Here is a 113712-nt window from a genome sequence, read left to right as displayed (position 1 = left end):
CGATCTGCGGCGGGCCGAGCACGGTGCCGGCCGTCAGGGCGCGGTCTCCGGAGCGGACGTCGCTGCCCTTGGCGCGGACGTGCGCGCGCTCCTCGGCCGGCCGGTACACGTGGACGTGGCCCTCGGCGCCCTCGGGGGCCAGGCTGCGGGCCCGCATGCCGGCCACGGGGCCCTCGCCGAGCCCGCCGTCGGTCCACTCCACGGGGACGACGGCCTCGGCGCCGGGCGGGAGCGGGGCGCCGGTCATGATGCGGGCGGCCTGGCCGGGGCCCACGGACGGCGGGTCGGGCTGGCCGGCGGCGACGTCGCCGACGACCTCCAGGACGGCGGGGAACTCCTCGCTGGCGCCCGCGACATCGGTGACCCGCACCGCGTACCCGTCCATGGAGCTGTTGTCGAACGGCGGCAGGGACAGCGGCACCGTGATGTCGTCGACCAGGACGCAGCCCTGGGCGTCGAGCAGGTTCAGCTCGATGGGGTCCAGGGGGCGGACGGTGGCGAGGACGTCGTCCAGGTGCTCCTGGACCGACCACGGCCGGTCCGGACCGGGGCCCGCGGTGGCGTGGTCGTGACCGGTGTCACGGTGCGCGCTGCTGCTCAACGTCCTTACATCTCCTCGGCTACGAAACTGCGAAGCCAGGTCCGGAAGTCCGGGCCCAGGTCTTCACGTTCGCATGCGAGTCTGACAATGGCACGCAGGTAGTCGCCGCGGTCGCCGGTGTCATAGCGGCGGCCCTTGAAGACGACGCCGTGCACTGGGCCGCCGGCCTTCTCGTCCGCCGCCAACTGCTGGAGGGCGTCGGTGATCTGGATCTCACCGCCGCGGCCGGGCTCGGTCTTGCGCAGTATGTCGAAGATGCGCGGGTCGAGGACGTAACGGCCGATGACGGCGTAGTTGGAGGGCGCGTCGGCCGCGTCGGGCTTCTCGACCAGCCCGGTGACCTTGACGACGTCGCCGTCGCCGGTCGGGGCGACGGAGGCGCAGCCGTAGAGGTGGATCTGCTCCGGTGCGACCTCCATGAGGGCGATCACGCTGCCGCCGTACTGCTCCTGGACGTCGATCATGCGCTGGAGCAGCGGGTCGCGCGGGTCGATCAGGTCGTCGCCGAGCAGGACCGCGAAGGGCTCGTGGCCGACGTGCGGGGCGGCGCACAGCACGGCGTGGCCGAGGCCCTTGGGGTCGCCCTGGCGGACGTAGTGGATCATCGCGAGGTCGCTGGACTCCTGGACCTTGGCCAGGCGGCCCGCGTCGCCCTTCTTCTGGAGGGCGGACTCCAGTTCGTAATTGCGGTCGAAGTGGTCCTCCAGGGGGCGCTTGTTGCGGCCCGTGACCATGAGCACGTCGCCGAGGCCCGCGGCCACGGCCTCTTCGACCACGTACTGGATCGCCGGCTTGTCGACGACCGGCAGCATCTCCTTGGGAGTGGCCTTGGTGGCCGGCAGGAACCGGGTACCGAGGCCGGCTGCTGGGATGACAGCCTTGCTGATCCTGGGGTGGGACTGAGTCATGCGCGCCACCCTATCCGGTGCCTATAGGGAGAATCTGTGACTCGAGATCCTTGGTGCTCATATGAGCGCATGAGCGCGGTAGAGGAGTCACCCATGCCTCACAACGGCCCTGTGGACGAACCTGACAAGCGGACATTGCGGCGGGATTTCCTCGCGGCGAGGAGCAGGTTGACACCGGATGACGTGCGGGAAGCCGCGGACGCGCTGGCCGGGCGGGCGCTCGGGCTGCCGGAGGTGGCGGGGGCGCGCGCCGTCGCGGCGTACGTCTCCGTGGGCGCCGAGCCGGGCACCCTCGCGCTCCTCGACGCGCTGCGCGCACGGGGCGTGCGCGTCCTGCTGCCCGCGCTGCTGCCGGACAACGACCTGGACTGGGGCGAGTACACCGGGGAGGACTCCCTCGCGCGCGTGCGGCACGGCGGGCGGATGGAGCTGTTCGAGCCCGCCGGTGAGCGCTTGGGGCCGGACGCGGTGACGCGGGCGGACGTCGTGCTGCTGCCGGGGGTGGCGGTGGACGGCCGCGGCCTGCGGCTCGGGCGCGGCGGCGGGTCGTACGACCGGGTGCTCGCGCGCCTGGAGGCGGCGGGCGCGCGGCCCGCGCTGCTGGTGCTGCTGTACGACCGCGAGGTCGTCGCGCGCGTCCCCGCGGAGCCGCACGACCGGCCGGTGGACGCGGTGGTGACGCCGTCGGGGGTGCGCAGGTTCCGCTGACGCCGGGTCCGCTGGGATCGAAAACGGCCTCCACGCGCGCGTGGAGGCCGTTTTGCGTCAGCGGGGTCCGTGGTCCGGCTACGGCTTGAGCACCAGCGTGTCGCTCGTGCTCTCGTCGACCGCCTTCTTGGTGAAGGACCACGGCAGCAGCTCGCCCTCGGCCCACTTGTCGGTCTGGTCGGTGTAGTGGGCGCTGTAGGCGTGTCCGGAGGCGCCGGTGAGGTTGATCCAGCGGGACTTGTCGAGGTCGCCGAGGTTGACCACCATCCGCATGGACGGCACCCAGATCACCCCGTAGCCGCCGGCCGCGTTCCAGCCGGAGGCGTTGACCGCCGCCTCGCCGCCGCTGAGCTTCCAGGGGCCGCGGTTGAGGGCGTACTTGAGGAAGCCGGGGCCCTCGGTGCCCAGGGTCTGGTTCTTCAGGAACAGGCGGTGCAGCCGGCCCCAGTTCCAGGTGTCGATGTCCTTGCCGAGCTTGGCCGTCAGCTCCCAGCGGGCGTCGACCATGGCGCGCTTGAACAGGTCGTCGCGGTTGTGGTCGGCGCCCTTGCGGGTGCCCGAGGCGGGCGTCGTCCACCAGTCGCTCTTGGGCTTCTCCATCAGCGTGCGGACCACCTCGAACCAGCGGTCGCCGCCGTCCGGCTGCGCCTGGCCGGCGTCGCGCTGGCCGCACTCGCGGACCTTGTTGGTCTCGTCCGCCGGGCCGGTGGTGTTGACGGGGTCGACCCACAGGCACTGGCCCTCGGCCCGCAGCTCCTTGGGCAGTTTGTTGCCGAAGGCGAGCTTGAGGATGTTGCGCCAGACGGCGTTGAAGTAGGCGGCGGCGGCCGAGTCGGCGTCCTGCGTGTAGTCCCAGCCCTCCAGCAGCTTCTGCGCCTCGCGGACGTCCTTGTCGGCGATGTCGATCTTCAGCAGCTGGGGCACGAGCAGCTTGGCCATCTCGCTGCTGTTGTCCAGCTGCATCTGGCGCATGTCGTCGGTGGAGATCTTGCCGCCGTCCTTGATCTTCTGCTCGATCAGGGAGGTGATGCGCTGACTCCGGGCGCCGTAGCCCCAGTCCGTGGTCAGCGTGTACGGGTAATCGTCCTCGTCGACGACGGCCTGGTTGGCGGTCACGATGTAGCCGCGCTCCGGGTCGTACTCGTAGGGCAGCTCGTCCTGGTCGATGTACTCGCCGGTCCAGCGGTACTTGGAGCTCCAGCCCGGCGCCGGGACCGAGCCGTCGTGGCCCTCGGCGCGCACCGGGATCCGGCCGGGCAGCGTGTAGCCGATGTGCTCGCCGTCGGCGTAGACCAGGTTCTGCGAGGGCACGTCGAACAGCGTGGCGGCCTCGCGGAAGTCGTCCCAGTTCTGCGCCCGGTCGATCGCGAAGACGGCGTCCATGGTGGTGCCCGCCTCCAGCGCCGTCCAGCGCAGGGCGACGCCGTAGCCGTCGCCGCGGTCGGGGGCGGCGCTGTCGACGGTGGCCTTCTTGCCGGTCTTCACCAGCTCGTCGTCGCGGTCGGAGAGCAGGGGGCCGTTGTTGGTCTCGCGGACGACGATCTTCTTGGAGTCGCCGCCGGCGACCTTGATGGTCTCCTCGCGCGTCTCGAACGGGACCACCTTGCCGTCGTACTGGTAGCCCTCGCCGGTGATCTTCTCCAGGTAGAGGTCGGTGACGTCGGCGCCGGAGTTGGTCAGGCCCCAGGCGATCTCCTGGTTGTGGCCGATGACCACGCCGGGCATGCCCGCGAAGGTGTAGCCGGCCACGTCGTACTGGCACTTGGCGGAGACGGTGCGGCAGTGCAGGCCCATCTGGTACCAGACGGACGGCAGGGACGGCGACAGGTGCGGGTCGTTGGCCAGCAGCGGCTTGCCGGTGATGGTGTGCTTGCCGGAGACGACCCAGGAGTTGGAGCCGATGCCGTTGCCGTTCACGCCGACGGCGGTGGGGACGTCGTCCAGGACCTCCTGGAGGCCCGCCAGTTGTCCCTGGAGGGCGTTGCCGGAACCGGTGCCTGTGCCGGTTCCCGTGCCCGTCCCGGTGCCGGTGCCCGTGCCGTCGCTGTCACCGCTGCCCGACGCACCGCCGCCGTCGAACGTCTGGGTGAGCTCGTCGTACTGACCCTCCTGGACGATCGCCTTGTTGCGGTCGTACGGGTACGCCGGGTAGAGGTCGGCAATCTGCTTGGGGCCGAGACGGCTGGTCATCAGGGCGCGGTCGACCTCGTCCTGCATGTTGCCGCGCAGGTCCCAGGCCATCGCCTTCAGCCAGGCCACCGAGTCGACCGGGGTCCACTCCTGGGGCTTGTAGTCGTTGGTGAACCCGAGGGCCGCGTACTCCAGGGAGATGTCCGCGCCGTCCTTGCCCTTCAGGTAGGCGTTGACGCCCTTGGAGTACGCCTGGAGGTACTTCTTCGTGGAGTCCGACAGTTTCTCGTCGTACTCCTTCTTCGCCACCCGGTGCCAGCCCAGGGTGCGCAGGAACTCGTCGTTGTCGATCTGGCTCTTGCCGAACATCTCCGACAGGCGCCCGGCGGTCATGTGCCGGCGGACGTCCATCTCGTAGAACCGGTCCTGCGCCTGGACGTAACCCTGCGCCATGAACAGGTCCTCCTCGGTGGAGGCGTAGACCTGCGGAATGCCGTACCCGTCGCGCTTGACGTCGACCGGGCCCGACAGGCCGTCCAGCGTGATCGAGCCCTTGGTCTGCGGGAAGGACGCCCGGACCGTGCTGATCGACCAGTACGCCCCGTAGGCGAGGCCGCCGATGAGGGCCAGGACGAGCACGAGCACGAGCAGGCGGCCCTTGCGCCCCTTCTTCCTGCCGGACGTGCCGGACTGCTGACCCGGGGAGGCGGTGGTGGTGGGGGGCATCGCTGTCCTTGCTGTCCTAACACGAGCGGCAGGGGCGGGCTGTGCTTCGTACGGAGGCTGAGCGCTGAGCGCCGAGCGCTGGAGCAACTGTAGGCGCAGGCCCGGCTCCGCCTTGACGCGGAGTCGGGTACTGGGACGCACGAGCGTTCGATCTTGCCAGCCGAGCGTCAAGAAAGCGTCAAGAGTTAGGTAAGGTAACGAAGTAGTTGCCCGCGCAGTATGGCGGATTCGTGTGCCATGGAGGTGCGCCTCGCGCACAACGCGGGCGCGTTCGCCCACGCTGTGATCCGTGCTGTGCGCCAGGGAAGGGAACGGCCGCTGACTGTCCACCACCTCAACCAGCTCCTGCTCGTCTGCTCGCTCGTCCTGCTCATCGCCGTGGCGGCGGTCCGGATCTCCTCGCGCAGCGGGCTCCCCAGCCTGCTCGTCTACCTGGCCATCGGCGTCGCCATGGGCCAGGACGGCATCGGCGACATCAAGTTCGACAACGCCGAACTGGTCCAGGTGATCGGTTACGGGGCCCTCGTCGTGATCCTGGCCGAGGGCGGACTCGGCACGAAGTGGAAGGAGGCGAAACCGGCCCTCCCGGCCGCCTCCGCGCTGGCCCTGGGCGGAGTCGCGGTGAGCGTCGGCGTGACCGCGGCGGGCGCGCACTACCTGACCGGTCTCGAGTGGCGGCAGGCACTCATCGTCGGGGCCGTGGTCTCCTCCACGGACGCCGCGGCCGTCTTCTCCGTGCTGCGCCGGATTCCGCTGCCCAAGCGGATAACGGGCACGCTCGAGGCCGAGTCCGGCTTCAACGACGCCCCCGTGGTCATCCTCGTGGTCGCCTTCTCCACGGCCGGCCCGATCGAGCACTGGTACGTGCTGCTCGGCGAGATCGCCCTGGAACTGACCATCGGCGCGGCCATCGGACTCGCGGTGGGCTGGCTGGGCTCCTGGGGGCTGAAGCACGTCGCGCTGCCCGCCTCCGGCCTCTACCCCATCGCCGTCCTGTCGATCGCCATCGCGGCCTACGCGGCCGGCGCGATGGCCCACGGCAGCGGCTTCCTGGCCGTCTACCTCGCCTCGATGGTCATGGGCAACGCGCGGCTGCCGCACTGGCCCGCCACCCGGGGCTTCGCCGACGGACTCGGCTGGCTCGCCCAGATCGGCATGTTCGTCCTGCTCGGCCTGCTGGTCACCCCGCACGAACTGGGCGACGACATCCTGCCCGCCCTCGTCATCGGCCTGGTGCTCACCATGGTCGCGCGTCCGCTGAGCATCGTGCTGTGCCTGGTGCCCTTCCGGGTGCCGTGGCAGGAGCAGGCCCTGATGTCGTGGGCCGGGCTGCGCGGCGCGGTGCCCATCATCCTGGCGACGATCCCCATGGTGCAGGGCGTCACCGGCAGTCACCGGATCTTCAACATCGTCTTCGTGCTGGTCGTCGTCTACACCCTGGTCCAGGGCCCGACACTGCCGTGGCTGGCCCGCAAGCTGCGCCTGGGCAAGGGCGACGAGGCCGCCGACCTCGGCATCGAGTCGGCGCCCCTGGAGCGGCTGCGCGGGCACCTGCTGTCCGTGACGATCCCCGAGGGCTCGAAGATGCACGGCGTCGAGGTCAACGAACTGCGGCTGCCCACCGGGTCCGCCGTCACGCTGATCGTCCGCGACGGGACGTCCTTCGTACCGCTGCCGACCACGGGGCTGCGACGCGGGGACGAACTCCTGGTGGTCGCCACCGATCCCGTCCGTGACGCCGCCGAGGCGCGGCTGCGCGCGGTCGGCCACGGCGGCAAGCTGGCCGGCTGGCTGGGCACCGGGGGTACCGAGAGCGCCCGCGGCAATCGCAGGTGAGCGTATGAGGGGTGCTCCCTTTCACAGGCCGCACCCCTCCCGCCCCCTGTACGATGAAGGCCGCACCTGATCGAACCACCTCTGTCTGAAGCAGAGCTGGCGCGACCGTATGGCGGCCGGATCGCCCCCTCATCCACGCGGGCTCCGGCATCTACCGCAGTCCGCGCAAGTGGACAGCTCTCGGCGCTCCCGCACGACGACCATCACGAGGCGGGACCGCGCTACCAGGCGGCAGAAAGGCACGGGCCGTGGCATCCACGGTCACCCGCCCCGGATACGGGCAGCTGCTGCGCACCCGCGGCGCCTGGACGTTCCTGCTCCCCGGCTTCGCGGCACGCCAGCCGTTCGCCATGCTCACGCTCTCCATCGTGCTGCTGGTGCAGCACACCACCGGCTCCTACGGCGTCGCCGGCGCCGCCGCGGCCGTCACCGGCGTCTCCATGGCCCTGTTCGCCCCCTACAGCGGCAGGCTCGCCGACCGCTACGGGCAGCGCGCCGTCCTGCTGCCCGGGGTGCTCGTGCACACGGCGTCCGGCCTGACCCTGACCGTCCTCGCGCTCGCGGACGCGCCCCTGTGGGCGCTGTTCGTGGCGGCCGTGCCCACCGGTGCCTCGGTGCCGCAGGTCGGGCCGATGGTGCGGGCCCGCTGGGCCGTGAAGCTCAAGGACTCGCCCCTGATGAGCACGGCGGCCGCCCTCGAGTCCGTCACCGACGAGCTGACCTTCGTCCTCGGCCCCCTGCTGGCGACCGCCCTGTGCACGGCCGTCGACCCCGCAGCCGGCCTGGTCACGGAGGCCGCGCTCACCCTGGTGGGCGGTCTGCTGTTCGCCGCGCAGAAGAGCACCCAGCCGAAGGTCGGCGGCACCGACGGCGAGCACGCGCGCGTGGAGCACGTTTCCGCGCTGCGGGTCCCCGGGGTGCGGGTGCTGATCGTCGTCTTCCTGGGCATCGGTTCCGTCTTCGGCGGCATGCAGGTGTCGCTGGCCGCGTTCACGGAGTCGATCGGCGAGCCCGGCCTGAACGGCGTCCTGTACGGCGTCTTCGCCGCGGGCAACATGATCTCCGGCCTGGCCTGCGGCGCCATCGCCTGGAAGGCCGCCCCGCAGCAGCGCCTCCTGGTCGGTTACACCGCTCTCGCGCTGACCGCGTCCGGCCTGTGGGCCGCGCACTCGGTGCTCGTGCTGGCCGGCCTCGGCCTGCTCGTCGGCATGTGCATCGCCCCCGCCATCGTCACCGGCTACACCCTGGTCGAGGGCCTGGTCCCGGCGGGTGCCCGCACCGAGGCCTTCACCTGGCTGACCGGCGCCGTGGCACTGGGCCAGGCGGCGGCCGTGACCGTCGCCGGACAGCTGGAGGACCGGTTCCGGGACGGCGCCGGATTCCTCGTGCCGATGGGCGGCACGGTCCTCGCGCTGGCGGTCCTGGTGACGCTGCGCTCGCGACTGGCGACCCGGTCCCACGGCCGTACGGTCGCACGTGGTGTCGGTCACCGCGCGCCCGCCGCAGTGGACTGATCCCGCGGAATAGGTCACTATGGACCGTCGTTAGCACTCATCGAGTGAGAGTGCCAGGAGGAAGACAGTGCCGACGTACCAGTACCAGTGCACCGAGTGCGGCGAGGGCCTCGAGGCGGTGCAGAAGTTCACCGACGACGCCCTTACCGAGTGCCCGAACTGCCAGGGCCGCCTGAAGAAGGTCTTCTCGGCCGTCGGAATCGTCTTCAAGGGCTCCGGCTTCTACCGCAACGACAGCCGCGGCAGCTCGTCGAGCAGCTCGCCCGCGTCGTCGTCCTCGAAGGCGTCGTCCTCGTCGTCCTCGGACTCGGGCTCGTCGTCCTCGCCCTCGTCCTCCTCGGGCTCCGGCTCGTCGTCGAGCTCGGGCAGCTCCTCCGCGGGCACCACCGCCGCGTAGGGCCCCGGCCCCGCCCGCCGCGCAGGACCAGTTCTTACGGGACCCTGTCGTCGTCCGACGACGGGGTCCTCGGCGTTGTACGAGGCGGTTAGGGTGCGGGCATGGCGAACAAGGCGAAGGCCGAGAACGTGCAGGCCGCGAACGTACAGGCCGAGATCGGCGTGATCGGCGGCTCCGGGTTCTACTCGTTCCTCGACGACGTGACCGAGGTCCGCGTGGACACCCCGTACGGGCCGCCCAGCGACTCCCTCTTCCTCGGCGAGGTCGCCGGCCGGCGGGTCGCCTTCCTCCCCCGGCACGGTCGCGGCCACCATCTGCCGCCGCACCGGATCAACTACCGCGCCAACCTGTGGGCGCTGCGCTCGGTGGGCGCCCGCCAGGTCTTCGGTCCGTGCGCGGTCGGCGGCCTGCGCCCCGAGTACGGGCCGGGCACGCTGCTGGTGCCGGACCAGTTCGTCGACCGTACGAAGTCCCGCCCGTCGACCTACTTCGACGGGCTGCCGATGCCCGACGGCACGGTGCCCAACGTGGTGCACGTGTCGCTGGCCGACCCGTACTGCCCCACCGGGCGGGCCGCCGCGCTGAAGGCGGCCCGGGGGCGGGAGTGGGAACCGGTGGACGGCGGCACCCTGGTCGTCGTCGAGGGGCCCCGCTTCGGGACCCGGGCCGAGTCCCTGTGGCACCGGGCGCAGGGCTGGTCGGTGGTGGGCATGACCGGCCACCCGGAGGCGGCGCTCGCCCGTGAACTGGAGCTCTGCTACACCTCGCTGACCCTCGTGACCGACCTCGACGCCGGTGCGGAGAGCGGCGAGGGCGTCTCGCACGAGGAGGTGCTGCGGGTGTTCGCGGCGAACGTGGACCGGCTGCGGGGCGTTCTGTTCGACGCGGTGGCCTCGCTGCCGGCGACCGGGGAGCGGGACTGCCCGTGCGGGGCGGCGCTGGGCGGGATGGATCCGGGGATCGCGCTGCCGTAGGGGGTGGTGCGGCGAGGCGCCGAAGTACTGGAACACCCCGTTCCGGTGAGGAAGTTGTCCACAGCCGGCCAGTGGTCCACGGGTGTCGGCGGGAACCGGCGAAAAGCCTCATCGTGGGAGCGCAAGCCGGTCCCTCGTCACAGGTGGTGGTCACCCGTGTTCCGTCCCGCCCCGCCCTCTCCGTCCCCCCTCCCCTCCTCGTTCCCTTCTTCGCTTCCACCCGGCACCGACACGCCGCCCACCTGCGAGGTGCCGCACTTCGCCCCGGTGCGGGTGCGCGGCGGGCGTCACCGGCTGCACCGGCTCGTGCGTCACCGGCGACGTGCCCTCGCCGCCGGGCTCGCCGTCACCGCCGCGGCGCTGGTGGCCGCGGGCCCGCATCCGGTCACCGGGGAGCAGGAGACGCGGCGGGCACGCGGGCATCCGGTGGCCCAGCCGGTGGGCGAGCGGCACGGCACCCGGCTCGTGGCGGCGCCGGTGCGTATCGCCGACGCGGCCACGGTGCGGCTGCTCAGGCCGGGCGACCGCGTCGACGTCGTCGCGACCGGGGACGGCGGTGCGGGCGACGCCTCCGTACTCGCGCGCGGTGTGCGGGTGACGAAGGTGCCCGAGCCCGTGGAGGGTTCGGCGGCGGGTGGGGCGCTGGTCGTGGTCTCGGTGCCGCGCGCCACCGCGCACCGGTTGGTCGGCGCGGCTACCACGGCGCGGTTGGCGGTGACCCTGTGCTGAGCCCGTCAAGTCGCTCGTTCGAGGGATCGGATTGGACAGGACGGCCCAACGCTGTCGTAGGTTTCGGAACGTTTGGTTCCTACACCTGTTCAAGCGAGGAGTGCTCCCACCGTGAGTGAGAAGAACGAGCCGAGCGTCTTGCAGGGCTTCAAGGCCTTCCTGATGCGCGGCAACGTCATCGACCTGGCGGTGGCGGTCGTCATCGGCGCCGCCTTCACCAAGATCGTCAACTCGGTGGTGGAGGGGGTCATCAACCCGCTGGTCGGGGCGTTCGGCACGCAGAGCCTGGACGGTTACAGCTCGTGCCTGAAGGGCCCGTGCACCGGGACCGGGGACAGCGCGACGGGCGTGCGGATCCTCTGGGGCTCGGTGCTGGGGGCCACCCTCACGTTCCTGATCACGGCGGCCGTCGTCTACTTCCTGATGGTGCTGCCCATGTCGAAGTACCTGGCCCGGCAGGAGGCCCGCCGCAAGGCGAAGGAGAGCACCGAGGAGATCATCGAGGTCTCCGAGCTGGAGGTGCTCAAGGAGATCCGCGACACGCTGATCGCCCAGCGCGGTTCGGGACACGACCGCTCCTAGCGCGGGCGGTTGCGACGCGTGCGGCCGGTAGGCGGGCGCCCGGCGGGCGGGTGAAGGCCCGCGGGGTTCAGATGTGGTGGGGCGGCTTCTCGTCGAGGAAGCGCTTCAGGTCGGCCGCGCTGTCGCCCTCGGGCCGCTCGCCCCAGCCGCGGTCGGTGTCGTCCGAGGTCTGCTGGTCCAGCGGGTCGTCGAAGACCAGCGCGGGCCTGGGCGCGCGGGGCTCGGGTTCGGGGGTGGTACTCATGGTTCCAGGGTACGGCTCGCGCCGTGGACGAGGTCCCGGCCGGCCGGCGGGACGTCCTCGTCCGCCCGGCCCGTCCGGCGGACGGGGTGGTCCGCAAGCACATCCGCACCGTCTCTGCTGTGCTGGGAGCCATGATGTCCAGTCCGCCCTCCGCAAGCGCGCCTTCCGGGCCACCCCCCGACGGCCACCCTCCCGTCCGCCGGCTGAAGGCCCGCCCCCGGCACGAGCAGCACCGCACCGCCACGCCGCTGGAGCTCTTCTTCGACCTGTGCTTCGTCGTCGCCATCGCCCAGGCCGGCGTCCAGCTGGTGCACTCCGTCGCCGGGGGGCATGCCGGCCAGGGCGTCCTCAACTACACGATGGTCTTCTTCGCCATCTGGTGGGCGTGGATGAACTTCACCTGGTTCGCCTCGGCGTACGACAACGACGACGTTCCCTACCGGGTCGTCACGCTGGTCCAGATCGCCGGTGTGCTGGTCCTGGCGGCCGGGGTCTCCCGGGCGTTCGAGGACCACGACTGGGTGGCCGTCGTCATCGGCTACGTGATCATGCGGGTCGCCATGGCGGCACAGTGGCTCAGGGCGGGCCGGTCCGCGGCACCGCCGGAGAGCACCATGGCCCGGAGATACGCGGCCGGCGTGCTGCTCTGCCAGGTCGGCTGGCTGGGACTGCTGCTCCTCCCGGAGAGCAACCGGGGCTGGCTGTTCCTGGCGATGGTGGTGCTGGAGCTGTGCGTACCGGCGTTCGCCGAGCGCAAGCACCCGTCGTCCTGGCATCCGCACCACATCTCCGAGCGGTACGGGCTGCTCACGATCATCGTGCTCGGCGAGACCATCGCCGCGGCCACGGTCGCGGTGAAGTCGGGCATCGAGGAGAACGACGCGCTGGGCGAGGTGCTGCCGATCGCCGCGGGCGGGCTGCTGATCGTCTTCGCGGCCTGGTGGATCTACTTCGTGGTCCCCGTCCACAGCTATCTGCGGTCCAGCAGACAGTCCTTCCTGTGGGGTTACGGCCACTACCTGGTGTTCGCCTCGGCGGCGGCGATCGGGGCGGGACTGGAGGTGGCGGTGGAGCAGGCCGTGGGCAAGGCGCACATCTCGACGCTCGCGGCGGCCTTCGCGGTGACCCTGCCGACGGCGGTCTTCCTGCTCACGGTGTGGACGCTGCACGCCCGGCACTTCAAGGTGGGCATCGCCGAGCAGCTCGTGCTGCCGACGGCCGCGCTGCTCGTGCTCGCCTGCACCTTCCTGGGCGGCGAGGCCGTGCTCGTGGCGGGAGTCGTGCTGACGCTGGCCGTCGCGGCCGGGGTGACGCTGACCGCGCGGCGGACCGAACGGGAGCGGCGGAGGACAGCGGCACCGGCCGCCTGAGCCACGGCTCGGCGCCCGCCGCGTCGCCGATCCCTGCCCCCGCCGCCGATCCCTGCCGCGGCGCCGATCCCTGCCGCGGCGCCGATCCCTGCCGCGCCGCCGGTCGCGACCGCCTCGCCGTAGGCCGCGGCCATCTCGCCGTAGGCCGCGACCGCCTCGCCGAAGGTCGCCGCCGGTTCCCGTGCCTCCCTCGGTTCCCGTGCCGCCGTCGGCGGCTGGACGAGACTGGCCGTATGACAGTTGACGCATTGACAGACGTCGCCGGTCTGCTGGTGGGGCATGCGACGCGTACCGGGGACGGGTGGCTCACGGGGACGACGGTGGTGCTCGCGCCGGAGGACGGGGCGGTCGCCGGTGTGGATGTGCGCGGCGGCGGCCCCGGCACCAAGGAAACCGACGCCCTCGATCCGCGCAACCTGGTGCAGAGGGTGCAGGCGGTGGTACTGACCGGCGGCAGCGCCTACGGGCTGGACGCGGCCTCGGGGGTGATGGCCTGGCTGGAGGAGCGGGGACGCGGGGTGCGGGTCGGTCCGGACCCGGCGCACGTGGTGCCGGTGGTGCCCGCGGCCTGCGTCTTCGACCTGGGGCGCGGGGGCGACTTCCGGGCCAGGCCGGATGCGGCCACCGGATACGCGGCGGCGGAGGCGGCGTACGCGAGCACGCCGGGCGCACAGGTGGCCGAGGGGTGTGTCGGGGCGGGCACGGGTGCCGTGGTCGGCACCTTGAAGGGCGGGGTGGGCACCGCGAGCACCGTGCTGGACTCGGGGATCACGGTGGCGGCGCTGGTGGTGGCCAACGCGGCGGGGTCGGTGAGGGATCCGGAAACGGGGGTGCTGTACGGGGAGTTGTTCCGGGGCGGGCGGGTGGAGTACCCGGCGCCGGACGTCCACGAGAGCGCGGGGCGGCGGCTGGCCGAGGTCGCGGCGAGGAACGCGCCGCCCCCGCTGAACACCACGCTCGCCGTGGTCGCCACCGACGCCGACCTGTCCAAGGCGCAGGCGCAGAAGCTGGCCGGGACCGCGCACGACGGCATCGCGCGTGCCGTGCGGCCCGTACATCTGCTCAGCGACGGTGACACGGTCTTCGCCCTGGCGACCGGGGAGCGTCCGCTCGACGCGGGGCAGCCGCTCGCGCTGAACGAGGTGCTGGCGGCGGGCGCGGACATGGTGACGCGCGCGATCGTGCGCGCGGTCCGGGCCGCCGGGCCGGTGGACGGTCCGGGCGGCGCGTGGCCGTCGTACGGAGAGCTGTACGGCGAGGTGCGACGAGAGGTGTGAGGAGCGGCGTACGCGGCGCCGTACGGAGGGGCGTCCAGGGGCAGTTGCCTCGTCCGCGTTGCGATTGTCCGGGTTTTGTCACGTGTCGGCGTTCCCTGCGGCCGGTGGGAACCCCACGGGCCGCCGGGCCCCTCTACACGGCTGAAGCGAACACCGCACAACACCCGAACCTGGAGCAGCCCGTGACAACGCCGGACATAGCCACGCGGCGCGTACTGGGGGCCTGTGCCGCCCTGGTGGTCGGCGCCCTCACCCTCACCGCCTGCGGCGGAAGCGCCAGTGCCGACGACAAGAAGGACGGCAAGGGCGGCGCCGGCTCCGCCGACACCTCGGTCGCGAAGCTCGTGATCTCGGCCAAGGACGGGTCGACCGGCGCCTCGATCAACTCGACCGGCGTGAAGGTCAGCGACGGCAAGCTCACCGACGTGCGGATGACCGTGGCGGAGAGCGGTGCCGCCGTACCGGGCGCGGTGTCCGGCGACGGCGGCAGCTGGAAGCCGAAGGAGCAGCTGGAGCGGGGCACGAAGTACCGGATCACGGCGCGGGCGAAGGACGCCGACGGCCGCACGGCCGCCGCCGACTCGGTCTTCACCACCGTCTCCCCGGACAACAGCTTCGTCGGCACGTACACCCCGGACGGCGGCAGCACGGTCGGGGTGGGGATGCCGGTGTCGTTCACGTTCGACAAGGCGATCACCGACAGGAAGAGCGTGCAGTCGCACATCACGGTCTCCTCCAGCAGCGGTCAGGAGGTGGCCGGGCACTGGTTCGGCGCGCAGCGGCTCGACTTCCGGCCCCAGGAGTACTGGAAGGCCGGTTCCAAGGTCACGATGAAGATCGACCTGGACGGGGTGGAGGGCGCGAACGGCCTCTACGGCGTGCAGAAGAAGACCGTCACCTTCACCGTGGGCCGCGCGCAGGTCTCCACGGTGGACGCGAACACGCAGACCATGACGGTGGTGCGCGACGGCAAGACGCTCAAGTCGGTCCCGATCTCGGCGGGCAGCCCCGACAACCCGACGTACAACGGGCAGATGGTGATCTCGGAGAAGTCCGAGCAGACGCGCATGGACGGGGGGACCGTCGGGTTCGGCGGCGAGTACGACATCCCGGACGTGCCGCACGCGATGCGGCTGAGCCAGTCCGGCACCTTCATCCACGGCAACTACTGGTACAGCCGCGGCAATCCGCCCTTCGGCGCCCAGGGCACCAGCCACGGCTGCGTCGGGCTGGCGGACGCCCAGGGCGCGCAGGGCGACACCCCGGGCAAGTGGTTCTACGACAATTCACTCATCGGGGACGTCGTGATCGTCAAGAACTCCCCCGACGACACGATCGCGCCGGACAACGGGCTCAACGGCTGGAACATGCCGTGGAGCGAGTGGACCGCCCAAAGCGCGGCCTGACCGGCTGCTGACCAGCGAATTTTGACGGTTCGTCGGGCCGCGCGGAAACTTTTCGCGCGGCCCCCGCGTTTTTCGTGCGTACGTTTTCTCGGTTCCCGGACATGATGTCCGACCGAGGGGCTACGGTATGCACCCACAAGGTGACATGCAGCAACGCCGGGAGAAACCTTGAGCGTTCCGTACGAGACGGCAGCGTACGAACCACCCGAGTCGCCCGAGTCTCCGGAGGAGCACCTCATGCGGCTGCTCGGACGCGCCCTGAACTCGTTCGAGCTGCCCGACGAGACCCTGCGGCGGCTGGACTGCGCCCTGGCGCACGACGGTTCACTGCACTCCGCACACCACAGCGCGGGGCTGCACCGCGAGACGTACCGCCACACCTGGCTGCTCGCCGACGGCTCGGCGCTCACGCTCTGGGAGCTGGTCCACAACACCGCTCCGGGCGGCGAGCCGCAGCACGAGGTCTACGTCGACGAGGAGGAGCTGCGCGCCGCGGGCTCCCGGCTGGCGCTGCCGCCCGACACCCCCGATTTCGAACTGCCGGTGCAGGTGCAGGTGCAGCTGTCGCCCGTCCCCACCCCGTGCCACGCCTACGTCCCCGACGCCTCCGCGGACCACGCCCGCCGGCTGCTGCGCCGCGCGGAGAACGCGGACCGTCCCGACGCCGATCTGGCCGACCGGCTGGCGACGGCGTGCGGGCACCAGATCACCCAGGCCTTCGGCGGTCCCGGCCGCGCGGGCCGCGCCCGGATCGGCTTCTCGCTCTACGAGCACGCGTTCCTGCTGCGCGACGGCGTGGAGGTCTCCCTGTGGGAGGTCGAGCACACGGCCACGCCGGACGGGCGGCACATGTGCGAGGTGTACGCCAGCGAGGACACGGCCCGCCGGGCGATGGAGCGGCGCGCGGCACAGGTGTCCCCGTAGCGCGCCCCGCTCCCGCACGGCCCCTTACGCGGCCACCGGCTGCTTGGCTCCCGGCGCCGGGGCCGACGGGCCGGCACCCCCGCCGGGTCCCTGGGCCGCCGCTCCCGGCACCGGCTTGCGCAGCCCCTTGAGGACGATCACCAGGGCCGTGGTGACACAGACACCGGCCGCGATGGCGACCAGGTAGAGCAGCGGGTTGCCGATCAGCGGCACCACGAAGATGCCGCCGTGCGGGGCGCGCAGCGTCGCACCGAAGGCCATCGACAGGGCGCCGGTGAGCGCGCCGCCCGCCATCGACGCGGGGATGACCCGCAGCGGGTCGGCCGCGGCGAACGGGATCGCGCCCTCGGAGATGAAGGAGGCGCCCAGCACCCAGGCGGCCTTGCCGTTCTCACGCTCGGCGGCGTTGAAGAGCCGGCCGCGCACGGTCGTGGCCAGGGCCATCGCCAGCGGCGGGACCATGCCGGCCGCCATGACCGCCGCCATGATCTTCATCGCCGAGTCGCTGGGGTCGCTGACCGCGATGCCGGAGGTGGCGAAGGCGTAGGCGACCTTGTTGACCGGGCCGCCGAGGTCGAAGCACATCATCAGGCCGAGCAGCGCGCCGAGCAGGACGGCGTTGGCGCCGGACAGCCCGCTCAGCCAGTCGGTCATCGCCTTCTGCGCGGACGCGATGGGCTTGCCGATCACCACGAACATCAGGAACCCGACGACCGCTGCCGAGATGAGCGGGATCACCACCACCGGCATGATGCCGCGCAGCGCCTTCGGTATGCGGATCCGCTGGATCGCCAGCACCACGGCGCCGGAGATCAGACCGGCCGCCAGGCCGCCGAGGAAGCCGGCGTTGATGGTGAGCGCGATCGAGCCGCCGACGAAGCCGGGGACCAGACCCGGCCGGTCGGCCATGCCGTAGGCGATGTAGCCGGCCAGCACCGGGACGAGGAAGGCGAAGGAGACGCCGCCGATCTGGAACAGCAGCGCCGCCCAGCTGTCCGCCTGGGTCCACACGAAGTGGTCCATCACGGAGGGCGCCTTGTTGATCTCGTAGCCGCCGATGGCGAAGCCCAGGGCGATCAGCAGACCGCCCGCGGCGACGAACGGGACCATGTAACTGACGCCGGACATCAGCCACGTGCGGAGCTTGGTGCCGTAGCCCTCGCCGGACTCGCCGCCGCGCTCGACGGGCGTCGCGCCCGGGGACGCGGAGGTGGCCTCGCCGCGGGCCGCCTTGTCGCGGACCTCGCCGATCAGCTCGCCCGGCCGGTTGATGGCGGCCTTGACGCCGGTGTCGACGGTGGCCTTCCCGGCGAAGCGTTCCTTGTCGCGCACGGGCACGTCGTGGGCGAAGATCACGCCGTCCGCCGCCGCGATCACCGCCGGGTCGAGCCGGGTGAACCCGGCGGAGCCCTGGGTCTCGACGACGACTTCGACGCCCGCCTCGCGGCCCGCGTTCTCCAGCGACTCGGCCGCCATGTAGGTGTGCGCGATGCCGGTGGGGCAGGAGGTGACGGCGACGATGCGGAAGGGGCGCTCGGGCCCGTCGGCCTCCTCGCCCGTACTGCCCGGGGCGGTCCCGGCGGAGGCCGCCGCCGGGGCCGCCCCGGAGTCCTGGCCGCCCTTGGCACCGGCACCGGCACCGGTCGGTTCCTCGCCGCGGATCAGCGCGGCGGCGGCCGCCGCGTCGCCCGCCGAGCGCAGCGCGTCGGTGAACTCGGCGTTCATCAACTGCCGGGCCAGCGAGGAGAGGATCGTCAGGTGGGCGTCGTCGGCGCCCGCCGGAGCGGCGATCAGGAAGATCAGGTCGGCCGGTCCGTCCGCCGCCCCGAAGTCGACGCCGGCCGTGCTGCGCCCGAAGGCGAGCGTCGGCTCGGTGACGTGCTCGCTGCGGCAGTGCGGGATGCCGATGCCGCCGTCGAGGCCGGTCGGCATCTGCGCCTCACGGGCGGCCACGTCGGCGAGGAAGCCCTCCAGGTCGGTCACCCGGCCCAGGGCCACCATCCGCTCCGCGAGGGCACGCGCCGCCGCTTCCTTGGTGTCGGCGGACAGGTCGAGGTCGACCAGGTCCGCGGTGATCATGTCGCTCATCGCGGGCTCCTTAGCTCGCGTATCGCCCGGAACGTGGGGTGAGGGGCGGGGGCGGGGAGGGGGACGGGGGCACAGCGGTGGGGGCCGGGGACGGCCCCGGGGAGAAGGCTGTCGGCGGGGCGGGGGGTCATGACGTCGGCTCCCCCAGTACGCGGTCCACGGGCACCTCGGCCGTGACCGTCACGGCGGCCGGGTCCAGGTCGTGCGGCGTCGGCATCACGCTGCCGGGCAGCTGTACGGCGGCGGCGCCGTGCGCGACGGCGGAGGCGAGGGCGCCGGGACCCGTCCCGCCGGCGACGAGGAAGCCGGCGAGGGAGGAGTCCCCGGCGCCGACGTTGCTGCGTACGGCGGCCACGCGGGCGGTGCCGAACCAGGTGCCCGCGTCGTCCACGAGCAGCTGCCCGTCGGCGCCAAGGCTGGCGAGCACGGCCCCGGCACCCAGCTCCCGCAGTTCCTCGGCGGCCTTCACGGCGTCGCCGACCGTGGCCAGCGGACGCCCGACGGCCTCGGCCAGCTCCTCGGCGTTCGGCTTGACCACGTCGGGCCGCTCGCGCAGCGCCCGCAGCAGGGCGGGCCCGGAGGTGTCCAGCGCGATGCGGACACCTGTGGCGTGCGCGCGGGCGACGAGGTCGGCGTACCAGGACGGGGCGAGTCCGCGGGGCAGGCTGCCGCAGCAGGCGATCCAGTCCGCGCCGGGCGACTGCCGCCGTACGGTCTCCAGGAGCAGTTCCCGTTCCGCCGGGGAGAGTTCGGGGCCCGGGGCGTTGATCTTCGTCAGGACGCCGGCGGCCTCGGCGAGCGCGATGTTGGAACGGGTGGGCCCGGTGATCGGCACCGGCGCGACCTCGATGCCCTGCGCGTCGAGCAGGTCGGCGACGAGGGCGCCCGGGGCCCCGCCCAGCGGCAGCACCGCGACGGTGCGCTGCCCGGCGGCGGTCACCGCGCGCGAGACGTTCACACCCTTGCCGCCGGGGTCGACGCGCTCGCCGGTGGCGCGGACGACCTCGCCGCGGTCGAGGGAGGGCACCTCGTAGGTGCGGTCCAGCGACGGATTGGGGGTGACGGTCAGGATCATGCGCGTACTACTTCCGTGCCGGCGCGCTCGATGTCGCCCGCGTCCTCGGGGGTCAGTCCGTTGTCGGTGATCAGGAGGTCCACGTCGCTCAGGGCGCCGAAGCGGGCGAACTGTTCCTGGGCGTACTTGGAGGAGTCGGCGAGCAGCACCACGCGCCGGGCGGCGGTCAGGGCGGCCCGCTTGACGGCGGCCTCGGCGAGGTCGGGGGTGGTCAGCCCGTGCTCCACGGAGAACCCGTTGGCCGCGACCACGGCCACGTCGGCGCGGATCTCGCCGTACGCGCGCAGCGCCCAGGCGTCCACGGCGGCGCGCGTACGGTGCCGCACGCGCCCGCCGACGATGTGGAGCTGGATGCCGGGGTGGTCGGCGAGGCGGGCCGCGATGGGCAGGCTGTGGGTGACCACGGTCAGCGAGGCCTCCGGCGGGATCGCCGCGGCCATGCGGGCCACCGTGGAACCGGCGTCGAGGATCATCGTGCCCTCGACCGGCAGTTCCGCGAGGGCCGCCTTGGCGATGCGGTCCTTCTCGTCGGCGGCCGTGGACTCGCGCTCGGCGAGGTCCGGTTCGAAGTCGAGCCGCCCGGCCGGGATGGCGCCGCCGTGCACCCGCCGGAGCAGACCCGCGCGGTCGAGCGCCTTGAGGTCGCGGCGGATGGTCTCCGCCGTCACCTGGAACTCCTCGGCCAGCGAGACCACGTCCACCCGGCCGCCGTCCCGGGCGAGCCGGAGGATCTCCTGCTGCCGCTCCGGTGCGTACATGACCGTTCACCTCCGACCCGCGCCCGAACCTGTGGTTTCACCCGGAGGCTACGCCCGGTTGTCCGGAATGTAAACAGGAAGCGGAAACACCCAGACCCGAAGCAGACACAAACGGGCATCGGTGTGACGGGAGGCGGACCCGGCACCTCCGTGTCAGGCGGTACCCACACCCGCAACACCCACCGGCGCCCGCACCGGCGCGGGCCCGGGCACGCCGAGGCGCGGGGAGGGTCAGGCGGTGGCGGGGGCTGTCTTGGACAGCGGCACCCGGGCCTTGGGCAGCGGAGCGAGGGCAGGCCGGAAGGCGGCCAGGGCGGGCACCGGCACCTCCGTGCCGGGTCCGCCTCTCGTCGGCTTCGGCCTCAGACCAATGCGGGCTCCTTCTCCTCCGCACGGTCCTCCGCCTGGCCCCCTTCCACGTGCTGGGCCGGCCGCCGGGGCAGCGCGAACATCAGCAGGAAGATCACGCCCAGCACCGCGGCCACCCAGCCCAGCGCGTTCTGGAAGGCGTCCACGTAGGCGGGGCCGACGCGGGCGGGGGTGAGGTGGTCGCTCATCGCGCCGAAGAAGACCACCGACACCAGCCCGAGACCGAGCGCGTTGCCCATCTGCTGCACGGTGTTGATGAGCCCCGACGCCGCCCCGGCGTGCTCGCGCGGCACCTGGGAGAGCACCGCGTCGGTCAGCGGCGCCACGATCAGGCCCATGCCGAGGCCCATCACGGCCAGCGGCAGTGCCATCTGCCAGGACGTGATGGCGAGCCCGTAGCGCCCGGACTCCCAGATGTAGAGGAGTACTCCGGCCGCCATCACCAGCGCTCCCGCCTGCAGCACCTTGCGCCCGAAGCGCGGGACCAGCTTCTGCACCGAGATCCCGGCGGCGGTGGACACGGCGATCGAGAACGGTACGCCGGTCAGTCCGGCCCGCAGCGGGGTCCAGCCGAGCCCGTACTGCAGGTACAGCGTCCACACCAGGAAGAAGATGCCGAGGGCGACCCCGAAGACGGTCTGCACGGCGATTCCCGCCGCGAAGCTCTTGACCTTGAACAGCGACAGCTCCACCAGCGGCGACCCGTCCCGCGCGCTCTTGCGCCGCTCGTAGGCGACCAGGACCGCGAGGACCACGACCGAGCCGGCCATCGAGAGGTGTCCCCACAGCGGCCAGCCCAGCTCCTCGCCCCGGGTGAGCGGGTAGATCAGCATCAGCAGTCCGAGGGTGACCAGTGCGACCCCGACCAGGTCGAGCCGCAGGGCGCGCGGCGCCTTGGACTCCGTGATGAAGCGGCTGCCGAGGACCAGGCCCGCGATGCCGACCGGCAGGTTGATGAGGAAGATGGGCCGCCACTCGAGACCGAAGAGGTTCCACTCGGTGAGCAGGGCGCCCAGCAGCGGCCCCGAGACGGCACCGAGTCCGACGATCGCGCCGAACAGCCCGAAGACCTTGCCGCGTTCGTGCGCCGGGAAGGTGGCGTGCACGATCGACAGCACCTGCGGCACCATCAGCGCCGCCATGCCGCCCTGGAGGATGCGGGAGGCGACCAGCATCTCCGGGTTGGCGGCGAGGCCGCACAGCGCCGAGGCGAGGGTGAAGCCGCCGATGCCGACGAGGAAGACCCGCTTGCGGCCGTGGATGTCGCCGAGCCGGCCGCCGGTGATCAGGCCGGCCGCGAAGGCCAGGGCGTACCCGGCGGTGATCCACTGGATCTGGCTGAAGGAGGCGCCCTCGTCCTGCTTGATCGAGGGGATGGCGATGTTGACGATGGTGACGTCTACCAGGTCCATGAACGCCGCGGTCATCACGATCGCGAGCGCGAACCAGCGGCGTCGGTCGCCCGCGTCGGCCGCGGCGGGCGAGAGGGGCGCGCCGGCCGCGACGGGCGAGAGGGGCGCGCCGGCCGCGGTGGGCGGGACGGGTGCCGGGTCCGGGGTGTGCGTGGAGGTCATGAGAGGAACCTATGGGGGCAGTAGGCCGGATCGTGTCCTAGATCTGCGGCATCCTCGAACGCATGACGACGGACACTCCGGCCCGGCTGCTGACGCTCCTCTCGCTCCTCCAGACGCCCCGCGAATGGCCCGGCGGCGAGCTGGCCGAACGCCTCGGGGTCTCCCGGCGCACGATCCGGCGGGACATCGACCGCCTGCGCGAGCTGGGCTACCCGGTGCAGGCGACGATGGGCGCCGACGGCGGTTACCGGCTGGTGGCGGGCAAGGCCATGCCGCCGCTCGTGCTCGACGACGAGGAGGCGGTGGCCATCGCGGTCGGGCTGCGGGCCGGCGCCGGGCACGCGGTCGAGGGCCTGGACGAAGCCTCGGTGCGGGCCCTGGCCAAGCTGGAGCAGGTGCTGCCGTCCCGGCTGCGGCACCGGGTCACCACGCTCCAGTCCGCCACCACGCCGCTCACCAGCGGGGACGGGCCGAGCATCGCGCCCGAGACGCTGACCGTGATGGCCTCGACGGTGGCCGGGCACGAGCGGCTGCGGTTCGCCTACCGCGCGGCGGACGGCGCCGGGACGCGACGCGTGACGGAGCCGTACCGGCTGGTGTCGACGGGGCGGCGCTGGTACCTGGTCGCCTACGACCTCGACCGGGACGACTGGCGGACCTTCCGGGTCGACCGGGTGAGCGAGCCCTTCGCCACGGGGGCGCGGTTCGCTCCCCGGGAACTGCCGACGGGGGACGCGGCCGAATACCTGCGGCACTCGATGCAGCGGCGGAACGACTCCTACGAGATCGCGGTCGTCTTCCACGCACCGGCCGAGGCCGTCGCGCCCCTGTTGCCGCACTGGATGGGAACCCCCGAGCCGGTGGACGGCTGCGCGTCGTGCGTGGTGCGGGCGACCGTGTCCGGTTCGGTGGAGTGGATCGCGGCCCGGCTGGCGACGACCGGGCTGGAGTTCCGGGTCCGGGAGCCCGCGGAACTGGTGGAGTGCGTACGGGAGCTGGGGGCGCGGCTGGGCCGGGCGGCGGGGGCCGACTGACCGGCTCCCGCCGCGCGCGCCCGGTTCTCACCCCGTTCCGAACGGCGGCCGCCGTGCCTTCCCGCCCTCACGTCTGCTCCGCGGAGCCGTCCTGCCAGGCGAAGTCCCGCAGCACCTCCAGGTTCAGCAGCGCCTGCTCCAGGGGGCTGCTCGCCTCCTGGGGGGACGACGACGCCCAGTACTCCGCCGCGACGCGTACGGCCGCACCCGCCACGGCAGCGGCGAAGTGCAGGCGGGGAGCGGCGGCCAGTCGTGCGGCAACGTTGTCGTCACCGCCGGACATCCGCGCGGCCAGCGCCTCCACCAGCCCCCGTTCCGTGGCGTGGCAGACCTCCGCCCACACCTTGCGCAGCACCGGACTGCTCTCGGCCAGGCGGATGAGGGTGCGGGCCCACTCCCAGGAGGGCGCCGAGACGCCCCCGCCCGGGGTCAGCGTGTGCCGCACGGCGTGTTCCAGGGCCTGGGGCGGGGACAGTTCGGCCGGGGCCTCGCGCACCGCGCGTACCCACCGCTCGGCGCCCAGGGCGTAGAGCGGGGCGATCGCCTCCTCCTTGGCCGCGAAGTAGCGGTAGAAGGTGCGCGGGGCGACTCCCGCGGCCCTGGCGATGTCCTCGGCCCGGGTGGCCCGCAGGCCCTGGCCGACGAAGAGGCGGGCCGCCGCCCGGGCGATCTCCATCCGGGTCTCGGCCTTGCGCCGCTCGGTCAGGGAGACCGGTCCGAACGGTCCCGGTCCGGGGTCGGGAAATGCTGGGACGGTGCTGCTCACTTCGGCAGGCTATGCCGCTGTGGCAGAATCTGCCATCCGGCGGGCCACCCCGGGGTTCAGGTTCGGGGTGCCCCGCCTCTCCCGCACTGCTCCGCCCGCTGCCGCACTGCTCCGGCCCGCTTCCGGCCGGCCTCCCGCTGTGGAAAGAGCCGGGCTGCGGCGCCCGGGGGGAGGGGCGCCGAGCCCGGCTCGGGAGGTCCCGGCGCCGGGGGGAGTGCGTCGGGACGTGGTCCAGTGGTGCTGCGACGGGCGCGGTGCGAGCCGTTGTCGGAGGCCCGGACGATCGGGCCGGATATACGGGCTCGATCGTCTCTTTCCCGGCCCCGGCGGGTTGAAGCAGCGTTGTACGGCCATGTTTGCGCCGGGTTCAGCACCCGGCGTACGCCCCATCCGCCACGTCACGCCCCCGCGTCACGCGGCAGCCGGGCCGTACGCCCGGCCGTCGCCTCCGGCGAGGCTACGCGGCCGCCTCGAAGCCGGTGTCGCGGGCCAGCTTCTTCAGCTCCAGCAGCGCGTGCTTCTCGATCTGGCGGATGCGCTCGCGCGTGAGCCCGTGCTCCTTGCCGACCTCGGTCAGCGTGCGCTCGCGGCCGTCGTCGATGCCGTACCGCATCTTGATGATGGAAGCCGTGCGCGGGTCGAGGCGGCCGATGAGGTCGTCGAGCTCCTCGCTGCGCAGCAGGGTCAGCACCGACTGCTCGGGCGTCACGGCCGAGGTGTCCTCCAGCAGGTCGCCGAACTGGGTCTCGCCCTCGTCGTCCACCGACATGTTCAGCGAGACCGGGTCGCGGGCCCAGTCGAGCACGTCGGTGACGCGCTCCGGCGTCGAGCCCAGCTCGGCCGCGATCTCGGCGGGCTCCGGCTCGCGGCCGTGCTCCCGGTTGAACTCACGCTGCACGCGCCGTATCCGGCCCAGCTCCTCCACCAGGTGGACGGGCAGGCGGATGGTGCGCGACTGGTCGGCGATGGAGCGGGTGATGGCCTGACGGATCCACCAGGTCGCGTACGTCGAGAACTTGAAGCCCTTGCGGTAGTCGAACTTCTCGACCGCGCGGACCAGGCCGGCGTTGCCCTCCTGGATCAGGTCGAGGAGCGGCAGACCGCTGCGCGGGTAGCGGCGGGCGACCGCGACGACCAGGCGGAGGTTGGAGCGGATGAAGACGTCCTTCGCCCGCTCGCCCTCGTCGATCAGGGCCTGGAGCTCCTCACGGGTGGCGTCCGCCCCGGTCTCCTCGTAACCTTCGAGAACCTGCCGTGCGAACACACCCGCCTCGATGGTCTGGGACAGCTCGACCTCCTTGGCGGCGTCGAGCAGCGGTGTCCGGGCGATCTCGTCGAGGTACATGCCGACCAGATCGCGGTCGGCGAGCTCGCCGCCGTTCGCGCGGACGCTGGTTGCCGAGCCGGAGGTCTCGCCGGTGGCGGACTTACGACGGGCGACGGCACGGGTTGCCATGCGTGCTCCCTTGCGATGGTGGTTCAGCGGGTGGTCCTGTGGACGCTCGGGTGCCTTGCGGGGTTGTCTCCGTTGTCTCCGGTCCCTCTCGGGACTCTCCTCGGGTGCCCTGCATCCGATGGAAACAACGACTGGAATCCGGACAGAATTCCCAACCCGCCCCTCGATTTTTCTGATCATGCAGTACCCTGTGCCGCCACACGAGGAGGGGCGATGCCGTCGGGAACTGCGGAGGTCCAGGTCAGGCCGGGAGTCGAGGACGATCTCAAGGCCCTCACCGACCTGTACAACCACTACGTGCGTGAGACGCCCGTCACGTTCGACACCGAGCCCTTCACCCCGGAAGAGCGCCGCCCTTGGCTGCTCTCCCACCCTGAAGACGGCCCGTACCGCCTGAGGGTTGCCACGCACGCGGACTCACAGGAGATTCTGGGGTACGCCACATCCAGCCCCTTCCGCGCGAAGCCCGCCTACGGGACCTCGGTGGAGACCACCGTCTACGTCGCCCCGGGGGCCGGCGGCCGCGGCATCGGCTCGCTCCTCTACACGTCCCTCTTCGACGCCCTGGCCGGCGAGGACCTGCACCGCGCCTACGCGGGCATCGCCCAGCCCAACGAGGCGTCCGGCCGGCTGCACGCACGCTTCGGCTTCCGGCCCGTCGGCACGTACCGGGAGGTGGGCCGCAAATTCGGGCGGTACTGGGACGTGGCCTGGTACGAGAAGCCCCTGTAGCCCCACGGCCGGCAGCGGGGCCGCCCCCTCGCCGCCGGTCAGCCGAACTGCACCGAGCGCTTGGCCAGCCCCATCCAGAATCCGTCGATCACCGACCGCCGCAGGTCCAGCTCACCGGCCGCGTCCGCCGCGCCCATGGTCACGAACAGGGGCGCGAAGTGCTCGGTGCGCGGATGGGCGAGCCGCCCCGCCGGGGACTTGTGGGCGAAGTCGAGCAGCCCGTCCACGTCTCCGCCCTCCAGCGCGCGCCGCCCCCAGTCGTCGAACTCCGCGGACCAGGAGGGGATGCCGCCCTGACGGAGCGCGGCCAGGTTGTGGGTGAAGAAGCCGGAGCCGATGATCAGCACGCCCTCGTCGCGCAGCGGCGCGAGCCTGCGGCCGATGTCCATGAGCCGCGCCGGGTCGAGGGTCGGCATGGAGACCTGGAGGACCGGAATGTCGGCGCCGGGGTACATCTCGACCAGCGGCACGTAGGCGCCGTGGTCGAGGCCGCGGTCGGGGACGTCCTGCACGGGCGTGCCGGGGGCGCGCAGCAGCCCCCGTACGGACTCGGCGAGCGCGGGCGCACCGGGAGCCTCGTAGCGCACCTGGTAGTAGTGCTCCGGGAAGCCCCAGAAGTCGTGGACGAGGGGGACGGTCCGGGTGGCGCCGAGGGCGAGCGGAGCCTCCTCCCAGTGGGCGGAGACGACGAGGATCGCCTTGGGGCGGGGCAGTGCGGCGGACCAGGCGGCGAGTTCGCCGGGCCAGACGGGGTCGTCGGCCAGCGGCGGGGCGCCATGACTGAGGTAGAGGGCGGGCATGCGCTCCACGGGCATGCGTTCCTGGGCGACGGCGGCGACGGCGGCGACGGCGGCGACGGTCATGACTGCTGCTCCGATATTTGAACTCTCAATCTTTACCTGCCATCAATCTACGCCGAGTTTGTTTAACATTCAAAGAGTCGTCTCGTACAGTGGGACACATGAACGACGAACCCCGATGGCTCACCGCCGAGGAGCAGCTCGTCTGGCGCTCCTACATCGAGGCCGCCACCCTCCTGGAGGACCACCTCGACCGGCAGCTCCAGCGCGACGCGGGCATGCCGCACGTCTACTACGGCCTGCTGGTCAAGCTGGCGGAGTCACCGCGCCGGCGGCTGCGGATGACGGAGCTGGCCAAGTACGCGAAGATCACCCGCTCCCGGCTCTCGCACGCGGTCGCCCGCCTGGAGAAGAACGGCTGGGTCCGCCGCGAGGACTGCCCCTCCGACAAGCGCGGCCAGTTCGCCATCCTCACGGACGAGGGGTACGAGGTGCTGCGCCGGACCGCACCGGGCCACGTGGACGCCGTACGCCAGGCGGTCTTCGACCGGCTCACCCCCGAGCAGCAGAAGTCCCTCGGCGAGATCATGCGGATCGTCGCCGAGGGACTTCAGCCGAGCGAAGCGGGTGCGGACCTGCCCTGGCTGCGCTGAGCGCGCGGCCGGGCAGTCAGGGCAGGTCCGGGGGAACCGTGCGGACGGGGCGTCCCCTCCCCGTACGCACGGGTGGAACAGGAGCCCGAGCGGGTAACGGGTCCGGCGTCGTCAGTGGGCGACGACCGGCACCGGCAGCTCGTCCTCGACCGCGTCGCCCGTACCGGAACCGGTGACGGCGGGGCCGCCCGGCCGCCCGGCGTTGACGAGGGTCAGGGCGATCGCGGCCGCCACGACCAGGATGCCGACGGCGAACCAGATCGCGCTCGTGTAGCCCTGCACCTGCCCCTGCAGCTGGACCAGCTGCTGCTGGGACCGGGAGGACGCGCCCCCGATGTGGTCGGCGATGTACGACGTGGTGGCCGAGGCGGCGATGGTGTTCAGCAGCGCCGTACCGATCGCGCCGCCCACCTGCTGCGAGGTGTTGACCATCGCGGAGGCGACACCGGCGTCCCGCGGCTCCACGCCCATGGTGGCCATGGACATCGCCGGCATGAACGCCGTACCCATGCCGAGGCCGAGCAGGAGCATGCCGGGCAGCAGCACACCGGCGTAGGAGGTGTCGACCTCCAGCTGGGTGAGGAACAGCATGCCGACCGCGGCGACCAGGAAGCCGGGGCCCATCAGCAGCCGGGGCGGGACCCGGGTCATCAGCCGGGTGCCGATCTGGGTGGAGCCCGTGATCATGCCCGCGATCATCGGGAGGAAGGCGAAGCCGGTCTTCACCGGCGTGTAGCCCTTCACGATCTGCAGGTAGTAGGTCAGGAAGAGGAACAGGCCGAACATCGCGATGATGGCCAGGCCCAGCGAGAGGTAGATCCCGCCCCGGTTGCGCTCGGTGATCACGCGCAGCGGCAGCAGCGGGGCCTTGACCCGGGACTCGACGATGACGAAGGCCAGCAGCAGCACGGCCGAACCGACGAACATGCCGACCGTCACGGCGTCGCTCCAGCCGTTGGACTCGGCGCGGGTGAAGCCGTAGACGAGCGCGACCAGACCGAGGGTGGACAGGATCACGCCGGGGATGTCGAGCGGCGAGCGGTTGCGGCCGCCCTTCGGCTCACGGATGACGAAGTACGCGCCGGCCGCGGCCACGATCGCGAACGGGATGTTGACGAAGAACGTCCAGCGCCAGTTCAGGTACTCGGTGAGGAAGCCGCCGAGGATCAGACCCACGGCACCACCGCCACCGGCGATCGCACCGTAGATGCCGAAGGCCTTGGCGCGCTCCTTGGCGTCCGTGAACATCACGGCGAGCAGGGAGAGCGCGGCGGGCGCGAGCAGGGCACCGAAAACGCCCTGGAGGGCGCGGGAGCCGAACATCATCGCCTCGTTGGTGGCCGCGCCGCCCAGCGCGGAGGCGACGGCGAAGCCCGCCAGCCCGAGGACGAAGGTGCGCTTGCGGCCCCACAGGTCGGCTATCCGGCCGCCGAACAGCAGCAGACCGCCGAAGGCGAGGGCATAGGCCGTGACGACCCACTGCCGGTTGCCGTCGGAGATGCCGAGGTCCTGCTGTGCGGAGGGCAGGGCGATGTTCACGATGGTGGCGTCGAGGACCACCATCAGCTGGGCGAGCGCGATGAAGACCAGCGCTTTCCAGCGGCCGGCGTCCGGGGCGTCGGAGACGCCGGAGGCCTTGACGGCTGTTTGAGACATGGGGATACCCACTTCGGACTTCGTGACGGAAAAAGACGAGAAAAGGGACGACTGAACCCGCGCCGACGGCCCGCTGTCAGCGGGAGCGCTGACAGCTCGGCGTCGGTGGCGGAACTGGCGGGACTGGCGGGACTACTGGTCGCAGGGCCGGCGCAGGTCCTCCAGAGTCACGGCCGCACCCGGCAGGGCGGAGCGGGCGGGAACCCGCAGCCCGTCCAGGAACAGCTGAAGATGGCGATGGACGAACCGGTCGGCGCTCATGCACCCCGTACCGGCCGGGGGCCGGCTGAGCTGGGCGGCGGCGATCATCACATCGCCCACACCCACGTCACTACGGAGCTGACCGGCCGCCTTCGCCCGGTCCATGACCTCGGCGACGAGTCGTTCGACCCGTTCGCGCGCCGCCTCCAGGTCGGGGTGGTGCTTGTCGAACGTGCTGGACACCATGGGACACAGCGCGCTGATCCGCTCGTCGGCGGAGGCGTGCACGAAGCGCTCCAGCGCCTCGAACGCGTCCCCGGTCTCGTCGAGGGCCAGCTCGGCCGCCCGTGCCGTACGGTCCATGACCGAGCAGACGACCTCGCGGACGAGGGCGTCGCGGTCGGGGAAGTTGCGGTACACCGTGGCGTTGCCGACGCCGGCCCGGCGGGCGACGTCGTCGAGCGGCACGTCCGGCCCGTGCTCGACGAACATCTCCCGGGCGGCGGCGACGATCCGCTCCCGATTGCGCAGAGCATCGGCGCGGGGCCGGGCCGCCTTGCGCTGATCAGGGATCGCGGTCTGCACGGCGTACTCCTCGGTCTCTGTGAGGGTGTCTGTCACGGATGTGACGACTGGGTTCACGATCCGGGGAGGGAATCCCCGTTTCGCTCGGACACAGGTCTGAACGGGGAAACGATCCCCGGTTATTTCCCGCCCCCGAAGAACTTTTCAGTGACCTGAGTCACATCACGGTCCGGCCCGTCCCCCGGTCGGCGGCTACCGGTGAGAAACCCACGATCGGCCTCTCCAGCGCGCGCCCGCCCACCCGGCGGCACAGGGTGAGCCCAAGGGCGCAGCCGGTGTCGGGCGGCTGCCGTGGCACGGGGAGGTCCGCATGCAGCCGCACGGGCAGGCGCAGCCGCCGAGCCGCCGCATACGCCCGCGCCGGCTGGCCGCGGCCGGGACCGTCGCCGTCCTGACCCTCGCACTCAGCACCTCGGCCGGCACCGGCCGGCTCGCACCCGGCACCTCGACCGCGGGCCCCGGCCCCGCCGCCCTCTCCCGCTCCTCCGCGCACGGCCCCTGCATGATCAGCGGCGGCTCCGAGATCCAGATGTCCGAGGGCGTGCCGACCTCCACCGGCTACGCCCGCTCGACCGGCACCGTCCGCGCCCTCAACCTGATGATCGACTTCTCCGACGCGCCCGGCGAGGGCAAGGCGCTCGACCGGTACGCGGAGTTCTTCCCGAAGACCGAGGAGTGGTTCCGCACCAGCAGCTACGGCCGCCTCGACTACCACCCCGAGACCCCGATCCGGGACTGGCTGCGGATGCCCAAGTCGTTCGCGGAGTACGGCATAGAACGCGGCGCCCCTTTCGAACCCGGCTACCGCAAACTGGTCCAGGACCTGGTCGCGGCGGCCGACTCGAAGGTCGACTTCCGCTCGTACGACCTCGTGAACGTCCTGGTCACCCCGAACGCGGGCCCCTCCGCCCTGGACACGGTCCTGTCCGTGACCTTCGCCGGCAACCAGGAGGCCCCGGTCGCCGACGGCGTCCCGGTGGCCAACGCCTCCTTCGTCTACTCCCGCCAGGACGACGGCTCCGGCTCCTACGACGAGACCGGCTACCGGGTCCTCCCCCACGAGAACGGCCACGTCTTCGGCCTCCCGGACCTCTACACCCAGGAGGGCGGCGGAGCCGTCGGCCACTGGGACATCATGAGCGAGGACTGGGGCGCCGACAACGACCTCCTCGGCTGGCACAAGTGGAAGCTGGGCTGGCTCGACCGCACGCAGGTGCACTGCGCGTCCGCGCCCGGGACGACCGAGTACACACTCACCCCGCTGGCCCGCAAGGGCGGCGACAAGCTGGTGGTCCTCCCGCTGAGCGGCACGTCCGGCTACGCGGTCGAACTGCGCACCCGCGAGGGCAACGACGCGACGGTGTGCCGTCCCGGCGTACTCATCTACAAGGTCGACGCGGACGTCGACACCGGAATGGGCCCGGTACGGGTCTACGACTCCCGGCGCGACAGTGGCGGCTGCACCCGCAGCCCCAACGTCCACGCCGAACTCTCGGACGCCGCCTTCACCGAGGGCGAGACCTTCAAGGACCCGCGCAAGGGCATCACGATCAAGGTGTCGGAGAAGGACCGGAGGGGAGACGTCCGGATCCGGGTCACCCGGAAATGAGGGGCCGGGCGGCGGGAGCGGTGGGCCGGCGGCGCGAGGAGCACCAAGGTGCTCACGGGCACTCCCGGGGACCGGGCTACCGTAGGCGCCCTGCCGTGATCGCCGTACCGGAGAGTCGATGCCCGCCCACACCACTCACGCCACGCCGGCCGAGGCGGTCGCGCCGGCCGAGGCGGTCACACCGCTCCTGCGCGGCATCGCCGTACTCCGCCGGCTGACCGAGGCGAACGACGGCACCCTCAGTCTCAGCGCCCTGGAGAAGACCACCGGCCTGGCCCGCTCCACGGTCGACCGCCTCACGGCGACCCTCGCCCGCATGGGGTACGTCCGCCTGGACGGCCGCGACGTGACCCTGGCCCCCCGCCTGATGGAACTGGGCAACGCCTACCTCGCCGCCCTCCGCCTCCCCACCCTGCTCTCCGCCCGCGCCGACGCCCTGGCCGACGAACTGGACGAGTCGGTGTCGCTGGCGGTCGGCGACCGGGACGGCATCCGCTTCATCCACCAGGCCACCCGCCGCCGCGCCATGTCCCTGAGCTTCCGCATCGGCGACCTGCTCCCGGCCGAACGCACGGCCCCCGGGCCCCTCTTCGCCACGGAATGGACGGACCCCGACTGGCACCGCTGGCGGGAGCGCCGGGAAGCGGACCCTGCGGACCACACCTTCCCCGCCGTACCTCCCCTCCAAAACCCCGCCCCCGACGAGGACTTCACCCTCCGTACGTCCGCGGCGGCGACCGACGACTACGCACTGGACGACCAGCTGATCGAACCGGGCCTGGTGGCGCTCTCGGTCCCCGTTCGGGAGCCGGGCACCGGACGGGTGGCCTGCGTGGCGAGCGTGGTGAGCCACACCAGCCGCCACACGGCACCGGACCTGCGGACGGCCCTGCTCCCCCGCCTGCGCACGGCGGTGGCGGCGATGGAGACCGACCTGCGCACGGCCCCTCCCCCGGCCCCGGGCCCACCCCGCGCGGGCCTGGCCACCTGGACAGGCGCATCAAAACAAGAACTGGGCCGGGAGTTCGTGGAGTCCCTGGCCCGCGGCCTGACCGTACTCACCGCCTTCGGCGAGGGCCGCTCCGCGCTCACCCTGACCCAGGTCGCGAAAGCGACGGGCCTGGCCCGGGCAACCGCACGCAGGGCCCTGATCACTCTCACGCACGCGGGCCTGGTGGCCCCCGCCCCCGACGCCACCTTCGCCCTCACCCCCCGGGTCCTGTCCCTCGGCTTCCCGCCCCTCTCCCACACCTCCCTCCCCGAGATCGCCCAGCCCCACCTGACCGCCCTGGCCGACCGCGTCCACGAATCGACCTCGCTGGCCGTCCTGGCGGACTCGGGCGAGGAGATCCAGTACACGGCCCGGGCGTCCACGACCCGCGTCCTGAGCGCCCGCGTCACGGTCGGCACCCGTCTCCCCGCCCACGCGACGGCACTGGGCCGCGTCCTGCTGGCCCTCCCCGAGGCCCGGACGCAGGGCTACGCCCTGGTCGACGAGGAACTGGAAGCCGGCCTGCGCGCCATCGCCGTCCCGGTACGCGACCGCACGGGGAGAGTGGTGGCGGCGCTGAACGTGGCCATGCACGCGGCCCGCCGCACGACGACGGCCTGCGAAACGGAGATCCTTCCGGAGCTGACCCGAACGGCGGGCGACATCGAGGCAGACCTACGCGTAGCGGGCCGCTTCGTCCACGTCCCCGCGACGTGACCCACACCCCGGGCTCCCCCTCCACCCCCGCCTCCGATCCGCTAACCTGTTGGCACCGCCGCCCACAGCGGCAGGCCCCGCCTTCGTAGCTCAGGGGATAGAGCACCGCTCTCCTAAAGCGGGTGTCGCAGGTTCGAATCCTGCCGGGGGCACCAGTTCAGAAGGGGCCCACCTCCGGGTTTTCGGAGGTGGGCCCCTTCTGGCATCCACGTCTGACATCAACGCGGGCGGTCACTGTCGCCTGCGTCCTCATCTGAGGTCGCGGACTCGCAACGGCGGGACAATCTTCAGGATGCGTCGGCGTAGGCGAAGTGGAGGCCACAGACGGTGCACCGGAAGAGCATGGCCGTCATCCCCTCGCCGAGGTGGGTCAAGATGCGCTCGACCTGGCTTTCGTCGTGGCAGCCGTCCATGCGCATGTCGGCCCGCAGCTGGTCGAGGGCTTCGGGATGCTGCGCCAACTCGGTGTACCCGACTTCACCCACGAAGGCACCTGCGTCGTGGCAGTGGACGAGCCAGTGCGGATCCTGCCAAGCGTGGAACCCGGGTGTGCGGCGGGTGACCTCGTGCAGCACGTCGTCGCTCACGCCGTCGAGCCCGTAGGAATCGGTGAATTCACCCGCGAAGCGATCAGCCGCGCTCCCGTCTGCGATGCACCAGGGGCAGAAGCGTCCGCTGACCTCTTGCGCGGAGTAGAAGGTGGCCGTGTAGATCCAGCCCGTGCTGCGGCCGCAGCAGGCACATAACTCTACGGACGCGCGGATGGACCCGCTTGCCAGGGGATCCGGGTGATACCGGAAGAAGGGCAGGTCGGCGCTCATCGCAGCTTCCTGATCTGCGCGTCGGTGGCCATGCCTACTGATCCCATGGAGAGCAGTCTGTCCGCAAGGAAGTTTGCGATCAAGCGGCGTCATCGAATCGCTGCTGGCCCGCCAGAAGGCCCCAGACCAATGACGGTCCGGGGCCCTTGATACCTACGTGCTTCAACTCCGTTGGTCACTGACGACCAGGACGCCTCCGCAGCAGCCGGTCCACGTGGCTCATAGCCTCACGCTGGGTGTCCTGCACGACGTGGGTGTAGACGTCCATGGTGATGCTGATCTGAGAGTGCCCGAGGATCTCCATTACGACGCGGGGTGCGACTCCGGCCGCCGTGAGAAGCGTGGCAGTGCCGTGGCGGGCATCGTGCAGCCGGATCACGCGGAGGCCGGCGGACTCGGCGACGCGAGTGAAGGAGCGGTAGACGTTCCGCGGCTCGACCTGGCGGCGGGTACGGGTGGTGAAGACATAGCCGGACTCCTGCCACTGCTCCCCCGCCTTGACCCGAGCAGCCGCCTGCCGCATCCGATGGCAGCGCAGGTGCGCGATGCAGAGGGCGGGCAGCGGGACGGCCCGGCGACGGCGGCTCTTCGGATCGTCGTCGTAGAGGACACCCCGACGCCGCTGCGTCTGCTGGCGGACGTAGAGAACACGGTTGTCAAGGTCGAGGTCCGACCAGCGCAGGCCGATGATCTCTCCACGGCGGAGCCCCATGGCGATGGCGAGCACGAAGGCCGCGTACAGCGGGTCCTTGCGGGATGCCGCGAGGAAGTCGAGCGTCTCGCCGAGGGTCCAGGGCTTCAGTTCACGATTGTCGGTGCGGGGTGGCTCGACCAACTTGGCGACGTTGCGTGTGATCAGTTCCTCGCGGCAAGCGGAGGAGAGCGCCGACCGCAGGACGCGGTGGGACTCCTTGGCGGTCGCCGCGGTCGTCTCCTTCTCCAGGCGGACGAGGAAAGGGTCTGTCAAACGTGCGGTGTAACTGGGGTAGTTGGGGTTACTGGCGGGCTGCCGACAGGCGGCCGTCGAAGGTGATGTCGAAGGCGTTCAGCGCGGTCTTCCAGCGCATGGTCCAGCGGGCCTGGNGCCTCCCACGTCCTTCATCGGTTCCTGGTGCCAAGGCATCCACCGTGCGCCCTTAAAAACTTGGCCACAGATGCTCGCGTCCACTGTGCAGTTCTCAAACAACGACCAACCACCCATCACCCCGGAAGAAACTCCCGAGTGCACTGGGGCCGGCAACCGAAGACCCAGCCTCACGGCCGTGCCCTCAGACACCCAACAGCGTGCCCGACACCCTCGCCGCTCTTCCTTCCGTTCCACGCCGAAGCAGTACTAGGAATTCAAGCCGGTCAAGTGTGCCGAGTAGTCAACGTTCCACCCATGAGCAACCAGCATCAGACATTCGCTGATGTACTGGCCTCTGACCGTGTCCCGAAGGACCCGGTAAGAAGTGCTCCTTAGAAAGGAGGTGATCCAGCCGCACCTGCCTCCCACGTCCTTCATCGGTTCCTGGTGCCAAGGCATCCACCGTGCGCCCTTAAAAACTTGGCCACAGATGCTCGCGTCCACTGTGCAGTTCTCAAACAACGACCAACCACCCATCACCCCGGAAAAAACTCCCGAGTGCACTGGGGCCGGCAACCGAAGACCCAGCCTCACGGCCGTGCCCTCAGACACCCAACAGCGTGCCCGGCCCGGTCCCTGTCCGGACTCACGTTCCACGCCGAAGCAGTACTAGTGATCCATCAAGAAAACCGTGCCGAGTAGTCAACGTTCCACCCATGAGCAACCAGCATCAGACATTCGCTGATGTACTGGCCTCTGACCGTGTCCCGAAGGACCCGGTAAGAAGTGCTCCTTAGAAAGGAGGTGATCCAGCCGCAGTTCTCAAGGAACGGACGCTTCCTTTGTACTCACCCTCTCGGGCTTTCCTCCGGGCGCTTCCCTTCGGTCTTGCGTTTCCGACTCTATCAGATCTTTCCGATCCGATTTCCTCGGTGCTTTCCAGGTACCCGCTTTCGCGTTTCCCTTTCCGGCGGTTCCGACTCTATCAGATCCTTTCGGGCTCTGATTCCCCGTCAGAGGGGGTTGTCTTCGCGGCCCGTGGGCCGTTTCAACGAGGTGAGACTCTAGCGGACTCCCGGCTCCCGAGCTAATCGGGGGTCGCGTTCTTTCGAACGTGGATTCCTCATTCCGTAAATACACGCACCGACAGGACGACGACGCCGACAACGCGACTGTTCGTCGAAGAGTGGTTGGTACCCGCGGAATCGCTGTCCGGGGACCGACCGGGGTCGGCGCTCACGTCGGACAACTCGGAGAACATTAGGAGTGCCGAGCAGTCGTGTCAAATCCCGGGTGGTGCGGGGTGCGCGGGCGTACTGTGGGGCTCGTGATGACGCGTATGTGCAGCCAGCTCTGGTGGGCCGCCTGACGGCGGCCGTACACACGTATGCACTCGACGGCCGCCGCTTCGGCGGCCGTTCTCGTATCTCCCTCCAGGAGGGGCCGGCCGGCGGGTGGCGGCGGCCCTGACCAGGAGGTGGAGAGATGACACGGGTCTTCAGCGGGGTCAAGCCGACCGGGCACCTGACGTTGGGGAACTACCTGGGCGCCATGCGGCGGTGGGCTGCGGTGGACCAGCACCGGTCGGACGCGTTGTTCTGCGTCGTAGACCTGCACGCGCTGACCGTGGACCACGACCCGGCGCGGGTGCGCAGACTCAGCCGGCAGGCGGCCTCCCTGTTGCTTGCGGCGGGGCTGGATCCCGAGCTGTGCACCGTGTTCGTGCAGAGTCACGTGGACGAGCACGCCCGGCTGTCGTACGTACTGGAGTGCGTCGCGACCGACGGGGAGATGCGGCGGATGATCCAGTACAAGGAGAAAGCCGTGCGGGAGCGGGGGCGGGGCGGGAGTGTGCGGTTGTCGCTGCTGACGTATCCCGTGCTGATGGCGGCGGACATCCTGGCGTACGGGACGGACGAGGTGCCGGTCGGGGACGACCAGACGCAGCACGTAGAGCTGGCGCGGGATCTCGCGGTGCGGTTCAACCAGCGGTACGGGCACACGTTCGTGGTGCCGCGGGCGACCGGTCCGGCGGTGGCCGCTCGGGTCATGAACCTGCAGGAGCCCGCTTCGAAGATGGGCAAGAGCGACGACGTCGGGCCGGGGATCGTCTATCTGCTGGACGAGCCGGACGTGGTGCGGAAGAAGGTCATGCGGGCCGTGACCGACAGCGGACGTGACGTCGTCTACGACCGGGAGGAGCGGGCGGGGCTCGCGAACCTGCTGGAGATCCTCGCCGCCTGTACGGGTGGGGACCCGGCGGAGCTGGCGGGTGGGTACGACTCGTACGGCGCGTTGAAGAAGGACACCGCGGAGGCGGTCGTCGAGGTGCTGCGGCCGGTACGGGAGCGGCACAAGGAGCTGTGCGCCGATCCCGGGTACGTGGAGGGCGTACTCAGGGACGGAGCCGAGAAGGCTCGGGCGATGGCGCGGCCCACCGTGGACGCGGCTTACCGGGCGATCGGGTTGCTGCCACCGGTGAACGCCGCCCGGTAGGCGCGGGGGCCGGTGGCAGGGCGTGCCACGTCAGTCCTTGGTGCCGGAGGCCAGTTCGCGGCTGCGGTCGCGGGCGGCCTCCAGGGCGGCGATGAGAGCGGCGCGGACGCCGTGGTTCTCCAGTTCGCGGATGGCGTTGATGGTGGTGCCGGCGGGGGACGTGACGTTCTCGCGGAGCCTGACCGGGTGTTCGCCGCTGTCGCGGAGCATCTTCGCGGCGCCGATCGCGGACTGGACGATCAGGTCGTGGGCCTTGTCGCGGGGCAGGCCGAGGAGGATGCCGGCGTCGGTCATGGCCTCGACCAGGTAGAAGAAGTACGCCGGTCCGGAGCCGGAGAGCGCGGTGCAGGCGTCCTGCTGGGATTCGGGGACGCGGAGGGTCTTGCCGACGGCGCCGAAGATCTCCTCGGTGTGGGTGAGGTGGTCGGCGGTCGCGTGGGTGCCGGCCGAGATCACGGACATGGCCTCGTCGACGAGGGCCGGGGTGTTCGTCATGACGCGGACGACCGGGGTGCCGGGAGCGAGGCGCTCCTCGAAGAAGGCGGTCGGGATGCCCGCCGCGCCGCTGATGATCAGGCGGTCGGCCGGGACGTGCGGGGCGAGTTCTTCGAGGAGGGTGCCCATGTCCTGCGGCTTGACCGTGAGGATCAGGGTGTCGGCGGACTTGGCGGCCTCGGCGTTGGTGACCGGGGTGACTCCGTGACGGGCGCGGAGTTCGTCGGCCCGCTCCCGGCGGCGGGCGGTGACCAGGAGGTCGGCGGGGGCCCAGCCGGCTCCGATCATGCCGCTGAGGAGGGCTTCGCCGATCTTGCCGGTGCCGAGGACTGCGACTTTCTGGGTCATGGGTTGGGTGCCCTCCGGTGCCCTGTGTGTTCTTGGGTGCGTCGTGCGTCGTGCGTCGTGCGTCGTCCGTCGCCGTCATCCTCGCATTCAGGGGGGTGGGTGGGGCGTCGCGTCCAGTCCGCGGGACGGTGTGGCAACGGTGTGGCAGGTGCTGCAGGAATTTCTCTCGCCCCCGCCGCCCCTTCCCGTTCCCGTCCCTGGGGGCTGCGCCCCCAGCCCCCTTCCTTCGGCCTGGACGGCCTCGTCCTCAAGCGCTGGACGGGCTGGTTGGTTATGCCGTTCGGCGTTTCAAAGTCGCCGCGCCCAGGGCCAGGACCAGGAGTGCACAGCCGGCGACGATCAGGGCGTCGCGGACGAAGGTGGCGGTCATGTCGGTGTGGCGCAGGACCTCGTTCATGCCGTCCACCGCGTAGGACATGGGCAGGACGTCGGAGACGGCTTCCAGGGCCGGGTGCATGTTGTCGCGCGGGGTGAAGAGGCCGCAGAGGAGGAGTTGGGGGAAGATCACGGCCGGCATGAACTGCACCGCCTGGAATTCGGAGGCCGCGAAGGCCGAGACGAAGAGGCCGAGCGCCGTGCCCAGGAGGGCGTCGAGCAGCGCGACCAGGAGGAGCAGCCAGGGACTGCCGGTCACGTCCAGGCCCAGGAACCAGACCGAGAGACCGGTCGCGAGGGCGGACTGGACGATGGCGATGGCGCCGAAGGCGAGGGCGTAGCCCGCGATGAGGTCGCCTTTGCCCAGGGGCATGGCGAGGAGGCGTTCGAGGGTGCCGGAGGTGCGCTCGCGCAGTGTCGCGATGGACGTGACCAGGAACATCGTGATCAGCGGGAAGATGCCGAGGAGCGAGGCGCCGATGTTGTCGAAGGTGCGCGGGCTGCCGTCGAAGACGTAGCGCAGCAGGAAGAGCATCACGCAGGGGATCAGCATCAGGAGCGCGATGGTGCGGGGGTCGTGTCCCAGCTGGCGCAGGACGCGGGTCGCGGTGGCCGTGGTGCGGGTGAGGCTCAGGGGGCGGGTGGGGGCCGGGGTCGTCGTACCGGCGGGTGCGGGGGCCGTGGGGGTGGTCATCGGGTGGTCTCCTTCGTGCGGGCCGCCGCCTTCGCCTTCGCCTCGTCGACCAGGTGGAGGAAGGCTTCCTCGACCGTCTCGGAGCCGGTACGGGTGCGCAGGGCGTCGGGGGTGTCGTCGGCGAGGACCTCGCCCTCGCGCATCAGGAGCAGCCGGTGGCAGCGCTCGGCCTCGTCCATGACGTGGGAGGAGACGAGGAGGGTGGCGCCGCGGTCGGCGGCGATGGAGTGGAACAGGGCCCACAGGTCGCGGCGGAGTACGGGGTCGAGGCCGACCGTCGGTTCGTCGAGGACGAGGAGTTCGGGGGCGCCCAGGAGGGCCACGGCGAGGGAGACGCGGCTGCGCTGGCCGCCGGAGAGGTTGCCGGCCAGGGCATCGGCGTGGGTGGTGAGGTCGACGTCGGTGATGACCCGGGTGACGTCCTCGCGGCGGTGGGCGGAGGCCGCCCGGCCGGGGTGGAGGATCTCGGCGAAGTAGTCCAGGTTCTGGCGGACGGTCAGGTCGTCGAAGACGGACGGGGCCTGGGTGACGTAGCCGATGCGGGTGCGCAGGGCCGGGTGGCCGGCGGGGCGGCCGAGGACGTCCAGGGTGCCGGTGACCTTGGCCTGGGTGCCGACGACCGCCCGCATCAGGGTCGACTTGCCGCAGCCTGAGGGGCCGAGGAGGCCGGTGATCCGGCCGCGCGGGACGGTGAAGCCGAGGCCGCGCAGGACGGTGCGGGTACCGCGGACGACGGTGAGGTCTTCGGCGTGGACGGCGGGTACGGCGGGGTCGTCGCCCTGCCCGTCGGGGGGCCGGGAGGAGTGTCCCGTCGAGTAATTCATCATGTGATGAATACTCCTCCCGGGCGCCCCATGGCGTCAAGCCGCCGCGTCAGGCCGCCGTGTCAGACCGTCGTGTCAGACCGTCGCGTCAAGCCGCCGCGTCAGGCCGTCGGGGCCGTTCCGAGGAGGAGGTGGACGTCGTACGTCTCCTCGACGAGGCCGTCCGGGAAGACCGACAGCAGGTGCCGGCGCTCCTCGGCGAAGAAGGCCGCGGCGCGTTCCTCGGTGTCGGTCAGGAAGACCGAGTGGCTGCCGAGGTTGGCCAGGTGGACGTCCAGGGGGACGCGTCGGCTCCAGCGGATCTCGCGGTGGACGAAGTCGAGGCTGCCGGTGGGGTCGGCGAAACGCGCCTCGATGTTCCGCTTCTCGGCGGAGAGGTTCTGGCCCGCGAAGTGCCGGTCGACGCGCCGGGCCGACTCCGCGATCCACCGCACGTCGAGGGCGTCGGTGTTCCACCACAGGGCCAGCGCGCCGCCCGGACGCAGCACGCGCAGCGCCTCCGGGACCGCCAGGGTGGGGTCGGTCCAGTGCCAGGACTGGGCGTAGGTGAGGAGGTCGGCGCTGTGACCGGCGAGAGGGAGGGCGTTGCCGTTGCCCCGGACCACGGGCACGCCGGGAAGGGTGCGGCGGAACTCGGTGGCCATGCCGGCGCCGGGTTCCACGGCGATCACGTCGGCGCCGCGCTCGCGCAGGCGGGCGGTGGCGAGGCCCGTACCCGCGCCGACGTCCACGACGCGGGAGCCCTTGAGGGGACGGCCGGTCAGCTCTTCCAGCGCGTCGAAGAGGGCGGGCGGGTAGGAGGGGCGGTTGGCGGCGTACTGGGCCGCGGCGGCGTTGAAGGAGTGGGCCCGGGTGCTGTGGTCGGCCTGCGCGGGGGCGGCGGCTGGAGCGGCCGAGTCGTCCGGGGGCAGAGATGTCGTCATACGGCCATGGTGGCCGGGTGGGCCGGGGGCGGGGTAGGGGTTTCCGAGAGCGCCGTGGGAGGGGCCGTCGGTCGCTCGGTTCCGGCCCTCCGCACGCGGTCCACCTCTCGCGGTCCCCCGGCTCCGGGCTCCCGCTTGGGCTGCCCGTCTCCGGTCCCCCGGCCCGACCTGCCGGCCGGTTCCAGCCCGCCGACTCCGACCCCCGCCTGCGGCCCCTGGCTCCGCTCTCCCGCTTCCGGTCCCCCGCCCGCGGCCCCCGGGGCCGGCCTCCCGACTCCCAGTCCCCGGCTCCGGTCGGCCCTTCGGTTCCCTGCTTGCGCCCCCGCCTCCTCGGTACCGGTCTCTCCGCTACTTCCTGCGGCGCTTCTTCGACGGGTTGCCCGTGCGGCGGGTGGTGCGCTTCTCGTACTCCTCGCGGGCCTTCTCGTACTCCGCGCGGTGCAGCTTCTCGCCCGGGGCTTCGGTGAAGGTGCGGAAGAAGTAGGCGAGGAGGGAGCCGACGAAGCCGATGGCGAGCAGGCCGCGCATGGAGGCCTGGCGGTCGGGGTCGGGGCGGCTGGTGAAGCCGGACCAGGTGTGGCGGAAGGCCAGGGCGCTGCAGATCGCGAACATCACGATCATCAGCAGCGAGACGAAGCTGCCGATGTCGGCGATCCGGAGGCCCTGGTAGGCGACGCGGAGCACGAAGCAGGCGGCGGCCGCCACGACGAGCGAGCCGACGGCGAGGCCCGCCCGGCGGGTGGTGTAGCCGTTGTCGTGGTTCACCCAGGTCGTGCCGTAGAACCGGAGGGGTTCGGGGCGGGGGCCCGCAGGGGTGTCCGGGGTGCCGTTCTTGCCGTTCTCTGCGCTCACGGGTCGATTATGGCGCCGGGGCGGCGCGGGCCCCGGGCGGCCCCGGCATACCGGACGAACCCCGTGGGGCCCGCGGTGCGGTCAGCCGCCCTGGCCGGCGCTGCCCATCGGGCCGACCTGCACCGGGGTGCCCGAGCCGTCCGTGACGGGCAGCGTGGCGGCGCCCGGCCAGTCGAGGGTGACCGACTTGGTCTCGTTCGGCGGGGTCACGACCAGTCCCGTGATGCGGACGCCGGAGCCGCCCGAGTCGTTGATCGGGTAGGTGATGCCGAAGGTCACCGTCTCCCCGTCCGCGAGGACGACCGGAGGGGCCTCCTCGCCCGTGCGCTTCGCGGACAGGGAGCCCGCGTTCGTCTTCAGGTCGACGCCCGCGTAGCCCGCGAGCGTGCAGTCCCGGCCGCCGCCGTTCTTCAGGTCCACCGCGACGGTGCCCTCGGTGTCGCCGCCGACGGTGGCGTCGATCGCCGTGATCTCCAGCTCGTCGGTGCGGCACTTGGCGGCCTCGCCGTCCTCGGCGGCCCCGCCTGTCCCTCCGGTCCCGTTGGGGGTCTTCCCCTCGGAGTCCGTCCCGCCCTCCTGGTCCGAGCCGGCCGATCCCGTTCCGGCCGATCCCGTTCCGGCCGATCCCGAGCCGCCGTCCGCGGAGGACGGAGCGGAGGCGGCGGGCGGGGTGGCGCTCTGGTCCGTGCCGTCGTCGTTCTGGCAGGCCGTGAGCGAGAGACCGGCGGCGAGGGCCATGGCGGCGAGGGTCGGCTTGCGAACGCGCATCGTTGTCTACCTCAGAGTCGGTTGGCGTGCCGGTCCGCCCCCACCCTTCGGTGCGGGCGGCGTTTCCGACCATGAAGAGCCACTCGGCCCGGCACGCCGTTCCTCCCGGCGACCTCCTAGTACGTCGCTGGGACAACGCTGTTACAAGGTCAGCGGGGCGGCACGGTCAGCAGCGCGGAGCCACGTAGCCGTCGCTGCCGGTGCGGATGTACGCGTCGGAGACGTACTGGCCGCTGCCGATGTTGTCCCAGATGTTCGAGGTGCCGTAGGGGCCCGAGACCCACTCCCCCGCGCGCTGGCAGTTGATCGCGACCCTGGCGCCCTCGGACAGGACCCGCACCAGGGAGTAGTTGGTGCCCGGGCCGCTGCGGACGTTCAGGCGGTAGCCCGGAGCGACCGGGTAGGAGCCCAGGGCCGCGGCCGCCGCGACGACTCCCTCGTTCGCTCCGCCTGCCTCCTCTTCCCCGCCACCGATGTTCTGGAGCTGGTCGACCGACATGAGAAAAACTCCCCCCGTTGCACCCCACGACTTTCGTGGGGGACCGTTGATACCCCAAGAACAAGCCATGAAACACCAGTTCGCACCTCGCACACGGAGGTCGGCAGGCCGCCTCTGTCCCGTACGCCCCATCGACTAGGCTCCGAACGTCGCTCGCGCGAACGAACAGCACGGGGGTGGTTCCATGGCGCCGCAGCGGGATGCCGGAGCGGACGCGGAAGCGGAACTTCCGGAGTACGCCGGTCACTACCGTCTGGAGTCCCGTCTGGGCTCGGGCGGCATGGGCGTCGTGCATCTGGCCCGCAGCACCTCCGGGATGCGCGTCGCGGTCAAGGTCGTCCACGCGACGTATGCCAGGGACCCCGAGTTCAGGGGGCGTTTCCGGCAGGAGGTGGCCGCGGCACGGCGGGTGAGCGGTGCCTTCACGGCGCCGGTCGTGGACGCCGATCCGGAGGCCGGCCGGCCCTGGATGGCCACGCTGTTCATCCCCGGCCCGACCCTCTCGGAGCACGTGAAGCGGAACGGGCCGATGGACGAGCCCCAGCTGCGCCGGCTGATGGCCGGGCTCGCCGAGGCGCTGCGCGACATCCACCGGGTCGGCGTCGTGCACCGGGACCTGAAACCGAGCAACGTCCTGCTCGCCGAGGACGGTCCGAAGGTCATCGACTTCGGCATCTCCCGGCCGAAAGACAGCGAACTGCGTACCGAGACCGGAAAGCTGATCGGCACGCCGCCGTACATGGCGCCCGAGCAGTTCCGGCGGCCCCGGGAGGTGGGGCCGGCGGCCGACGTCTTCACCCTCGGGTCGCTGATGGTGCACGCGGCGACCGGGCGCGGGCCCTTCGACTCCGACAGTCCGTACGTCGTCGCCTACCAGGTCGTGCACGACCAGCCCGATCTGACCGGGGTACCTGACTCGCTCGCGCCGCTGGTGCTGCGCTGCCTCGCCAAGGAGCCCGAGGACCGGCCGACGCCGGACGAGTTGATGCGCGAGCTGCGGTCGGTGGCGGCGGCCTATGACACGCAGGTGTTCGTACCGGCACCGCGGGAGGAACGGGCCGGGGTCCCGCGGGAGGCCGGTGAGGAAGCCGCGCCGCAGGTACCCGCCGAGCCGTCCGCACGGTCCGGGCGGCTCGTACGGCGGCTGGGGAAGCGGTCGGCGCTCGTCGCCGGGGCGTTGGGGCTCGCCGTGATCGGGAGCCTCGTGGCCGTGCAGGCGTTCGGCGGTGCCGAGCCCGCGGGCACGCCCGCCGGGCAGAGTGCGTCGGGCGGGTTCGGGGCGTGGGAGGCGGTGCCCGCGGCGAAGGGCGGCGGGATGCCGCAGTGCTCGTACGCGGCGCGGCGGCTGTTGTGCGCGCGGCCCGGTCTGGTCTTCGCGGTCGATCCGGCCGACGGGAGCACGCTGTGGCGGCACCCCGTCGAGGAGGCCGTGCGGAGCGAACCGCCGGTCGTGTCAGGTGGGCTCGTGCAGCCCGAGGTCGGCCTGCTGGGCCCGCTGGAGGCGCTCGATCCCGCGACGGGTGAGCCGGAGTGGCAGGAGGACATGCCCGCGTACGAAGGACTGCGTACCGTCGGCGACATGCTGCTGCTCACCCGCGCCGACGGGACGGTCACCGGCGTGGACAGCGCCTCGGGGCGGACGGAGTGGACGCACCGGATCCCCGGGCAGGCGGTGCCGTACTTCACCTCGTTCGCCGGGGAGCGGCACCCGGCGGCGTACGCGACGAGCCAGAGCGCGGACGGGGAGGGGACCCGGGTCACCGCGGTGGATCCGGGGAGCGGGGACGTGCGCTGGGACGCGGAGTTGGCGGGGGCGCTGACACCCGTGGGGGCGGCGGACGGTTCCGTGTTCCTCGTCGCCGAAGGGGCGACCTACGGCGACGTCAAGGCCGTGGTCCGCTACACGCCCGCCACCGGGGCGACCCGGCGGGTGACGCTGCCGATCCCGGTCGAGCAGGCGTCGGCGTCGGCGGGCGTGCGCGGGGACACCGTGTACCTCATGGGCGCGGGCGGCTCGCTGGTCGCCGTGGACATGGCGGCGGGGAAGCAGGCGTGGCGGCTGGAGACGGGGGTGAGCCGGGGTTCGGCGCCGGTCTCCGACGGGCGGCACGTGTACGTCACCGCGCCCGACGGGCGGCTCCTCGGCGTCGACGCGCGCAAGGGCAGGCTCCTCGGGCAGACCCGGCCGCGGCTCGGCTCCGACTCCGACAAGGTGCCCGCGTCACTGCCGGCGCCGCTGCTCGCGGGCGGGCATGTGTACGCCGGGGCGCCGGACGGGACGGTGTTCGGGGTGGCGGGGCGGGACCCGGGCGCCTGGTAGGGCGGGGCCCCGGGTCCCTCGCCAGGGGCGTCAGCCCAGCTTGCTGACGTCGCGGACGGCGCCCTTGTCGGCGCTGGTGGCCATCGCGGCGTACGCCTTCAGGGCCGCGGAGACCTTGCGGTCGCGGTTCTTCGGGGCGTACACGCCGTTCAGGGCCTGCTCGCGGCGGGACAGTTCGGCGTCGTCCACGAGCAGCTCGATGGAGCGGTTCGGGATGTCGATGCGGATGCGGTCGCCGTCCTCGACCAGGGCGATCGTGCCGCCGGCCGCCGCCTCCGGGGAGGCGTGGCCGATGGACAGGCCCGAGGTGCCGCCCGAGAACCGGCCGTCGGTGACCAGGGCGCAGGCCTTTCCGAGGCCGCGGCCCTTCAGGTACGAGGTGGGGTAGAGCATCTCCTGCATGCCGGGGCCGCCCTTGGGGCCCTCGTAGCGGATGACGACGACGTCGCCCTCCTCGACCTGCTGGGTGAGGATCTTCTGGACGGCCTCCTCCTGCGATTCGCAGACGACCGCCGGGCCCTCGAAGGTCCAGATCGACTCGTCGACGCCGGCCGTCTTGACGACGCAGCCGTCCACGGCGAGGTTGCCGCGCAGGACCGCGAGGCCGCCGTCCTCGGAGTAGGCGTGCTCGACGGAGCGGATGCAGCCGCCCTCGGCGTCCTCGTCCAGGGAGTCCCAGCGCTCGGACTGGGAGAAGGCCTCGGCGGAGCGGACGCAGCCGGGGGCCGCGTGCCACAGCTCGAGGGCCTCCTTCGAGGGGGAGCCGCCGCGCACGTCCCAGGTCTTCAGCCAGTCGGCCAGGGACGGGCTGTGGACGGAGTGCACGTCCTCGTTGAGCAGGCCCCCGCGGTGCAGTTCGCCGAGGAGGGCGGGGATGCCGCCCGCGCGGTGCACGTCCTCCATGTAGTACGTGCGGTCCTTGGCGACGTTGGGCGCGACCTTGGCCAGGCAGGGGACGCGGCGGGAGAGGGCGTCCATCTCGGTGAGGCCGTAGGCGACCTCCGCCTCCTGGGCGGCGGCCAGCAGGTGCAGGATCGTGTTGGTGGAGCCGCCCATCGCGATGTCGAGCGCCATGGCGTTCTCGAAGGCCGCGGGGGTGGCGATGTTGCGGGGCAGGACCGAGTCGTCGTCCTGCTCGTAGTAGCGGCGGGTCAGGTCCAGGACCGTGCGGGCGGCGTTCTCGTAGAGCGCCTTGCGGGCGGTGTGGGTGGCCAGGACCGAGCCGTTGCCGGGCAGGGAGAGGCCGATCGCCTCGGTGAGGCAGTTCATCGAGTTGGCGGTGAACATGCCGGAGCAGGAGCCGCAGGTGGGGCAGGCGTTCTCCTCGATGCGGAGGATGTCCGCGTCGGAGATCTTGTCGTTGACCGCTTCCGACATCGCGTCGACCAGGTCCAGCGTGCGCACCGTGCCGTCGACGAGGGTGGCGCGGCCGGACTCCATCGGGCCGCCGGAGACGAAGACCGTCGGGATGTTCAGGCGGAGCGCCGCGTTGAGCATGCCCGGGGTGATCTTGTCGCAGTTGGAGATGCAGATCAGGGCGTCGGCGCAGTGGGCCTCGACCATGTACTCCACGCTGTCGGCGATCAGGTCGCGGGAGGGGAGGCTGTAGAGCATGCCGCCGTGGCCCATGGCGATGCCGTCGTCCACGGCGATGGTGTTGAACTCGCGCGGGATGCCGCCGGCGGCGACGACCGCCTCGCTGACGATCCGGCCGACGGGGGCGAGGTGGGTGTGGCCCGGCACGAACTCCGTGAAGCTGTTGGCGACGGCGATGATCGGCTTCCGCCCGATGTCCGCGCCGGGTACACCGGAGGCACGCATAAGGGCGCGGGCGCCCGCCATGTTGCGGCCGTGGGTGACTGTGCGGGACCTCAGTTCGGGCATCGTCGCTCGCTCCTTCGGAGGGTCTGCCAGGAAGCGCTGACAGTTCTCTGACTGTCGTCGAGCGTACGCCGGTCATCCAGGGGTCGGGACGGGGTGTCCGGAATGCGGGACGCGCATCTCGCCGTACGCCGTCGGCGGGCGCCCTCAGGGGCCGGTGAGGTGGCCCTGTACGACCGGCGCCAGGTGGGCGACGATCTGCTCCGGGTCGGCCGAGGCCAACGGCTCCACCTTGATCACGTAGCGGAGCATCGCGCACCCCACCAGCTGCGCCGCCGCCAGTTCGACGCGCAGTTCCGCGTCCGGGCGCTCCAGCCGTGCCGCGACGCGCCGCATCACCTGGGCGGCGATCAGGCGGCGGAAGACGGCGGCGGCGGTGTCGTTGTTGACGGCGGAACGCACGATGGCCAGCACCGGCTTACGGGTCGTGGGGTTCTCCCACACGCCCATGACGAACCGGGTGAGCTGCTCCCCGATCCCGTCGAGAGGGCCGTCACCGATCGCCTCGGGTGCCTTCAGAGCGGGCGCGAAGGCGACCTCGATGGCCGCCTCGAAGACCTGCTCCTTGGTGCCGAAGTAGTGGTGCACCAGCGCCGGGTCCACACCCGCCGCCTTGGCGATGCCGCGCACGGACGTCTTCTCGTAGCCGCGCTCGGAGAACTCCTCGCGGGCGGTGGTGAGGATGCGGTCGCGGGTGACCCCGGACTCCGTACGGGGCGGGCGGCCGCGGCGGCGGGTGGCCCCGTTGGCGTCGCTCACCGGCGCTCCGTCCGTGCCGCGGAGGCCGAGGACGCCGACTGCGCCAAGTGCTTGCGGGTGAAGGCCAGCGCCTCGGCGAGATCGGCCTCACGTTCGGCGCCGGACATCGCGCGCCTGGTGTTGACCTCGATGACGACGTGGCCGTCGAAGCCGGTGTGCGTGAGGTGCTCCAGTACCTCGGCGCAGGGCTGGTTGCCGCGGCCGGGGACGAGGTGCTCGTCCTTGGCGGAACCTTTGCCGTCGGCCAGGTGGACGTGGCCGAGGCGGTCGCTCATGCGGTCGATCATGCCGAGGGCGTCGGTGCGGGAGGTCGCGGCGTGGCTGAGGTCGATCGTGAAGTGCCGGTAGTCGTCCTTCGTCACGTCCCAGTCGGGGGCGTACGCCTGCATCTCGCGGTCGCGGTAGCGCCAGGGGTACATGTTCTCGACGGCGAAGCGGACGTCCGTCTCGTCGGCCATCCGCCAGATGCCCTCGACGAAGTCCCGCGCGTACTGGCGCTGCCAGCGGAACGGGGGGTGCACGACGACGGCGGACGCGCCGAGCTTCTCGGCGGCCGCGCGGGCGCGCTGGAGCTTGACCCAGGGGTCGGTGGACCAGACGCGCTGGGTGATGAGCAGACACGGTGCGTGCACCGCGAGTATCGGCATGCGGTGGTAGTCGCTGAGTCTGCGCAGCGCGTCGATGTCCTGGCTGACCGGGTCCGTCCAGACCATCACCTCGACGCCGTCGTAACCGAGGCGCGCGGCGATCTCGAAGGCCGTCGCCGTCGACTCCGGGTAGACGGAAGCCGTCGACAGGGCGACCTTCGCGTCCGGGATGCGGACGTCGTCCCTTGGGTTTGCCACGGGGGTCAGGGTACGGGGTGCACGTCGGGGGCTGCGGGGTGCCTGTTCGCCGTTGTGGTGATTGCCATACGGCGGGTGCGCGACGGTTCGTGTTTGCTCGCGCCCGCGCGGCGGAGCCGCACATCGATACAGCCCCGCGCCCCTTTCCGGACGCGTCATCCCTGGCCCATGTGGTCCAGGCGCCGCAGGATCACGCCCTCCCTCAGGGCCCACGGGCAGATTTCCAGGTTCTCCACGTGGAAGAGGTCCATCGCGGCCTCGGCCACCAGGGCACCGGCCAGGAGCTGGCCCGCGCGGCCCTCGGAGACGCCGGGGAGTTCGGCGCGTTCGGCGCTGCTCATGGCGGCCAGGCGGGGCACCCAGGCCTCCAGGGAGGCACGCTTCAGCTCGCGCTGGACGTAGAGGCCCTCGGCGGAGCGGGCGGCGCCGGCGATGCGGGCCAGCTGCCGGAAGGTCTTCGAGGTGGCGACCACGTGGTCGGGGGCGCCGAGGCGGCTGAACTCGCCGACGGTCCGGGCGATCTCCGTACGGACGTGGCGGCGCAGCGCCCTGACGTCGTCCGGGTGGGGCGGGTCGTCGGGCAGCCGGGCGGCGGTCAGCCGGCCCGCGCCGAGCGGCAGCGACACGGCGGCGTCCGGTTGCTCGTCGAGGCCGTAGGCGATCTCCAGGGAGCCGCCGCCGATGTCGAGGACCAGCAGCCTGCCCGCGGACCAGCCGAACCAGCGGCGGGCGGCGAGGAAGGTGAGCCGGGCCTCCTCGGCGCCGGTGAGGACGGTCAGCTCGACGCCGGTGTCGGCGCGCACGCGCGCGAGGACGTCGTCGGCGTTGCTCGCCTCGCGCACGGCCGAGGTGGCGAACGGCAGGAGGTCCTCCACGCCCTTGTCCTCGGCGGCCTGCAGCGCCTCGCGGACGACCGCGGCCAGCCGGTCGACGCCGTCGGGGCCGATCGCCCCGTCCTCGTCGAGGAGCTGGGCGAGGCGCAGCTCCACCTTGTGCGAGTGGGCGGGCAGCGGGCGGGCGCCGGGGTGCGCGTCCACCACCAGCAGATGCACCGTGTTCGAACCCACGTCGAGGACACCGAGTCTCATGTACGGAACGCTACTGCCAGCGGCGCTCGCGGTGGTGCCGTCCTTGGTCCGTCCTTGGTCCGTCCTTGGTCCGTCCTTGGTCCCGTCCTTGGTCCCGTCCTTGCGGTCCGGCGACTTACCCTGGAGCCGTGCCAAAGACGAAAAAGGCGAAGGACGAAAAGTCGGTCAAGAAGGACAAAAGGCGCGCACTGGGCGAAGAGGCGAGCGACGAGAAGGGGCTCGACTTCGCGCGCGCGTGGGTGGAGTTTCCGGATCCGGCGGACGACGAGCAGGTCTTCCGGTGCGATCTGACATGGCTGACCTCCCGCTGGAACTGCATCTTCGGCAGCGGCTGCCAGGGCATCCAGGCGGGCCGCGCGGACGACGGGTGCTGCTCGCTGGGCGCGCACTTCTCCGACGAGGACGACGAGAAGCGGGTCGCCGGGCACGTGGCGAGGCTCACTCCGGACATCTGGCAGCACCACGCCGAGGGCACGCGGAACGGCTGGACCTCCGAGGACGACGAGGGCTCCCGGCAGACCCGGCCCTTCCAGGGCTCCTGCATCTTCCAGAACCGTCCGGGTTTCTCCGGGGGCGCGGGCTGCTCGCTGCACATCCTGGCGCTGAAGGAGGGCCGGGAACCGCTGGAGACCAAGCCGGACGTGTGCTGGCAGCTGCCGGTCCGGCGGACGTACGAGTGGATCGACCGGCCCGACGACACGCGCGTCCTGCAGGTGTCGATCGGTGAGTACGACCGGCGCGGCTGGGGCCCGGGCGGTCACGACCTGCACTGGTGGTGCACGTCGGCGACCTCGGCGCACGGCGCGGGCGAGCCCGTGTACGTCTCCTACCGGCCGGAGCTGATCGAGCTGATGGGCAAGGCGGGGTACGACCGGCTGGTGGAGCTGTGCGAGGAGCGGCTGGCCTCGCAGCTGCCGTTGCTGGCACCGCATCCGGCGGATCCCGCTCGCTGAGAGGCGGACCCGGGTCCCGTGCCGGTGCTACGTGCCGGACGGGCTCGGGGCGCCGCTGTCACCCTCGCCCGGCGGTGGTGACGAGCCGTCCGGGCCGCCGGTCGGGGACGGCTCGCCGGTCGTCGGGTCCGGGTCGGGCGACGTCGGCGGCGGGTCGTCGGTGGGCGTCGGGTCCGGATCGGAGGGCTGCGAGGTGGACGGGTCCGGGTCCTGGCCCGGACGGGACGGGGATGTCGTGTCGTCGGGCGTGCTGGGGCGCGGGCGCGGGCCCGGGCGGGACGGGGTGGGGGCGGGGCCGTAGCCCTCGATGGTCACGACGGCGCCGGCGGGCGAGACGGCCACCCGTGCGCTCCAGTGGCCGGACGGCTCGCGCAGGTGGTCGACGTACACCCTGACCGTCAGGGACTCGCCGGGGCGCAGGGTCCCCGAGGACTGGCTCAGGTAGAGCCAGGAGGCGCCGACGGACGCGGACCAGCGCACCGGGGCGTCGCCGGTCGCGGTCAGGGTGACCAGCGTGGTGTCGCCGTCGTGGCCGGCCGTGACCCCCAGGTGGCCGGTCCCCTTCCCGTCGGCGCCGGAGACGCCGACGACCTCCACGGAGACGTCGGCCTCGCCGTTCTCGCCGAAGCCGGTGCCCGGGGTGGTGCTGGCGTTGCCCGCGTTCTCGTAGCCATAGCCGCCGCCCGCCGACTCGCCCTCCAGGCCGTCCGGGTCCTGCGCCTCGCTGGCGCTGGCCGAGCGACCCCCCTCGCCCTCGACGACGGGGGTGCCCCGGTAGGCCGCCCACAGGGCGATCACGGGGGCGGCCACGACGGTGGCGACGACGGTGGTGGTGACGGCACGCGCGCGCAGGCGGTCCCGCCGGGCCGCGCGGTCCTTGGGGTCCATCGGGAAGCCGCGCCGGTCGAAGCGGGGGGCGCTGCCCCGCGTGCGGGGGGTGTGGGCCGGGGCTCCGTACAGGGCGGCGCGGGGGGCCTCCAGGACGGGCAGCTCGGCGGGGGTGACGCTGGTGCCGGGCCAGCGGCCGGGGATCGCGCGCTCGGCGGTACGGCGGCAGCGCGGGCAGTCGTCCACGTGCCGGACCAGCTCGCGGCGCAGGGCGCTGCTGAGGACGTAGCGGTTGTCGCCGGTGAGGCGGGCGACGCCCGCGCAGGTGCCGGTCTCGACCACGGCGAGGGCGGCGCGGGTGCGTTCCACCTCGCAGGCGGCGGAGGCGAGCAGTTCGCGGGCGGCGGCCAGGTCCATGCCGAGGACGGCGGCGACCTCGTGCGGGGCGAGGTGGTGGCGCACGGCGAGTTCGAGGGCCTCGCGCTGCTCGGGGGTGGTGCCGGCGGCCTCCGGCCAGGCGAGGAGGGCGAGTTCGCTGCGGTGCCGCTGGTGGGTCTCGTCGTCGGCCCGGGCCGTGGGGGGTGTGGGTGCCGTGGGGGCGGCGTGGGGCGCGGGGGCCGTGGTGGGGCGGCCCGCCGCGTGGCTGCTCGGACGTTTCTGCTTGGCCTCGGCCAGCCTGCGCAGGCAGGCCCAGCGGGCCAGCGCGTACAGCCAGGCCCTGCGGTCGGCCGCGGACGCCGGGCCGCGGTGGCCGCGGCGCTCGGCGAGCGCGAGGACGTCGCCCAGGGCGGCGGTCGCGGCGTCGTGGTCGCAGAGCACGGACAGGCAGTACGTGAACAGGCCGTCCAGATACGCGTCGTACGCGGCGTATCGCACGGGCGGACGCTGCGCCGGCGGCTGTGCCAGCGCCCTCGCCGCGCTGCGGTCACGCGCTTCCCGGTGCGCCCGGTGTGCGCCGGTCGTGCGGGTCGTGGTTTCCGGACTGCTCCTCATCACTCGGCGACCGTAGGGGGCTATGGGTGGCGCGAACTGGCGCGTTGGGCACTTTTAATCCGTACGGGTGAAACGATCCCTCATAAGGGGACAGGAAGCTGTCCTTCCGTGGCCGGGGCGGGGTCGTGGTCGTCCGTTCGGGGCGCCTGCGGGTGTCTGCGGCGCCCGTGCGGGTTCGGTGGATGGGTCGGGGTCGCGCAGCTGCGGGCAGTCGTGCCGCCGGGGCGGCACGGGTGGGCGGTCCCGCGCCCACGCCCGCGCCTGCGCCCTGGGAACGGACCGCGGGGCCCGCTGTCAGTGGGGGCGGTTACGGTTCGTGCATGGCTGCCCGTACGAAGTCCGCCAAGGAACGGCCGTCCTACCGCTGCACCGAGTGCGGCTGGCAGACGGCCAAGTGGCTCGGCCGCTGCCCCGAATGCCAGGCCTGGGGCACGGTCGAGGAGTACGGCGCGCCCGCCGTGCGTACGACCACCCCGGGGCGCGTGACCACGTCCGCGGTGCCGATCGGGCAGGTCGACGGCCGGCAGGCGACCGCCCGCTCCACCGGTGTGCCCGAGCTGGACCGGGTGCTCGGCGGCGGTCTGGTGCCCGGCGCAGTGGTGCTCGTCGCGGGTGAGCCGGGCGTCGGCAAGTCCACGCTGCTCCTTGACGTGGCGGCCAAGTCCGCGAGCGACGAGCACCGGACTCTTTACGTCACCGGTGAGGAGTCGGCGAGCCAGGTGCGGCTGCGGGCCGACCGGATCCACGCCATCGACGACCATCTGTATCTCGCCGCCGAGACCGACCTCGCGGCGGTGCTCGGGCACCTGGACGCCGTGAAGCCGTCGCTGCTGATCCTGGACTCCGTGCAGACGGTCGCCTCGCCCGAGATCGACGGCGCCCCGGGCGGCATGGCACAGGTGCGGGAGGTGGCGGGCGCGCTGATCCGCGCCTCCAAGGAGCGCGGCATGTCCACGCTCCTCGTGGGCCACGTCACCAAGGACGGGGCCATCGCCGGACCGCGGCTCCTCGAGCACCTCGTGGACGTCGTGCTGCACTTCGAGGGCGACCGGCATGCGCGGCTGCGGCTGGTGCGCGGCGTCAAGAACCGGTACGGGACGACGGACGAGGTCGGCTGCTTCGAGTTGCACGACGAGGGGATCACCGGGCTCGCCGATCCCAGCGGGCTGTTCCTCACCCGGCGTGCCGAGCCGGTGCCCGGCACCTGTCTGACCGTCACCCTGGAGGGGCGCCGGCCGCTGGTCGCCGAGGTGCAGGCGCTGACCGTCGACTCGCAGATCCCCTCTCCCCGGCGCACGACCTCCGGCCTCGAGACCTCGCGGGTGTCGATGATGCTGGCCGTGCTGGAGCAGCGCGGGCGCATCAGCGCCCTGGGCAAAAGGGACATCTACAGCGCGACGGTCGGTGGGGTGAAGCTCTCCGAGCCGGCCGCCGACCTCGCCGTCGCGCTGGCGTTGGCGAGTGCGGCGAGTGACACTCCGCTGCCCAAGAACCTCGTGGCGATCGGCGAGGTCGGCCTCGCCGGAGAGGTGAGACGGGTCACGGGCGTGCAGCGCAGGCTCTCCGAGGCGCACCGGCTGGGCTTCACGCACGCCCTGGTACCGGCCGATCCCGGCAGGGTCCCTGACGGCATGAAGGTCCTGGAAGTCGCGGACATGGGGGACGCCCTGCGGGTGCTTCCGCGCTCGCGTCGCCGAGAGGCCCCACGGGAGGAGGGGGACCGCCGGTAGACTTTGCCCTGGTCTCGCCCGTCCGTACGACCGAATGTGCGACACGGGAGCGCCAGAAGAACCTGCGACCGGAGGAGTGCAGTGGCAGCCAACGACCGGGCAGCAGCTCCCGGAAAGTCCGGTGGGAGTGCCGGTGCCGATGGCCTGATGCGCGCCTCACTGAGCGCCGTGGCGCCCGGCACGTCCCTGCGCGACGGCCTGGAGCGGGTCCTGCGCGGCAACACCGGCGGTCTGATCGTGCTGGGTTCCGACAAGACCGTCGAGCAGATGTGCACGGGCGGTTTCGTGCTGGACGTCGAGTTCACCGCGACCCGGCTGCGCGAGCTGTGCAAGCTCGACGGCGGCATCGTGCTGTCCTCGGACCTGTCGAAGATCCTGCGGGCGGGGGTGCAGCTCCTTCCGGATCCGACCATTCCCACGGAGGAGACCGGCACCCGGCACCGTACGGCGGACCGGGTCAGCAAGCAGGTCGGGTTCCCCGTCGTCTCCGTCTCGCAGTCCATGCGGCTGATCGCCCTGTACGTGGACGGGCAGCGGCGGGTGCTGGAGGATTCCGCCGCCATCCTGTCGCGGGCCAACCAGGCCCTGGCGACCCTGGAGCGGTACAAGCTGCGCCTCGACGAGGTCGCGGGCACGCTGTCGGCGCTGGAGATCGAGGACCTGGTGACGGTGCGGGACGTCTCGGCGGTCGCGCAGCGGCTGGAGATGGTGCGCCGGATCGCCACCGAGATCGCCGAGTACGTGGTGGAGCTGGGGACGGACGGGCGGCTCCTCGCACTGCAGTTGGACGAGTTGATCGCCGGCGTGGAGCCGGAGCGCGAGCTGGTCGTGCGGGACTACGTGCCCGAGCCGACCGCCAAGCGCTCCCGCACGGTCGACGAGGCGCTCGCCGAGCTGGACAAGCTCAGCCACGCCGAGCTGCTGGAACTGTCGACCGTGGCACGGGCGTTGGGCTACACCGGGTCTCCCGAGACACTGGACTCGGCGGTGTCGCCGCGCGGCTTCCGGCTGCTGGCCAAGGTGCCGCGGCTGCCGGGCGCGATCATCGACCGGCTGGTGGAGCACTTCGGCGGCCTGCAGAAGCTGCTCGCCGCCAGCGTCGACGACCTGCAGACGGTGGACGGCGTCGGCGAGGCGCGGGCGCGCAGCGTGCGGGAAGGGCTGTCGCGGCTGGCGGAGTCGTCGATCCTCGAGCGTTACGTCTGAGCCCGGCGGCGCGGCGGGCCCATGGTGGCCGCCGCGTCCGCGTCAGTCGTTCTTCAGGACGAAGGACGTCTGCACCTTCTCGAAACCGGCCGCCTTGGCCTCCACCAGGTAGGTGCCCGCCTTGGCCGAACCCGCGGGCGGTGTACCGCACTCGGGGGCGCTCGGCTTGCGGTCCCACTTCACGGTGTAGGTGATGCCGCTTCCGGCGGCCACCCGGTACCGCAGGCTGCCCTTGCCCTCGACGCAGTCGTCCGAGGACCAGTAGGCGTCGTCTCCGCTGGCCGGGGTGATCGTGAACACCGCGTGCTTCGGGCCGAGATCGACCTGGCAGTCGCCGCCGGAGGTGTTCCGCGCGGTCAGTTCGAAGGCCGGGGTCTGTCCGGGCGAGTAGTCGTTGCGGATGCTGCGCAGGCTCAACTTCACCGTACCCGGCGTGCAGTTGGGCAGGGCCGACCCGGCGGGCAGTGCGTCACCCGCGCCGACGCCGGTCACCGCGCCGCCCGCGGAGCCGCCGCCACCGACGCTGCCCGCCCCGTCACCGCCACCGGACCCACCGCCGGACTCGCCGCCGCCGGAACCTGCTCCGGCACCCGATCCGTCACCGCCGCCGGAACTCGACCCGGAGCCCGAGCCGTTGGAGTCCCCGCTCCCCGACTCGTCGCGTCCGCCCGGTGCCTGGCTGATCGCCGGGCCGGAACCCGACGGACCCGGAGTGATCGACGGCGCCGGGTTCTTGCCGTCGGCCCCGTCCTCGCGGCCCTTGCCACCGCCCCCGCCGCCGGAGACCACGATCCAGGCGATCAATAGCGCCAACAGGGCGAAAAGGGACAGCAGTACGGCCCTCCGTCGCCAGTAGATGGAGGAGGGAAGCGGCCCGACCGGATTGCGCAGAGATCCCACGGCGCAAACTGTACGAGAGATCGGCGCGTTCCCCTGTCCCACCCGCCGTTCGGGCTCGCAACTTTTACGGATCATCATTCCGGAGATCGTCCCGGCACCCCGTCGGTGATCACCGGACCCCTGTCGACGGCCGGGTGACGTCCGCAAGGGTCTCCGGTGGCGGTGTTCCCGTGCGGAGGTCCTCCCGTGGCAGGATCGGAGGGTCATGACTGCGCCCACGAAGCCCTCGCCAAGCGGACCCTCCGACCCCGCCGCGTCCGGCGTGCCGCTGCACGCCCCCGTCATCGACTGGTTCGACGAACACGCCCGCGATCTGCCGTGGCGACGCCCGGAGGCCGGCGCCTGGGGCGTGATGGTCAGCGAGTTCATGCTCCAGCAGACCCCGGTCAGCCGCGTCCAGCCCGTGTACGAGCAGTGGCTGGCCCGCTGGCCGCGCCCCGCCGACCTCGCCGCCGAGGCACCCGGCGAGGCCGTGCGGGCCTGGGGCCGGCTCGGCTACCCGCGCCGCGCCCTGCGCCTGCACGGCGCCGCCGCGGCCATAACGGAACGGCACGGCGGCGACGTACCCGCCGACCACGCGCAGCTGCTGGCGCTGCCCGGCATCGGCGAGTACACGGCCGCCGCGGTCGCCTCCTTCGCCTACGGCCAGCGGCACGCCGTGCTGGACACCAACGTCCGCCGGGTCTTCGCCCGCGCGGTCACCGGCGTGCAGTACCCGCCGAACGCCACCACCGCCGCCGAGCGGAAGCTGGCCCGGGCGCTGCTGCCCGACGAGGAGGCGAGCGCCGCCCGCTGGGCCGCCGCCTCGATGGAGCTGGGCGCCCTGGTCTGCACGGCGAAGAACGAGTCGTGCCACCGCTGCCCGATCGCGGCCCAGTGCGCCTGGCGGCTGGCCGGCAAGCCCGCGCACGACGGGCCGCCGCGGCGCGCCCAGACGTACGCGGGCACCGACCGGCAGGTGCGCGGGCGGCTGCTCGCGGTGTTGCGGGAGGCGACCGGGCCCGTGCCGCAGGCGGCCCTCGACCAGGTGTGGCAGGAGCCGGCCCAGCGCGCCCGCGCCCTGGACGGCCTCGTGGCCGACGGTCTGGTGGAGCCGCTGGCGGACGGGCTGTACCGGCTGCCGCTGAGCTGACCCACAGCCGGGGCACGGAGACTCCGGGTACCTCTGTGACAGTCACCCGGGTATCTCTGCGACAGCTCCCCCGTCGGGCAAATCACCTCATGTCGCCATCAAGTGGGCTGCCGATTTACCCGGTTCCTACTTCCGTTACACAACCGACGGACAGCCGAGGGTTTGCCGCAGGCTGCTTCGCACAGCGCCGTGACAACGCTTCCCTACCTTCGTTTGCGTGCCCAGGGGGCACGGCACGACTACGGACCACAGGCAGTGGGCCGGCGGTGACCACCGCCGGATTACGGGGATCGGAAGGCGGTTGACATGGGCGAGGTGCTCGAGTTCGAGGAGTACGTCCGCACCCGGCAGGACGCGCTGCTGCGCAGCGCCCGGCGCCTGGTCCCCGACCCCGTCGACGCCCAGGACCTGCTGCAGACCGCGCTGGCGCGGACGTACGGGCGCTGGGAGACCATCGAGGACAAGCGGCTCGCGGACGCCTACCTGCGCCGGGTGATGATCAACACGCGGACCGAGTGGTGGCGGGCGCGGAAGCTGGAGGAGGTGCCGACCGAGCAGCTCCCCGAGTCCCCCATGGACGACGCCACCGAGCAGCACGCGGACCGCGCCCTGCTGATGGACGTCCTGAAGGTGCTCGCCCCGAAGCAGCGCAGCGTCGTGGTGCTGCGACACTGGGAGCAGATGTCAACGGAGGAGACCGCCGCCGCCCTCGGCATGTCGGCGGGAACGGTCAAGAGCACGCTGCACCGGGCGCTCGCCCGGCTCCGCGAGGAGCTGGTCGCCCGCGATCTGGACGCACGGGCGCTGGAGCGTGAGGAGCGGGAGCGTTGCGCGGCCTGACCGACGGTCGGACACCCGGGGAGACCCGGAGAACCACGCAGGCGGCGAGTACGGCGGTGGCCGTGTTCGTCGCCCTCGGCGTTTCCCTGTCCGGCTGCGGGACCGGCGGCACCGGCGCCCGCGACGAGGGCCCGGCCCACGCGGACGCGGTGGGCGGCGCCGCCTCCTCGTCCCCCGAGCCCGCGGCGAAGGCGTCGCCCTCCAAGGCCCCCGACCGCGTGGACGCGGTGCGGCTCGTCAAGGCCGACCCCAAGGTCTCCGCGGAGGTCAAGCGCGAGCTGAAGCCGTGCGTCGCCGACGAGTACCCGATCGACGTGTCGTACGGCAGGCTGACGGGCGGCTCGGCGGACGACGTCGTCGTCAACGTGCTGACGTGCGGCGACACGGTGGGTGTGGGCAGTTACGTGTACCGCGAGGAGGACGGCGGATACCAGAATGTGTTCAAGGCCGAGGCACCGCCGGTCTACGCGGAGATCGACCGCGGCGACCTGGTGGTGACCAAGCAGGTGTACGACAAGGAGGACCCGGTGTCGAGTCCGTCCAGTGACAACGTGATCACGTACCGCTGGGCCTCGGGCCGGTTCGCCGAGGAGTACCGCACCCACAACGACTACAGCAAGGCCGCGGGGAACGCGCCCACCCCGGCTCCCGAGCCGGACGGCTGACCCGCCCGTCGCGCCGGCCGGCGTGAACCGATCGGGCCGCTCGCACCGATGACCGGGTGAACGCGGTGCGCGGCCGGTCCGGCACCCCGTTCGACCCGACCACACCATGAGGACTGAGAGCACCGGGATGGCAGATCAGACCCACGTCCTGTTCGTCGAGGACGACGACGTCATCCGCGAGGCCACCCAGCTCGCCCTGGAGCGGGACGGCTTCGCGGTCACCGCGATGCCCGACGGGCTCTCGGGCCTGGAGTCCTTCCGGGCCGACCGTCCCGACATCGCCCTCCTCGACGTCATGCTCCCCGGCCTCGACGGCGTCAGCCTGTGCCGCCGTATCCGGGACGAGTCCACGGTGCCGGTGATCATGCTGTCGGCGCGGGCGGACTCCATCGACGTGGTGCTCGGCCTGGAGGCCGGCGCCGACGACTACGTGACCAAGCCGTTCGACGGGGCCGTGCTGGTGGCCCGGATCCGGGCGGTGCTGCGCCGCTTCGGCCACGCCGGGGGCGGCGGCCGGGCGGAGGCGGCCGGCGCCGCGGACGCCGGGGGCGTCCTCAGCTTCGGCGACCTGGAGATCGACACCGACGGCATGGAGGTGCGCCGGGCCGGACGGCCGGTGGCGCTCACCCCGACCGAGATGCGGCTGCTGCTGGAGTTCTCCTCCGCGCCGGGCACCGTGCTCTCGCGCGACAAGCTGCTGGAACGGGTGTGGGACTACGGCTGGGGCGGGGACACCCGCGTCGTCGACGTGCACGTGCAGCGGCTGCGCACCAAGATCGGCCAGGACCGGATCGAGACGGTCCGCGGCTTCGGCTACAAGTTGAAGGCCTGAGCGGGGATACAGGGATATGCGGGGGTTCTTCCGACGCCGCCGGACCGCCTCGCCTCCGGGGCAGCCGTACGACCACACGGGGCCGGGTGACCACACGGGGCCGGGTGAGCGCACGCGGCCGGGTGAGCGCACGGGGCCACCGGGCGAGCATGCGGGGCCGGCGGATGAGCGCACGGGACCGGGCGTCCGTACGCGCGTCCTGCGTGCGGACGGCAGCGACGCAGGCCGTCGCCGTGCGCACGGTCTCGGTGCCCGCGGTATCCGTGCCCGCGGTGTCCGCACCGGGCTGCGCTGGAAGCTGAGCGCGGCCATCGCGCTGGTCGGCGCGCTGGTGGCGGTCGCGCTGAGCCTGGTCGTGCACAACGCCGCCCGGGTGTCGATGCTCGACAACGCCCGTGACCTCGCGGACGACCGGGTCCTGATCGCCCAGCGCAACTACGAGCTGTCCGGGCGGCAGAACTTCCCCAACGCCCAGATCGACGACCCCGCCCTGCCGCCGGAGCTGCGCCGCAAGGTCGAGGCGGGGCGGCGGGCCACGTACGTCTCCGAGCGGGCGAACGGTGTGACCGATGTCTGGGCGGCCGTGCCGCTCAAGGACGGGCACGTGATGTCGCTGCACTCCGGTTTCACCGACCGCAGCGCGGACATCCTCAGCGACCTGGACCAGGCCCTGGTGATCGGCTCGATCGCGGTCGTGCTGGGCGGCAGCGCGCTCGGTGTGCTCATCGGCGGTCAGCTGTCGCGCCGGCTGCGCAAGGCCGCCGCCGCCGCGAACCGGGTCGCGGGCGGCGAGGCGGACGTCCGGGTGCGGGACGCCATCGGGGGCGTCGTCCGGGACGAGACGGACGACGTCGCGCGTGCCGTGGACGCGATGGCGGACGCGTTGCAGCAGCGGATCGAGGCCGAGCGCCGGGTCACCGCGGACATCGCGCACGAGCTGCGTACGCCGGTGACGGGTCTGCTCACGGCCGCGGAACTGCTGCCGCCGGGCCGGCCGACCGAGCTGGTCCTCGACCGGGCGAAGGCGATGCGCACGCTCGTCGAGGACGTCCTGGAGGTGGCCCGGCTCGACGGGGCCTCGGAGCGGGCCGAGCTGCAGGACATCATGCTCGGCCACTTCGTGTCCCGGCGGGTCGCCGCCAAGGACCCGGCCGTCGAGGTGCGGGTGATCCACGAGTCGGAGGTCACCACCGACCCGCGCCGCCTGGAGCGCGTGCTGTTCAACCTGCTCGCCAACGCCGCCCGGCACGGCCGCTCGCCCGTCGAGGTCAGCGTCGAGGGCCGGGTGATCCGGGTCCGTGACCACGGGCCGGGCTTCCCCGAGGACCTGCTGGCCGAGGGGCCGAGCCGGTTCCGCACCGGCAGCACGGACCGGGCCGGCCGCGGCCACGGCCTCGGCCTGACCATCGCGGCGGGACAGGCCCGGGTCCTGGGCGCCCGGCTCACCTTCCGCAACGTACGACCGGCCGGCGCCCCCGCCCACGTACCGGCCGAGGGCGCGGTCGCCGTCCTGTGGCTCCCGGAACACGCGCCGACGAACACGGGGAGCTACCCGATGCTGCCGGACCGGTCGAACGGCGGGACATCGTCGCCGTCCCGGGAGGCGTCCCAGGAGGCGTCCGGCAAGCGGTGACGCCCGGCTCCGCAGCGGTCGAGTGCGGCACGAACCCGGTCGAGCCCCTCTGTTCTCCAGTGGTCCCGGCCGGGCATCTGGTCGTCCCGGCGCCAGCGCCAGGCGGAGAACATCGCCCAGTTCAGCGCGCGGCACCGGTGGGTCAGGTCGTGGTCGGCGCCCGCGTAGTGCTCTGCCACTTCTTCCGGCGCATGGGCGAGGTCGAACTCGATCGGCCCACGGCAGCACGTGGCGAGGTCCACGAAGAGCGGCCCTCTCCTGGTGTTCAGGAGATTGCCCGGATGCGGCTCGCCGTGCAACAGCTGGTCGCGGGCCCTGTCGATGCCGATCGCGGCGCTCAGACCGCTGAGTGTGTCGTGGAGGAGTTCCCGGTCGGAATCGGGCAGCTCGGGAGACCGCTCCCGGTCGCTCACCGCTCCCAGCGCCGCGGCCACTCGATCGGTGAAGTGCGGCGCGTCCACGTCGATCCGGCGCAGGGCGGCATGGTGCCGCACGAGCACGTCCGCGTAGTCGGCAGGCGCGATCTCCGCTCCCACCGGTTCGTAGTAGGTCCAGAGCGAGACGGCGAAGGCATCCCGCACCTGGACCCGGGGGTCGACCCGAGGGTCGAGCTCGGCCACCGGAGCGCCGGCGTCGGCGAGTCTGCGAGCCACCTCCACTTCGAACGCGGAATCGGCCAGATGCCCTGACGGCGCGACCCGAGCCAGAACCCCACAAGGGACCATGCGCAGTGCGACGCGGTCCGAGTTGTGGATGACGACCACGTCGTCGACCTGAAGGCCCAGCTCCGAAACGGTCGCCCGTCCGGCCTCGACCGCGCGGCGGAGTTCGCCTTGCTGCACACCGTCCTCCTCCGTGGGACCGGTGCTCATGTTCCTGGCGCGGGACGTCCCGGTCGAGGGGTTTTCTCGCTGGAGCGCGCCGCCGGTGGGACGCGGGGTGTCAGCAGGCGAAGTCCTGGTCCATGTCGAGGCCGCCCTCGCGGGGCTGGGTGAAGGAGAACCAGTTGCCGGAGTCGTCGCGGAAGAGGGCCTCCGTGCCGTACGGGCGCTCCTGCGGCTCCTGGAGGAACTCGACCCCGCGGTCCTTGAGCTTCTTGTAGTCCCCGTGGATGTCGTCGGTGGTCAGGACGCCGGCGCCGAGGGCGCCCTTGGCCACCAGCTTCTTGATCATCTCGGCGGACTCGGGGTCCATCGCGGGTCCGCTCGGGACCATCAGCGTCAGCTCGACGTCGGGCTGGTTCGGGGAGCCGACGGTGAGCCAGCGCATGCCGCCCTCGCCCATCGTGAGGTCGGTGCGGACCTCAAGGCCCAGCTTCTGGGTGTAGAACTCCTTGGCCCGGTCCTGGTCGAGGACCCAGACGGTCGAGATGGCGAGTCCCTTGATCATGACGTACTCCCGTCGCCCGTGTTTCAGCTTGTGCCGCGGCCCTCGCGGCCCGTTCTGCCACGGTAGGCAGCGGGAGAGTCAGTGCGCTTCTCCGGAATTGCGCCGCACTCCGCCCGCCCAGTGCATGACGTAGCAGCCCGGGATGAGGGCGGTGCCCCGGCCCACGTGCTTCGTCCGGTACTCGCTCGGGGTCAGGCCGGTGCGCGCCTTGAAGCGGGTGGAGAAGGTGCCCAGGCTGCTGAAGCCGACCAGGTGGCAGATCTCGGTGACGGACAGGCCGGCGGTGCGCAGCATGTCCTCGGCGCGCTCGATGCGGCGCCGGGTGAGGTACTGGCCGGGGGTCTCGCCGTACGCCTCCTTGAAGGCGCGCAGGAAGTGGTACCGGGAGTACCCGGCGTGTGCGGCCACCGCGTCGAGGTCGAGCGCCGGGTCGGCCCAGTCACGGTCCATGGCGTCCTTCGCCAGCCGCAGCTGCCGCAGCTTGTCCATACGCCGATGGTGGCACGGGGCACCGACAACGGCCGGGTGTCACAGGGGCAGGGGCCGGGCGTCGACGAGGTTGGCCATGACGAGGGTGGAGCTGAGGCGCTGGACGCCGGGGAGTGAAGCGAGGCGCTCGTCGTAGAGCCGCCGGTACGACTCGAGGTCGCGGGTGACGACGCGCAGGAGGTAGTCGGGGTCGCCGAACAGCCGCTGGGCCTGGAGGACATGGGGGATCTCGGCCACGGCCGCTTCGAAGGCGGCGACGGTCTGGCGGTCCTCGTAGCGCATGGTGACGAAGACCAGGGCCTCGAAGCCCAGGCCGAGCGCGGAGGCGTTCAGTGCGGCGTGGTAGCCGGTGATCGCCCCGGAGCGTTCCAGGGCGCGCAGGCGCCGGTGGCAGGGGGAGACGCTGAGCCGGACCCGCTCGGCGAGTTCGGTCAGGGTCTGTCGGCCGTCCTTCTGCAGCTCCGCAAGAATCTGCCGGTCCACGTCGTCCATGGGGGAAATTCTTCCACGCCCGGTCGGGAGTCGGGGAAAACTTGAAAGCACCTTCCGGGCGTTCTTTCCTAATCTACCCAGGAGAGCTGGAAGAAGTGTGAGGTGGAGACGTGGAGATGGCCGGCATCGGGGCGTTCTGGTCGGTGTCCTTCCTGCTGGTGCTCGTCCCGGGAGCGGACTGGGCCTACGCGATCACGGCGGGGCTGCGCCACCGGTCGGTGCTGCCCGCCGTCGGCGGGCTGCTGAGCGGATACGTCCTGCTGACCGCCGTGGTCGCCGCGGGCCTCGCGACCGCGGTCGCCGGTTCGTCGACGGTGCTGACCGCGCTGACGGCCGCCGGTGCGGCGTACCTGATCTGGCTCGGCGCCACGACCCTGGCCCGCCCCGCGGCGCCCCGTGCCGAGGACGGCGACGAGGGGGACGGCTCAGGCTCGTGGGTGGGCCGCGCGGCCCGTGGGGCGGGCATCAGCGGCCTCAACCCCAAGGCGCTGCTGCTGTTCCTCGCCCTCCTGCCGCAGTTCGCCGCCCGGAACGCCGACTGGCCCTTCGCCGCGCAGATCGTCGCGCTGGGCCTGGTGCACACGGCCAACTGCGCCGTGGTCTACACGGGGGTCGGCACCACGGCACGCCGGATCCTGTGCGCCCGCCCGGCCGTCGCCACCGCGGTGACCCGCTTCTCGGGCGCGGCGATGATCCTCGTCGGCGCCCTGCTGCTGGCGGAGCGCCTGGTCGGTTAGGCGTCAGGCACGCCCGTAGTCCGGCCGTCGAAGAGGAGAAGGCCCGCCAGGTCCGCCGGGACTTCATGGATCCGAAGCAGCGGGCGGCGTTCGAGGAGTTCCTCGCCCGGCAGGCAGACCGGGGTGGGCAGTAAAAGCGTGAGCAACTTGAGGGTGGTTGTCATCGGGCTGCTCAAATGAGCGGCCCGATGACAGATGGCTAGCGCAGTCCTTGGATGAAGGACTGCCAGGCGGGGGCGGCGACGGTCACGACGGGACCATCCGGGTTCTTGCTGTCCCGGACGGGAACAGAGCCGACGGAGCAGTTCTCGCCGACCTCGACGCATTCGCCGCCGGTGTTACCGCTGTAACTGGACTTACGCCACCGGATGTTCCTCGGGCTGGGAGCAGCGTCCATAGCGTTCCTCCATCACGCGGATGATCAGTTCCGCCGAATCCTCCACGGAGAGGGCGGCGGCCTGCAAGCGAGCGTAACGGAGCGCGGCTTCCCTGATGGTCTCCGGATTGGCCGTCATGTGGCCGGAGATGACGTCTTCCGTGTAGATGATGTCCGGGTCGTCGTCGAAGCGCATGGCGGTGAACGAACCAGCGAGGCTGGCATGCGCCCCAACCTCGTTCGGCAGTACCTGCACCTGCATCCAGCGGTGACCGGCGAACTCCAACAACCGGGCCAGTTGCCGCCGCATGACCTCGGGGCCGCCGATCGGCCGGTGCAGTACGGCCTCGTCCAGCACCACCCAGGCCAGCGGCGGCTGCTCACGTTCCAGAACACGCTGGCGTTCCATCCGAGCCGCCAGCAGACCTTCCAAGTCCTCCGGCATGCCGGTGGCGAGTACCGCCCGCGCGTACTCCTCCGTCTGCAACAGCCCGTAGACCAACTGCGCCTGATACGTGGAGATGTACGTCGCCTTCGCCTCCATCTCCGCGTACGGCTGGAACCACGTGGGGAGTTGGCTGCGCAGGACCAGGCCGATCAGGCGGGAGAACAGGCCGTCCGTGCCCAGCGCGGCGTCCACGCGCTCGGAGAAGTCCCGCGTCGGGACCTTCTTCGTCGTTTCGATCTGGCCGACCAGTGAGCCGGTGCAGAAGATGATGTCGCCGAGTTGGCCCTGCTTGAGGCCGTGGGCCTCGCGCTGGCGGCGCAGCTCCCAGCCGTAGTAGTCGAGCGGGGACGCGGTCGGGTCGAGGGACTGGATGTTGGCCACTGCGGCACCTCACTCCGGGACTGCGGACGGCAACGCCTCACGGCGTTCGTTTCTGTGCGTAGTCGAGCGTATGCAGTGCGTCGCAGGCTTGTGGCGTGAATCACGTAACCGGTCCGCAGGCGGCGGACGTTGAGAGCCAGTACCGCGCCGAGTTCGCCATGGGCGCGCACTCGGCCCGCCATCTGCGCCGCGTCCTGCGGCTTTACCTCGTCCGCTCGGGGCTGGCCGAGGTGACCGACGCCGCCGAGCTGGCGCTCACGGAGCTGGTCGCCAACGTCGTACGGCACGTGCCCGGCCGTCGCGGCCGCGTGTGCTTCCTGCTGCGGCCCGGCGCGGTGCGGGTGGAGGTCGCCGACGGCTGCCCGGAGCTGCCGGTCCCGGCGGCTGTCGACGCGCTGGGCGAGGGCGGGCGCGGACTCGTGATCGTCGCCGCGGTGGCCGACCGGTGGGGCGTGACGCCGTACGCGGACGGGCAGGGCAAGACCGTGTGGTTCGAGTGCGTCAGCAGATGCGGCCGGTCGGGGCCGCGGTGGCCTTGAGCAGGTCCCGCAGCAGGTCGTAGCCGGCGTTCTCCGGTCCCGGGGCCCCGCCCTACGCCGGCAGGCCGAGCAGCTTACGAGCCTGGGCGACCTGGTCGGCCGCGGACCGGTCCTGGACCTCGGCGAGGGCGGCACGCAGGGTGGCCACGTCCTTGGCGCGGGCGGCCTTGTCCCACGAGAGGCCGGTGACCTGAAGCTGCCGCACCACGTCGTCCACGGCGGAGCGGTCAACGGCGGGCAGGTCGGTCCGCCTCAGGTTGCTCACGGTGTCCCGGACGGCCCCGACATTGAGCCGGGCCCACGCCGTGTACTCCGTGAGGTTGCCGTCGGTGGGCTCTTCGACCGGCATGTACAGGCTCGCGGCGCTGAGCGGGTGGAGGGCCTCGACGAAGGCGCGCTGGTCGGGGTCCAGGTCGGTGGCGGACTGACGGACCGACTCCCGCAGTGTGCCGGAGGGGTCGCCGATCCAGCACAGGACGCCTCGTCTGCCTGCCGTCCAGCCGGCCTGGTCCGGCTGGAAGAAGTACGTACGGACCGGCGGCATGGCGTACAGGTCGGCAACGTAGGAGAAGAGGGGGTTCACGCAGGCCCCGCGGGACAGCCGGGTGACGGCAGCGTTGCCGGGGTAGCGGTCCGGGCCGTGGACCGTGGCGACGCCGTAGGCCTCACCCTGGTGCGGCTGGTCACAGGGGACGATGTCCACCTTGAGGACACCCGGATTCCGGTTGGTGCCGTCGGGCAGTCCGCCCTGCGGGGTGAAGCAGTCACCCTTGCGCAGGTCGATGACGGTGGCGCTGGTCTTCTGCCCGACGGACCCGTCGTCATCGCGCTGTACACCGCTGGAGAAGGTCCACACCCGGACCAGGCCGGTCAGGATCAGGACGGCGACGAGAGCCACCGCCCCCGAGACGGAGACCGCGGCCACGCGAGGCCCTTGCCCCGCAGCGGCCGACGCTCCCGGGCCCGGCGGGCGAGACGGACGAGGGCCACGACGCCGAGAACCAGGCCCACCGGGCTGAGGACGAGAGTCACGGCCAGGACGAAGGCGGTGACCGCGAGTCCGCTGGTTCCGGAAGGCTCCGGAGACTGGAACGCGGGCGGGCCCGGATACGCGTACGGGTACTGGTACGAAGACTGAGTCTGCGGCTGGGGCTTGGGCTGCGGCTGGAACGAAGACCCGGACTCACGCGGCGCTGGGACCGGCGAGGGCTCCTGCCATCCGTACGCCTCAGCAGGATCCGGACCGTGCGGCGGCGGGGGACCCAACTGCCCGTCAGTTCTCGGAGGTTCGGCTTCGTACGGCATCCTGCGGCCTCGTTCGTCGCTGTGCTGCGGTGGGAGAGATCTCACCCATCCTGGCCGGACAGGAAAGTCATGTCCATGCGCAGGCCTTACGTTCAACAGCCGGACGGGGCGCGGGGACGACCGGAAGGCCCCCGGGGCGGCCGAAGCCACCCGGGGGCCTGGTGAGGGGGCGACGGTGGGCCGCCACAAGGTCAGACGGACTCGGTCACCGGTGCCTTCGCCGTGGCCGGGTCGCCGCCGTCACCGTCGGCCGGGGTGTCGGCCGCCTTCGGGCCCGCGCCCTTGAGCGGGACCTCCTTCACGAAGACCGCCGCGACCAGGGCGAGAACGGCCACCGCGGAGCCGAGGAGGAACGCGCCGTGGGTGCCGGAGGACACCGCGTGCTGGTAGGCGTCGCGGACCGCCGCCGGCAGCGCGTTCAGCGCGTCCGCGGTCAGCGTCGCCGACTGCTCCGTCACCTTGGAGCCCGAGGGGGCCCGCTCGGCCATGACGTCCTGGACGCGGTGGTTGAACAGCGCGCCCATGATCGCGACGCCGAAGGACGAGCCGAGGGTACGGAAGAGGGTGGTGGACGAGGACGCGACGCCCATGTCCTTCATCTCCACGCTGTTCTGCGCCACCAGCATGGTGATCTGCATCAGGCAGCCCATGCCGAGACCGACGACGGCCATGTACAGGCCGGAGGTGAAGCGGGTGGTGTCGGTGTCCATGGTCGACAGCAGGAACAGGCCGAGCGTCATCAGCGCGCCGCCCGCCACCGGGAAGACCTTGTAGCGGCCGGTGTTGGTGGTGACCCGCCCGGCCACCATCGACGTGACGAGCATCGCGCCCAGCATGGGCAGGAGCAGCAGGCCCGAGTTGGTGGCGGACGCGCCCTGCACCGACTGCTGGTACAGCGGCAGGAAGAGGGTGGCGCCGAACATCACGAAGCCGACGATGAAGCCGATGACGGACATCAGCGTGAAGTTGCGGCTGCGGAAGATGTGCAGCGGCACGATCGGCTCCGCGGCCCTGGTCTGCCAGAACACGAACCCGACCAGCGCGGCGACGCCGATGCCGATCAGCTCCATGATCCGCGCGGAGGTCCAGGCGTACTCGGTGCCGCCCCAGGTGGTGACGAGCACGATGGCGGTGATGCCGACGGTGAGCAGTGCCGCGCCCAGGTAGTCGATCCGGGCCTTGCTGCGCTTCTTCGGCAGGTGCAGTACGGCGCTGATGGCGATCAGGGCGACCGCGCCGAGCGGCAGGTTGATGTAGAAGGACCAGCGCCAGCCCCAGTGGTCGGTGATGGTGCCGCCGACCAGCGGTCCGCCGATCATCGCCAGCGCCATGACGCCGGCCATCATGCCCTGGTACTTGCCGCGCTCCCTGGGCGGTATCAGGTCGCCGATGATCGCCATGACGCCGACCATCAGACCGCCGGCGCCCAGGCCCTGGACGGCGCGGAAGCCGATGAGCTGGCCCATGTCCTGGGCCATGCCGCTGAGTGCCGAGCCGACCAGGAAGATCACGATCGACGTCATGAACGAGCCCTTGCGGCCGTACATGTCGCCGAGCTTGCCCCACAGGGGGGTGGAGGCCGCGGTGGCCAGGGTGTAGGCGGTGACGACCCAGGAGAGGTGCTCCAGGCCGCCCAGCTCACCGACGATCGTCGGCATCGCGGTGCCGATGATCATGTTGTCGAGCATCGCGAGCATCATCGCGATCATGAGGGCGAGCAGGACGACCCGCACGCTCCTCGGCTGCTTTCCGGCGCCGGCTTCGCCGGTCGCCGCCTCCGTTTTCTCGGCCATCTCTCCTACTCCCCCAGCTACCGCTGTGCCACTGCCACTTACTTGCCGCCCGGCAAGTTGTCTACACTGGGAAAGGTAGGCGCGTAACTAGCCGGGCGTCAAGTAAGTTTTTCGGAAAGTGCGCGGGGCAGGAGGTGCGTAGGAGGATGGGCGGCACAATGAACGGCACCAAGCAGCAGCGACGCCGCGGGGACACCCGCCAGCGCATCCAGGACGTGGCGCTCGAGCTCTTCGCGGAGCAGGGGTACGAGAAGACCTCCCTGCGCGAGATCGCCGAGCGTCTGGACGTGACCAAGGCCGCGCTCTACTACCACTTCAAGACCAAGGAAGAGATCCTCGTCAGCATCTTCGAGGACCTCTCCCGGCCACTGGAGGACCTGATCGCCTGGGGGCGGGAGCAGCCGCACACCCTGGAGACGAAGCAGGAGATCATCCGGCGTTACAGCGAGGCGCTGGCCGGCGCGGCGCCGCTGTTCCGCTTCATGCAGGAGAACCAGGCGACGGTGCGGGACCTGCGCATCGGCGAGCTGTTCAAGCACCGGATGTTCGGCCTGCGCGACATCCTCATGGACCCCGAGGCGGACCTGGTCGACCAGATCCGCTGCATCAGCGCGCTGTTCACGCTGCACGCCGGGATGTTCGTGCTCCGGGACCTCGAAGGCGACCCCGAGGAACAGCGTGCTGCCGTTCTCGAGGTCGCCACCGATCTGGTCACCCAGGCCCATCGGGGAGCCGCGGGCTCGTAGCCCCGTCCGTCAGACGGTCACGCCCTTGCTGCGCAGGAAGGCGACCGGGTCGACGGCCGAGCCGTAGTTCGGGGTCGTGCGGATCTCGAAGTGCAGGTGCGGACCGCTGGAGTTACCGGTGTTGCCGGACTTGGCGATCGACTGGCCCGTCTTCACGATCTGGCCGATCTTCACGTTGATCTTGGACAGGTGCGCGTACTGGGAGTACGTGCCGTTGCCGTGCTTGATGACGATCGCGTTGCCGTAGGCGGGGCCGTCACCGGCGCCGTTGCCGCCGGCCTTGACCACGGTGCCGCCGTGGGCGGCGACGACGTTGGTGCCGATCGGCACGGCGAAGTCCTGGCCGCTGTGCTTGTGCGCCCACATGCCGCCGTTCTGGGCGAAGCTGGCGCTCAGCTCGTACTTCTTGACCGGGTCGACCCAGGAGGCGGCCGTCTTCTTGGTGGCCGTCTTCTTGGCGGTGGTGGTCTTCTTGGCGCTCGCGGCGGCCTTCTCGGCCTTCGCCGCCTTGGCCTGCGCCGCGGCCTGGGCCTCTACGGCGCTCGCGGCGGCGGTGGTGCTGGAGGCCGCCGTGGTGCCGGTGGCGGCCGCGACCCCGGCTCCCAGTGCGACCGAGGCTCCGAGGCCTGCGGCCATCACCGCGGCGCGGGTGCGGATGGTCGTACGGGAAGAACGGGACGTGACACGCGGGAACATTCGAACCTCATGGGGACGGGTGCAGAGGAATGCCCACCGGCGGGTCGCACAAGGCGCTCACCGGGCGGGCTCAACCTTGGTAACCCGACGACCCCGAACCGCACAAAGGTGTGACCTACGACCCTATTTAGTACTTCAGACTGAAACTTCATGACTCAGACCAGAGCGGCCATTTTGGACAAAACCAGCTCAGAGCCCCGGAAAGCCCCCCGTCGGATGCTCCGGTATGCCCGTTTTCGTAGTTCTTGTGGCGGCCACTATTCCCCGTAGTACACGGCAATCGGCCTGTGCGGCACATCACCGGCGGCCGTGATCGAAGGGTCGGCGAATGTGACGGGGGCTACTCCCGTCCCGGCTAACCCGCCCCTCGCAGAAGGGGGTTCACCTAGGCTCGGAGCATGGTCGACGTCACAGCACTCGGGGCCCGTGTCGCGTCCAGCGCGGTCACGCCGCTCGTCCGTCGGCTCTTCGTCCGGGACGGGCCGGGAGCGGGGCTGGTGGACCGGCCGGTGCGGATCTCGGCGCTGGTGTCCTTCCGGGGCGAGAAGCGGACCGTCACGCCCAAGGACGTCGAGAAGATCGCCGGAGAGCTGGTCCGCAGGGCGCTGACCACGGCAGGACCCGGGGAGGAGCCCGTCGACGCCGCCGAGGCCGCGGCCGTCAAGGACGCCCTGGCCCGCACGCTCGCCCGGCTCGGCGAGATCACCGTCGAGGACTACGAGGCCGTCGGGCTCGGCCCCGAGCGCTTCGCCCGCGAGCTGAGCGCGGGCGTGCCGCTGGCCCCGTACGGGCTGGGCGAGGGCGGCACCCTGCTGTACGAGCGGCTGCTGCACACCGCCTCGCTGCACATCCTGAACTTCCTCACCCAGCGCTCCACCTACGTCGCCCGCCGGCAGACCGTCCAGACACAGCAGCTGGCCCGGCTGGTCCAGGCCGTCGACGTCCTGCTGGAACGGCTGCCGTCCCGGTCGGCCGAGGACGCCGGGTTCGAGGAGCGCTACGCGGACCACATCGCCGCCCGGTACGGCACGCTCACCATCTACGGGCTGGACGCCGGGACCCGGGAGTGGCCGCTGGACACGGCCTATCTGAGCCTGGAGGCGACCCGGCCCCGGGCGGGACGGGACGTCGCGTCCCGGGCCGTCGCCGCCGAGCAGGTGCTCGCCGGCCACGACCAGGTGTTCCTGCGCGGCGTCGCCGGGTCCGGCAAGACAACCCTCGTGCAGTGGCTCGCGGTCACGGCCGCGAGCCGGGTCTACGACCACGGGCTGACCCACCTCATCGGGCGGGTGCCGTTCGTGCTGCCGATGCGCCGCATCGTCCGGCCGCGCGCCGAGCTGCCCTTTCCCGGCGACTTCCTGCGCGCGGTCGGCTGCCCCGTCGCCGGGGAGCAGCCGCCGGGCTGGGTGGAGCGCGTGCTGCGGGCCCGGCGCGGGGTGCTGCTGGTCGACGGCATCGACGAGATCGCCCAGGACCGCCGTGCCGCCGCCCGGCGCTGGCTGCGCGAGCTGGTGCGGGCCTTCCCCGGGAACCTGTGGCTGGTCACCTCGCGGCCCTCGGCGGTGCCGGAGGAGTGGCTGGCCGCCGAGGGCTTCGACGAGGTGGACCTCGCCGCGATGGGACGCGAGGAGATCGACACCTTCGTACGGCGCTGGCACCGGGCGGCCGGCGTGGACAGGGCGGTGGGCGAGTCGCTGACGCGGTCCGTGCGGGCCACCTCCGAGCTGCGCGGGCTCGCCACCAATCCGCTCATGTGCGGCATGCTGTGCGCCCTGCACCGCGACCGGCGCGGCTTCCTGCCGCAGGATCGCAGGTCCCTGTACGAGGCCGCCCTGACCATGCTGCTGGAACGCCGGGACCGGGAGCGGGAGCTGCCCGATCCCGACGGGGCGCGGCTGCCGTACGCCGTCCAGGTGCAGCTCCTGCAGAAGCTGGCGTGGTGGCTGATCCGCAACGGCCGGGTGGAACTGGACCGAGACGAGGCGCTCGGCATCGTGAGCCGGTCGCTGCCCGCGCTGAGCCTGGACGACACGGGCGAGGAGGACGTCTACCGCGCGCTGCTGCTGCGCTCCGGGCTGCTGCGCGAGCCCGCCGAGGGCCGGGTGGAGTTCCTCCACCGCACCTTCCAGGACTACCTGGGTGCCCGGCTGGCCGTGCAGGAGATGGACTTCGACCTGCTGGTCAACCACGCGGCCGCCGACCAGTGGGAGGACGTGATCCTGCTCGCCCTCGCGCATGCCCGGCCGAAGGAGGCGGCGTACATGCTGCGCCGGCTGACCGGACTGGCCTCCCCGCGCGGCACGCTGCTGGCGGCGGCCGGGCTGCGCTACGCGGCGGAGGTCGAGCCGGCGGTGCGCAAGCGGGTGGAGCAGGGGCTGGCGGAGCACGTCCCGCCGGCCGACTTCAGGGCGGCCCGGGAGGTGGCTCGCGCGGGGGGCGATCTGGTGCTGGCGCTGCTGCCGGGACCGGACGGGGTCGACGAGCGGACCGCGGCCGTCGTGGTGCAGACCGCCGTCGACGTGGGCAGCGAGGCGGCGCTGCAGTTCCTGACCCGCTTCCGCGACCATCCCCAGCGGGACGTGCAGGTTGTGCTGGCCGATTCCTGGCAGCACTTCGACCGCGACACCTACGCCCGGGAGATCCTCGCCCACCTGCCCCAGCAGTGGTACGTCCTGGTGACCTCCGTCGACGACCTGCGCGCGTTGCACGCCCTGGGGGGCTGGAAACGCGTCGTGGTCCACGGCGCCTACCGGGTCGAGGACCTGACCGCGCTGCTCGTGGCCGAGCGCCTCACCCACCTCGAACTGGACGCCCCGCACCCCGTCGACGGGCTGGCCTGGCTGCGGGACTTCCCCCGCCTGGAGAGGCTCTACGTGAACGCGGAAGTCGACGTCGCGGTGGCCCGGCAGGTGCCGGAGGGGGTGAGCCTGCAGACCCGGAACCTCTCCCAGCGGCCGTAGTCACCACCGACCACCAGGGGTAACCCACATCCATGGATGCCGTCGTCCGCACCCCCTCCCGCCTGGCCGCCCCCCTCGTCCACCGGCTGTTCCGCGACCCCGCCCGGCCACCCGTGTGCTCCGAACCGGTCCCCGGCCTCGTCACCTGGCGGGGCACCAACGCCACGGCCACCCCGGACGACGTCCACCGCACCGCCGCCGACCTGGTGCACCTCGCCGCCGAGCGGCACACCGCGCCCACCGCCGAACTGGCCCCGGTCGTCGACGTCCTGGCCCGCACCCTGCTCGCGATCGCCGAGGTCGACGTCACCGACGCCGACGCCGTACGACTGGGCCCGCAGGACTACGCGCGGCGGCTGCGGGGCACGGTGCAGGGCGCCGACCGGGAACTGTCGCCGGACGCGGCCTGGTTCCACGACGCGCTGCTGGTCTCGGTGTGCCTGCACGTCCTGCACCACCTGGTGCGGCGCTCCGCGTACCTCCAGCGGCAACTGCCGGGACGGGCCGGCCGGATCGCCCAGCTGGTCGACCAGGGCGACGCCGAGGCGGCGGCGGCACGGGAGACCGAACGGCCCGAGGAGGACGTGGCGTTCGAGGCCGAGTACGCCCAGTGGGTGACCCGGCGGCACGGCTGGCTGACCATCGTCGGCGTGGACTTCCCCAACGCGCCCGACCGTTGGCCGCTGGAGGAGACCTATCTGAGCCTGGAGGCGGAGGAGCGCAGCGGCGGCGTGAGCTGCGCGGAGGACGAGCAGCGCACCGTACTGCTCGCGGACCGTGCCTTGGAGGACCACGAACGGGTCCTGCTGCGCGGCGGCGCCGGCTCGGGCAAGACGACCCTGGTGCAGTGGCTGGCCGTGGCCGCCGCCCGCGAGGGCTCCCGGATCCCCTTCGTGCTGCCCGTACGCCGCTTCGCCCGCGAGGGCTTCCCGGCCCCGGACGACTTCCTGCACGCGGTCCGGCACCCGCTCGCCGACCGGGCACCGGAGGGGTGGGTGGTGCGCACCCTGCTCGCCGGGCGCGCGTTGCTGCTGGTCGACGGCATCGACGAGGCGCCGGAGAAGACGCGCGGCGAGCTGCGCGACCGGCTGCGCCGACTGCTGCGCGTCTTCTCCGGCAACGGCTGCCTGGTCACCTCCCGGCCCTCCGCCGTCTCCGACGGCTGGCTGTCGGGGGGCGGGCTGGCCGAGGAGGACTTCGTCGAGCTGTCCCTCGCGCCCATGTCACGGGACCAGGTGACACGGTTCATCCGGGACTGGCACTCGGCGGCCCGCCTCGACGAGCAGAGCCGCTCCCCCGGCCCGCGCGAGCGGGAGCGGGAACGGGAGCGGGAACGAAGAACGCTGGACGAGTACGAGCAGCGGCTGCTGCACTCCGTACGCATCTACCGCGAGCTGCGCCAGCTCGCCACCAACCCCCTGATGTGCGGCCTGATATGCGCCCTCAACCGCGACCGGGCGGGCTCCCTGCCCAGCGGCCGCAAGGAGCTGTACGACGCCGCCCTGGAGATGCTGCTCCAGCGCCGCGACCCCGAACGGGACGTGCTGTACGCCGACGACGTGCGGCTCCAGCAGAGCACCCGGGAACGGCTGCTGCAGAAGCTGGCCCACGCCATGCTGGAGGAGGACGCCTCCGAGCTGACCCGCGAGCGGGCGGTCGCCATCCTGGACGCCGCGCTGCCCGCGATGCCCGCCGCCCGCGCGCAGGGGGACGGCGCGACGATCTTCCGGCACCTGCTGCACCGCACGGGACTGCTGCGCGAACGGTCGGGCGAGTCGGTCGATTTCGTCCACCGCACCTTCCAGGACTACCTGGCCGCCAAGGAGATCGTGGCCCGCGGCCGGTTCCCCACGCTGGTGGACCACGCCCACCAGTCCGAGTGGGAGGAGGTCATCCGCATGGCCGCCGCCCACGCCCGGCCCGAGGAGTGCGCGCAGTTCCTGGAGCGGCTGCTGGCCCCCGCGCCCGGACTGCGCCGCCCGCAGATCAACCACCGCCGGCTGATGGCCGCGGCCTGCCTGGACCACGTGACCGAACTCGACCCGGCCGTCCAGCGGCTCGTCCACGACCGTACGAAGAACCTGGTGCGCCCGACGACGGAACTGGCCGCCCGGGGTCTCGGCTGGGTCGGTCCCATCGTCCTGGAGCTGCTGCCCGACCCGGGCCAGGTCCCCGACGACCGGCAGGCCCTGCTGCTCGCCTGCACCGCGACCCGTGTCGCGGACGACGCGGCCATCGACTACCTGGTCCGGCTGCGCTCCCGCGCCGCCCTGCCGGTGCGCGCCGAACTGGCCCGGGGATGGCGGCACTTCGACACCGAGCGGTACGCCCAGGAGATCATCGCCCACCTGGACCCGGACGGCCTCTACTTCCCGGTCTCCGACACCGCCGAGCTGGCGGCACTGCGCGAGCTCGGCGGGCGTGCGCGCATCCAGGTGGCCGGGGTGATGCGGGCCGAGGAGCTGCTGGCGGGGCTGCTCCCCGACCGGCTCACCCACCTGTGGCTCAACGCGGAGCTGCCCGACACGGACGTCTCCTGGCTGTCCGGTCTCCCCCGACTGCGGGTGCTGCGGGTCAACCCCCGGCTGCCGCGGGTGCGGAACGTGCCGGACGGGGTGGAGATCACGGCGTAGTCCCAGATCGGACGGCTGACTACTCCTCAGTAACCCAATCGTTGCCGTCCGGCCACTTGTTGGGGCGAGCATGCACGCGACAACTTTGCCGACAGGCATCCGCGCAGGCATGAGAGGACCCGAACCCCCCATGACCGACCAGACCGGACAGACCAGACAGACCCGGCGCCGTACATGGACGCGTGCCGCCGGTACGGCCGCCGTCACCGCGGCGGCGCTCGCCGCGACCGTCACGCCGTCCGTCGCCGCACCGGCCGAGACGCAGCCCACGCCGGTGACGGCGGTCGCGGCCACCACCACCGCCGCCGACGTCGACTACGACACCTGGCAGCGGGACTGCCGGGCCGTGATGGACGGAGCGCTGCCGTACCTGAAGGAGCGGATCGCCGGCTCCGCTCCCGGCGAGAAGCAGGCGATCGTCCTCGACATCGACAACACCTCCCTGGAGACCGACTTCGGCTTCAGCTACCCCCAGCCCGCCAACCGGCCGGTCCTGGAGGTCGCCGAGTACGCCCAGGAGCACGGTGTCGCCCTGTTCTTCGTGACCGCCCGCCCCGGCATCATCGAGGCGCCCACCGAGTGGAACCTCGCCCACGCCGGGTACGAGTCGTCCGGGCTGTACGTCCGCGGGTTCCTCGACCTGTTCCGGGACGTCGCCGAGTACAAGACCGAACAGCGCGCCGAGATCGAGTCGGACGGCTACACGATCATCGCCAACATCGGCAACAGCGCCACCGACCTGTCGGGCGGCCACGCCGAGAAGACCTTCAAGCTGCCGGACTACGACGGCCAGTTGTCCTGACGATCGTTATGCTCCCCTCGACGACCGACCACGGGGGTGGCGCATGGAACCGGCGGTACTCGGTGGGAAGTTGGCGTCCAGTCTGGTCGCCCCGCTGGTGAAGAAGCTGTTCGTGTCGGGCGGGCCCGGCGCCGGACTGGTCGACCGACCGGTCCGGCTGACCCGCCTGGTGTCCTTCCGGGGCGAGCAGCGCACGCTCGGGGAGAGGGAGGTGCGGGGGCTCGCCGGGAAGCTGGTGGCCGACTCCCTGGGCTCCCCCGGCGAGCCGCCCTTCCCGCACGACGAGGAGACGGCCGTCGCCGACGCCCTGACGGCGCGGCTCCTCGCCCTGGGCGACCTGGACATGGACGACGTGCAGGCGGTCCGGCTGGGCCACGGCGAACTGGCCGCCCGGCTGCGGCAGCAGGCCGCCGGGTCCGGCGACGGTCTCTCCAGCGACGCCCGCTACTTCCTCGACTCGGCGACCGAGTGGGCCTGCCTGCACATCCTGGAGTTCTTCACCCGGCGCTCCACCTTCGTCGCCCGCACCCTGGTGGCCCAGACGCGCGGCCAGGCCGAGCTGATCACCAAGGTCGACGAGCTGATCGCCCGCGTACCCCGCCCGGACGCCCGGGACACGGCGTTCGAGCGCCGCTACCTGCTGTACGTCGCCGAGCAGCACAACCGCATCACCATCTACGGCATCGACCTGCGCGACTCGCCGGACCGGTGGCCGTTGGAGGTCGCCTACCTGAGCCTGGAGGCGACCACGGAGGAGGAACACACCGCGCTCCCGGGTGAGTTCGCCGACCCCGAGCGCACGGTGCGCCTCGCCGCCGAGGACGCCCTGCGCACCCGCGAGCGCGTACTGCTGCGCGGCGACGCGGGCTCTGGCAAGACGACGCTGGTGCAGTGGCTGGCGGTGACCGCGGCACGGGACGGCGCCCGGATCCCGTACGTGTTGCCGCTGCGCACGCTGACCCGCGCGGGCGTGCTGCCCTCCCCCGCGGCCTTCCTCACCGCCGTGAGCTGCCCGCTCACCCCTCCGGAGGGCTGGGCGGAACGGGTGCTGACCGCCGGCCGGGGCCTGGTCCTCGTCGACGGCCTGGACGAGATCCCCACCGCCGAACGGCACCGCACCCGCGACTGGCTCCTCGCCCTGGTCCGCGCGTTCCCCGGCAACCGCTGGCTGCTCACCTCCCGCCCCACCGCCGTACGCGCCGACTGGCTGGCCGCCGAGGGCTTCCGGGAGCTGGCCCTCACCCCGATGCGGGAGCCCGACGTCGCCACCTTCGTACGGCGCTGGCACGCGGCGGCCGACGCCCCCGAGTACGAGGCGCGGCTGCTGGACTCCCTGCGCACCAAGCGCGACCTGGCCCGCCTCGCCACCAACCCCCTGATGTGCGGTCTGATCTGCGCCCTGCACCGGGAACGCCGTGGGTACCTCCCCACGGGACGCAAGGAGTTGTACGACGCCGCCCTCACGATGCTGCTCGCCCGCCGGGACCGGGAGCGGGGCATGGAGGCGGTGGAGCTGGGCGAGGAGGCCCAACTGGAGCTGCTCCAGCGGCTGGCGTACGCGCTGGTGCTGAGCGGGCGCACGGAGATGGCGGTGGAGACGGCCGAGGGCATCGTGGAGCGCGCGCTGCCGTCGGTCGCCTCGGCGGCGGGGCAGGGCGACGCGGCGACGGTCCTGCGGGCGCTGGTCCTGCGCAGCGGGCTGCTCCGGCGGCCCGACGAGGGTTCGCTGGACTTCGTGCACCGCACCTTCCAGGACTACCTGGGCGCACGGTACGCGGTCGAGGAGGGCCACCTCGACGTCATCGCGGGCCGTGCGGGCGACACCCAGTGGGAGGACGTCGTCCGCATGGCGGTGGCCCACGCCCGGCCCGGTGAGCGGGCGGTGCTGCTGCGGCGGCTGCTGGCGGAGGACACACCTCGGCTGACGCTGCTGGCCCTGGCCTGCCTGGAGCACGCGACGGCCCTGGACCCGGCGGTACGGAGGGAGGTGGAGGCGCGAGCGGGGGCGCTGATCCCTCCGGGGACGATGGGGAATTCGAAGGCGCTGGCGGAGGCGGGCCCGCTGGTGCTGGAGTTGCTGCCGGGTCCGGAGGGGCTGACGGAGTCGGAGGCGCACGGCGTGACGGTGACGGCCTCGCTGCTGGCGGAGCAGGAACCGGCCGGGGCGCTCGCGGTGCTGCGTCGGTTCCGCAAGCACGCGGCTCTCCGTGTGCGACGGCAGCTCGTGGGGACGTGGGACCGGTTCGACGCGCGGGAGTACGCGGTGGAGGTCCTTGAACAGCTGGACCCGACAGACTTGTTCCTGACCTGCACGACAGCGGCGCAGCGTGCCGTACACGCGGGCATGCGGCCGTGGCGCAAGCTCCAGTTCCGCGGCGCGCACTCCCTGGACGACATCCTTGCCTGTCTACCGGAGCCAGGCGCGGTCGAGGAACTGTCCCTTGAGGACAATCCGGAGGTGACCGACCTGGAAGCGCTGACGGCCGTCGGCTCCCTGCGGCGCCTGGCGCTGTTCGACTGCGGGCCTGCGCGGGGCATGGGGCGGCTGTCCGCCCTCCCCCTGGAAACCCTCACGGTCGTCGGCAGCGCCGATCTCACCGGCCTGAACGAACTGGCCTCGCTCCAGCAACTGTCGGTGCTGCAACGGCTTCCGGGCACCCGCCTGACCGACTCCCTCCCGGTGGCGGCACGCCTGCGGCGGCTCTACCTCGGTCGGGCAGCCACCGTGGACACCGGTCTTCGCGGCCTGTCCCATTGGTCCACGCTGCGTGCACTCAGCCTGCCCGGCTTCCGCGTCACCACCGCCGACTGGGCGGAGCTGTCTCGGCTGCCGCAGCTGGAGGCCCTGACGCTGGACGCGTCGGTCCTCGACATCGGCCCGGAAGCGCTGCCGGCCCTTCCCGGCGTCCGCACCGTGCAGCTGTTCGGCTCCCACGGGCGGGACACCACCCGGCTCCCCGACCTCTTCCCCCGGGCCAGGTTCCTCCGGACCTGACGGCGCAAGGGAAAAGGGGCCACCCGGGACCGAAGTCCCGGGCAGCCCCTTTCCAGGCTCACCCCCGAGGGCTACGCCTCCTTGCTCAGGTTCGGACCCGCGCCGCCACCGGCCGCCTGCTCGATCGGCGGGACGTCGGGGAGGGTCGACTTCTCCTCACCCCGGAAGGTGAAGGTCGCCGTGTCACCCTCGCCCTCGGTGTCCACGACCACGATGTGACCGGGACGCAGCTCGCCGAAGAGGATCTTCTCCGACAGCGAGTCCTCGACCTCGCGCTGGATCGTGCGGCGCAGCGGACGCGCGCCCAGCACCGGGTCGTAGCCCCGCTTGGACAGCAGCTCCTTGGCGGACTGGGAGAGCTCGATGCCCATGTCCCGGTCCTTGAGGCGCTCGTCGACCTTCTGGATCATCAGGTCGACGATCTGCAGGATGTCGTCCTGGCTGAGCTGCGGGAAGACGACCACGTCATCGACGCGGTTGAGGAACTCGGGCCGGAAGTGCTGCTTCAGCTCGTCCTGGACCTTGTTCTTCATGCGCTCGTAGTTGGACTTCGTGTCGCCCGCGGCGGCGAAGCCGAGGTTGAAGCCCTTGGAGATGTCCCGGGTGCCGAGGTTGGTCGTCATGATGATGACCGTGTTCTTGAAGTCCACCACCCGGCCCTGGGAGTCGGTCAGGCGACCGTCCTCCAGGATCTGCAGCAGCGAGTTGAAGATGTCCGGGTGAGCCTTCTCGACCTCGTCGAAGAGGACGACCGAGAACGGCTTGCGGCGGACCTTCTCCGTCAGCTGGCCGCCCTCCTCGTAGCCCACGTAACCGGGGGGCGAACCGAAGAGACGCGACACCGTGTGCTTCTCGCTGAACTCCGACATGTCGAGGGAGATCAGCGCGTCCTCGTCACCGAAGAGGAACTCCGCCAGGGCCTTGGACAGCTCGGTCTTACCGACACCGGACGGGCCGGCGAAGATGAACGAGCCACCGGGACGCTTCGGGTCCTTCAGGCCGGCACGGGTGCGGCGGATCGCCTTCGAGAGCGCCTTGACGGCGTCCTTCTGGCCGATGACCCGCTTGTGGAGCTCGTCCTCCATACGCAGCAGGCGCGAGGACTCCTCCTCCGTGAGCTTGAAGACCGGGATGCCCGTCGCCGTGGCGAGGACCTCGGCGATCAGCTCGCCGTCGACCTCGGCGACGACGTCCATGTCGCCGGCCTTCCACTCCTTCTCCCGCTTGGCCTTGGCGGCCAGGAGCTGCTTCTCCTTGTCGCGGAGGGAGGCGGCCTTCTCGAAGTCCTGCGAGTCGATCGCGGACTCCTTGTCGCGGCGCACGCCGGCGATCTTCTCGTCGAACTCGCGGAGGTCCGGCGGCGCGGTCATCCGGCGGATGCGCATCCGGGAACCGGCCTCGTCGATCAGGTCGATCGCCTTGTCCGGCAGGAAGCGGTCCGAGATGTAGCGGTCGGCGAGCGTCGCCGCCTGGACGAGGGCCTCGTCCGTGATGGAGACGCGGTGGTGGGCCTCGTAGCGGTCGCGCAGACCCTTGAGGATCTCGATCGTGTGCGGCAGCGACGGCTCCGCGACCTGGATCGGCTGGAAGCGACGCTCGAGGGCCGCGTCCTTCTCCAGGTGCTTGCGGTACTCGTCCAGCGTGGTCGCACCGATGGTCTGCAGCTCACCACGGGCCAGCATCGGCTTGAGGATGCTCGCGGCGTCGATGGCGCCCTCGGCGGCACCCGCACCGACCAGCGTGTGCAGCTCGTCGATGAACAGGATGATGTCGCCGCGGGTGCGGATCTCCTTGAGCACCTTCTTCAGGCGCTCCTCGAAGTCACCGCGGTAGCGGGAGCCGGCGACCAGCGCGCCGAGGTCCAGGGTGTAGAGGTGCTTGTCCTTGAGGGTCTCGGGCACCTCGCCCTTGACGATGGCCTGCGCGAGGCCCTCGACGACGGCGGTCTTGCCGACGCCGGGCTCACCGATCAGCACCGGGTTGTTCTTGGTACGGCGGGACAGCACCTGCATGACCCGCTCGATCTCCTTCTCGCGCCCGATGACCGGGTCGAGCTTGGACTCACGAGCGGCCTGGGTGAGGTTCCGGCCGAACTGGTCGAGGACCAGGGACGTGGAAGGAGTGCCCTCCGCAGGACCGCCGGCGGTGGCGGTCTCCTTGCCCTGGTAGCCGGAGAGCAGCTGGATGACCTGCTGCCGCACCCGGTTCAGATCTGCGCCCAGCTTGACCAGGACCTGGGCGGCGACGCCCTCGCCCTCGCGGATCAGGCCGAGCAGGATGTGCTCCGTGCCGATGTAGTTGTGACCCAGCTGGAGGGCCTCGCGGAGCGACAGCTCCAGGACCTTCTTGGCACGGGGGGTGAAGGGGATGTGACCCGACGGGGCCTGCTGGCCCTGCCCGATGATCTCCTCCACCTGCTGGCGGACCGCCTCGAGCGAAATCCCGAGGCTCTCAAGGGCCTTGGCGGCGACACCCTCACCCTCGTGGATCAGGCCCAGGAGGATGTGCTCGGTGCCGATGTAGTTGTGGTTGAGCATCCGGGCTTCTTCCTGAGCCAGGACGACAACCCGCCGCGCGCGGTCGGTGAACCTCTCGAACATCGTTAATCGCTCCTCAGAGCGGTCAGGCAGTAAGGGGAACTTCCCCTCCCTGTCCTTCCGCAGCTTAGTCCCGCAAGCGGGGACCGCTCATTCCAACTGCCGACACCGTCGATGGCCTCCTGACCCCTGACGCCGACATCTGCCACAACCCGATGGTGCGAGACGATGTTCCCGCAGGCCAGGCACTTACCCCACTCGCCAGTACGCCGATGGCGAACGCGAGACGGCCCGATCTGCATGTCGCCCCCTCCCACTAGGGATGTCTTACCCGCAGGGAGTGACACTCCATGCCGCGCGCACCGGTTCCCTCCGCTACGGGCGAACAACCTTGCGCCTCCCCACACCCCCGCACGCCCCCTCTTGCCGCCCCGTTCCGGCACTCTGCGCATTCGTGACACCACCCAGCGTAACCCGGGCGCTCTTTCGACTGTTGCACTTGTCATGGTCGGCGCCTCGCACTCGGTCCCCGTCGCTTCCGCGTCCCCTGTGTCCCCCGCGTCCCCCGTTGTGCCGTCGCCGCGTCGGCCCACCGAAAACGGCGGCTCGGCGTGGGAGCGGACGCGGTGGTGGTACGAGAGCGCGCTCGGATGGCCGACGGCGCCCGGGGAGCCGGTGCGGCTGCGCACGGGCATCCGCTTCGACGTCCTCGACGTGCCGGCCGAGGCCGGGTACGCGACGCTGGAGCGGCTCGGACGGGCCGGAGGGTTCGGTGCGTGCTCGCCGGTGCCGGGGTTTCCGGTGGCCGTCCGGGACGAGCGGATGCTGCTGCTCGTGGCGGCGGGTGGTGCGGAGGAGCTGCCCGGTCTCCTGGAGTGGCTGGAGTGGGGCTCACTGGCGCTCGACCTCACGGCGGTCGGAGCGGGGGGTCTCGTGGACGCGCCCCTTGCCCCGGAGTCCGGCCCTGGCGGCTTCGGCTCGATCGGCGCGAACAGTCCGGACGGTTTCGGATCCATCGGATTCACCGGATCCAACGGTCCGGACGGTTTCGGATCCACCGGATCCAACGGTCCGGACGGTTTCGGATCCACCGGATCCAACGGTCCGGACGGCTTCGGATCCAACAGCCCGGACATCGGGTCCAAGAGTCCGGACGGCTGCGGATCCAACGGCCTGCCGCCGCGTCCCCCGGATCGCGACGGCCTGCGGGGGGCCGCCGTCTGGCTGCGACCCCCGGAGCCGGGGTGCGAGGTCGAACCCTCGCTGCCGGCGCTGTCGGCCCTCGGGTGTGCCGGGACCGCACTCGATCTCGCCCGGCTGGTCCACACCCTGGCCACGCAGTGCCACCGCGTGCGGCTCACCGCCTGCGACCCACCGCGGGCACGGCCCGTGGCGCGGGTCGGATGATCAGCCGTTGGCCTGCTCGTACGCCTCGCGGACCTTCGCGGGGACACGGCCGCGGTCGTTGACGTCCCAGCCGTTCTCCTTCGCCCAGGCGCGGATCGCCGCGGTGTCCTGGCTGCCGCCGGAAGCGGCGCGCGCCTTGCCGCGACCGCCCGAGGCACGGCCCCCGGTACGACGGCCACCCTTCAGGTACGGGTCGAGAAGACCGCGGAGCTTGTCCGCGTTGGCGGTGGTGAGATCGATCTCGTAGGTCTTGCCGTCCAGTGCGAACGTCACGGTCTCGTCTGCCTCGCCGCCGTCGAGGTCGTCGACAAGAAGGACCTGAACCTTCTGTGCCACCGGATTTCCTTTCATCGATAACTTGAGGGCCGGGGGTCCGCCGGCATCCGCCGTATCGCCGCCCCTTGTTATATGCAGTACTGCAGTACGCCGGAAAGCAAACCGCTTTTGCCGGGAAAACACAAACCCCCGGCGGAGACCGGTAGCCCGACTCCGGGCCGGAAACATGCGCGTTTCGGACATAGGGAACCCATGAAGGGCACCTCGGTGGAATAAACCTCGAACGACGGTGAAGGACTGCGGGCGCCTGCCGCAGTGCGGCGATCACAGATGCAGAAGCATCCGGCTGTTGCCCAAGGTGTTCGGTTTCACTCGTTCGAGACCCAGGAACTCCGCAACGCCCTCGTCATAGGAACGCAGCAGCTCGGCGTACACATCGGTGTCGACCGGTGTCTCCCCGATCTCCACGAAGCCGTGCTTGCCGAAGAAGTCCACTTCGAAGGTCAGACAGAAAACCCGGCGAACACCGAGCCAGCGCGCGGTGTCCAGCAACTTCTCCAGCAACTGATGCCCGACGCCCGCGCCCTTCAGGCCCGGCTTCACCGCGAGAGTCCGCACTTCCGCGAGGTCTTCCCACATCACGTGCAGGGCGCCGCAGCCGACCACCTCGGCGTTGTCGTCCCGTTCCGCGACCCAGAACTCCTGGATGCTCTCGTAAAGCGTCACCATCGCTTTGTCGAGCAGGATGCGGTCACGGACGTACGCGTCGAGCAGCCGGCGTACGTCCGGGACATCCCTGGTGCGGGCCCGCCGGACGCTGATGGCATTTGGCATGTGGGGACGCTATCGCTCGCCGCCGTCCGGTACCGCGCCGGGTCCCGGCGCGGGGGTTTCCGGTCCCTGCACGATGCGGATGGCGTCTCCGAGGGCCTGGCGCTGTTCCTCGCTCATCATGCCGAAGAAGGCGACGAGGGCCGCGGCGGGGTTGTCGCTCTGGGACCAGGCGTCGTTCATGAGGGCGGCGGCGTAGGCGGCGCGAGTGGAGACCGCCTCATATCGATAGGCGCGGCCTTCGGACTCGCGGCGCACCCAGCCCTTCTGATGGAGATTGTCCAAAACGGTCATCACGGTGGTGTACGCGATGGACCGTTCCTGTTGCAGGTCTTCCAGGACTTCTCGAACGGTCACGGGGCGGTTCCACTTCCACACCCTCGTCATGACCGCGTCTTCGAGTTCTCCCAATGGGCGAGGCACGCTTCGAACGATAGTGGGAGATGGTGACGATCGCGTGCCGGACGTGCGCTTCCGCAGGCGAACGGGCACCAAAAGGGGCGTACGGCTCCTCGGGGAGGGAGCCGTACGCGGGGTCGCGCGGGGTCGCGCGTCGGTCAGGCCTCGGGGTGCGGGGTCGCCTGCCGGGCACCCTCCGCCCGTGCGAGGGCGGCGTCGACGACCGCGTCCTCCTTGGCCTTGTTGGCGCCGCCCTGGGTCTTCACGATCACCCGGATCACGCCGATGAAGAAGACGGCCATGACGGCCGGGGGCAGGAGCGCGGAGACGTAGTCCATGGGACCAGGGTAGCCAGGCGCCGTCAGCCGGCGGCGAGGTGGTGCCGGGAGTCCGGGGCGGGCGGGGCGGCGGGCGGGGCGGGCTTGCGGCGCGGGAAGACCTCGCCGGGGGTCGGCACGGGTCGCTTGGGGGCGGCCGGGGCGGGGTGCGGGGCCGGCTTCGGAGCGGGCTTCTGCGCGGGGTCGCTGCCGGAGCGGCGGCCGCCGGGGACGGCGTGGAGGCGGGTGCGTGCGGCGGGGAGCGTGATCGTGGCCGTGGTGGACGCCGTGGTCGGAGCCGTGGCGCGTGCCGTGGCGCGTGCCGCGGTCGTCGCGGGGTCGCAGCGGGCCAGGAGCGCGGCCGCGGCGGGGTTGCCGCGCAGGGCGCCCAGGGCGGCGAGGTCGTCCGCGCCGGGGCGGTGACCGGCGTCCAGTACCTCGTCCAGGAGCGCGAGGTAGCCGGTGGCGGTGCCGGGGAGGGCGGCGCGGTACCGGGCGAGGTCGGCCACCAGGAAGGCACGCAGCCGGGCGCCCTCCCGCATCGCCTCGTCGAGCGACTCTGCGAGGTGGAGGCAGTCCTGGGCCTCCTGGGCCGAGACCGGGCTGGGGTTCAGGGCGAGGGCGAGGGCTCGCCGGAGCACACGCAGCTCCTGAGCACCGAACGCCATGCCGCCGCGGGGTCCGTAGGGCGTGGGCATGCGGCGACGATACGCGCTAATCAGACAAACTCGGCATAGGGGGCATGGGTGTGGCGTGTGGGCCCACCCGGATGCCTCTGCCTCCGGCAGTGGGGCGGTGCGGTGCCTCTGCCTCCGGCGGTGGTGCGGTGGGGGTGCTTCTGCCTCCGGCGGTGGTGCGGTGGGGGTGCGGGGTGCCTGCGGCGGCCTGTGCGGGTGGGGTGGGGTGCGCGTAGCGCCTTGGGTTCGGTGGTGGGTCGGGGCCGCGCCGGGGGGTGTCCGTCCTCGGAACGGCGCGGAATCGGTCGGCCACAGACCGCCGTTGCGGGCAGTCGCATGCCGCCCCAGCTGCGGGCAGTCGTGCCGCTGGGGCGGCACGGGTGGGCGGTGGGGGCACCTCCCGCTCGAGCGAAGCCGAGAGTGGGGGAGGCACCCCGTTACGCCGGGCCGCGCTCCCCACCCCCCGCGCCCACGCCCCCGCCGGGCACGCCGCCTACATGCGGGACACGTTCCGCTCGTACACCAGCCGCAGCCCCATCAGCGTCAGCCACGGCTCGTGCTCGTCGATGACCGAGGACTCGCCCAGCACCATCGGCGCCAGTCCGCCCGTCGCGATGACCGTTACGTCGTCCGGGTCGTCGGCCAGCTCCCGCGCCATGCGGTTGACGACGCCGTCGACCTGGCCGGCGAAGCCGTACACGATGCCCGACTGCATCGCCTCGACCGTGTTCTTGCCGATCACGCTCCGCGGCCGGGCCACCTCGATCTTGCGGAGCTGGGCGCCCTTGACGCCGAGCGCCTCGACCGAGATCTCGATGCCGGGGGCGATGACCCCGCCGATGTACTCCCCCCGCGCGCTGACCGCGTCGAACGTCGTCGCCGTGCCGAAGTCCACGACGATCGCCGGGCCGCCGTACAGCTCGACCGCGGCGACCGCGTTGATGATGCGGTCGGCGCCGACCTCCTTGGGGTGGTCGGTGAGGATCGGGACGCCGGTCTTGACGCCCGGTTCGACCAGGACCGCGGGGACGTCGCCGTAGTAGCGGCGGGTGACCTCGCGGAGTTCGTGGAGGACCGAGGGGACCGTCGCGCAGATGGCGATGCCGTCGATGCCGTCGCCCAGCTCGTCGCCGAGCAGCGGGTGCATGCCCATCAGGCCCTGGAGGAGGACCGCCAGCTCGTCGGCCGTGCGGCGCGAGTCCGTGGAGATGCGCCAGTGCTCGACGATGTCCTCGCCGTCGAAGAGGCCGAGGACGGTGTGCGTGTTGCCTACGTCGATCGTCAGCAGCATGGGTTCTACTCCGCCGCTCGCAGGTCCAGGCCGATGTCCAGGATCGGGGAGCTGTGGGTGAGGGCGCCCACCGCCAGGTAGTCGACGCCCGTGGCCGCGTACGCCTTGGCGTTGGCGAGGGTGAGGCGGCCCGAGGCCTCCAGTGCGGCGCGGCCGGCGACCAGGGTCACCGCCTCCTCGCACTCGTCGGGGGTGAAGTTGTCCAGCAGGATGAGGTCGGCGCCCGCGTCCACGACCTCGCGCAGCTGGTGCAGGGTGTCGACCTCGACCTCGATGGGCACGTCCGGGAAGCGTTCGCGTACGGCGTTGAAGGCCTCGGCGACGCCGCCCGCGGCGACCACGTGGTTGTCCTTGACCAGGGCCGCGTCCGAGAGGGACATGCGGTGGTTGACGCCGCCGCCGCAGCGGACCGCGAACTTCTCCAGGCTGCGCAGGCCCGGCGTCGTCTTGCGGGTGTCGCGGACCTTGGTCTTCGTGCCGTCCAGGACGTCCGCCCACGCGCGCGTGGCCGTCGCGATGCCCGACATGCGGCACAGGAGGTTCAGTGCGCTGCGTTCGGCGGTGAGGATGTCGCGGGTGCGGGTGGTGACGGAGAGGAGCTTCTGGTCCGCCTCCACGCGGTCGCCGTCCTCGACGTGGCGGTCCACCTCGAACTCGTCCGTGCAGACGATCGACAGGACGGCCTCGGCGACCCTGAGGCCCGCCACGACGCCGGCCTCCCGCGCGGTGAAGTCGGCGGTGGCCACGGCGTCCTCGGGGATGGTCGCGACGGTCGTCACGTCCACGCCGCCCGCCAGGTCCTCCTGGATGGCGACGTTCGCGATGTCCTCGACCTCGACGGGGTCGAGTCCGGAGTCCAGCAGGAGTGCCGCGAGGGCCGGGTCTAGGCCGCACTCCATGTAGGCGTCTTCTTCGCTTTCCGCGCCGCAGGCGCAGCCGTCGCCGCAGCCTCCGCCGGAGGCGAGGGGGAGTTCGGTGGGGTCGGAGGGGTTCACTGCTGTCACTGCTCCTGGGGACGGTGCGTCGGCTGGGCGCCGTGGACGGTCGGGGGGAATTCTGGCGTGTCCGTGGTGTGCACGGCGAGGGCGCGGTCCGGGTTCAGGCGTACGACGACGTGGCGGCGCCACGTGGTGTCGTCGCGGTCCGCGTGGTCCTCGCGCCAGTGGCAGCCGCGGGTCTCCTCGCGCCGGGCCGCCGCGGTGACCAGGACGCGGGCCACGCACAGGAGGTTGGTGGCCTCCCAGGTGTCGACGCCCGGTTCGGACGTCTTGCCGTTCTCGTGCAGGGCCTCGCGGGCCTCGGTGTGGAGGCGGTGCAGCCGGTCGGCCGCCCGCGTGAGGGAGTCCGCCGAGCGCAGGACTCCGGCGCCCGCCGTCATGATCCGCTGGATCGTGAGGCGGGCCTCGGGCGGGAGGAGGGGGTGCTCCGGGCGGTCCGGGTGCGAGAGGGGGGCCGGCACGCGTGCGGGGACCGTGTCCGACCTGTGGCCGGTCGCTATGTCGACTGCGATGCGTTCGGCGTAGACCAGGCCCTCCAGGAGGGAGTTCGAAGCCAGGCGGTTGGCGCCGTGCACGCCGGTGCAGGCGACCTCGCCGCACGCGTACAGGCCGGGGACCGTCGTACGGCCGTGGGCGTCGGTGCGGACACCGCCCGAGGCGTAGTGGGCGGCCGGGGCGACGGGGATCGGCTCGGTGACCGGGTCGATGCCGTGGGCGCGGCAGGCGGCGAGGATGGTGGGGAAGCGGTGCTTCCACATGTCGGCGCCGAAGTGGCGCGCGTCCAGGTACATGTGCTCGGCGCCCTGCTCCTGCATGCGGCGCGTGATGGCCTTCGCGACGATGTCGCGCGGGGCGAGTTCCGCCAGTTCGTGCTGCCCCTGCATGAAGCGCACGCCGCCCGCGTCCACCAGGTGGGCGCCCTCGCCGCGTACCGCCTCCGAGACCAGGGGCTGCTGGCCCTCGGCGTCCGGGCCCAGGAAGAGGACGGTGGGGTGGAACTGCACGAATTCGAGGTCGCTCACCTCTGCGCCCGCGCGGAGGGCGAGGGCCACTCCGTCGCCCGTGGAGACGGAGGGGTTCGTCGTCGCCGAGAAGACCTGGCCCATGCCGCCGGTGGCCAGGACCACTGCGGGGGCGTGGACCGCCCCGACGCCGTCGTGCTGGCCCTCGCCCATGACGTGCAGGGTGACGCCCGCCGTGCGGCCCTCGGCGTCCGTGAGGAGGTCCAGGACGAGGGCGTTCTCGACGGTGCGCAGTCCACGCGCGCGTACCGCCTCGACCAGGGCGCGGGAGATCTCGGCGCCCGTGGCGTCGCCGCCCGCGTGGGCGATGCGGCGGCGGTGGTGGCCGCCCTCGCGGGTGAGGGCCAGGCCGCCCTCGGTGGACTCGTCGAAGTGCGCGCCGGTCGCGATGAGGCGGCGTACGGCGTCGGGGCCCTCGGTGACCAGGGTGCGGACCGCTTCCTCGTCGCACAGGCCGGCGCCGGCGACCAGGGTGTCGTCCAGGTGCTGCTCGGGGGTGTCGCCCTCGCCGAGGGCCGCGGCGATGCCGCCCTGTGCCCAGCGGGTGGAGCCGTCGTCGAGGCGGGCCTTGGTGACGACGACCGTCGTCAGGCCGGCCGCCTCGCAGCGCAGGGCCGCGGTGAGGCCCGCGACGCCGGAGCCGACGACCACCACGTCCGCGGCGACGGCCCAGCCGGGCGCGGGGGCGTGCAGTCGTATGCCTGTGCTGGTCACGAGGCGGCTCCGAAGGATCCGAAGGTGAGGTGGACGTTGTCGATCAGGCGGGTCGCGCCGACCCGGGCGGCGACGGCGAGGACGGCCTCGCCGGTGTGGTCGTCGCCGATCTCGGTGAAGTCGGACGGGTCGACCAGGGCGAGGTAGTCCAGCTCCAGCGGCGGGGTGGCACGGGCGGCGTCGTCCAGCACCAGGCGGGCGGCGTCCCGGACGGCCGTGGCGCTGCCGGGGGCGGAGGTGGCGACGGCGTGGGCGTCGGCCGCCGCGCGGGACTCGCCCAGGGCGCTGAGCGCCTCGGCGCGTGCCTGGGTGGCGGGCACTTCGCGGGCCCGCGCGCACAGCGCCTCCTGGGCGGCGTGCCGGTCCAGGCCGGCGAAGAGCGCCTGCGAGAGGGCGAGGGCGGTGCGGCGTTCCGGCGTCGAGAGGTAGCGGTTGCGGCTGGACAGGGCCAGGCCGTCCTCCTCGCGCACCGTGGGGACGCCGACGATCTCCACGCCGAAGTTCAGGTCGCGGACCATGCGGCGGATCAGCGCGAGCTGCTGCGCGTCCTTCTGGCCGTAGAGGGCGAGGTCGGGGCGGGTGAGGTGGAGCAGCTTGGCGACGACGGTGAGCATGCCGTCGAAGTGGCCGGGGCGGGAGGCGCCCTCCAGGCGTTCGCCCATGGGGCCGGCCGTGATGCGCACCTGGGGTTCGCCGCCTGGGTAGACCTCGTCGACGGAGGGGGCGAAGACGGCGTCGGCGCCCGCCCGTCCGGCGATCTCCAGGTCGGCGTCCAGGGTGCGCGGGTAGCGGTCGAGGTCCTCGCCGGCGCCGAACTGGAGCGGGTTCACGAAGACGGTGACGACGACCTCGCCGTCCGGTCCGGCGATGTCGCGCGCCGTGCGGATCAGGGTGGCGTGGCCCTCGTGCAGGGCGCCCATGGTCATCACGACGGCCCGGCGGCCGTGCCGCACGCGCGCGTGCAGCTCGTCGGCGGTGCGCAGCAGGGCGGGCGGGGTGGTGGTCATCGGGTGCCTCCGTCGGGGCCTTCGGTGCCGGGGGTTCCGTCGGGGCCGTCGGTGCCGGGGGTGCCGTCCGTGCCCGTGCCTCCTGCGGTGCCGGTGGCTCCGTCGGCGAGCACCTCGAGCAGGTCCTCGGCGAGTTCGGCCTTCAGCAGTCCGTGGTCCAGGGCGCGGTCGGCGGTCGCGCGGGCCATCGCCAGGTAGCCGGCGACGGCCTGGGGGGCGTGTTCGCGCAGTTCCACGATGTGCGCGGCGACCGTGCCCGCATCCCCTCGCGCGACGGGGCCGGTGAGGGCCGCGTCTCCGGAGCGCAGGGCGTTGTCGAGGGAGGCGCCGAGGAGCGGGCCCAGCATCCGGTCGGGGGCCGTCACGCCGGCCGTGCGCAGCAGCTCCATGGACTGGGCGACCAGGGTGATCAGGTGGTTGGAGCCCAGGGCGAGCGCCGCGTGGTACAGCGGGCGCCGGTCCTCGGCGATCCACTCCGGCTCGCCGCCCATCTCGATGACCAGGGCCTCGGCGGCCAGCCGCAGCTCCTCGGGCGCGGTGACGCCGAAGGAGCAGCCGGCCAGGCGCTGGACGTCCACCGGGGTGCCGGTGAAGGTCATCGCGGGGTGCAGGGCCAGCGGAAGGGCGCCGGCGCGCAGCGCGGGGTCCAGGACCCGTGCGCCGTACCGCCCTGAGGTGTGCACCAGCAGCTGGCCCGGGCGCACCGCGCCGGTCTCGGCGAGCCCCGTCACCAGGCCGGGCAGCGCGTCGTCGGGGACGGTCAGCAGGACCAGCTCGGCGTGCCGGAGGACCTCGGCGGGCGTCATGAGCGGCACGTCGGGGAGGAGGGCGGCGGCACGCCTCCTGGAGGCGTCGGAGACCCCGGAGACGGCCACCGGGCGGTGCCCGGCGAGCTGGAGCGACGCGGCCAGCGCGGGGCCCACCCGTCCGGCGCCGACAACGCCTACGGTGAGCCGCGCGGGGCGGTCCTTGGGGTCTGGCTGTGGGGTTGTGTTCACGCGACGGCGGCCTTCCCGTTCCAGTCCGCTCGGGGTACCGGACGATTTCTCGTCATGTTAACGCGATCGGTCCGGGCGACGTCCGGTTGTCCACAGGCTGTGGGTTTCCGTGCGGCGACGGAGCACACACCCCGCGTGCGTGTCGGAACGTGTGCGGAAAACCGGTGTCCGACACGCGGACCGCGCGACATGATCCCTTGCATGAGCGACACGGCGGAGCAGAGGAATCGGAGCGAGCAGGCGGAACCGGAGGAGCAGCGGCACAAACGACTGCGGGAGCGGCGCGTGGCCGCCCTCCGCGACGCGCGGCGCGTGCTCGCCCGCCCCGGGTTCGTCACGACCCTGCGCGAGCGCCTCGCCCTGCTGGACGGGGCCGGCGAACTGTACGACCTCGACGAGCCCTCCGACATGTACGGCAACGGCGTCGTGACGGCCCTGGAGGAGCGGACCGCCGCGCTGCTCGGCACGGAGGCCGCCGCCTTCTTCCCGACCGGCACCATGGCCCAGCAGGTGGCCCTGCGCTGCTGGGCGGGCCGCACCGGCAACCCGGTCGTCGCGCTGCACGGGCTCGGCCACCCCGAGCTGCACGAGCGCAACGCCTTCAGCCGGGTCGGCGGACTGCACCCGGTACGGCTGACCGACGCGCCCCGGCAGCCGACCGCCGACGAGGTGCGCGGCTTCGAGGAGCCGTTCGGGGCGCTGATGCTGGAGCTGCCGCTCAGGGAGGCCGGCTATCTGCTGCCCACCTGGGAGGAGCTCACCGAGGTCGTCGAGGCCGCCCGGGAGCGCGACGCGGTGGTGCACTTCGACGGGGCCCGCCTGTGGGAGTGCACCACCCGCTTCGACCGCCCCCTGGCGGAGATCGCGGGCCTGGCGGACAGCGTGTACGTCTCGTTCTACAAATCCCTCCAGGGCTACGGCGGCGCCGCCCTGGCCGGCCCCCGGACCCTGGTCGAGGAAGCGAAGGCCTGGCGGCACCGGTACGGCGGCCAGGTGTTCCAGCAGTTCCCCACGGCGCTGTCCGCCCTGGCCGGCCTGGAGCGCGAGCTGCCCCGGCTGCCCGCGTACGTGGCCCACGCGCGCGTGGTGGCCGCCGCGCTGCGCGAGGGCCTCGCGGCGGCCGGACTGCCGTGGGCACGGGTGCACCCCGAGGTGCCGCACACGCACGAGTTCCAGGTCTGGCTGCCCTGCGGCCCCGACGCCGCGGGCGAGGCCGCGCTCCGGCAGGCCGAGGAGACCGGGACGATGCTGTTCTCCCAGCCCTGGGACGCGGCCGGCCCCGGTATCGCCCTGACCGAGGTCTCGGTGGGCGAGCCGGGCCTGGAGTGGACGGCCGACGACGTGCGGGCGGCGGTCGCCGACTTCGCGGTCCGGCTGAAGAGCTGACGGCCTGGGGCCTGGGCGCCTGACCGACCGCGCGGGATGCCCGGGTCAGCCCAGGGCACGCGGCCACAGGGACCACCACCGGCGCAGGGCCCGCCGTACGCGGCCGTGCGCGGGGCGGCCGGCGAGCACGGCCTGGAACTGCCGGCGGTCGTGCCACTCGCGCACGACCTGCCGGTCGTGGGCGCCGGGCGCGGGCGGCGCGGGCTCGCCGAGCTGCCGGGCACGGTAGGTGTCGAGGAGGTACTGCTGCGTGATGCTCATGGCGGACCGCCTTCTCGAGGAGACATAGAGGTGGAGTACGGGCTCCGCGGCTGCCCCGGTGACCCCAGACTGCTCCGGGCCGCGCCCCGCGGTCGTGCCGATTGACGGCGGCGGTCAATCGGCGGCGGCGTTGTCGGTGGCGGCGTGCACCATGGGGGCATGAGCGTGCGCATCGACATCACGGGGCTGCGGCCGGAGAGGATCGCCGTCGTGCCCTCCCCGCTGGCCGAGCTGGGCATGGCGCTGCACGCGCTGTCCGAGCCGGGGCACCACCCGGGGCTGCAGGGCTGGGCGACGGGCGTGACCGCCCGGCTCGACTCGCACCTGGCGGACCGGATGTGCGAGGCCGACTTCCTGTGGCGGACGACCTTCTCGGACCTGTTCATGCCGTTCGCCGGGGTGCCGGGCCGCAGCACCCTGCCCGGCGCCACCCTCGCCGACGACCTGGACATGCTCGACAAGCTGTCCGACGAGCAGTTCGTCGACGCGGCCCTGGAGTTCACTTGCGCGCTGCCGTACAGCACCGGTGGGGCCTCGGCGCTCGACGACACCGAGGTGCGCCGGCGCGCGCTGGACCTGGCCGCCGCGCGGGGACCGCAGCAGCTGCGCTTCAGCGAGCGGCTGCTGGCCGATCCGCCGCGGATCCGGGGCTGGCTGCGGCAGTTCGCGCGGGACTGCGACGAGGCGTTCTTCGCCGAGACCTGGTCCCGGGTGCGCCACCAGCTGGCGGCGGACGCCCGTCACAAGACGGACCTGCTGCGCCACAAGGGCCTCGCCGAGGCGCTGTCCGCCGTGTCCCCGGCGTTGACGCTGGACGAGGCCGCCTCCCGGATCACCGTCGACAAGCTGGGCGACGGCCGTTCCGCGACGGCGGACGGCGGCCTGCTGCTCGTCCCGACCAGCCTCGGCTGGCCGCACCTGATGGTCCTGCACCGGCACGACTGGCAGCCGGTGCTGCACTACCCGGTCGGCTCCCCCGAGCTGGCCTCACCGCCCTCGGTCGAGCAGCTCACGATGCGGATGACCGCACTGTCCCACCCCGTGCGGATGCGGATCTGCCGGCATCTGGCCCGCAGCGCGTACACCACGGGTGAGCTGGCACAGGTGCACGGCATGACGGCCCCCGAGATATCCCGGCACCTGGGCGTGCTGAAGAAGGCCGGGCTGATCACCACCCGTCGACGCGGCCGGTACGTCCTGCACCAGCTGGACGTCACGGTGGTGGCCCGGCTGGGCAGCGACTTCCTGGAGGGGATCCTGCGCTAGGTGTATCGGCCCGCAGGGTTGTTCGCGCGGTCGGCCGGCCGGTCAGTCGAGCCGGATGTGCCGGAGCCCGACCCGCGCCTGCCTCACCCGGGTGCGCAGCGCGCCCTCGTTGTTGGGCTTCAGGGTGAGTCCCGCGAGGACGGCGATGCGGTCGGCGGTCTTCGGGACGGTCGTGTGGTCCGTCCACAGGTGCTCGGCGAACTCCGGCTCGGCCAGCCGTTCCAGACAGTGGTCGAGCTGCCGCACGGCCCAGCTCTCCCGGCGCGGCCCGGCGCCCTTGCCGGACACGTACCGCAGGACGTGCCCGAGGCCGCGCTCGCGCAGCCGCCGCAGGACGGTCTCGCGTTCGGCGAGAAGGGTGAAGTGGTGGACGTCGTGGCCCAGTTCGCGCAGCCGGCCGACGGTCTCGGCGAAGTACCCGGAGTCGGTGACCGTCATCGGCGCGATCACGACGCCGTCGTGCTCGGCGAGGGCCAGGTCCAGCACCTCCACGACGCCCTGCCGCCAGGAGACCAGGTCCTGGAAGTCCCCCCGCAGCTCGGGCGGCAGCATGCGGCGCAGCCCGAAGCCGGCGTACTCGGGGTCGCAGACGACGCTGCCGGGGAGCCGGCGCCGTATCTCGTGCGCGGTCTGTGTTTTTCCGCCCCCGAAGGGGCCGTTGATCCACAGGAGCATGCGCAGACCCTACCGACGCGGAGCCCTCCGCACAGGCCGGTCAGCCGTGTCCGCCGCCGGCCCGCACCAGCCCGGTCTCGTAGGCCAGGACCACCACCTGCACGCGGTCGCGCAGGCCCAGCTTGGTCAGGATGCGGCCCACGTGCGTCTTCACGGTCGCCTCCGACAGCACGAGCCGCGCCGCGATCTCGCCGTTGGACATGCCCTGCGCCACCAGAACCATCACCTCGCGCTCCCGCTCGGTGAGCCGCTGCAGCTCCTTCTGCCGGGGCTCCTGGCCGGTGGCCGGCAGCATCGGCGCGAACCGGTCCAGGAGCCGCCGGGTGGTGGAGGGGGCGACCACGGCGTCGCCGCTGTGCACGGAGCGGATCGCGGCGAGCAGTTCGCCGGGCGGCACGTCCTTCAGCATGAAGCCGGAGGCGCCCGCCTTGAGCGCCGAGAACGCGTACTCGTCGAGGTCGAAGGTGGTCAGGATCAGCACCTTCGGAGCGTTCGGGTCCACGCAGATCCGGCTGGTGGTCTCCACACCGTCGAGCTTGGGCATGCGGACGTCCATCAGGACGACGTCCACGGCGGTCGAGCGGAGCACCTGGAGCGCCTCGACGCCGTCGCCCGCCTCCGCGACGACCTCCATGTCCGGCTGGGCCGCCAGCACCATCCGGAACCCGGTGCGCAGCAGCACCTGGTCGTCGACGAGCATCACGCGGATCGCCATCGGGCCTCTTCTTCCTCTGCCTTACAGGTGTCAGTGCCGTACGTGCGTACGGGCGCGGTGGTCACGCGGGCTTCAACGGCAGCAGCGCGCTGATGCGGAATCCTCCGCCCGGACGGGGGCCCGCGTCCAGGGTTCCGCCGACCATGCCGATCCGCTCGCGCATGCCGATCAGGCCGTGGCCCTGGCCGTCGAAGCCCCCCTCCTCGTACATCTCGTGCGGGGCGCCCTTGCCGTCGTCCTCGATCAGCAGCCCGAGGCCGTCGTCGAAGTAGACCAGGCGCACGCTCGCGCCCGCGTTCTCCCCGCCGTGCTTGCGGGTGTTGGTCAGCGCCTCCTGCACGATGCGGTACGCGGTCAGCTCCACGCCACTGGGCAGCTGCCTGGGGGTGCCCTCGACCTTGAAGTCGACGGGCAGCCCGGAGGTGCGGCACTGCTCGACGAGGTCCTCGATCTGCTGGACGTCGGGCTGCGGGACGTACTCCCCGGCCTCCTTGTGCTCGCCGGTGCGCAGCACGCCGAGCAGGCGGCGCATCTCCGCGAGTGCCTGGCGGCCGGTGGAGGAGATGGTCTCCAGGGCCTTCTTCGCCTGGTCGGGTGCCGCGTCCAGGACGTAGGCGGCGCCGTCGGCCTGCACCACCATGACGGACACGTTGTGGGCGACGACGTCGTGCAGCTCGCGCGCGATCCGGGCGCGCTCGGCGGCGACCGCGACCTTGGCCTGCGCCTCTCGCTCCTTCTCCAGCCGGGTCGCGCGCTCCTCCAACTGCGCGAAGTAGGCGCGGCGGGTACGGACGGAGTCGCCGAGCACCCAGGCGAGGGCGAAGGGGACCGCCTGGAAGACCGTCACGGCGATGGTGGTCCCCATGCCCAGTTCGCTGTCGGACCAGCGCAGCTGGGCGAGGGGCGCCGCGCACAGGCCCGTGGCCAGCGCGGTCCGGGAGGCCCAGCGGGCGCCGGTCGCCGCCACGGTGTAGATGATCACCAGGAAGGCGAAGTCGGCGGGCATCGTCGAGACGTCGAGCGCCAGCTGTCCCACGCCCAGTGCCACAGCGAGCAGCAGCATCCTCTCCGGCGTCCGCTGGCGCAGGGCGATCACGACGCTGAGCAGCACCACGACGGGGACGATGAGCGCCAGGTTGTCCGTACCGTCCGCCCGCGTCCCGGGGTTCGCCGCAGAGACCAGGGAGATTCCGAGCACGACGAGGGCCCAGAAGGAGTCGACACCGGTCGGGTGTCTGCGGAGGAAGTCGTAGAGGCGCTGCACGTAACCCAGCGTAGGGAAGCGGAATAGGTGCAGGGGTCAACCGAAGGGTCGATCCGCATCCCCCGCGCATACTCCGCAAGGTGGAGGCTCCGATCTTCTGTGCGCCTCCGTGCCCCTAGCCTGGGCCTGTGACACCAGGGACGGCAGGGCTCAGAGGGACTCCAGGGACGCGTGGGGAGTGGCGCGGCTGGCGGCAGGCCACGCAGGACGCCCTCTACGGACCCGAGGGTTTCTATCGCGCCGGTCCCGAGGGCCCGGCCGGGCACTTCCGGACGTCCGTGCACGCGTCGCCGCTGTTCGCGGGGGCCGTGGCACGGCTGCTGTGCCGGGTCGACGAGGCCCTGGGGCGCCCTGCCTCGCTGGACTTCGTGGACATGGCGGCCGGCCGGGGCGAGCTGGTCACCGGGGTGCTGGCGGCCCTGCCCGCCGACGTGGCCGCCCGCACGCGCGCGTACGCCGTCGAGGTCGCCGCCCGCCCCGAGGGGCTCGACCCGCGGGTCCAGTGGCTCGCGGAGCCGCCGGACGGTGTCACCGGGCTGCTGTTCGCCAACGAGTGGCTGGACAACGTGCCGGTGGAGGTGGCGGAGGTGGACGCCGCGGGCGTGGCGCGGCGGGTGCTCGTCCGCGGCGACGGGGCGCAGCGGCTCGGGGAGCCGGTGGCCGGGGCGGAGGCCGAGTGGCTGGCCCGGTGGTGGCCGCTGACCGGCGAGGAGGGGCTGCGGGCGGAGATCGGGCTGCCCCGCGACGAGGCCTGGGCGTCCGCCGTGGCGGCGCTGGACGCCGGGCTGGCGGTGGCCGCCGACTACGCGCACACCGCGGCCGGCCGGCCGCCGTTCGGGACACTCACGGGCTTCCGGGAGGGCCGGGAGACGGAGCCGGTGCCCGACGGGTCGTGCGACATCACCGCGCATGTCGCGCTGGACGCGTGCGCGGCCGCCCACACCGCGAGGCGCACTCCGGAGTACGCGCCCCCGAATGCGCTTCTGCGCCCCCAGCGCGAGGTCCTGCACGCGCTCGGTGTCGCCGGCGCACGCCCCCCGCTCGCGCTGGCCTCCACCGATCCCGCGGCGTACGTACGTGCCCTCGCGAGCGCCTCCCAGGCCGCCGAGCTGACCGCGCCGGGCGGCCTGGGCGACTTCGTGTGGCTGCTCCAGCCGGTGGGGGCGGTGGACGCCGCCGCGCTACTTGTCGATGTCGCCGACCACGAAGAACAGTGATCCCAGGATCGCCACCATGTCCGCGACCAGCGTCCCGGGCAGCAGGTCCGCCAGCGCCTGGATGTTGTTGTACGACGCGGAGCGCAGCTTCAGCCGGTACGGGGTCTTCTCACCCTTGCTGACCAGGTAGTAGCCGTTGATGCCGAGCGGGTTCTCGGTCCAGGCGTACGTGTGGCCCTCGGGGGCCTTCAGCACCTTCGGGAGCCGCTGGTTGACCGGTCCGGGCGCCAGCTCGGCCAGGCGGTCCAGGCAGGCGTCGGCGAGGTCGAGGGCGTTGTGCGTCTGCTCCAGGAGGCACTCGAAGCGGGCCAGGCAGTCGCCCTCGGTGCGGGTGACGACCTTGAGGGTGTCCTGGAGTTCGCCGTAGGCCAGGTAGGGCTCGTCGCGGCGCAGGTCGAAGTCGACGCCGGAGGCACGGGCGATGGGGCCGCTGACCCCGTAGGCGTGCACGGACTGGGCGGACAGGGCGCCCACGCCCCGCGTACGCCCCCGGAAGATCTCGTTGCCGAGCACCAGGTCGTCGAAGACGTCCATGCGTGAGCGCACGGCGGCGACGGCGGCACGCGCGCGCGTGGTCCAGCCGGCCGGAAGGTCCTCCTTGAGACCGCCGACGCGGTTGAACATGTAGTGCATGCGTCCGCCGGAGACCTCCTCCATCACGTTCTGGAGGACCTCCCGCTCCCGGAAGGCGTAGAACACCGGGGTGATGCCGCCCAGCTCCAGCGGGTACGACCCCAGGAACATCAGGTGGTTGAGCATCCGGTTCAGCTCGGCGAGCAGCGTCCGCGTCCACACCGCGCGCGTGGGGACCTCCATGCCGAGCATCCGCTCGACGGCGAGGACGACGCCCAGCTCGTTGGAGAACGCCGACAGCCAGTCGTGGCGGTTGGCGAGCACGATGATCTGACGGTAGTCACGGGCCTCGAACAGCTTCTCCGCGCCGCGGTGCATATAGCCGATCACCGGCTCGGCGCTCGTGATGCGCTCGCCGTCCAGGACCAGCTTCAGCCGCAGCACGCCGTGGGTGGACGGGTGCTGGGGGCCGATGTTGAGCACCATGTCGGTGCTCTCCGCGGCACCGCCGATACCGACCGTGGTCTCCGTCGTAGGAGTCATGAACACAGTCTCCCCTACGTACGCTGGCCCCATGGAGACGGGGAGCCCGGACGACACGGGCACGGCGGGCGCGACGCAGGCGGCTGGTCCGGCGGGGGCGGCGGGCCCGGCGGGTCCGCCGCGGGAGGAGCCGGTGTGGACCGGTCTGCCGCCGGGGCTGCTGCACATGCGGCGGCTGTTGCTGGTGGTGTGGCTGGGCCTGCTGACGCTCGCCGCGGGCCTGCTGCCCGCACTGTTCCTGGACCCCTCCTGGGCCGCCCTGGCGCTGCTGCCCCTGGCCCTGCTGGCCTGGGGCTGGGTGATGCTGGAGCGCAACTGGCGCTCCTGGCGGTACGCCGAGCGCGCCGACGACCTGCTGATCAGCCGGGGCGTGCTGTGGCGGGAGGAGACCGTCGTCCCGTACGGGCGCATGCAGCTGGTCGAGGTCACCTCCGGGCCGGTCGAGCGGCACTTCGGCCTGGCCAGCGTGCAGCTGCACACGGCAGCCGCCGCGACCGACGCGACCATCCCCGGCCTCGACCCGGCCGAGGCCGAACGCCTCCGCGACCGCCTCACCGAGCTGGGCGAGGCCCGATCGGCGGGACTGTGAGCGGGCCCGGGGCGGAGAAGGGCACGGCCGAGGGCGGTACGACGGGGCACGCGGGCGGCGTGAGCGGCCCGCCGGACCGGACGGGCACCTCGGAAAGCGGCGCCCCGAACAGGGAGGGTGGCCCGGAGGAGCCGGGCCGGGCCACGGCCGGGGCCCCGGACCGCACGACGGGGCCGACCGGCCGTGCGCCGGACACCGCGCCCGGCGTCGGCCGTACGGCGGACACCTCGCCCGGCGTCGGCCGTACGGCGGACACCGCGCCCGGCGCCACGGGGACCGACCACGACCCCGCCGGCGCGGGTGCCGACGGGGCGGCGGCGACGGAAGGCGGCGCGAGCGGACGCCCGGACGGCGCCCAGACCGCCGGGTCCGACCCGGCCAGAGCCGCTGAGGACGCCGTAGCCGCTGCTGCCCCCGACACCGACAGCGGCACCGGTGCGCCCCCGCCCACCGACGAAGTCGTCGAGCGCCGCCTCCACCCCGTCACACCCCTGCGGCGGGCCTGGGCGCCCGTCGCCGTGCTCGTCGGATGGGCCGTGCACGATCCCGACCAGGCGCAGCGCCAGCTGACCCGGCTGACCACGACCCACCTGCTGATCGGCCTGGCCGTACTGATCCCGGCCGCCGCCCTGTACGGCTTCCTCACCTGGTGGTTCACCCACTACGCGGTGACCGACACCGAGCTGCGGATCCGTACCGGGCTGCTGTTCCGCCGCACCGCGCACATCCGCCTCGAACGCATCCAGGCCATCGACGTCACCCAGCCCCTGCTGGCCCGGGTCGCGGGGGTCGCCAAGCTCAAGCTCGACGTCGTAGGCACCGGCAAGAAGGACGAACTGGCCTTCCTGGGCGCCGACGAGGCCCGTGCGCTGCGGGCCGAGCTGCTCGCGCGCGCGGCGGGCTTCGCGCCCGAGACCGCGCACGAGGTCGGCGAGGCCCCCGCGCGGCAACTGCTGCGGGTGCCGCCCGGCGTCCTCGCCGTCGCCCTCCTGCTGACCGGCGCGACCTGGGGCACGCTGCTCGCCGCCGCCGTCGTACCGACGCTGCTGTGGCTGGCCACCCACAACCTGTGGACGGTGCTGGCGACCGCCCTGCCGCTGGTGGGCGCCGCGGGCGCGAACAGCGCGGGCCGGTTCGTCGGGGAGTACGACTGGACGGTGGCCGAGTCCCCGGACGGGCTCCGCATCGACCACGGCCTGCTCGACCGCGCCCACGAGACGGTTCCGCCGGGCCGGGTCCAGACCGTGCGCATCGTGGAGCCGCTGCTGTGGCGGCGCCGCCGCTGGGTGCGGGTCGAGCTGGACGTGGCCGGGTCGTCGAACTCCGTACTGCTGCCGGTCGCCCCGCGCGAGATCGCCGAGTCGGTCGTCGCGCGGGTGCTGCCCGGGGTGACGGTGCCGACGGGACCTGAGCTGTCCCGCCCGCCGCGGCGGGCGGCGCGGTGCCGGCCGCTGTGGTGGCGCGGCCACGGGCTCGCCGTCACCGACGCGGTCTTCGCCGCGCGGTACGGACTGCTGCGCCGCAGCCTGGCGCTCGTGCCGCACGCCAAGGTCCAGAGCGTCCGCCTGATCCAGGGGCCCTGGCGGCGCGCCCTGCGGCTGGCCGACGTAGGGGTGGACACGGGGGCGAACAAGACCGTGACCGCACGGCTGCGCGACGCCGAGGAGGCGGCACGGCTGCTGCGGAGCCAGGCGGAACGGTCCAGGACCGGCCGCCGGGACGCGCCACCGGACCGCTGGATGGCCTGAAGGAGACCTGGCCACGACCGGGGACGGGCAGGGACGGCTAGGAGGGGGCAGGGGCGATCAGGAGACCGCGCTGCGCAGCCCCTGTACGTCGATCTGCTCGGTCTCGTCGTGGGCCGTCAGGTCGATCACCTGGCTCACGTCCCGGGACTCCTCGCCGGCCGGCTTGAAGGAGACCTCGGCCTCGGCCTTGTGCAGGGCGAGCGCCTCCTGGCCGACCACGTCGGCGAGGTCCTCGTTCTGGACGGTCTCCAGGGCGGCGTCGGAGGCGGCCGCCGCGTCCACCGCACCCTCGGGAACCTTGGTGCCGAAGAAGTCGAAGCCGCCCTCGACCACCGGACGCCGCGCCGGAGCCGCCGGTACGACGGCCACCGCGGTCGGCACCGTGAAGTGCCCGTCGGCCCGCCGGGTGGGCTGCGTGGACCGGGTGGGCTGCGCGGGCCCCTCGTCGGAAGTCGTCGTCGGGGAGGCGGCGGCGGTGCGCTCGTGGCCGTCGGCCGCCTCGGACTGCCCCTGCGCCTCGTCCTCCTGGCCCGCCTCGGCCGGCGCCGCGCTCTCGCCGCCACCATCCCCGTCGCCGTCTCCGTCGGAGCCGTCGGCGGCTTCGGCCCGGTCGCCGCCGTCCGGGTCGGCGGGCGCGCCGTCGTCGAAGCGGGCCAGTGCGGCGTTCGCGCGCAGGAACAGCCGGGAGCCCTCGGGCGAGAAGACCGCGGGGACGGCGGCCTCTTCGGCGCCCCCGCTCTCCTCGGCCGACGCCTCCTCGGCCGGCGCCTTCTGCTCGGGCGTCTCCCGCTCGGGCGTCTCCTGGGCCGGGGCGGTGGGTGCCGCCGGCAGCGCGGGTGCCTGCGGCGCGGCCTCTATCTCGAGCAGGCGGCGGCCCTCCAGCGCGCTGGCGCGCTCGGTCTCCGCCGTGGCGTAGCGCCGCAGCAGCGCGGCGTGCTCGTTGCGCAGCCCCGCCAGCTCGGTGCGCTTGGCCCGCAGCCGGTGCTCCAGCTTCTGCCGCAGCTCGCGCGACTCCTCCAGATCGGACTCCAGTTCGGCGACCCGCTCCTCGAACCGCCACTCGTCACTGGCCCGCGCGCGCGTGAGGTCGGCCACCTGCCGGCCCGCCTGGGCGTCCCAGTGCCGCATGACGACCGCGCCGACCACAGCCGTCACCGCGGCGGCAGCGGCCAGTACGCGCAGGATGAGAGTCTCGCTGAACAACCAGGGCCCGAGGGCGCAGACGACGGAGACGCCTGCGATCGCCGACGGAGGAAGCAGCCTGTGCAAAGGCGGGGAATGGCGGTGACGTCCACGTGGCATGGCCAGAAACTTACCGCGCGTAGGCGAATCTTGGCGCCCCGCCCCGTAAAAACACGGCCATCTCCGACGTGTTCACAGGGCACAGGTAATCCACATCCCCGGCGACGGTCGAATTACGTCAAGATTCCAAGATCATTTACGACTCCCGGCCGCCCAGCCGCCCATCCAGCCACCGCAGCGTCGCGGGAATCTCACGCCGCCAGGTATTGAAGTTGTGCCCGCCGCTTTCCAGGATGATCGACGAGATCCGCGTCGGCTTCTTCTCCTTCACCAGCCCGATGAACTTCAGCGTGTCCTTGTAGTTCGTTTCGCCGGTCCTGCTGCTGGTGACGAGCAGCGAAGTGTCCGGCGCGGGCATGTTCTTGAGGTACCACCACAGGCTGGCCCGGTTCTCGCGGTCCTTGTCGCCCTGGAAGAGATCGCCCGTGGTGGGGTCGCTCGGCGCGTCGTAGTACGGGGAGAGCCCGGCCCCGGCGGCGTACACCTCCGGATGGTGCGCGGCGAGCTTCAGGGCGCAGTAGCCGCCGGTCGAGTTGCCGACGACGCCCCAGCTCCGCGGCCCCTTGTCCACCCGGTAGTGGGCGCTCACCGCCTCGGGGAGGTCCTTCGCGAAGAACGTCTCCGTCTGCGGCCCGCCCGGTACGTCCACGCACTCCGTGTCGCGCGGCGGCGCCACCGTGGGCCGCAGCATCACCAGGATCATCGGCCGCATCCGGCCGGCCTCGGCCAGCTCCAGCGCCGTACGCGGGTAATGAAGTTTCTCCACCAGCGCCTCGGCCGTACCCGGATAACCGGTCAGGACGACGGCCGCGGGAAATGTACGGGCACGGTGGCGCGCCCGGAAGTACTCCGGCGGCAGATACACGAACGCGGGTGACGCGATCCGTGACGTACGGCCGACGACCCGTATCTCCTCGACCCGCCCCGAGACTTCGGGCCGCGCCCCGCCCGCCGGTGTCACCCGCCGGTCACCGACGACCCGCAGCGGCCCGCCGCCCGCACCGGCAGAGTGATCCACGACCACGCCCTGCCCGTCCTCCCGTCCGAACAGGTCGGCCCAACTGCCGTAGAAACCGAAGGACTGATTGGCGACCAGCCCCACCGCCGCGAAGACCGCCACCTGGGTGGCGAGCAGCAGACCGACCCTCCCGAGGACGGCCCGCACGCTCCGCCGGGCCAGCCGCGGCCACAGCCACACCGTCCCGGCGAACAGCAGCACACCGGCCACCACCGCCAGCGCCAGCACCTTGTTGCTCGTCAGACCCATGCCTCGCTACCTGCCCGCGCTTTCCGTGCGCCCGTCCGTCCGGGCTTTGTGATCAGGGGAGTGAACCTCTCCCTCCGAGACACCGTCCTAGAGGGCGCAATGTCGCCGGATGCCCCGAAACGGGCCCGGATCCACGGTCTCTCGCAGAACTACAGGTGCGATGTCTGTCAGGACAGATGAGGAAATGTCGGGCGCGGTTCCGGCGAGGTCCACCCTCGTACGTCGCATACCGCGCGGCCCCCGCCCGGAGAACGTCCCTCTCCTCGTCGGCCGCGCCTGCGCGCTCGTCGGCCTGCTGGACATCGCCGCCGGCGTCTTCCCGCGCTTCAGGCACAGCCGCATGCACGCTGTCGCCGAGGTCCTGCCCGGCGCCTTCGGCCCCTTCGCCGCGGCTCTCTCCCTCAGCGCCGGCGTGCTGCTCCTGCTGCTCGCACACGGCCTCAAGCGCCGCAAGCGCCGGGCCTGGCGGGCGGCCGTGGCCCTGCTCCCGCTCGGCGCCGTCGCACAGTTCACGTACCGCCACTCCCTCCTCGGCGTACTGATCTCCCTGGCCCTGCTGGCCCCCCTCCTGCGCCACCGCGACGAGTTCGCCGCCCTCCCCGACCCGCGCAGCCGCTGGCGGGCACTGGCCAACTTCGTCCTGATGGCCGCCGGTTCCCTCGCCCTCGGCCTGTTCGTCGTCAACGCCCACCCGCACCGCATGATCGGCGACCCCAGCCTGGCCGACCGCATCACCCACGTCCTGTACGGCCTGTTCGGCGTCGAGGGCCCGCTCGACTACCGGGGCAACACCTCGTGGACGGTCGCCTTCTCCCTGGGGGCCCTCGGCCTCCTGACCGCCGTCACCACGATCTACCTGGCCTTCCGCCCCGAACACCCGGCAGCCCGCCTCACCGAGGACGACGAGACGCACCTGCGCGCCCTCCTCGCCCGGCACGGCGGCCGTGACTCGCTCGGCCACTTCGCGCTGCGCCGCGACAAGGCCGTCGTCTTCTCCCCCAGCGGCAAGGCCGCCGTCACCTACCGCGTCGTCTCCGGCGTGATGCTGGCCAGCGGCGACCCGATCGGCGACGTCGAGGCCTGGCCGGGTGCGATCGAACGCTTCATGGACGAGGCCCGCGCCCACTCCTGGACGCCCGCCGTGATGGGCTGCTCCGAGACCGGCGGCGAGGTCTGGACCCGCGAGACAGGCCTCGACGCCCTCGAACTCGGCGACGAGGCGGTGGTGGACGTAGCGGATTTCTCCCTCGCCGGCCGCGCGATGCGCAACGTGCGCCAGATGGTCAAGCGCATCGAGCGGGCCGGTTACGAGACCCGGGTACGGCGCGTGGCTGACCTCTCCGACGCCGAACTGGACCGCGTCCGCCGCGCCGCCGAGGCATGGCGCGGCACCGACACCGAGCGCGGCTTCTCCATGGCCCTGGGCCGCGTCGGCGACCCGGCCGACGGCGACTGCCTGATCGCGACGGCGCACAAGCAGGACGCCGAGCCGGGCGAGTACGGCGACCTGAAGGCGGTCCTCCACTTCGTGCCGTGGGGCCCGGACGGGGCCTCCCTGGACCTCATGCGCCGCGACCGCGCGGCCGACCCCGGCATGAACGAACTCCTGATCGTGGCCGCGCTCCAGGCCGCCCCGAAACTGGGCATCGCGCGGGTGTCGCTGAACTTCGCCATGTTCCGCGCGGCGCTCGCGCGCGGCGAGAAGATCGGCGCGGGCCCGGTCCTCCGAGCATGGCGGGGACTGCTGGTCTTCCTCTCCCGCTGGTTCCAGATCGAGTCCCTGTACAAGTTCAACGCCAAGTTCCGGCCCCGGTGGGAACCGCGCTTCGTCGTCTACCGCCGCTCCGCCGACCTCCCCCGCATCGGCTTCGCCGCGATGCAGGCGGAAGGGTTCGTCACGGTGCCGCTGCCGCGGTTCCTGCGACGCCGGAGCCCGTCGCGCCGACCCTGCGCGCACCAGGTGCCGGCGCGGGCGGCGTAAGACGGTCAGCGATCCGCCGTTGACCGGTGCGGGGGTGTTCCGGCACGGTTCTGGCACCCGGCGTGGGTGTGGGCGCGGCGTGGGCCGCGTGACCCGGCGTTCCCCTGGCACCCGGCGTGGGTGTGGGCGCGGGGGTGGGGAGCGCGGCCCGGCGTTCCCCCGGCACCCGGCGTGGGTGTGGGCGCGGGGTGGGGAGCGCGGCCCGGCGCTACGGGGTGCCGCTGCGCCCACCCGTGCCGCCCCAGCGGCACGACTGCCCGCAGCGACGGCGGCCAGGCGGCTGCCCGCAGCTACNCGACTGCCCGCAGCTACGGCGGGGAGCCGCGTACGGCGGGACGGGGCAGCGACGGTGGGCGGCCGGCAGTCGCGTACGGCGAGAAGGGGTCGTGTCGGGGGGTGTCCGCCCGCAGCGGTTGGCGCGTCCGCGCCGGTGAGATCTGTGGCCGACCGATTCCGCGCCGTTCCGAGGACGGACACCCCCCGGCGCGGCCCCGACCCACCACCGAACCCAAGGCGCTACGCGCACCCCACCCCACCCGCACAGGCCGCCGCAGGCACCCCGCTCAGCAGTTCGCGTACGGCGTTCTCGGCCCGTTTCTCGTCGAACTCGCCGATCTGGCCCTCGCCGTCCAACGTCACGGGGTCGGTCATCTGAAGCCTCGTTCCTGATCCGTCCAGCGGTCGGCATACGGAAATGCCGCGCCCCCCAAGGCTAGAACCTGGGGGGCGCGGCATACATTCCGGGCCTGGTGGGGCTGCCGGGGGCGGTCCGGGAGTGACCGGGGTCGGGCGACCGGGGTCAGTTCTCGGGCCGGTCCTCCGGTGCCCGCTCCGGTGCCGGGGCGGGCTCCACCGTGGCGGGGAGCCGCGTACGGCGGGACGGGGCAGCGACGGTGGGCGGCCGGCAGTCGCGTACGGCGAGAAGGGGACGTGTCGGGGGGTGTCCGCCCGCAGCGGTTGGCGCGTCCGCGCCGGTGAGATCTGTGGCCGACCGATTCCGCGCCGTTCCGAGGACGGACACCCCCCGGCGCGGCCCCGACCCCCAGACAACGCACCGCGCTACGCGCACCCCCACCGAACCCGCACAGGCCGCCGCAGGCACCCCGCACCCCCACCGCACCACCGCCGGAGGCAGAGGCATCCACCACAGGCCACCACCTACGCTGAACACATGAGCAAGCAGACCGGCCGCCGCCGCCATCTCGCGGGACTGACCGCCTGGGACCGCTGCGCGGTCATGGGCGTCGTCAACGTGACCCCCGACTCCTTCTCCGACGGCGGCCGCTTCTTCGACACCACGGCCGCCATCAAGCACGGCCTCGACCTGGTCGCCGAGGGCGCCGACCTGGTGGACGTCGGCGGCGAGTCCACCCGCCCCGGCGCGACCCGCGTCGACGAGGACGAGGAACTCAGGCGCGTGGTCCCGGTCGTGCGCGGCCTCGCCTCCGAGGGCGTCACGATCTCCGTCGACACCATGCGCGCCTCCGTCGCCGAGCAGGCCCTCGCCGCCGGCGCCGCCCTGGTCAACGACGTCAGCGGTGGCCTCTCCGACCCCCGGATGATCCCGGTCGTCGCCGACGCCGGCGCCCCCTTCGTCGTCATGCACTGGCGCGGCCTCCTGGAGGGCGGCAACGTCAGGGGCACCTACACCGACGTCGTCACCGAGGTCGTCGACGAGCTCCACGCGCGCGTGGAGGCCGTCCTGGAGGGCGGCGTCGCCCCCGACCGCATCGTCGTCGACCCCGGCCTCGGCTTCTCCAAGGACGCCGAGCACGACCTCGTCCTCCTCGCCCACCTCGACCGCCTCCTCACCCTCGGCCACCCCCTCCTCGTCGCCGCCTCCCGCAAGCGGTTCCTCGGCCGGGTCCTCGCCGGCCCGGAGGCCACCCCGCCCCCCGCGCGCGAGCGCGACGCGGCCACCGCCGCGGTCTCCGCACTCGCGGCGCACGCCGGCGCATGGGCCGTACGCGTCCACGAGGTCCGCGCCACCGCCGACGCCGTCCGCGTCGCCCGCGCCGTCGAAGGAGCCCGGTGAACGCGCCGCACCTCGACGTCGAACAGGTCGAGGCCGCGAACACCGCCTTCTACGAGGCGCTGGAGGAGGGCGACTTCGAGAAGGTCTCCGAGTTCTGGCTCACCCCCTCCGACCTGGGCATCGACGAGTCGTACCACGACCCGGCCGACGCCGGGGTGGTCTCCTGCGTGCACCCGGGCTGGCCTGTGCTCACCGGCCGCGGAGAGGTCCTCCGCTCGTACGCCCTGATCATGGCGAACACGGAGTACATCCAGTTCTTCCTCACCGACGTGCACGTCTCCGTCACCGGCGACACCGCCCTGGTCACCTGCACCGAGAACATCCTCAGCGGCGGTCCCGCCCCCGACGCCGGCGAGGAGCTCGGCCCGCTCGTCGGCCAGCTCGTGGTCGCCACCAACACCTTCCGGCGCACTCCCGCCGGCTGGAAACTCTGGGCACACCACGCCTCCCCCGTACTCACGGAAACCGACGACGAGGACGGCGAGGACACACCACCCTGACCGCCTCCCTGCCCGCCACCCTGACCGCCTCCCTGCCCCGCGTCCCGGCCCCGCCTCCCGGCCCGGCGGACCGAGAAGTGGTTGGAATCACGGACGAGCGGGTAGGGGCGGCTACCAACCCGTGATCCACCGGGACCGCCAGGGAAAACACCCGGTGAAGACCTGCCCGCGCCCCGCCCCGCCCCGCACCCCGCGGCCCGGTGCTGTCGGTCCCCACGGGTAGATTCGAGTGGAGCCGCCGTACCGCCCGCACGCGGTACGACCGGCCGAGACCAACGACTGCAGGAGTGATTCGCGTGGATCGTGTCGCGCTGCGCGGCCTGAAGGCCCGTGGGCACCACGGTGTGTTCCCCAAGGAGCGCGAGGACGGCCAGACCTTCCTCGTGGACATCGTCCTTGGCCTGGACATCCGCCCGGCCGCGGCCGACGACGACCTGGCGAAAACCGTGCACTACGGCATCGTGGCCGAGGAGGTCGTGGCCGTCGTCGAGGGCGAGCCGGTCAACCTCGTCGAGACGCTCGCCGAGCGCATCGCCCAGGTCTGTCTGAAGCACGAAGGGGTCGAGGAGGTCGAGGTCTGCGTCCACAAGCCGGACGCGCCGATCACCGTCCCCTTCGACGACGTGACCGTCACCATCATCCGGAGCCGTGTATGAGCGCCCCCTTCGCCGAGGGTCCGAGCGACCCGACCGTACAGCCCGTGCCCGCCTCCGTCATCGAGCAGGTCGACGCCGCGGACACCACCCTGTCCAACCCCAAACGCGCGGTGATCGCCCTCGGCGCCAACCTGGGCAACCGCCTGGAGACGCTCCAGGGCGCCATCGACGCCCTGGAGGACACGCCGGGCGTGCGCGTCAAAGGGGTCTCTCCCGTCTACGAGACGGAGCCGTGGGGCGTCGCCCCGGACAGCCAGCCCTCGTACTTCAACGCGGTCGTGATCGTGAAGACGACCCTGCCCCCGTCCTCACTCCTGGAGCGGGCGCACGCGGTCGAGGAGGCCTTCCACCGGGTCCGCGACGAACGCTGGGGCCCGCGCACCCTGGACGTCGACATCGTCGCCTACGCCGAGGTCGTCTCCGACGACCCGCAGCTCACCCTCCCCCACCCGCGCGCCCACGAGCGCGCCTTCGTGCTGGCCCCCTGGCTCGACGTGGACCCCGAGGCCGCCGTGCCGGGACGGGGCTCGGTGGCCGACCTCCTGGCCGCCGTCACCCGCGACGGCGTCGCGCCCCGCGCCGATCTGGAACTCCGGCTGCCCGAGTAGTCGTTAAGGTCGACGAGGTCAGGACGACCACGCAGGGGAACCGAAGGGACACCGGGACACCGTGAAAGAGTTGCGCATCAGGGTGCTGGCCGGCGTGTTCGTCGTGGCAGGGGTGCTGTCGTGGGCCGGCGCCCGCCTGTGGAACTCGGTGGGGACCCTCCCGAGCGTCCCCCTGGCCGCCCCCGTCGTCCTCGCCCTGATCGCGGTGATCCTGCTGGCCACGGCGCTGTCGATCCGCGCCCGCCTGAAGGCACAGCGGGAGCGGGTGCCCGGTGCCAAGGGCGTCGACCCGATGATGGCGGCCCGCGCCGTCGTCTTCGGCCAGGCCAGCGCCCTGGTCGCCGCCCTCGTCGCCGGCATGTACGGCGGCACGGGCGTCTTCCTGCTGGAGTACCTCGACGTCCCGGCCCGCCGCGACCAGGCCATCTACGCGGGAGCCTCGGTCGTGGCGGGCATCGCCGTCATAGCGGCCGCGGTCTTCATGGAGCGGGTCTGCAAGCTCCCGGAGGACGAGGACGACGACCACCCGGGCGCGGCGTCGGCGGCGTGACGCGCCCGGCTCACCAGGGCTGGCGGGCCAGGTGTCCGTTGACCAGGAAGCCGGGATGGGGGTCGAGTCGGTAGCTGCAGAGGATGAACGGCTTGTTCACGGTGGTCCGCAGCCGCACCTCGTAGACCTGGGCCCAGCAGGACTCCCTGAGTTGCAGCGGGTGCTGCTCGGGTTGGAACGTACCTCGTGCAGGCCGGCTGTCGACCAGGGCCGAATGGGACGCATCTGGTCAGGTGCCACGGTGAAGCTGACGCGGTCGGTCACGACGTCCACGGCTTCGCGCGCTCGGGCCGTGGCGACGGCCGTCACCGTGGTCGGGACCGTGCGCTCCCCGTCCGACATCCACAGACGGCAGCCCACTCGCACATCCCGCGCCCGCAGCCGCCACTCGACGGCGTTCACCGTCTGCTTGCCGGGCAGTCCGCACCCCATCTGGGCAGTCCGCACCCCATGGCGATCCCCCTTGATCAGTGACCAACTCACTGATCAAGGACGGTATCGGGCACCACCGGCAATCGAGTCAGCGCGAAAGTATCAGGCTCATTGCCTCAGCCCGCGTCGTAGCGTCCCGCAGCTGACCGCGCACCGCCGACGTCGTGGTCTTGGCACCAGGCTTGCGAACCCCGCGTACCGACATGCACATGTGCTCGGCCTCGACGACGACGATCACGCCCCGGGCCTCGAGGATCCGCATCAGCGAGTCGGCGACCTGCGTGGTGAGACGTTCCTGCACCTGCAGGCGGCGCGCGAAGACTTCGACCAGCCGTGCGAGCTTCGACAGACCGGTGATCTTGCCACTCGCTGCCGGGATGTAGCCGATGTGGGCCACACCATGGAACGGCAACATGTGATGTTCGCACAAGCTGACGATTTCGATGTCCTTAACCAGGACCATCTCGTCGTGGCCGATGTCGAACGTCGTCGTCAGTACGTCCTCGGGCTCCTGCGCATGCCCCGCCAGGAGCTCCCGATAGGCCCGCGCCACGCGCGCCGGAGTCTCCCGCAGGCCCTCGCGGTCCGGGTCCTCGCCGACCGCGATCAGCAGTTCGCGTACGGCGTTCTCGGCCCGTTTCTCGTCGAACTCGCCGATCTGGCCCTCGCCGTCCAACGTCACGGGGTCGGTCATCTGAAGCCTCGTTCCTGATCCGTCCAGCGGTCGGCATAC

100 protein-coding genes, 1 tRNA gene and 2 pseudogenes (1 of these 103 only partly in view) are annotated in these 113712 nt (G+C 72.2%); 46 read left to right on the top strand and 57 right to left on the bottom strand.

Going from position 1 to position 113712, the window contains the following annotated elements:
* Window positions 1-601: the 5' portion of a molybdotransferase-like divisome protein Glp gene (gene glp, locus ABS735_RS01810; RefSeq protein WP_373902813.1), read on the bottom strand. Its footprint begins 749 nt before the window's first position; only the first 601 of its 1350 coding nucleotides appear in the window; it begins with the start codon at window positions 599-601; the stop codon falls past the left edge of the window.
* 5 nt (window positions 602-606) lie between these two features.
* Window positions 607-1509, bottom strand: coding sequence for a UTP--glucose-1-phosphate uridylyltransferase GalU (galU, locus tag ABS735_RS01805; protein WP_373902812.1), 903 nt, complete (start codon window positions 1507-1509; stop codon window positions 607-609).
* Window positions 1510-1602: 93 nt separating this feature from the next.
* Here galU and ABS735_RS01800 point away from each other — a divergent pair, with 93 nt between their 5' ends.
* A complete protein-coding gene (locus ABS735_RS01800) occupies window positions 1603-2217 on the top strand; it encodes a 5-formyltetrahydrofolate cyclo-ligase (protein ID WP_373902811.1) in 615 nt (204 codons plus the stop codon).
* 78 nt (window positions 2218-2295) lie between these two features.
* On the opposite strand, the gene ABS735_RS01795 is transcribed toward ABS735_RS01800, so the two are convergent.
* Window positions 2296-5073, bottom strand: a complete 2778-nt coding sequence (locus ABS735_RS01795; RefSeq protein ID WP_373902810.1) for a penicillin acylase family protein — start codon at window positions 5071-5073, stop codon at window positions 2296-2298.
* Window positions 5074-5310: 237 nt separating this feature from the next.
* Here ABS735_RS01795 and ABS735_RS01790 point away from each other — a divergent pair, with 237 nt between their 5' ends.
* The 6 genes from ABS735_RS01790 (at window position 5311) to mscL (ending at window position 11105) form a co-directional block, all read left to right on the top strand.
* Complete coding sequence (locus tag ABS735_RS01790) at window positions 5311-6909, top strand: potassium/proton antiporter (protein WP_373902809.1); 1599 nt, start codon at window positions 5311-5313, stop codon at window positions 6907-6909.
* A gap of 248 nt (window positions 6910-7157) precedes the next feature.
* Window positions 7158-8423 carry an MFS transporter gene (locus ABS735_RS01785; protein ID WP_373902808.1) on the top strand — a complete coding sequence of 422 codons (1266 nt, stop codon included), beginning with the start codon at window positions 7158-7160 and terminating at the stop codon, window positions 8421-8423.
* A gap of 67 nt (window positions 8424-8490) precedes the next feature.
* On the top strand, window positions 8491-8820 hold the full coding sequence (locus ABS735_RS01780) for an FmdB family zinc ribbon protein (protein ID WP_373902807.1): 330 nt from the start codon (window positions 8491-8493) through the stop codon (window positions 8818-8820).
* 101 nt (window positions 8821-8921) lie between these two features.
* Window positions 8922-9794 carry an S-methyl-5'-thioadenosine phosphorylase gene (locus ABS735_RS01775; protein ID WP_373902806.1) on the top strand — a complete coding sequence of 291 codons (873 nt, stop codon included), beginning with the start codon at window positions 8922-8924 and terminating at the stop codon, window positions 9792-9794.
* 156 nt (window positions 9795-9950) lie between these two features.
* Entirely contained in the window at window positions 9951-10523 is a 573-nt protein-coding gene (locus tag ABS735_RS01770) for a CpaB family protein (protein WP_373902805.1), read from the top strand.
* A 111-nt stretch (window positions 10524-10634) separates the two neighbouring features.
* On the top strand, window positions 10635-11105 hold the full coding sequence (gene mscL / locus ABS735_RS01765) for a large conductance mechanosensitive channel protein MscL (RefSeq protein ID WP_373902804.1): 471 nt from the start codon (window positions 10635-10637) through the stop codon (window positions 11103-11105).
* Between the two features lie 67 nt (window positions 11106-11172).
* Here the strand turns inward: mscL and ABS735_RS01760 are convergent, their stop codons facing one another.
* Complete coding sequence (locus tag ABS735_RS01760) at window positions 11173-11349, bottom strand: hypothetical protein (protein ID WP_373902803.1); 177 nt, start codon at window positions 11347-11349, stop codon at window positions 11173-11175.
* A 134-nt stretch (window positions 11350-11483) separates the two neighbouring features.
* Here ABS735_RS01760 and ABS735_RS01755 point away from each other — a divergent pair, with 134 nt between their 5' ends.
* The 4 genes from ABS735_RS01755 to ABS735_RS01740 all read left to right on the top strand — a co-directional run bounded on the left by ABS735_RS01755 (window position 11484) and on the right by ABS735_RS01740 (window position 16326).
* On the top strand, window positions 11484-12719 hold the full coding sequence (locus ABS735_RS01755; protein ID WP_373902974.1) for a low temperature requirement protein A: 1236 nt from the start codon (window positions 11484-11486) through the stop codon (window positions 12717-12719).
* A 233-nt stretch (window positions 12720-12952) separates the two neighbouring features.
* Complete coding sequence (locus ABS735_RS01750; protein ID WP_373902802.1) at window positions 12953-13996, top strand: P1 family peptidase; 1044 nt, start codon at window positions 12953-12955, stop codon at window positions 13994-13996.
* 182 nt (window positions 13997-14178) lie between these two features.
* Window positions 14179-15402, top strand: a complete 1224-nt coding sequence (locus ABS735_RS01745; protein WP_373902801.1) for a L,D-transpeptidase — start codon at window positions 14179-14181, stop codon at window positions 15400-15402.
* A gap of 168 nt (window positions 15403-15570) precedes the next feature.
* Window positions 15571-16326 (top strand): DUF6227 family protein, encoded by a 756-nt coding sequence (locus ABS735_RS01740; protein WP_373902800.1) that lies wholly within the window; start codon window positions 15571-15573, stop codon window positions 16324-16326.
* Window positions 16327-16350: 24 nt separating this feature from the next.
* Here the strand turns inward: ABS735_RS01740 and ABS735_RS01735 are convergent, their stop codons facing one another.
* The 4 genes from ABS735_RS01735 to ABS735_RS01720 form a co-directional block, all read right to left on the bottom strand.
* Entirely contained in the window at window positions 16351-18414 is a 2064-nt protein-coding gene (locus tag ABS735_RS01735; protein ID WP_373902799.1) for a PTS fructose transporter subunit IIABC, read from the bottom strand.
* 127 nt (window positions 18415-18541) lie between these two features.
* Window positions 18542-19489: a 1-phosphofructokinase gene (gene pfkB, locus ABS735_RS01730; protein ID WP_373902798.1), complete on the bottom strand. Its 948-nt coding sequence runs from the start codon at window positions 19487-19489 to the stop codon at window positions 18542-18544.
* On the bottom strand, window positions 19486-20247 hold the full coding sequence (locus ABS735_RS01725) for a DeoR/GlpR family DNA-binding transcription regulator (RefSeq protein WP_373902797.1): 762 nt from the start codon (window positions 20245-20247) through the stop codon (window positions 19486-19488). The genes pfkB and ABS735_RS01725 overlap by 4 nt, the downstream gene beginning before the upstream one ends.
* A gap of 362 nt (window positions 20248-20609) precedes the next feature.
* On the bottom strand, window positions 20610-22190 hold the full coding sequence (locus tag ABS735_RS01720) for an MFS transporter (protein ID WP_373902796.1): 1581 nt from the start codon (window positions 22188-22190) through the stop codon (window positions 20610-20612).
* A gap of 62 nt (window positions 22191-22252) precedes the next feature.
* Here ABS735_RS01720 and ABS735_RS01715 point away from each other — a divergent pair, with 62 nt between their 5' ends.
* Window positions 22253-23224: a helix-turn-helix transcriptional regulator gene (locus ABS735_RS01715; protein WP_373902795.1), complete on the top strand. Its 972-nt coding sequence runs from the start codon at window positions 22253-22255 to the stop codon at window positions 23222-23224.
* 67 nt (window positions 23225-23291) lie between these two features.
* On the opposite strand, the gene ABS735_RS01710 is transcribed toward ABS735_RS01715, so the two are convergent.
* Together ABS735_RS01710 and ABS735_RS01705 are read right to left on the bottom strand one after the other, a co-directional pair.
* Entirely contained in the window at window positions 23292-23990 is a 699-nt protein-coding gene (locus ABS735_RS01710) for a TetR/AcrR family transcriptional regulator (protein WP_373902794.1), read from the bottom strand.
* A gap of 457 nt (window positions 23991-24447) precedes the next feature.
* Complete coding sequence (locus ABS735_RS01705; protein ID WP_373902793.1) at window positions 24448-25446, bottom strand: sigma-70 family RNA polymerase sigma factor; 999 nt, start codon at window positions 25444-25446, stop codon at window positions 24448-24450.
* A gap of 213 nt (window positions 25447-25659) precedes the next feature.
* Here ABS735_RS01705 and ABS735_RS01700 point away from each other — a divergent pair, with 213 nt between their 5' ends.
* On the top strand, window positions 25660-26178 hold the full coding sequence (locus tag ABS735_RS01700; RefSeq protein WP_373902792.1) for a GNAT family N-acetyltransferase: 519 nt from the start codon (window positions 25660-25662) through the stop codon (window positions 26176-26178).
* A 38-nt stretch (window positions 26179-26216) separates the two neighbouring features.
* Here the strand turns inward: ABS735_RS01700 and ABS735_RS01695 are convergent, their stop codons facing one another.
* Window positions 26217-26978, bottom strand: a complete 762-nt coding sequence (locus ABS735_RS01695; RefSeq protein WP_373902973.1) for a dioxygenase family protein — start codon at window positions 26976-26978, stop codon at window positions 26217-26219.
* 161 nt (window positions 26979-27139) lie between these two features.
* Here ABS735_RS01695 and ABS735_RS01690 point away from each other — a divergent pair, with 161 nt between their 5' ends.
* Entirely contained in the window at window positions 27140-27631 is a 492-nt protein-coding gene (locus tag ABS735_RS01690; protein ID WP_011028826.1) for a MarR family winged helix-turn-helix transcriptional regulator, read from the top strand.
* A gap of 111 nt (window positions 27632-27742) precedes the next feature.
* On the opposite strand, the gene ABS735_RS01685 is transcribed toward ABS735_RS01690, so the two are convergent.
* Entirely contained in the window at window positions 27743-29287 is a 1545-nt protein-coding gene (locus tag ABS735_RS01685; RefSeq protein WP_373902791.1) for an MFS transporter, read from the bottom strand.
* 132 nt (window positions 29288-29419) lie between these two features.
* Window positions 29420-30073 (bottom strand): TetR/AcrR family transcriptional regulator, encoded by a 654-nt coding sequence (locus ABS735_RS01680; protein WP_373902972.1) that lies wholly within the window; start codon window positions 30071-30073, stop codon window positions 29420-29422.
* Window positions 30074-30383: 310 nt separating this feature from the next.
* On the opposite strand from ABS735_RS01680, the gene ABS735_RS01675 reads away from it, so the two are divergent.
* The 3 genes from ABS735_RS01675 to ABS735_RS01665 all read left to right on the top strand — a co-directional run bounded on the left by ABS735_RS01675 (window position 30384) and on the right by ABS735_RS01665 (window position 33545).
* Window positions 30384-31682, top strand: a complete 1299-nt coding sequence (locus ABS735_RS01675) for a M6 family metalloprotease domain-containing protein (RefSeq protein WP_373902790.1) — start codon at window positions 30384-30386, stop codon at window positions 31680-31682.
* A 118-nt stretch (window positions 31683-31800) separates the two neighbouring features.
* Entirely contained in the window at window positions 31801-33390 is a 1590-nt protein-coding gene (locus tag ABS735_RS01670) for an IclR family transcriptional regulator domain-containing protein (RefSeq protein WP_373902789.1), read from the top strand.
* 79 nt (window positions 33391-33469) lie between these two features.
* A tRNA-Arg gene (locus tag ABS735_RS01665) sits at window positions 33470-33545 on the top strand.
* A gap of 132 nt (window positions 33546-33677) precedes the next feature.
* Here the strand turns inward: ABS735_RS01665 and ABS735_RS01660 are convergent.
* Complete coding sequence (locus tag ABS735_RS01660; protein ID WP_373902788.1) at window positions 33678-34211, bottom strand: CbrC family protein; 534 nt, start codon at window positions 34209-34211, stop codon at window positions 33678-33680.
* A 175-nt stretch (window positions 34212-34386) separates the two neighbouring features.
* Window positions 34387-35166, bottom strand: a pseudogene (locus ABS735_RS01655) (tyrosine-type recombinase/integrase); the annotation flags it as partial.
* 1596 nt (window positions 35167-36762) lie between these two features.
* Between ABS735_RS01655 and trpS the strand changes: the two are divergent.
* Complete coding sequence (trpS, locus tag ABS735_RS01650) at window positions 36763-37773, top strand: tryptophan--tRNA ligase (protein ID WP_373905134.1); 1011 nt, start codon at window positions 36763-36765, stop codon at window positions 37771-37773.
* A gap of 30 nt (window positions 37774-37803) precedes the next feature.
* Here trpS and proC read toward each other — a convergent pair whose 3' ends face one another.
* From proC to ABS735_RS01615, 7 genes are all read right to left on the bottom strand, one after another.
* A complete protein-coding gene (gene proC, locus ABS735_RS01645; RefSeq protein ID WP_373905133.1) occupies window positions 37804-38616 on the bottom strand; it encodes a pyrroline-5-carboxylate reductase in 813 nt (270 codons plus the stop codon).
* Between the two features lie 271 nt (window positions 38617-38887).
* Window positions 38888-39685 carry an ABC transporter permease gene (locus ABS735_RS01640; RefSeq protein ID WP_373905132.1) on the bottom strand — a complete coding sequence of 266 codons (798 nt, stop codon included), beginning with the start codon at window positions 39683-39685 and terminating at the stop codon, window positions 38888-38890.
* Window positions 39682-40512, bottom strand: coding sequence for an ABC transporter ATP-binding protein (locus ABS735_RS01635; RefSeq protein ID WP_373905131.1), 831 nt, complete (start codon window positions 40510-40512; stop codon window positions 39682-39684). Before ABS735_RS01635 ends, ABS735_RS01640 begins: the two co-directional genes overlap by 4 nt.
* 98 nt (window positions 40513-40610) lie before the next feature.
* Window positions 40611-41432 carry a class I SAM-dependent methyltransferase gene (locus tag ABS735_RS01630; protein ID WP_373905130.1) on the bottom strand — a complete coding sequence of 274 codons (822 nt, stop codon included), beginning with the start codon at window positions 41430-41432 and terminating at the stop codon, window positions 40611-40613.
* Between the two features lie 348 nt (window positions 41433-41780).
* The gene (locus ABS735_RS01625) at window positions 41781-42284 is read right to left on the bottom strand and encodes an EamA/RhaT family transporter (protein ID WP_373905129.1); all 504 of its coding nucleotides are present in this window, start codon (window positions 42282-42284) and stop codon (window positions 41781-41783) included.
* 81 nt (window positions 42285-42365) lie between these two features.
* A complete protein-coding gene (locus ABS735_RS01620; protein ID WP_373905128.1) occupies window positions 42366-43052 on the bottom strand; it encodes a DUF4232 domain-containing protein in 687 nt (228 codons plus the stop codon).
* Between the two features lie 166 nt (window positions 43053-43218).
* A complete protein-coding gene (locus ABS735_RS01615) occupies window positions 43219-43551 on the bottom strand; it encodes an SH3 domain-containing protein (protein ID WP_373905127.1) in 333 nt (110 codons plus the stop codon).
* A 184-nt stretch (window positions 43552-43735) separates the two neighbouring features.
* Here ABS735_RS01615 and ABS735_RS01610 point away from each other — a divergent pair, with 184 nt between their 5' ends.
* Window positions 43736-45871 carry a serine/threonine-protein kinase gene (locus ABS735_RS01610; RefSeq protein WP_373905126.1) on the top strand — a complete coding sequence of 712 codons (2136 nt, stop codon included), beginning with the start codon at window positions 43736-43738 and terminating at the stop codon, window positions 45869-45871.
* A 30-nt stretch (window positions 45872-45901) separates the two neighbouring features.
* On the opposite strand, the gene ilvD is transcribed toward ABS735_RS01610, so the two are convergent.
* From ilvD to ABS735_RS01590, 4 genes are all read right to left on the bottom strand, one after another.
* Complete coding sequence (gene ilvD, locus ABS735_RS01605; RefSeq protein WP_373905125.1) at window positions 45902-47755, bottom strand: dihydroxy-acid dehydratase; 1854 nt, start codon at window positions 47753-47755, stop codon at window positions 45902-45904.
* 144 nt (window positions 47756-47899) lie between these two features.
* On the bottom strand, window positions 47900-48511 hold the full coding sequence (locus ABS735_RS01600; RefSeq protein WP_373905124.1) for a TetR/AcrR family transcriptional regulator: 612 nt from the start codon (window positions 48509-48511) through the stop codon (window positions 47900-47902).
* Window positions 48508-49356, bottom strand: a complete 849-nt coding sequence (locus tag ABS735_RS01595; RefSeq protein ID WP_373905123.1) for a sugar phosphate isomerase/epimerase family protein — start codon at window positions 49354-49356, stop codon at window positions 48508-48510. Before ABS735_RS01595 ends, ABS735_RS01600 begins: the two co-directional genes overlap by 4 nt.
* 155 nt (window positions 49357-49511) lie before the next feature.
* The gene (locus ABS735_RS01590) at window positions 49512-50444 is read right to left on the bottom strand and encodes a Ppx/GppA family phosphatase (protein ID WP_373905122.1); all 933 of its coding nucleotides are present in this window, start codon (window positions 50442-50444) and stop codon (window positions 49512-49514) included.
* A gap of 128 nt (window positions 50445-50572) precedes the next feature.
* On the opposite strand from ABS735_RS01590, the gene ABS735_RS01585 reads away from it, so the two are divergent.
* Window positions 50573-51397, top strand: coding sequence for a DUF3109 family protein (locus ABS735_RS01585; RefSeq protein WP_373905121.1), 825 nt, complete (start codon window positions 50573-50575; stop codon window positions 51395-51397).
* A 27-nt stretch (window positions 51398-51424) separates the two neighbouring features.
* On the opposite strand, the gene ABS735_RS01580 is transcribed toward ABS735_RS01585, so the two are convergent.
* Window positions 51425-53218 (bottom strand): BACON domain-containing protein, encoded by a 1794-nt coding sequence (locus ABS735_RS01580; RefSeq protein ID WP_373905120.1) that lies wholly within the window; start codon window positions 53216-53218, stop codon window positions 51425-51427.
* Between the two features lie 320 nt (window positions 53219-53538).
* Between ABS735_RS01580 and radA the strand changes: the two genes are divergently transcribed.
* Together radA and disA are read left to right on the top strand one after the other, a co-directional pair.
* Window positions 53539-54948, top strand: coding sequence for a DNA repair protein RadA (radA, locus tag ABS735_RS01575; protein ID WP_373905119.1), 1410 nt, complete (start codon window positions 53539-53541; stop codon window positions 54946-54948).
* Window positions 54949-55029: 81 nt separating this feature from the next.
* Window positions 55030-56154 carry a DNA integrity scanning diadenylate cyclase DisA gene (disA, locus tag ABS735_RS01570; RefSeq protein WP_030404779.1) on the top strand — a complete coding sequence of 375 codons (1125 nt, stop codon included), beginning with the start codon at window positions 55030-55032 and terminating at the stop codon, window positions 56152-56154.
* Between the two features lie 42 nt (window positions 56155-56196).
* Here disA and ABS735_RS01565 read toward each other — a convergent pair whose 3' ends face one another.
* On the bottom strand, window positions 56197-57054 hold the full coding sequence (locus tag ABS735_RS01565) for a hypothetical protein (RefSeq protein WP_373905118.1): 858 nt from the start codon (window positions 57052-57054) through the stop codon (window positions 56197-56199).
* 205 nt (window positions 57055-57259) lie between these two features.
* On the opposite strand from ABS735_RS01565, the gene ABS735_RS01560 reads away from it, so the two are divergent.
* The 5 genes from ABS735_RS01560 to cseC all read left to right on the top strand — a co-directional run bounded on the left by ABS735_RS01560 (window position 57260) and on the right by cseC (window position 62156).
* Complete coding sequence (locus ABS735_RS01560; protein ID WP_373905117.1) at window positions 57260-58186, top strand: HhH-GPD family protein; 927 nt, start codon at window positions 57260-57262, stop codon at window positions 58184-58186.
* Window positions 58187-58492: 306 nt separating this feature from the next.
* Complete coding sequence (locus ABS735_RS01555) at window positions 58493-59026, top strand: SigE family RNA polymerase sigma factor (RefSeq protein ID WP_003975479.1); 534 nt, start codon at window positions 58493-58495, stop codon at window positions 59024-59026.
* Complete coding sequence (locus ABS735_RS01550) at window positions 59014-59691, top strand: hypothetical protein (RefSeq protein WP_373905116.1); 678 nt, start codon at window positions 59014-59016, stop codon at window positions 59689-59691. The genes ABS735_RS01555 and ABS735_RS01550 overlap by 13 nt, the downstream gene beginning before the upstream one ends.
* A 127-nt stretch (window positions 59692-59818) precedes the next feature.
* Window positions 59819-60523 carry a two-component system response regulator CseB gene (gene cseB, locus ABS735_RS01545; RefSeq protein WP_373905115.1) on the top strand — a complete coding sequence of 235 codons (705 nt, stop codon included), beginning with the start codon at window positions 59819-59821 and terminating at the stop codon, window positions 60521-60523.
* A gap of 16 nt (window positions 60524-60539) precedes the next feature.
* Entirely contained in the window at window positions 60540-62156 is a 1617-nt protein-coding gene (gene cseC, locus ABS735_RS01540) for a two-component system sensor histidine kinase CseC (RefSeq protein WP_373905114.1), read from the top strand.
* On the opposite strand, the gene ABS735_RS01535 is transcribed toward cseC, so the two are convergent.
* From ABS735_RS01535 to ABS735_RS01520, 4 genes are all read right to left on the bottom strand, one after another.
* Window positions 62072-62998: a phosphotransferase family protein gene (locus ABS735_RS01535; RefSeq protein ID WP_373905166.1), complete on the bottom strand. Its 927-nt coding sequence runs from the start codon at window positions 62996-62998 to the stop codon at window positions 62072-62074. The two genes, cseC and ABS735_RS01535, sit on opposite strands and share 85 nt — an antisense overlap.
* Window positions 62999-63098: 100 nt before the next feature.
* A complete protein-coding gene (locus tag ABS735_RS01530; protein WP_373905113.1) occupies window positions 63099-63545 on the bottom strand; it encodes a VOC family protein in 447 nt (148 codons plus the stop codon).
* 78 nt (window positions 63546-63623) lie between these two features.
* Window positions 63624-64034: a helix-turn-helix transcriptional regulator gene (locus ABS735_RS01525; protein ID WP_373905112.1), complete on the bottom strand. Its 411-nt coding sequence runs from the start codon at window positions 64032-64034 to the stop codon at window positions 63624-63626.
* 39 nt (window positions 64035-64073) lie between these two features.
* Window positions 64074-64526, bottom strand: coding sequence for an Lrp/AsnC family transcriptional regulator (locus tag ABS735_RS01520; protein WP_373905111.1), 453 nt, complete (start codon window positions 64524-64526; stop codon window positions 64074-64076).
* Between the two features lie 116 nt (window positions 64527-64642).
* Here ABS735_RS01520 and ABS735_RS01515 point away from each other — a divergent pair, with 116 nt between their 5' ends.
* Window positions 64643-65263, top strand: coding sequence for a LysE family translocator (locus ABS735_RS01515; protein WP_373905110.1), 621 nt, complete (start codon window positions 64643-64645; stop codon window positions 65261-65263).
* A 199-nt stretch (window positions 65264-65462) separates the two neighbouring features.
* Here the strand turns inward: ABS735_RS01515 and ABS735_RS01510 are convergent, their stop codons facing one another.
* Together ABS735_RS01510 and ABS735_RS01505 are read right to left on the bottom strand one after the other, a co-directional pair.
* The gene (locus ABS735_RS01510; protein ID WP_373905109.1) at window positions 65463-65660 is read right to left on the bottom strand and encodes a DUF397 domain-containing protein; all 198 of its coding nucleotides are present in this window, start codon (window positions 65658-65660) and stop codon (window positions 65463-65465) included.
* Window positions 65620-66468 carry a helix-turn-helix domain-containing protein gene (locus ABS735_RS01505; RefSeq protein ID WP_373905108.1) on the bottom strand — a complete coding sequence of 283 codons (849 nt, stop codon included), beginning with the start codon at window positions 66466-66468 and terminating at the stop codon, window positions 65620-65622. The genes ABS735_RS01510 and ABS735_RS01505 overlap by 41 nt, the downstream gene beginning before the upstream one ends.
* Before the next feature lie 158 nt (window positions 66469-66626).
* On the opposite strand from ABS735_RS01505, the gene ABS735_RS01500 reads away from it, so the two are divergent.
* Window positions 66627-67007 (top strand): ATP-binding protein, encoded by a 381-nt coding sequence (locus ABS735_RS01500; protein WP_373905165.1) that lies wholly within the window; start codon window positions 66627-66629, stop codon window positions 67005-67007.
* Between the two features lie 52 nt (window positions 67008-67059).
* On the opposite strand, the gene ABS735_RS01495 is transcribed toward ABS735_RS01500, so the two are convergent.
* Together ABS735_RS01495 and ABS735_RS01490 are read right to left on the bottom strand one after the other, a co-directional pair.
* On the bottom strand, window positions 67060-67932 hold the full coding sequence (locus ABS735_RS01495) for a septum formation family protein (protein WP_373905107.1): 873 nt from the start codon (window positions 67930-67932) through the stop codon (window positions 67060-67062).
* Window positions 67933-68503: 571 nt separating this feature from the next.
* A complete protein-coding gene (locus ABS735_RS01490; RefSeq protein ID WP_373905106.1) occupies window positions 68504-70105 on the bottom strand; it encodes an MDR family MFS transporter in 1602 nt (533 codons plus the stop codon).
* Window positions 70106-70251: 146 nt separating this feature from the next.
* Here ABS735_RS01490 and ABS735_RS01485 point away from each other — a divergent pair, with 146 nt between their 5' ends.
* Window positions 70252-70851, top strand: coding sequence for a TetR/AcrR family transcriptional regulator (locus ABS735_RS01485; RefSeq protein WP_373905105.1), 600 nt, complete (start codon window positions 70252-70254; stop codon window positions 70849-70851).
* 9 nt (window positions 70852-70860) lie between these two features.
* Here ABS735_RS01485 and ABS735_RS01480 read toward each other — a convergent pair whose 3' ends face one another.
* Window positions 70861-71547, bottom strand: coding sequence for a M23 family metallopeptidase (locus ABS735_RS01480; RefSeq protein WP_373905104.1), 687 nt, complete (start codon window positions 71545-71547; stop codon window positions 70861-70863).
* A 398-nt stretch (window positions 71548-71945) separates the two neighbouring features.
* Between ABS735_RS01480 and ABS735_RS01475 the strand changes: the two genes are divergently transcribed.
* The 4 genes from ABS735_RS01475 (at window position 71946) to ABS735_RS01460 (ending at window position 80937) form a co-directional block, all read left to right on the top strand.
* On the top strand, window positions 71946-74507 hold the full coding sequence (locus ABS735_RS01475) for an NACHT domain-containing protein (protein ID WP_373905103.1): 2562 nt from the start codon (window positions 71946-71948) through the stop codon (window positions 74505-74507).
* Window positions 74508-74539: 32 nt separating this feature from the next.
* The gene (locus ABS735_RS01470; RefSeq protein ID WP_373905102.1) at window positions 74540-77140 is read left to right on the top strand and encodes an NACHT domain-containing protein; all 2601 of its coding nucleotides are present in this window, start codon (window positions 74540-74542) and stop codon (window positions 77138-77140) included.
* Between the two features lie 130 nt (window positions 77141-77270).
* On the top strand, window positions 77271-77942 hold the full coding sequence (locus ABS735_RS01465; RefSeq protein ID WP_373905101.1) for an HAD family acid phosphatase: 672 nt from the start codon (window positions 77271-77273) through the stop codon (window positions 77940-77942).
* Between the two features lie 43 nt (window positions 77943-77985).
* The gene (locus ABS735_RS01460; protein WP_373905099.1) at window positions 77986-80937 is read left to right on the top strand and encodes an NACHT domain-containing protein; all 2952 of its coding nucleotides are present in this window, start codon (window positions 77986-77988) and stop codon (window positions 80935-80937) included.
* Window positions 80938-81008: 71 nt separating this feature from the next.
* On the opposite strand, the gene ABS735_RS01455 is transcribed toward ABS735_RS01460, so the two are convergent.
* Window positions 81009-83537: an ATP-dependent Clp protease ATP-binding subunit gene (locus tag ABS735_RS01455; RefSeq protein WP_059302169.1), complete on the bottom strand. Its 2529-nt coding sequence runs from the start codon at window positions 83535-83537 to the stop codon at window positions 81009-81011.
* Window positions 83538-83978: 441 nt separating this feature from the next.
* On the opposite strand from ABS735_RS01455, the gene ABS735_RS01450 reads away from it, so the two are divergent.
* Window positions 83979-84881 (top strand): SCO3374 family protein, encoded by a 903-nt coding sequence (locus ABS735_RS01450; RefSeq protein WP_373905098.1) that lies wholly within the window; start codon window positions 83979-83981, stop codon window positions 84879-84881.
* Here ABS735_RS01450 and ABS735_RS01445 read toward each other — a convergent pair whose 3' ends face one another.
* The 10 genes from ABS735_RS01445 to ABS735_RS01400 all read right to left on the bottom strand — a co-directional run bounded on the left by ABS735_RS01445 (window position 84882) and on the right by ABS735_RS01400 (window position 93411).
* Window positions 84882-85217 (bottom strand): histone-like nucleoid-structuring protein Lsr2, encoded by a 336-nt coding sequence (locus tag ABS735_RS01445; RefSeq protein WP_003975458.1) that lies wholly within the window; start codon window positions 85215-85217, stop codon window positions 84882-84884.
* 264 nt (window positions 85218-85481) lie between these two features.
* On the bottom strand, window positions 85482-85991 hold the full coding sequence (locus ABS735_RS01440; protein ID WP_373905097.1) for an amino-acid N-acetyltransferase: 510 nt from the start codon (window positions 85989-85991) through the stop codon (window positions 85482-85484).
* A gap of 9 nt (window positions 85992-86000) precedes the next feature.
* Window positions 86001-86399, bottom strand: coding sequence for a BlaI/MecI/CopY family transcriptional regulator (locus ABS735_RS01435; RefSeq protein ID WP_076974913.1), 399 nt, complete (start codon window positions 86397-86399; stop codon window positions 86001-86003).
* 146 nt (window positions 86400-86545) lie between these two features.
* Window positions 86546-86725 (bottom strand): hypothetical protein, encoded by a 180-nt coding sequence (locus tag ABS735_RS01430; protein WP_373905096.1) that lies wholly within the window; start codon window positions 86723-86725, stop codon window positions 86546-86548.
* Between the two features lie 23 nt (window positions 86726-86748).
* Window positions 86749-87372, bottom strand: a complete 624-nt coding sequence (locus tag ABS735_RS01425) for a hypothetical protein (RefSeq protein WP_373905164.1) — start codon at window positions 87370-87372, stop codon at window positions 86749-86751.
* 502 nt (window positions 87373-87874) lie between these two features.
* Complete coding sequence (locus ABS735_RS01420; RefSeq protein WP_003975453.1) at window positions 87875-88672, bottom strand: type III pantothenate kinase; 798 nt, start codon at window positions 88670-88672, stop codon at window positions 87875-87877.
* Between the two features lie 5 nt (window positions 88673-88677).
* Entirely contained in the window at window positions 88678-89667 is a 990-nt protein-coding gene (gene nadC / locus ABS735_RS01415) for a carboxylating nicotinate-nucleotide diphosphorylase (RefSeq protein ID WP_373905163.1), read from the bottom strand.
* 5 nt (window positions 89668-89672) lie between these two features.
* On the bottom strand, window positions 89673-91406 hold the full coding sequence (locus ABS735_RS01410; RefSeq protein WP_373905095.1) for an L-aspartate oxidase: 1734 nt from the start codon (window positions 91404-91406) through the stop codon (window positions 89673-89675).
* Window positions 91403-92413, bottom strand: coding sequence for a pantoate--beta-alanine ligase (panC, locus tag ABS735_RS01405; protein ID WP_373905094.1), 1011 nt, complete (start codon window positions 92411-92413; stop codon window positions 91403-91405). Before panC ends, ABS735_RS01410 begins: the two co-directional genes overlap by 4 nt.
* Window positions 92410-93411, bottom strand: a complete 1002-nt coding sequence (locus tag ABS735_RS01400) for a Rossmann-like and DUF2520 domain-containing protein (RefSeq protein WP_373905093.1) — start codon at window positions 93409-93411, stop codon at window positions 92410-92412. Before ABS735_RS01400 ends, panC begins: the two co-directional genes overlap by 4 nt.
* A gap of 201 nt (window positions 93412-93612) precedes the next feature.
* Between ABS735_RS01400 and ABS735_RS01395 the strand changes: the two genes are divergently transcribed.
* A complete protein-coding gene (locus ABS735_RS01395; protein WP_373905092.1) occupies window positions 93613-94797 on the top strand; it encodes a threonine aldolase family protein in 1185 nt (394 codons plus the stop codon).
* A 45-nt stretch (window positions 94798-94842) separates the two neighbouring features.
* Here the strand turns inward: ABS735_RS01395 and ABS735_RS01390 are convergent, their stop codons facing one another.
* Window positions 94843-95058: a hypothetical protein gene (locus tag ABS735_RS01390; protein ID WP_373905091.1), complete on the bottom strand. Its 216-nt coding sequence runs from the start codon at window positions 95056-95058 to the stop codon at window positions 94843-94845.
* Window positions 95059-95217: 159 nt separating this feature from the next.
* On the opposite strand from ABS735_RS01390, the gene ABS735_RS01385 reads away from it, so the two are divergent.
* Window positions 95218-96324 carry a DUF5937 family protein gene (locus ABS735_RS01385; protein WP_373905090.1) on the top strand — a complete coding sequence of 369 codons (1107 nt, stop codon included), beginning with the start codon at window positions 95218-95220 and terminating at the stop codon, window positions 96322-96324.
* Window positions 96325-96366: 42 nt separating this feature from the next.
* On the opposite strand, the gene ABS735_RS01380 is transcribed toward ABS735_RS01385, so the two are convergent.
* From ABS735_RS01380 to ABS735_RS01370, 3 genes are all read right to left on the bottom strand, one after another.
* Window positions 96367-96999: an AAA family ATPase gene (locus ABS735_RS01380; protein ID WP_373905089.1), complete on the bottom strand. Its 633-nt coding sequence runs from the start codon at window positions 96997-96999 to the stop codon at window positions 96367-96369.
* 40 nt (window positions 97000-97039) lie between these two features.
* Window positions 97040-97714 carry a response regulator gene (locus tag ABS735_RS01375; protein WP_102930799.1) on the bottom strand — a complete coding sequence of 225 codons (675 nt, stop codon included), beginning with the start codon at window positions 97712-97714 and terminating at the stop codon, window positions 97040-97042.
* Between the two features lie 61 nt (window positions 97715-97775).
* Complete coding sequence (locus tag ABS735_RS01370; RefSeq protein ID WP_373905088.1) at window positions 97776-98978, bottom strand: sensor histidine kinase; 1203 nt, start codon at window positions 98976-98978, stop codon at window positions 97776-97778.
* Between the two features lie 128 nt (window positions 98979-99106).
* On the opposite strand from ABS735_RS01370, the gene ABS735_RS01365 reads away from it, so the two are divergent.
* Window positions 99107-100195, top strand: a complete 1089-nt coding sequence (locus ABS735_RS01365; protein ID WP_373905087.1) for an SAM-dependent methyltransferase — start codon at window positions 99107-99109, stop codon at window positions 100193-100195.
* Here ABS735_RS01365 and ABS735_RS01360 read toward each other — a convergent pair.
* Window positions 100160-101311, bottom strand: a complete 1152-nt coding sequence (locus ABS735_RS01360; RefSeq protein WP_373905086.1) for an NADH-quinone oxidoreductase subunit D — start codon at window positions 101309-101311, stop codon at window positions 100160-100162. The two genes, ABS735_RS01365 and ABS735_RS01360, sit on opposite strands and share 36 nt — an antisense overlap.
* Window positions 101312-101342: 31 nt before the next feature.
* Between ABS735_RS01360 and ABS735_RS01355 the strand changes: the two genes are divergently transcribed.
* Together ABS735_RS01355 and ABS735_RS01350 are read left to right on the top strand one after the other, a co-directional pair.
* A complete protein-coding gene (locus tag ABS735_RS01355; RefSeq protein ID WP_373905085.1) occupies window positions 101343-101900 on the top strand; it encodes a PH domain-containing protein in 558 nt (185 codons plus the stop codon).
* The gene (locus ABS735_RS01350; RefSeq protein ID WP_373905084.1) at window positions 101897-103648 is read left to right on the top strand and encodes a PH domain-containing protein; all 1752 of its coding nucleotides are present in this window, start codon (window positions 101897-101899) and stop codon (window positions 103646-103648) included. Before ABS735_RS01355 ends, ABS735_RS01350 begins: the two co-directional genes overlap by 4 nt.
* 57 nt (window positions 103649-103705) lie before the next feature.
* On the opposite strand, the gene ABS735_RS01345 is transcribed toward ABS735_RS01350, so the two are convergent.
* Complete coding sequence (locus tag ABS735_RS01345) at window positions 103706-104950, bottom strand: hypothetical protein (RefSeq protein ID WP_373905083.1); 1245 nt, start codon at window positions 104948-104950, stop codon at window positions 103706-103708.
* Window positions 104951-105086: 136 nt separating this feature from the next.
* The gene (locus tag ABS735_RS01340) at window positions 105087-106217 is read right to left on the bottom strand and encodes an alpha/beta hydrolase (protein WP_373905082.1); all 1131 of its coding nucleotides are present in this window, start codon (window positions 106215-106217) and stop codon (window positions 105087-105089) included.
* A 184-nt stretch (window positions 106218-106401) separates the two neighbouring features.
* On the opposite strand from ABS735_RS01340, the gene ABS735_RS01335 reads away from it, so the two are divergent.
* On the top strand, window positions 106402-108198 hold the full coding sequence (locus ABS735_RS01335) for a phosphatidylglycerol lysyltransferase domain-containing protein (protein WP_373905081.1): 1797 nt from the start codon (window positions 106402-106404) through the stop codon (window positions 108196-108198).
* Window positions 108199-108753: 555 nt separating this feature from the next.
* Here the strand turns inward: ABS735_RS01335 and ABS735_RS01330 are convergent.
* Window positions 108754-108849, bottom strand: a pseudogene (locus tag ABS735_RS01330) (GTP cyclohydrolase I FolE); the annotation flags it as partial.
* Window positions 108850-109369: 520 nt separating this feature from the next.
* Between ABS735_RS01330 and folP the strand changes: the two are divergent.
* The 5 genes from folP to ABS735_RS01305 all read left to right on the top strand — a co-directional run bounded on the left by folP (window position 109370) and on the right by ABS735_RS01305 (window position 112547).
* A complete protein-coding gene (folP, locus tag ABS735_RS01325; RefSeq protein ID WP_373905080.1) occupies window positions 109370-110233 on the top strand; it encodes a dihydropteroate synthase in 864 nt (287 codons plus the stop codon).
* Window positions 110230-110733, top strand: a complete 504-nt coding sequence (locus ABS735_RS01320; RefSeq protein ID WP_373905079.1) for a nuclear transport factor 2 family protein — start codon at window positions 110230-110232, stop codon at window positions 110731-110733. The genes folP and ABS735_RS01320 overlap by 4 nt, the downstream gene beginning before the upstream one ends.
* Before the next feature lie 296 nt (window positions 110734-111029).
* On the top strand, window positions 111030-111389 hold the full coding sequence (gene folB / locus ABS735_RS01315) for a dihydroneopterin aldolase (RefSeq protein WP_373905078.1): 360 nt from the start codon (window positions 111030-111032) through the stop codon (window positions 111387-111389).
* The gene (gene folK, locus ABS735_RS01310) at window positions 111386-111997 is read left to right on the top strand and encodes a 2-amino-4-hydroxy-6-hydroxymethyldihydropteridine diphosphokinase (RefSeq protein ID WP_373905077.1); all 612 of its coding nucleotides are present in this window, start codon (window positions 111386-111388) and stop codon (window positions 111995-111997) included. The genes folB and folK overlap by 4 nt, the downstream gene beginning before the upstream one ends.
* Window positions 111998-112058: 61 nt before the next feature.
* Window positions 112059-112547, top strand: a complete 489-nt coding sequence (locus tag ABS735_RS01305; RefSeq protein WP_373905076.1) for a DUF3180 domain-containing protein — start codon at window positions 112059-112061, stop codon at window positions 112545-112547.
* A gap of 520 nt (window positions 112548-113067) precedes the next feature.
* Here the strand turns inward: ABS735_RS01305 and folE are convergent.
* Window positions 113068-113673, bottom strand: a complete 606-nt coding sequence (gene folE / locus ABS735_RS01300; RefSeq protein ID WP_373905075.1) for a GTP cyclohydrolase I FolE — start codon at window positions 113671-113673, stop codon at window positions 113068-113070.
* Between the last annotated feature and the right edge of the window lie 39 nt (window positions 113674-113712).

The sequence above is a fragment of the Streptomyces sp. MMCC 100 genome (assembly GCF_041538145.2).
GTDB lineage: Bacteria > Actinomycetota > Actinomycetes > Streptomycetales > Streptomycetaceae > Streptomyces.
This window is presented reverse-complemented; position numbering and strand designations above follow the sequence as displayed.

Excerpts from the sequence above, each read along its gene's own strand:
- galU (WP_373902812.1), bottom strand. The coding sequence starts at position 1,509 with ATGACTCAGTCCCACCCCAGGATCAGCAAGGCTGTCATCCCAGCAGCC.
- ABS735_RS01800 (WP_373902811.1), top strand. The coding sequence starts at position 1,603 with ATGCCTCACAACGGCCCTGTGGACGAACCTGACAAGCGGACATTGCGG.
- ABS735_RS01795 (WP_373902810.1), bottom strand. The coding sequence starts at position 5,073 with ATGCCCCCCACCACCACCGCCTCCCCGGGTCAGCAGTCCGGCACGTCC.
- ABS735_RS01790 (WP_373902809.1), top strand. The coding sequence starts at position 5,311 with ATGGAGGTGCGCCTCGCGCACAACGCGGGCGCGTTCGCCCACGCTGTG.
- ABS735_RS01775 (WP_373902806.1), top strand. The coding sequence starts at position 8,922 with ATGGCGAACAAGGCGAAGGCCGAGAACGTGCAGGCCGCGAACGTACAG.
- ABS735_RS01760 (WP_373902803.1), bottom strand. The coding sequence starts at position 11,349 with ATGAGTACCACCCCCGAACCCGAGCCCCGCGCGCCCAGGCCCGCGCTG.
- ABS735_RS01755 (WP_373902974.1), top strand. The coding sequence starts at position 11,484 with ATGTCCAGTCCGCCCTCCGCAAGCGCGCCTTCCGGGCCACCCCCCGAC.
- ABS735_RS01750 (WP_373902802.1), top strand. The coding sequence starts at position 12,953 with ATGACAGTTGACGCATTGACAGACGTCGCCGGTCTGCTGGTGGGGCAT.
- ABS735_RS01735 (WP_373902799.1), bottom strand. The coding sequence starts at position 18,414 with ATGAGCGACATGATCACCGCGGACCTGGTCGACCTCGACCTGTCCGCC.
- pfkB (WP_373902798.1), bottom strand. The coding sequence starts at position 19,489 with ATGATCCTGACCGTCACCCCCAATCCGTCGCTGGACCGCACCTACGAG.
- ABS735_RS01725 (WP_373902797.1), bottom strand. The coding sequence starts at position 20,247 with ATGTACGCACCGGAGCGGCAGCAGGAGATCCTCCGGCTCGCCCGGGAC.
- ABS735_RS01720 (WP_373902796.1), bottom strand. The coding sequence starts at position 22,190 with ATGACCTCCACGCACACCCCGGACCCGGCACCCGTCCCGCCCACCGCG.
- ABS735_RS01715 (WP_373902795.1), top strand. The coding sequence starts at position 22,253 with ATGACGACGGACACTCCGGCCCGGCTGCTGACGCTCCTCTCGCTCCTC.
- ABS735_RS01705 (WP_373902793.1), bottom strand. The coding sequence starts at position 25,446 with ATGGCAACCCGTGCCGTCGCCCGTCGTAAGTCCGCCACCGGCGAGACC.
- ABS735_RS01700 (WP_373902792.1), top strand. The coding sequence starts at position 25,660 with ATGCCGTCGGGAACTGCGGAGGTCCAGGTCAGGCCGGGAGTCGAGGAC.
- ABS735_RS01695 (WP_373902973.1), bottom strand. The coding sequence starts at position 26,978 with ATGCCCGCCCTCTACCTCAGTCATGGCGCCCCGCCGCTGGCCGACGAC.
- ABS735_RS01690 (WP_011028826.1), top strand. The coding sequence starts at position 27,140 with ATGAACGACGAACCCCGATGGCTCACCGCCGAGGAGCAGCTCGTCTGG.
- ABS735_RS01685 (WP_373902791.1), bottom strand. The coding sequence starts at position 29,287 with ATGTCTCAAACAGCCGTCAAGGCCTCCGGCGTCTCCGACGCCCCGGAC.
- ABS735_RS01675 (WP_373902790.1), top strand. The coding sequence starts at position 30,384 with ATGCAGCCGCACGGGCAGGCGCAGCCGCCGAGCCGCCGCATACGCCCG.
- ABS735_RS01670 (WP_373902789.1), top strand. The coding sequence starts at position 31,801 with ATGCCCGCCCACACCACTCACGCCACGCCGGCCGAGGCGGTCGCGCCG.
- ABS735_RS01660 (WP_373902788.1), bottom strand. The coding sequence starts at position 34,211 with ATGAGCGCCGACCTGCCCTTCTTCCGGTATCACCCGGATCCCCTGGCA.
- trpS (WP_373905134.1), top strand. The coding sequence starts at position 36,763 with ATGACACGGGTCTTCAGCGGGGTCAAGCCGACCGGGCACCTGACGTTG.
- proC (WP_373905133.1), bottom strand. The coding sequence starts at position 38,616 with ATGACCCAGAAAGTCGCAGTCCTCGGCACCGGCAAGATCGGCGAAGCC.
- ABS735_RS01640 (WP_373905132.1), bottom strand. The coding sequence starts at position 39,685 with ATGACCACCCCCACGGCCCCCGCACCCGCCGGTACGACGACCCCGGCC.
- ABS735_RS01635 (WP_373905131.1), bottom strand. The coding sequence starts at position 40,512 with ATGATGAATTACTCGACGGGACACTCCTCCCGGCCCCCCGACGGGCAG.
- ABS735_RS01630 (WP_373905130.1), bottom strand. The coding sequence starts at position 41,432 with ATGACGACATCTCTGCCCCCGGACGACTCGGCCGCTCCAGCCGCCGCC.
- ABS735_RS01620 (WP_373905128.1), bottom strand. The coding sequence starts at position 43,052 with ATGCGCGTTCGCAAGCCGACCCTCGCCGCCATGGCCCTCGCCGCCGGT.
- ABS735_RS01615 (WP_373905127.1), bottom strand. The coding sequence starts at position 43,551 with ATGTCGGTCGACCAGCTCCAGAACATCGGTGGCGGGGAAGAGGAGGCA.
- ABS735_RS01610 (WP_373905126.1), top strand. The coding sequence starts at position 43,736 with ATGGCGCCGCAGCGGGATGCCGGAGCGGACGCGGAAGCGGAACTTCCG.
- ilvD (WP_373905125.1), bottom strand. The coding sequence starts at position 47,755 with ATGCCCGAACTGAGGTCCCGCACAGTCACCCACGGCCGCAACATGGCG.
- ABS735_RS01590 (WP_373905122.1), bottom strand. The coding sequence starts at position 50,444 with ATGAGACTCGGTGTCCTCGACGTGGGTTCGAACACGGTGCATCTGCTG.
- ABS735_RS01580 (WP_373905120.1), bottom strand. The coding sequence starts at position 53,218 with ATGAGGAGCAGTCCGGAAACCACGACCCGCACGACCGGCGCACACCGG.
- radA (WP_373905119.1), top strand. The coding sequence starts at position 53,539 with ATGGCTGCCCGTACGAAGTCCGCCAAGGAACGGCCGTCCTACCGCTGC.
- ABS735_RS01560 (WP_373905117.1), top strand. The coding sequence starts at position 57,260 with ATGACTGCGCCCACGAAGCCCTCGCCAAGCGGACCCTCCGACCCCGCC.
- ABS735_RS01555 (WP_003975479.1), top strand. The coding sequence starts at position 58,493 with ATGGGCGAGGTGCTCGAGTTCGAGGAGTACGTCCGCACCCGGCAGGAC.
- cseB (WP_373905115.1), top strand. The coding sequence starts at position 59,819 with ATGGCAGATCAGACCCACGTCCTGTTCGTCGAGGACGACGACGTCATC.
- cseC (WP_373905114.1), top strand. The coding sequence starts at position 60,540 with ATGCGGGGGTTCTTCCGACGCCGCCGGACCGCCTCGCCTCCGGGGCAG.
- ABS735_RS01530 (WP_373905113.1), bottom strand. The coding sequence starts at position 63,545 with ATGATCAAGGGACTCGCCATCTCGACCGTCTGGGTCCTCGACCAGGAC.
- ABS735_RS01525 (WP_373905112.1), bottom strand. The coding sequence starts at position 64,034 with ATGGACAAGCTGCGGCAGCTGCGGCTGGCGAAGGACGCCATGGACCGT.
- ABS735_RS01520 (WP_373905111.1), bottom strand. The coding sequence starts at position 64,526 with ATGGACGACGTGGACCGGCAGATTCTTGCGGAGCTGCAGAAGGACGGC.
- ABS735_RS01515 (WP_373905110.1), top strand. The coding sequence starts at position 64,643 with ATGGCCGGCATCGGGGCGTTCTGGTCGGTGTCCTTCCTGCTGGTGCTC.
- ABS735_RS01510 (WP_373905109.1), bottom strand. The coding sequence starts at position 65,660 with ATGGACGCTGCTCCCAGCCCGAGGAACATCCGGTGGCGTAAGTCCAGT.
- ABS735_RS01500 (WP_373905165.1), top strand. The coding sequence starts at position 66,627 with ATGGGCGCGCACTCGGCCCGCCATCTGCGCCGCGTCCTGCGGCTTTAC.
- ABS735_RS01490 (WP_373905106.1), bottom strand. The coding sequence starts at position 70,105 with ATGGCCGAGAAAACGGAGGCGGCGACCGGCGAAGCCGGCGCCGGAAAG.
- ABS735_RS01485 (WP_373905105.1), top strand. The coding sequence starts at position 70,252 with ATGGGCGGCACAATGAACGGCACCAAGCAGCAGCGACGCCGCGGGGAC.
- ABS735_RS01480 (WP_373905104.1), bottom strand. The coding sequence starts at position 71,547 with ATGTTCCCGCGTGTCACGTCCCGTTCTTCCCGTACGACCATCCGCACC.
- ABS735_RS01475 (WP_373905103.1), top strand. The coding sequence starts at position 71,946 with ATGGTCGACGTCACAGCACTCGGGGCCCGTGTCGCGTCCAGCGCGGTC.
- ABS735_RS01470 (WP_373905102.1), top strand. The coding sequence starts at position 74,540 with ATGGATGCCGTCGTCCGCACCCCCTCCCGCCTGGCCGCCCCCCTCGTC.
- ABS735_RS01465 (WP_373905101.1), top strand. The coding sequence starts at position 77,271 with ATGACCGACCAGACCGGACAGACCAGACAGACCCGGCGCCGTACATGG.
- ABS735_RS01460 (WP_373905099.1), top strand. The coding sequence starts at position 77,986 with ATGGAACCGGCGGTACTCGGTGGGAAGTTGGCGTCCAGTCTGGTCGCC.
- ABS735_RS01455 (WP_059302169.1), bottom strand. The coding sequence starts at position 83,537 with ATGTTCGAGAGGTTCACCGACCGCGCGCGGCGGGTTGTCGTCCTGGCT.
- ABS735_RS01450 (WP_373905098.1), top strand. The coding sequence starts at position 83,979 with ATGGTCGGCGCCTCGCACTCGGTCCCCGTCGCTTCCGCGTCCCCTGTG.
- ABS735_RS01440 (WP_373905097.1), bottom strand. The coding sequence starts at position 85,991 with ATGCCAAATGCCATCAGCGTCCGGCGGGCCCGCACCAGGGATGTCCCG.
- ABS735_RS01430 (WP_373905096.1), bottom strand. The coding sequence starts at position 86,725 with ATGGACTACGTCTCCGCGCTCCTGCCCCCGGCCGTCATGGCCGTCTTC.
- ABS735_RS01425 (WP_373905164.1), bottom strand. The coding sequence starts at position 87,372 with ATGGCGTTCGGTGCTCAGGAGCTGCGTGTGCTCCGGCGAGCCCTCGCC.
- ABS735_RS01420 (WP_003975453.1), bottom strand. The coding sequence starts at position 88,672 with ATGCTGCTGACGATCGACGTAGGCAACACGCACACCGTCCTCGGCCTC.
- panC (WP_373905094.1), bottom strand. The coding sequence starts at position 92,413 with ATGACCACCACCCCGCCCGCCCTGCTGCGCACCGCCGACGAGCTGCAC.
- ABS735_RS01395 (WP_373905092.1), top strand. The coding sequence starts at position 93,613 with ATGAGCGACACGGCGGAGCAGAGGAATCGGAGCGAGCAGGCGGAACCG.
- ABS735_RS01390 (WP_373905091.1), bottom strand. The coding sequence starts at position 95,058 with ATGAGCATCACGCAGCAGTACCTCCTCGACACCTACCGTGCCCGGCAG.
- ABS735_RS01385 (WP_373905090.1), top strand. The coding sequence starts at position 95,218 with ATGAGCGTGCGCATCGACATCACGGGGCTGCGGCCGGAGAGGATCGCC.
- ABS735_RS01380 (WP_373905089.1), bottom strand. The coding sequence starts at position 96,999 with ATGCTCCTGTGGATCAACGGCCCCTTCGGGGGCGGAAAAACACAGACC.
- ABS735_RS01375 (WP_102930799.1), bottom strand. The coding sequence starts at position 97,714 with ATGGCGATCCGCGTGATGCTCGTCGACGACCAGGTGCTGCTGCGCACC.
- ABS735_RS01360 (WP_373905086.1), bottom strand. The coding sequence starts at position 101,311 with ATGACTCCTACGACGGAGACCACGGTCGGTATCGGCGGTGCCGCGGAG.
- ABS735_RS01355 (WP_373905085.1), top strand. The coding sequence starts at position 101,343 with ATGGAGACGGGGAGCCCGGACGACACGGGCACGGCGGGCGCGACGCAG.
- ABS735_RS01345 (WP_373905083.1), bottom strand. The coding sequence starts at position 104,950 with ATGCCACGTGGACGTCACCGCCATTCCCCGCCTTTGCACAGGCTGCTT.
- ABS735_RS01340 (WP_373905082.1), bottom strand. The coding sequence starts at position 106,217 with ATGGGTCTGACGAGCAACAAGGTGCTGGCGCTGGCGGTGGTGGCCGGT.
- ABS735_RS01335 (WP_373905081.1), top strand. The coding sequence starts at position 106,402 with ATGTCGGGCGCGGTTCCGGCGAGGTCCACCCTCGTACGTCGCATACCG.
- folP (WP_373905080.1), top strand. The coding sequence starts at position 109,370 with ATGAGCAAGCAGACCGGCCGCCGCCGCCATCTCGCGGGACTGACCGCC.
- folK (WP_373905077.1), top strand. The coding sequence starts at position 111,386 with ATGAGCGCCCCCTTCGCCGAGGGTCCGAGCGACCCGACCGTACAGCCC.
- folE (WP_373905075.1), bottom strand. The coding sequence starts at position 113,673 with ATGACCGACCCCGTGACGTTGGACGGCGAGGGCCAGATCGGCGAGTTC.